General features: G+C 71.8%; 113 protein-coding genes (2 of these 113 cut by a window edge). 54 read left to right on the top strand and 59 right to left on the bottom strand.

From position 1 onward, the window contains the following. Window positions 1-130, top strand: the 3' end of a protein-coding gene (locus tag LWP59_RS40800; RefSeq protein WP_308431719.1) for a zinc-binding dehydrogenase. Its footprint begins 857 nt before the window's first position; 130 of the gene's 987 nt are visible here — the last part of the coding sequence; its start codon lies beyond the left edge, outside the window; the stop codon is at window positions 128-130. A 129-nt stretch (window positions 131-259) separates the two neighbouring features. On the opposite strand, the gene LWP59_RS28215 is transcribed toward LWP59_RS40800, so the two are convergent. Genes LWP59_RS28215 through LWP59_RS28230 form a run of 4 tightly spaced genes read right to left on the bottom strand, consistent with a single transcriptional unit; the run spans window position 260 to window position 3,498 of the window. After that, window positions 260-487: a hypothetical protein gene (locus LWP59_RS28215; protein ID WP_144638342.1), complete on the bottom strand. Its 228-nt coding sequence runs from the start codon at window positions 485-487 to the stop codon at window positions 260-262. Beyond that, window positions 454-897, bottom strand: coding sequence for a hypothetical protein (locus LWP59_RS28220; RefSeq protein ID WP_233921943.1), 444 nt, complete (start codon window positions 895-897; stop codon window positions 454-456). Before LWP59_RS28220 ends, LWP59_RS28215 begins: the two co-directional genes overlap by 34 nt. Continuing rightward, a complete protein-coding gene (locus LWP59_RS28225) occupies window positions 894-1,172 on the bottom strand; it encodes a hypothetical protein (protein ID WP_144638340.1) in 279 nt (92 codons plus the stop codon). The genes LWP59_RS28220 and LWP59_RS28225 overlap by 4 nt, the downstream gene beginning before the upstream one ends. A gap of 19 nt (window positions 1,173-1,191) precedes the next feature. Further along, window positions 1,192-3,498 (bottom strand): chitobiase/beta-hexosaminidase C-terminal domain-containing protein, encoded by a 2,307-nt coding sequence (locus LWP59_RS28230; RefSeq protein ID WP_144638338.1) that lies wholly within the window; start codon window positions 3,496-3,498, stop codon window positions 1,192-1,194. A 119-nt stretch (window positions 3,499-3,617) separates the two neighbouring features. Between LWP59_RS28230 and LWP59_RS28235 the strand changes: the two genes are divergently transcribed. Beyond that, window positions 3,618-4,118: an NUDIX hydrolase gene (locus LWP59_RS28235; protein WP_229857611.1), complete on the top strand. Its 501-nt coding sequence runs from the start codon at window positions 3,618-3,620 to the stop codon at window positions 4,116-4,118. 31 nt (window positions 4,119-4,149) lie between these two features. Here LWP59_RS28235 and LWP59_RS28240 read toward each other — a convergent pair whose 3' ends face one another. After that, window positions 4,150-6,306, bottom strand: a complete 2,157-nt coding sequence (locus LWP59_RS28240; protein WP_144638333.1) for a glycoside hydrolase family 15 protein — start codon at window positions 6,304-6,306, stop codon at window positions 4,150-4,152. Between the two features lie 149 nt (window positions 6,307-6,455). Between LWP59_RS28240 and LWP59_RS28245 the strand changes: the two genes are divergently transcribed. Further along, entirely contained in the window at window positions 6,456-7,733 is a 1,278-nt protein-coding gene (locus LWP59_RS28245) for an MFS transporter (protein WP_144638331.1), read from the top strand. Window positions 7,734-7,735: 2 nt separating this feature from the next. Here LWP59_RS28245 and LWP59_RS28250 read toward each other — a convergent pair whose 3' ends face one another. Then, the gene (locus LWP59_RS28250) at window positions 7,736-8,464 is read right to left on the bottom strand and encodes an alpha/beta hydrolase (RefSeq protein WP_229857610.1); all 729 of its coding nucleotides are present in this window, start codon (window positions 8,462-8,464) and stop codon (window positions 7,736-7,738) included. Between the two features lie 165 nt (window positions 8,465-8,629). Between LWP59_RS28250 and LWP59_RS28255 the strand changes: the two genes are divergently transcribed. Together LWP59_RS28255 and LWP59_RS28260 are read left to right on the top strand one after the other, a co-directional pair. Beyond that, window positions 8,630-9,022, top strand: coding sequence for a YchJ family protein (locus tag LWP59_RS28255; RefSeq protein WP_144638327.1), 393 nt, complete (start codon window positions 8,630-8,632; stop codon window positions 9,020-9,022). A gap of 28 nt (window positions 9,023-9,050) precedes the next feature. After that, a complete protein-coding gene (locus LWP59_RS28260) occupies window positions 9,051-9,470 on the top strand; it encodes an SRPBCC family protein (RefSeq protein ID WP_144638325.1) in 420 nt (139 codons plus the stop codon). Between the two features lie 4 nt (window positions 9,471-9,474). Here the strand turns inward: LWP59_RS28260 and LWP59_RS28265 are convergent, their stop codons facing one another. Further along, window positions 9,475-11,268 carry a flavin-containing monooxygenase gene (locus LWP59_RS28265; protein ID WP_144638323.1) on the bottom strand — a complete coding sequence of 598 codons (1,794 nt, stop codon included), beginning with the start codon at window positions 11,266-11,268 and terminating at the stop codon, window positions 9,475-9,477. Between the two features lie 85 nt (window positions 11,269-11,353). Here LWP59_RS28265 and LWP59_RS28270 point away from each other — a divergent pair, with 85 nt between their 5' ends. Then, the gene (locus tag LWP59_RS28270; protein WP_144638321.1) at window positions 11,354-11,974 is read left to right on the top strand and encodes a TetR/AcrR family transcriptional regulator; all 621 of its coding nucleotides are present in this window, start codon (window positions 11,354-11,356) and stop codon (window positions 11,972-11,974) included. A 60-nt stretch (window positions 11,975-12,034) separates the two neighbouring features. Here LWP59_RS28270 and LWP59_RS28275 read toward each other — a convergent pair whose 3' ends face one another. Further along, window positions 12,035-12,829: an SDR family NAD(P)-dependent oxidoreductase gene (locus tag LWP59_RS28275; RefSeq protein ID WP_144638319.1), complete on the bottom strand. Its 795-nt coding sequence runs from the start codon at window positions 12,827-12,829 to the stop codon at window positions 12,035-12,037. Between the two features lie 71 nt (window positions 12,830-12,900). Here LWP59_RS28275 and LWP59_RS28280 point away from each other — a divergent pair, with 71 nt between their 5' ends. Next, window positions 12,901-13,311 (top strand): PPOX class F420-dependent oxidoreductase, encoded by a 411-nt coding sequence (locus LWP59_RS28280; RefSeq protein WP_144638317.1) that lies wholly within the window; start codon window positions 12,901-12,903, stop codon window positions 13,309-13,311. A gap of 3 nt (window positions 13,312-13,314) precedes the next feature. Here LWP59_RS28280 and LWP59_RS28285 read toward each other — a convergent pair whose 3' ends face one another. Continuing rightward, window positions 13,315-14,265 carry an extracellular catalytic domain type 1 short-chain-length polyhydroxyalkanoate depolymerase gene (locus LWP59_RS28285; protein WP_229857642.1) on the bottom strand — a complete coding sequence of 317 codons (951 nt, stop codon included), beginning with the start codon at window positions 14,263-14,265 and terminating at the stop codon, window positions 13,315-13,317. A gap of 211 nt (window positions 14,266-14,476) precedes the next feature. Between LWP59_RS28285 and LWP59_RS28290 the strand changes: the two genes are divergently transcribed. Then, window positions 14,477-15,742, top strand: coding sequence for a tannase/feruloyl esterase family alpha/beta hydrolase (locus LWP59_RS28290; protein ID WP_144638399.1), 1,266 nt, complete (start codon window positions 14,477-14,479; stop codon window positions 15,740-15,742). 21 nt (window positions 15,743-15,763) lie between these two features. On the opposite strand, the gene LWP59_RS28295 is transcribed toward LWP59_RS28290, so the two are convergent. Genes LWP59_RS28295 through LWP59_RS28305 form a run of 3 tightly spaced genes read right to left on the bottom strand, consistent with a single transcriptional unit; the run spans window position 15,764 to window position 19,690 of the window. Further along, window positions 15,764-17,545: a helix-turn-helix domain-containing protein gene (locus LWP59_RS28295; RefSeq protein WP_144638315.1), complete on the bottom strand. Its 1,782-nt coding sequence runs from the start codon at window positions 17,543-17,545 to the stop codon at window positions 15,764-15,766. A gap of 12 nt (window positions 17,546-17,557) precedes the next feature. After that, entirely contained in the window at window positions 17,558-18,895 is a 1,338-nt protein-coding gene (locus tag LWP59_RS28300) for an MFS transporter (RefSeq protein ID WP_186383231.1), read from the bottom strand. A gap of 36 nt (window positions 18,896-18,931) precedes the next feature. Further along, a complete protein-coding gene (locus LWP59_RS28305) occupies window positions 18,932-19,690 on the bottom strand; it encodes a 3-hydroxybutyrate dehydrogenase (protein WP_144638313.1) in 759 nt (252 codons plus the stop codon). Between the two features lie 113 nt (window positions 19,691-19,803). Between LWP59_RS28305 and LWP59_RS28310 the strand changes: the two genes are divergently transcribed. Then, window positions 19,804-20,691, top strand: a complete 888-nt coding sequence (locus tag LWP59_RS28310) for a bifunctional helix-turn-helix transcriptional regulator/GNAT family N-acetyltransferase (RefSeq protein WP_144638311.1) — start codon at window positions 19,804-19,806, stop codon at window positions 20,689-20,691. Between the two features lie 58 nt (window positions 20,692-20,749). Here LWP59_RS28310 and LWP59_RS28315 read toward each other — a convergent pair whose 3' ends face one another. Genes LWP59_RS28315 through LWP59_RS28325 form a run of 3 tightly spaced genes read right to left on the bottom strand, consistent with a single transcriptional unit; the run spans window position 20,750 to window position 23,470 of the window. Further along, on the bottom strand, window positions 20,750-21,775 hold the full coding sequence (locus tag LWP59_RS28315) for an NAD(P)-dependent alcohol dehydrogenase (RefSeq protein WP_144638309.1): 1,026 nt from the start codon (window positions 21,773-21,775) through the stop codon (window positions 20,750-20,752). Next, window positions 21,772-22,440 carry an iron-sulfur cluster assembly protein gene (locus LWP59_RS28320; protein ID WP_144638307.1) on the bottom strand — a complete coding sequence of 223 codons (669 nt, stop codon included), beginning with the start codon at window positions 22,438-22,440 and terminating at the stop codon, window positions 21,772-21,774. The genes LWP59_RS28315 and LWP59_RS28320 overlap by 4 nt, the downstream gene beginning before the upstream one ends. 1 nt (window position 22,441) lies before the next feature. Further along, on the bottom strand, window positions 22,442-23,470 hold the full coding sequence (locus tag LWP59_RS28325) for an amidohydrolase family protein (protein ID WP_144638305.1): 1,029 nt from the start codon (window positions 23,468-23,470) through the stop codon (window positions 22,442-22,444). A 176-nt stretch (window positions 23,471-23,646) separates the two neighbouring features. Here LWP59_RS28325 and LWP59_RS28330 point away from each other — a divergent pair, with 176 nt between their 5' ends. The 3 genes from LWP59_RS28330 to LWP59_RS40810 are packed head-to-tail and all read left to right on the top strand — an operon-like array spanning window position 23,647 to window position 25,857. Beyond that, the gene (locus LWP59_RS28330) at window positions 23,647-25,047 is read left to right on the top strand and encodes an AAA-type ATPase lid domain-containing protein (protein ID WP_144638304.1); all 1,401 of its coding nucleotides are present in this window, start codon (window positions 23,647-23,649) and stop codon (window positions 25,045-25,047) included. A gap of 40 nt (window positions 25,048-25,087) precedes the next feature. Beyond that, window positions 25,088-25,432, top strand: coding sequence for a methyltransferase domain-containing protein (locus tag LWP59_RS40805; protein ID WP_308431718.1), 345 nt, complete (start codon window positions 25,088-25,090; stop codon window positions 25,430-25,432). After that, window positions 25,378-25,857: a hypothetical protein gene (locus tag LWP59_RS40810; protein ID WP_308431717.1), complete on the top strand. Its 480-nt coding sequence runs from the start codon at window positions 25,378-25,380 to the stop codon at window positions 25,855-25,857. Before LWP59_RS40805 ends, LWP59_RS40810 begins: the two co-directional genes overlap by 55 nt. Here LWP59_RS40810 and LWP59_RS28340 read toward each other — a convergent pair. Both LWP59_RS28340 and LWP59_RS28345 read right to left on the bottom strand, forming a co-directional pair. Next, window positions 25,841-26,146, bottom strand: a complete 306-nt coding sequence (locus tag LWP59_RS28340; protein WP_144638302.1) for an STAS domain-containing protein — start codon at window positions 26,144-26,146, stop codon at window positions 25,841-25,843. The two genes, LWP59_RS40810 and LWP59_RS28340, sit on opposite strands and share 17 nt — an antisense overlap. Beyond that, window positions 26,146-30,267, bottom strand: a complete 4,122-nt coding sequence (locus LWP59_RS28345) for a SpoIIE family protein phosphatase (RefSeq protein ID WP_144638300.1) — start codon at window positions 30,265-30,267, stop codon at window positions 26,146-26,148. Before LWP59_RS28345 ends, LWP59_RS28340 begins: the two co-directional genes overlap by 1 nt. A 283-nt stretch (window positions 30,268-30,550) precedes the next feature. Between LWP59_RS28345 and LWP59_RS28350 the strand changes: the two genes are divergently transcribed. Further along, window positions 30,551-30,823 (top strand): isoamylase early set domain-containing protein, encoded by a 273-nt coding sequence (locus LWP59_RS28350; RefSeq protein WP_308431716.1) that lies wholly within the window; start codon window positions 30,551-30,553, stop codon window positions 30,821-30,823. A gap of 6 nt (window positions 30,824-30,829) precedes the next feature. Here the strand turns inward: LWP59_RS28350 and LWP59_RS28355 are convergent, their stop codons facing one another. Beyond that, window positions 30,830-31,297: a DnaJ family domain-containing protein gene (locus LWP59_RS28355; protein ID WP_144638296.1), complete on the bottom strand. Its 468-nt coding sequence runs from the start codon at window positions 31,295-31,297 to the stop codon at window positions 30,830-30,832. A gap of 67 nt (window positions 31,298-31,364) precedes the next feature. Between LWP59_RS28355 and LWP59_RS28360 the strand changes: the two genes are divergently transcribed. After that, a complete protein-coding gene (locus LWP59_RS28360; RefSeq protein ID WP_222425528.1) occupies window positions 31,365-31,940 on the top strand; it encodes a DUF2231 domain-containing protein in 576 nt (191 codons plus the stop codon). Between the two features lie 233 nt (window positions 31,941-32,173). Here the strand turns inward: LWP59_RS28360 and LWP59_RS28365 are convergent, their stop codons facing one another. The 4 genes from LWP59_RS28365 to LWP59_RS28380 all read right to left on the bottom strand — a co-directional run bounded on the left by LWP59_RS28365 (window position 32,174) and on the right by LWP59_RS28380 (window position 35,452). Next, window positions 32,174-32,797, bottom strand: coding sequence for a class I SAM-dependent methyltransferase (locus LWP59_RS28365; protein ID WP_144638294.1), 624 nt, complete (start codon window positions 32,795-32,797; stop codon window positions 32,174-32,176). After that, the gene (locus LWP59_RS28370; protein WP_144638292.1) at window positions 32,794-33,795 is read right to left on the bottom strand and encodes an NAD(P)/FAD-dependent oxidoreductase; all 1,002 of its coding nucleotides are present in this window, start codon (window positions 33,793-33,795) and stop codon (window positions 32,794-32,796) included. The genes LWP59_RS28365 and LWP59_RS28370 overlap by 4 nt, the downstream gene beginning before the upstream one ends. Window positions 33,796-33,904: 109 nt before the next feature. Then, window positions 33,905-34,909 carry an alpha/beta hydrolase gene (locus tag LWP59_RS28375; protein WP_144638290.1) on the bottom strand — a complete coding sequence of 335 codons (1,005 nt, stop codon included), beginning with the start codon at window positions 34,907-34,909 and terminating at the stop codon, window positions 33,905-33,907. Window positions 34,910-34,975: 66 nt separating this feature from the next. Continuing rightward, a complete protein-coding gene (locus tag LWP59_RS28380) occupies window positions 34,976-35,452 on the bottom strand; it encodes a molybdopterin-binding protein (RefSeq protein WP_144638288.1) in 477 nt (158 codons plus the stop codon). 149 nt (window positions 35,453-35,601) lie between these two features. Here LWP59_RS28380 and LWP59_RS28385 point away from each other — a divergent pair, with 149 nt between their 5' ends. Continuing rightward, entirely contained in the window at window positions 35,602-36,165 is a 564-nt protein-coding gene (locus LWP59_RS28385) for an LLM class flavin-dependent oxidoreductase (protein ID WP_229857609.1), read from the top strand. Further along, complete coding sequence (locus LWP59_RS28390) at window positions 36,162-36,458, top strand: hypothetical protein (RefSeq protein WP_229857608.1); 297 nt, start codon at window positions 36,162-36,164, stop codon at window positions 36,456-36,458. The genes LWP59_RS28385 and LWP59_RS28390 overlap by 4 nt, the downstream gene beginning before the upstream one ends. Here the strand turns inward: LWP59_RS28390 and LWP59_RS28395 are convergent. Then, window positions 36,391-37,362, bottom strand: coding sequence for an AraC-like ligand-binding domain-containing protein (locus LWP59_RS28395; protein ID WP_229857607.1), 972 nt, complete (start codon window positions 37,360-37,362; stop codon window positions 36,391-36,393). The genes LWP59_RS28390 and LWP59_RS28395 overlap by 68 nt on opposite strands. A 149-nt stretch (window positions 37,363-37,511) precedes the next feature. On the opposite strand from LWP59_RS28395, the gene LWP59_RS28400 reads away from it, so the two are divergent. The 3 genes from LWP59_RS28400 to LWP59_RS28410 are packed head-to-tail and all read left to right on the top strand — an operon-like array spanning window position 37,512 to window position 40,580. Further along, window positions 37,512-38,465 (top strand): VOC family protein, encoded by a 954-nt coding sequence (locus tag LWP59_RS28400; protein ID WP_144638283.1) that lies wholly within the window; start codon window positions 37,512-37,514, stop codon window positions 38,463-38,465. A gap of 1 nt (window position 38,466) precedes the next feature. Next, window positions 38,467-39,411 (top strand): alpha/beta fold hydrolase, encoded by a 945-nt coding sequence (locus tag LWP59_RS28405; protein ID WP_229857605.1) that lies wholly within the window; start codon window positions 38,467-38,469, stop codon window positions 39,409-39,411. Next, the gene (locus tag LWP59_RS28410) at window positions 39,408-40,580 is read left to right on the top strand and encodes an acyl-CoA dehydrogenase family protein (protein ID WP_144638281.1); all 1,173 of its coding nucleotides are present in this window, start codon (window positions 39,408-39,410) and stop codon (window positions 40,578-40,580) included. The genes LWP59_RS28405 and LWP59_RS28410 overlap by 4 nt, the downstream gene beginning before the upstream one ends. Window positions 40,581-40,589: 9 nt before the next feature. Here LWP59_RS28410 and LWP59_RS28415 read toward each other — a convergent pair whose 3' ends face one another. The 8 genes from LWP59_RS28415 to LWP59_RS28450 form a co-directional block, all read right to left on the bottom strand. Further along, entirely contained in the window at window positions 40,590-41,426 is an 837-nt protein-coding gene (locus LWP59_RS28415) for an SDR family NAD(P)-dependent oxidoreductase (protein WP_144638279.1), read from the bottom strand. A 33-nt stretch (window positions 41,427-41,459) separates the two neighbouring features. Next, window positions 41,460-42,890, bottom strand: a complete 1,431-nt coding sequence (locus LWP59_RS28420) for a serine/threonine-protein kinase (RefSeq protein ID WP_144638277.1) — start codon at window positions 42,888-42,890, stop codon at window positions 41,460-41,462. Between the two features lie 43 nt (window positions 42,891-42,933). Further along, complete coding sequence (locus tag LWP59_RS28425; protein WP_144638275.1) at window positions 42,934-44,862, bottom strand: S9 family peptidase; 1,929 nt, start codon at window positions 44,860-44,862, stop codon at window positions 42,934-42,936. A gap of 53 nt (window positions 44,863-44,915) precedes the next feature. Then, window positions 44,916-48,323 (bottom strand): S8 family peptidase, encoded by a 3,408-nt coding sequence (locus LWP59_RS28430; protein WP_144638273.1) that lies wholly within the window; start codon window positions 48,321-48,323, stop codon window positions 44,916-44,918. A 214-nt stretch (window positions 48,324-48,537) separates the two neighbouring features. Further along, complete coding sequence (locus LWP59_RS28435; protein ID WP_144638271.1) at window positions 48,538-49,716, bottom strand: cytochrome P450; 1,179 nt, start codon at window positions 49,714-49,716, stop codon at window positions 48,538-48,540. A gap of 41 nt (window positions 49,717-49,757) precedes the next feature. Further along, window positions 49,758-50,945 carry a PP2C family protein-serine/threonine phosphatase gene (locus LWP59_RS28440; RefSeq protein WP_144638269.1) on the bottom strand — a complete coding sequence of 396 codons (1,188 nt, stop codon included), beginning with the start codon at window positions 50,943-50,945 and terminating at the stop codon, window positions 49,758-49,760. After that, a complete protein-coding gene (locus tag LWP59_RS28445) occupies window positions 50,945-51,748 on the bottom strand; it encodes an alpha/beta fold hydrolase (protein WP_144638267.1) in 804 nt (267 codons plus the stop codon). The genes LWP59_RS28440 and LWP59_RS28445 overlap by 1 nt, the downstream gene beginning before the upstream one ends. A gap of 43 nt (window positions 51,749-51,791) precedes the next feature. Then, the gene (locus LWP59_RS28450; protein WP_308431715.1) at window positions 51,792-52,253 is read right to left on the bottom strand and encodes an HSP18 transcriptional regulator; all 462 of its coding nucleotides are present in this window, start codon (window positions 52,251-52,253) and stop codon (window positions 51,792-51,794) included. 285 nt (window positions 52,254-52,538) lie between these two features. Here LWP59_RS28450 and LWP59_RS28455 point away from each other — a divergent pair, with 285 nt between their 5' ends. The 4 genes from LWP59_RS28455 to LWP59_RS28470 are packed head-to-tail and all read left to right on the top strand — an operon-like array spanning window position 52,539 to window position 54,599. After that, complete coding sequence (locus LWP59_RS28455) at window positions 52,539-52,952, top strand: Hsp20/alpha crystallin family protein (RefSeq protein WP_144638265.1); 414 nt, start codon at window positions 52,539-52,541, stop codon at window positions 52,950-52,952. A gap of 28 nt (window positions 52,953-52,980) precedes the next feature. Continuing rightward, window positions 52,981-53,142 carry a hypothetical protein gene (locus LWP59_RS28460; protein WP_233921944.1) on the top strand — a complete coding sequence of 54 codons (162 nt, stop codon included), beginning with the start codon at window positions 52,981-52,983 and terminating at the stop codon, window positions 53,140-53,142. Next, window positions 53,139-53,924, top strand: coding sequence for an ANTAR domain-containing protein (locus tag LWP59_RS28465; RefSeq protein WP_144638263.1), 786 nt, complete (start codon window positions 53,139-53,141; stop codon window positions 53,922-53,924). Before LWP59_RS28460 ends, LWP59_RS28465 begins: the two co-directional genes overlap by 4 nt. 57 nt (window positions 53,925-53,981) lie before the next feature. Further along, the gene (locus LWP59_RS28470) at window positions 53,982-54,599 is read left to right on the top strand and encodes a TMEM175 family protein (RefSeq protein ID WP_144638261.1); all 618 of its coding nucleotides are present in this window, start codon (window positions 53,982-53,984) and stop codon (window positions 54,597-54,599) included. Between the two features lie 43 nt (window positions 54,600-54,642). Here LWP59_RS28470 and LWP59_RS28475 read toward each other — a convergent pair whose 3' ends face one another. Beyond that, window positions 54,643-55,101, bottom strand: a complete 459-nt coding sequence (locus LWP59_RS28475; protein WP_144638259.1) for a DUF6098 family protein — start codon at window positions 55,099-55,101, stop codon at window positions 54,643-54,645. Window positions 55,102-55,193: 92 nt separating this feature from the next. Between LWP59_RS28475 and LWP59_RS28480 the strand changes: the two genes are divergently transcribed. Continuing rightward, window positions 55,194-55,538 carry an STAS domain-containing protein gene (locus tag LWP59_RS28480; protein ID WP_144638257.1) on the top strand — a complete coding sequence of 115 codons (345 nt, stop codon included), beginning with the start codon at window positions 55,194-55,196 and terminating at the stop codon, window positions 55,536-55,538. A gap of 44 nt (window positions 55,539-55,582) precedes the next feature. Then, window positions 55,583-56,821 carry a glycosyltransferase 87 family protein gene (locus LWP59_RS28485; protein ID WP_144638255.1) on the top strand — a complete coding sequence of 413 codons (1,239 nt, stop codon included), beginning with the start codon at window positions 55,583-55,585 and terminating at the stop codon, window positions 56,819-56,821. Here LWP59_RS28485 and LWP59_RS28490 read toward each other — a convergent pair. Further along, window positions 56,790-57,653 carry an NmrA family NAD(P)-binding protein gene (locus LWP59_RS28490; protein WP_144638253.1) on the bottom strand — a complete coding sequence of 288 codons (864 nt, stop codon included), beginning with the start codon at window positions 57,651-57,653 and terminating at the stop codon, window positions 56,790-56,792. The two genes, LWP59_RS28485 and LWP59_RS28490, sit on opposite strands and share 32 nt — an antisense overlap. Before the next feature lie 91 nt (window positions 57,654-57,744). On the opposite strand from LWP59_RS28490, the gene LWP59_RS28495 reads away from it, so the two are divergent. Continuing rightward, window positions 57,745-58,182: a MarR family winged helix-turn-helix transcriptional regulator gene (locus LWP59_RS28495; protein ID WP_144638251.1), complete on the top strand. Its 438-nt coding sequence runs from the start codon at window positions 57,745-57,747 to the stop codon at window positions 58,180-58,182. 2 nt (window positions 58,183-58,184) lie between these two features. Here LWP59_RS28495 and LWP59_RS28500 read toward each other — a convergent pair whose 3' ends face one another. From LWP59_RS28500 to LWP59_RS28525, 6 genes are all read right to left on the bottom strand, one after another. After that, window positions 58,185-59,417: a type I glutamate--ammonia ligase gene (locus LWP59_RS28500; RefSeq protein ID WP_373299524.1), complete on the bottom strand. Its 1,233-nt coding sequence runs from the start codon at window positions 59,415-59,417 to the stop codon at window positions 58,185-58,187. Further along, entirely contained in the window at window positions 59,414-61,177 is a 1,764-nt protein-coding gene (locus LWP59_RS28505; protein ID WP_144638247.1) for an IucA/IucC family protein, read from the bottom strand. The genes LWP59_RS28500 and LWP59_RS28505 overlap by 4 nt, the downstream gene beginning before the upstream one ends. Further along, window positions 61,177-62,463 carry a lysine N(6)-hydroxylase/L-ornithine N(5)-oxygenase family protein gene (locus LWP59_RS28510; protein ID WP_144638245.1) on the bottom strand — a complete coding sequence of 429 codons (1,287 nt, stop codon included), beginning with the start codon at window positions 62,461-62,463 and terminating at the stop codon, window positions 61,177-61,179. The genes LWP59_RS28505 and LWP59_RS28510 overlap by 1 nt, the downstream gene beginning before the upstream one ends. Beyond that, complete coding sequence (locus LWP59_RS28515; RefSeq protein WP_229857603.1) at window positions 62,460-63,974, bottom strand: pyridoxal phosphate-dependent decarboxylase family protein; 1,515 nt, start codon at window positions 63,972-63,974, stop codon at window positions 62,460-62,462. The genes LWP59_RS28510 and LWP59_RS28515 overlap by 4 nt, the downstream gene beginning before the upstream one ends. Window positions 63,975-64,109: 135 nt before the next feature. Next, entirely contained in the window at window positions 64,110-65,060 is a 951-nt protein-coding gene (locus LWP59_RS28520) for an LLM class F420-dependent oxidoreductase (protein WP_144646289.1), read from the bottom strand. Continuing rightward, window positions 65,057-67,129: a S9 family peptidase gene (locus LWP59_RS28525; protein ID WP_144646287.1), complete on the bottom strand. Its 2,073-nt coding sequence runs from the start codon at window positions 67,127-67,129 to the stop codon at window positions 65,057-65,059. Before LWP59_RS28525 ends, LWP59_RS28520 begins: the two co-directional genes overlap by 4 nt. Before the next feature lie 87 nt (window positions 67,130-67,216). Between LWP59_RS28525 and LWP59_RS28530 the strand changes: the two genes are divergently transcribed. From LWP59_RS28530 to LWP59_RS28555, 6 genes are all read left to right on the top strand, one after another. Further along, entirely contained in the window at window positions 67,217-67,564 is a 348-nt protein-coding gene (locus tag LWP59_RS28530; RefSeq protein ID WP_144646286.1) for a VOC family protein, read from the top strand. Window positions 67,565-67,577: 13 nt separating this feature from the next. Further along, window positions 67,578-67,937 carry an ArsR/SmtB family transcription factor gene (locus LWP59_RS28535; protein WP_229857602.1) on the top strand — a complete coding sequence of 120 codons (360 nt, stop codon included), beginning with the start codon at window positions 67,578-67,580 and terminating at the stop codon, window positions 67,935-67,937. Beyond that, the gene (locus LWP59_RS28540) at window positions 67,934-68,419 is read left to right on the top strand and encodes an SRPBCC domain-containing protein (protein ID WP_191334819.1); all 486 of its coding nucleotides are present in this window, start codon (window positions 67,934-67,936) and stop codon (window positions 68,417-68,419) included. Before LWP59_RS28535 ends, LWP59_RS28540 begins: the two co-directional genes overlap by 4 nt. Further along, window positions 68,416-68,691, top strand: coding sequence for a YciI family protein (locus LWP59_RS28545; protein WP_144644776.1), 276 nt, complete (start codon window positions 68,416-68,418; stop codon window positions 68,689-68,691). The genes LWP59_RS28540 and LWP59_RS28545 overlap by 4 nt, the downstream gene beginning before the upstream one ends. Window positions 68,692-68,761: 70 nt before the next feature. After that, window positions 68,762-69,964 carry an ornithine--oxo-acid transaminase gene (rocD, locus tag LWP59_RS28550; RefSeq protein WP_144644773.1) on the top strand — a complete coding sequence of 401 codons (1,203 nt, stop codon included), beginning with the start codon at window positions 68,762-68,764 and terminating at the stop codon, window positions 69,962-69,964. 104 nt (window positions 69,965-70,068) lie between these two features. After that, window positions 70,069-70,668 (top strand): phosphatase PAP2 family protein, encoded by a 600-nt coding sequence (locus LWP59_RS28555; protein WP_144644771.1) that lies wholly within the window; start codon window positions 70,069-70,071, stop codon window positions 70,666-70,668. Here the strand turns inward: LWP59_RS28555 and zapE are convergent. Next, window positions 70,568-71,590 (bottom strand): cell division protein ZapE, encoded by a 1,023-nt coding sequence (zapE, locus tag LWP59_RS28560; protein WP_144644768.1) that lies wholly within the window; start codon window positions 71,588-71,590, stop codon window positions 70,568-70,570. The two genes, LWP59_RS28555 and zapE, sit on opposite strands and share 101 nt — an antisense overlap. A gap of 40 nt (window positions 71,591-71,630) precedes the next feature. Between zapE and LWP59_RS28565 the strand changes: the two genes are divergently transcribed. The 5 genes from LWP59_RS28565 to LWP59_RS28585 all read left to right on the top strand — a co-directional run bounded on the left by LWP59_RS28565 (window position 71,631) and on the right by LWP59_RS28585 (window position 77,041). After that, window positions 71,631-72,377 (top strand): pyrimidine reductase family protein, encoded by a 747-nt coding sequence (locus LWP59_RS28565; protein WP_144644765.1) that lies wholly within the window; start codon window positions 71,631-71,633, stop codon window positions 72,375-72,377. A 9-nt stretch (window positions 72,378-72,386) separates the two neighbouring features. Next, on the top strand, window positions 72,387-72,911 hold the full coding sequence (locus LWP59_RS28570; protein WP_144644762.1) for a GNAT family N-acetyltransferase: 525 nt from the start codon (window positions 72,387-72,389) through the stop codon (window positions 72,909-72,911). Between the two features lie 15 nt (window positions 72,912-72,926). Beyond that, a complete protein-coding gene (locus tag LWP59_RS28575) occupies window positions 72,927-73,991 on the top strand; it encodes an ATP-dependent DNA ligase (RefSeq protein ID WP_144644791.1) in 1,065 nt (354 codons plus the stop codon). Between the two features lie 161 nt (window positions 73,992-74,152). After that, complete coding sequence (locus LWP59_RS28580; RefSeq protein ID WP_229857600.1) at window positions 74,153-75,715, top strand: alpha/beta hydrolase; 1,563 nt, start codon at window positions 74,153-74,155, stop codon at window positions 75,713-75,715. Between the two features lie 132 nt (window positions 75,716-75,847). Beyond that, window positions 75,848-77,041 (top strand): glycosyltransferase 87 family protein, encoded by a 1,194-nt coding sequence (locus tag LWP59_RS28585; protein ID WP_229857599.1) that lies wholly within the window; start codon window positions 75,848-75,850, stop codon window positions 77,039-77,041. Here the strand turns inward: LWP59_RS28585 and LWP59_RS28590 are convergent. Then, window positions 76,966-77,991, bottom strand: coding sequence for an LLM class flavin-dependent oxidoreductase (locus LWP59_RS28590; protein ID WP_144644759.1), 1,026 nt, complete (start codon window positions 77,989-77,991; stop codon window positions 76,966-76,968). The genes LWP59_RS28585 and LWP59_RS28590 overlap by 76 nt on opposite strands. Before the next feature lie 50 nt (window positions 77,992-78,041). Between LWP59_RS28590 and LWP59_RS28595 the strand changes: the two genes are divergently transcribed. Next, window positions 78,042-78,935 carry an LLM class flavin-dependent oxidoreductase gene (locus LWP59_RS28595; RefSeq protein ID WP_144644756.1) on the top strand — a complete coding sequence of 298 codons (894 nt, stop codon included), beginning with the start codon at window positions 78,042-78,044 and terminating at the stop codon, window positions 78,933-78,935. A gap of 13 nt (window positions 78,936-78,948) precedes the next feature. Here the strand turns inward: LWP59_RS28595 and ligD are convergent, their stop codons facing one another. Continuing rightward, entirely contained in the window at window positions 78,949-79,968 is a 1,020-nt protein-coding gene (gene ligD, locus LWP59_RS28600) for a non-homologous end-joining DNA ligase (RefSeq protein ID WP_144644753.1), read from the bottom strand. Window positions 79,969-79,973: 5 nt separating this feature from the next. Then, complete coding sequence (locus LWP59_RS28605; RefSeq protein WP_229857598.1) at window positions 79,974-80,564, bottom strand: GNAT family N-acetyltransferase; 591 nt, start codon at window positions 80,562-80,564, stop codon at window positions 79,974-79,976. A gap of 19 nt (window positions 80,565-80,583) precedes the next feature. On the opposite strand from LWP59_RS28605, the gene LWP59_RS28610 reads away from it, so the two are divergent. From LWP59_RS28610 to msrB, 4 genes are all read left to right on the top strand, one after another. Then, window positions 80,584-81,312 (top strand): TVP38/TMEM64 family protein, encoded by a 729-nt coding sequence (locus LWP59_RS28610; RefSeq protein WP_186383588.1) that lies wholly within the window; start codon window positions 80,584-80,586, stop codon window positions 81,310-81,312. Window positions 81,313-81,380: 68 nt separating this feature from the next. Further along, a complete protein-coding gene (locus LWP59_RS28615; protein WP_186383587.1) occupies window positions 81,381-82,877 on the top strand; it encodes a serine/threonine-protein kinase in 1,497 nt (498 codons plus the stop codon). Between the two features lie 17 nt (window positions 82,878-82,894). Beyond that, complete coding sequence (locus LWP59_RS28620) at window positions 82,895-83,188, top strand: hypothetical protein (protein WP_144644746.1); 294 nt, start codon at window positions 82,895-82,897, stop codon at window positions 83,186-83,188. Window positions 83,189-83,197: 9 nt separating this feature from the next. After that, window positions 83,198-83,620 carry a peptide-methionine (R)-S-oxide reductase MsrB gene (msrB, locus tag LWP59_RS28625; protein ID WP_144644743.1) on the top strand — a complete coding sequence of 141 codons (423 nt, stop codon included), beginning with the start codon at window positions 83,198-83,200 and terminating at the stop codon, window positions 83,618-83,620. A gap of 130 nt (window positions 83,621-83,750) precedes the next feature. Here msrB and hemQ read toward each other — a convergent pair whose 3' ends face one another. From hemQ to hemE, 3 genes are read right to left on the bottom strand one after another with little or no spacing between them, the layout of a single operon-like run. Further along, on the bottom strand, window positions 83,751-84,443 hold the full coding sequence (gene hemQ, locus LWP59_RS28630; RefSeq protein WP_144644740.1) for a hydrogen peroxide-dependent heme synthase: 693 nt from the start codon (window positions 84,441-84,443) through the stop codon (window positions 83,751-83,753). A 4-nt stretch (window positions 84,444-84,447) separates the two neighbouring features. Next, the gene (gene hemG / locus LWP59_RS28635; RefSeq protein WP_144644737.1) at window positions 84,448-85,824 is read right to left on the bottom strand and encodes a protoporphyrinogen oxidase; all 1,377 of its coding nucleotides are present in this window, start codon (window positions 85,822-85,824) and stop codon (window positions 84,448-84,450) included. Further along, the gene (gene hemE, locus LWP59_RS28640; RefSeq protein ID WP_186383585.1) at window positions 85,821-86,900 is read right to left on the bottom strand and encodes a uroporphyrinogen decarboxylase; all 1,080 of its coding nucleotides are present in this window, start codon (window positions 86,898-86,900) and stop codon (window positions 85,821-85,823) included. Before hemE ends, hemG begins: the two co-directional genes overlap by 4 nt. An 87-nt stretch (window positions 86,901-86,987) precedes the next feature. Between hemE and LWP59_RS28645 the strand changes: the two genes are divergently transcribed. From LWP59_RS28645 to LWP59_RS28665, 5 genes are all read left to right on the top strand, one after another. Then, window positions 86,988-87,551: a DUF3000 domain-containing protein gene (locus LWP59_RS28645; RefSeq protein WP_186383583.1), complete on the top strand. Its 564-nt coding sequence runs from the start codon at window positions 86,988-86,990 to the stop codon at window positions 87,549-87,551. Between the two features lie 435 nt (window positions 87,552-87,986). Beyond that, the gene (locus tag LWP59_RS28650; RefSeq protein ID WP_144644734.1) at window positions 87,987-88,703 is read left to right on the top strand and encodes a response regulator; all 717 of its coding nucleotides are present in this window, start codon (window positions 87,987-87,989) and stop codon (window positions 88,701-88,703) included. A gap of 68 nt (window positions 88,704-88,771) precedes the next feature. Further along, the gene (locus LWP59_RS28655; protein ID WP_144644731.1) at window positions 88,772-90,013 is read left to right on the top strand and encodes a ribonuclease D; all 1,242 of its coding nucleotides are present in this window, start codon (window positions 88,772-88,774) and stop codon (window positions 90,011-90,013) included. Between the two features lie 875 nt (window positions 90,014-90,888). Next, complete coding sequence (locus LWP59_RS28660) at window positions 90,889-92,082, top strand: thiolase family protein (protein WP_144643722.1); 1,194 nt, start codon at window positions 90,889-90,891, stop codon at window positions 92,080-92,082. Continuing rightward, window positions 92,079-94,187, top strand: a complete 2,109-nt coding sequence (locus LWP59_RS28665) for a 3-hydroxyacyl-CoA dehydrogenase NAD-binding domain-containing protein (protein ID WP_144643716.1) — start codon at window positions 92,079-92,081, stop codon at window positions 94,185-94,187. The genes LWP59_RS28660 and LWP59_RS28665 overlap by 4 nt, the downstream gene beginning before the upstream one ends. Window positions 94,188-94,230: 43 nt before the next feature. On the opposite strand, the gene LWP59_RS28670 is transcribed toward LWP59_RS28665, so the two are convergent. From LWP59_RS28670 to LWP59_RS28725, 12 genes are all read right to left on the bottom strand, one after another. Further along, window positions 94,231-94,635, bottom strand: coding sequence for a type II toxin-antitoxin system VapC family toxin (locus LWP59_RS28670; RefSeq protein ID WP_229857597.1), 405 nt, complete (start codon window positions 94,633-94,635; stop codon window positions 94,231-94,233). Further along, window positions 94,632-94,856 (bottom strand): type II toxin-antitoxin system Phd/YefM family antitoxin, encoded by a 225-nt coding sequence (locus LWP59_RS28675; RefSeq protein ID WP_229857596.1) that lies wholly within the window; start codon window positions 94,854-94,856, stop codon window positions 94,632-94,634. The genes LWP59_RS28670 and LWP59_RS28675 overlap by 4 nt, the downstream gene beginning before the upstream one ends. Window positions 94,857-94,875: 19 nt before the next feature. After that, complete coding sequence (locus tag LWP59_RS28680; RefSeq protein ID WP_144643713.1) at window positions 94,876-95,667, bottom strand: aldo/keto reductase; 792 nt, start codon at window positions 95,665-95,667, stop codon at window positions 94,876-94,878. A 26-nt stretch (window positions 95,668-95,693) separates the two neighbouring features. Further along, window positions 95,694-97,319: a peroxidase family protein gene (locus tag LWP59_RS28685; RefSeq protein WP_144643712.1), complete on the bottom strand. Its 1,626-nt coding sequence runs from the start codon at window positions 97,317-97,319 to the stop codon at window positions 95,694-95,696. Between the two features lie 90 nt (window positions 97,320-97,409). Continuing rightward, entirely contained in the window at window positions 97,410-98,549 is a 1,140-nt protein-coding gene (locus LWP59_RS28690) for a sensor histidine kinase (RefSeq protein ID WP_144643711.1), read from the bottom strand. After that, the gene (locus LWP59_RS28695; RefSeq protein ID WP_186383528.1) at window positions 98,546-99,223 is read right to left on the bottom strand and encodes a response regulator transcription factor; all 678 of its coding nucleotides are present in this window, start codon (window positions 99,221-99,223) and stop codon (window positions 98,546-98,548) included. The genes LWP59_RS28690 and LWP59_RS28695 overlap by 4 nt, the downstream gene beginning before the upstream one ends. Window positions 99,224-99,270: 47 nt before the next feature. Further along, a complete protein-coding gene (locus LWP59_RS28700; protein WP_144643710.1) occupies window positions 99,271-99,948 on the bottom strand; it encodes an anti-sigma factor in 678 nt (225 codons plus the stop codon). Next, window positions 99,945-100,499: a sigma-70 family RNA polymerase sigma factor gene (locus LWP59_RS28705; RefSeq protein WP_144643709.1), complete on the bottom strand. Its 555-nt coding sequence runs from the start codon at window positions 100,497-100,499 to the stop codon at window positions 99,945-99,947. The genes LWP59_RS28700 and LWP59_RS28705 overlap by 4 nt, the downstream gene beginning before the upstream one ends. A gap of 19 nt (window positions 100,500-100,518) precedes the next feature. Then, window positions 100,519-101,466, bottom strand: a complete 948-nt coding sequence (locus tag LWP59_RS28710) for an SCO0930 family lipoprotein (RefSeq protein WP_144643708.1) — start codon at window positions 101,464-101,466, stop codon at window positions 100,519-100,521. Between the two features lie 122 nt (window positions 101,467-101,588). Beyond that, window positions 101,589-103,199: a DUF1996 domain-containing protein gene (locus LWP59_RS28715; RefSeq protein WP_144643707.1), complete on the bottom strand. Its 1,611-nt coding sequence runs from the start codon at window positions 103,197-103,199 to the stop codon at window positions 101,589-101,591. A gap of 183 nt (window positions 103,200-103,382) precedes the next feature. After that, entirely contained in the window at window positions 103,383-104,108 is a 726-nt protein-coding gene (locus LWP59_RS28720) for a zf-HC2 domain-containing protein (RefSeq protein ID WP_144643706.1), read from the bottom strand. Window positions 104,109-104,114: 6 nt separating this feature from the next. Beyond that, window positions 104,115-104,663: a sigma-70 family RNA polymerase sigma factor gene (locus tag LWP59_RS28725; RefSeq protein ID WP_144643705.1), complete on the bottom strand. Its 549-nt coding sequence runs from the start codon at window positions 104,661-104,663 to the stop codon at window positions 104,115-104,117. A gap of 240 nt (window positions 104,664-104,903) precedes the next feature. On the opposite strand from LWP59_RS28725, the gene LWP59_RS28730 reads away from it, so the two are divergent. The 6 genes from LWP59_RS28730 (at window position 104,904) to LWP59_RS28755 (ending at window position 108,595) form a co-directional block, all read left to right on the top strand. After that, window positions 104,904-105,440: a hypothetical protein gene (locus tag LWP59_RS28730; RefSeq protein WP_144643704.1), complete on the top strand. Its 537-nt coding sequence runs from the start codon at window positions 104,904-104,906 to the stop codon at window positions 105,438-105,440. 91 nt (window positions 105,441-105,531) lie between these two features. Next, window positions 105,532-106,200, top strand: coding sequence for a DUF4142 domain-containing protein (locus LWP59_RS28735; RefSeq protein WP_229857595.1), 669 nt, complete (start codon window positions 105,532-105,534; stop codon window positions 106,198-106,200). A gap of 15 nt (window positions 106,201-106,215) precedes the next feature. Next, window positions 106,216-106,827 (top strand): ferric reductase-like transmembrane domain-containing protein, encoded by a 612-nt coding sequence (locus LWP59_RS28740; RefSeq protein WP_229857593.1) that lies wholly within the window; start codon window positions 106,216-106,218, stop codon window positions 106,825-106,827. Next, window positions 106,824-107,051 carry a ferredoxin gene (locus LWP59_RS28745; protein ID WP_186383527.1) on the top strand — a complete coding sequence of 76 codons (228 nt, stop codon included), beginning with the start codon at window positions 106,824-106,826 and terminating at the stop codon, window positions 107,049-107,051. The genes LWP59_RS28740 and LWP59_RS28745 overlap by 4 nt, the downstream gene beginning before the upstream one ends. Further along, window positions 107,044-108,306, top strand: coding sequence for an NAD(P)/FAD-dependent oxidoreductase (locus LWP59_RS28750; protein WP_144643703.1), 1,263 nt, complete (start codon window positions 107,044-107,046; stop codon window positions 108,304-108,306). The genes LWP59_RS28745 and LWP59_RS28750 overlap by 8 nt, the downstream gene beginning before the upstream one ends. 1 nt (window position 108,307) lies before the next feature. Continuing rightward, on the top strand, window positions 108,308-108,595 hold the full coding sequence (locus tag LWP59_RS28755; RefSeq protein ID WP_144643702.1) for a helix-turn-helix domain-containing protein: 288 nt from the start codon (window positions 108,308-108,310) through the stop codon (window positions 108,593-108,595). 1 nt (window position 108,596) lies between these two features. On the opposite strand, the gene LWP59_RS28760 is transcribed toward LWP59_RS28755, so the two are convergent. Then, window positions 108,597-110,042, bottom strand: a complete 1,446-nt coding sequence (locus LWP59_RS28760) for a PucR family transcriptional regulator (protein WP_186383526.1) — start codon at window positions 110,040-110,042, stop codon at window positions 108,597-108,599. Window positions 110,043-110,145: 103 nt separating this feature from the next. Here LWP59_RS28760 and LWP59_RS28765 point away from each other — a divergent pair, with 103 nt between their 5' ends. Then, window positions 110,146-111,377 carry the 5' portion of a sodium:solute symporter gene (locus tag LWP59_RS28765; protein WP_144643701.1) on the top strand. 199 nt of this gene lie beyond the right edge of the window, so the window shows 1,232 of its 1,431 coding nt (coding positions 1-1,232); it begins with the start codon at window positions 110,146-110,148; the stop codon falls past the right edge of the window.

The following is a 111,377-nucleotide window of genomic DNA, read 5'->3' on the forward strand; positions in this document are numbered from 1 at the left end:
CTGGGCGCCGCTCTCGAGCTCGGCCATGCGGGCGCGCAGCACTTCCAGTACACCGACCCGGTTGCCGTGCGCGCACTCGTACTCCACGACCGTCCGCAGCTGCGACTCGTCCAGCGAGCGGATCCGGTGACGCAGGCTGCCCAGCGGGATCTGGTCGTAGTCCGGCAGCGGGAACTCCTGGTTCGCCATGGCGCGAAGCTACCCGACCCCTTGGCCAGGGAAACCCCCGTTGCCCGGATTCACCCGGGGAACAGCCCGTTCACTTCCGCGCTGCCAGCATGTCGCAGGCCGCCTTCGGGCGGAGCGTCCCGTCCGGCAGCACGGCCACCACGCCGTAGCCCGCGGTGTCGAAGTTGTGCTCCGGATCGTCGGAGTACGGGTAGGTGTAGCCGGCCCAGGTGAAGATGAACGCACCCGCGACCTGCTCCTGCTGGTAGACGTCCAGCAGCTCGCTCAGCTCGCGGGCCCGCACCTGCTCGTCCCGCACGACAGGCCGGGTGAACCGCGGCGATCCGCTCCCGCGCTCGACCACCGCCCAGCCGACGCCGCCCGCGTCGGGTGCGCCTTCGTAGGCGCAGCAACCGAACTCGACCGCAGCTCCGCGGAATAGCTTTCGCGCAAACGTTTGACGCGACAGAGGTTCACGCCGACGATGTCGAAGGGCGACCAGTCCACCTTTTCGCAGGAACCGGACGCGTAGGTCACCGGCCCGTTGAACCGCGACCGGACGACGCCGACGGCCTCGGCGAGAAAACTGTTCAGCCGCTTGTTCGGATCTCCCCGGCGGACCACACTCCACACCAGCCGCCACGGCCGCGTCATCGTGCGGATGCGGTCGTGGCCGTTCTCCCCCTGGATGAACCCTTTCAGGAACAGGGTCGACTCGACACCGGTCACGAACACGACCTCACCCCGGCGGCGGAGCTCCTCGGCCAGCTCGGCCCTCTCGGCGTAGTAGTCAGTGCCTCGCTCGTGGTCACATCGTGCTTGAGCGGCGAGAAGTAGACCGTCATGCCCTCGTCGAGCGCGAACTCCGCCGCGAGCCGCAGGCGGGCCGGATCCTGTCCCTGCACTCGCACCGCCGAGCAACGCAGCTCGCGGGCGATGGTCCGGATCTCCTCGCGCGCCCGGTCCGGATCGAAATCCGGCCGGGACGGCCTGCCGGCGACCACGGACGAGCCGACCCGGGAATCAGGGGAAGTTCACCACGTTGCTCGGCGCTGTCCCCGACGGCGTCACGGCGCCGGCGTCGTCGATGACATGCGTGATGGTGCCCTGGTAGTTCAACGAGACCGTCAGCAGGTCGTGGAACTTCACGCCCGCGGTGTGCGGCACCTCGAACGCGTGGTAAGCGCTTACAGCCGGGTTCGTGCTGAAGAAGCAGTAGCTGCCCAGCCCCCACGCCTCGTGCGACGTGACGTTGTCGCCCACCTTGTAGGCGGCGTAGCCGTTCACGCCGCTGTTCCACGAAGCCTGGTCCGGCACGTCGTAGGGCATCTCGTTCTGGAAGAAGATCGTCCTGCCGTTCTGCCCGTCCCAGACCACCTGGTACTTCTGGTAGTGCTCCACGAACAACCCCGTCGCGAGCACGTTGGCGCCGTTGACGAGCAGGCCCGTGTCGGCCGTGTTGACGTTCCAGCCGACAGTGCCGCCGTTGCCGTGGTCCGCCCGCCACGCCCAGATGTGGTCGATGATCGTGTCGTTGCTGTTGACAACCAGGCTCGTCGTGGCCTTGCCCGCGATCTGGCCGCCGATGCGGAAGAACACGTCCTGGACGCTCACCGGGTCGGCGGCGTGGCTCGCCGAGGAGCCCTGCGTGCCGACGGTCAGCAGCGATGCCGAGTTCGTGGTGCCCGCGTCGAACAGCAGCCCCTTGAGCCGCACGCCGTCGACGTCGGCCACGTGCATCGCGTCGACACCGTTGTCCGGCACCAGCGTCGGGTAGCCGATCCCGAGCACCACCGTGTCCGCACGCGTCACGTTCAGCGTCTGGTCGAGGTGGTAGATCCCGGGCGTGAAGAACAGGTTGCAGCCGGAGGCGAGCGCGGAGTTGATCGACGCCGCGGTGTCCCCGGCCTTGACCACGTGGAACTGGTTCATCGGCAGCGAGGTGCCTGGCGTGGCGCCGTTCGCCCAGCTCGGCCCGGAAGCGTTGGTACGCAGGGAAGGCTGGAACACCCGGTACTTGCCGCTGCCGTCGAGGTAGAGGTAGGGCACGTCGCGGGACACCGGGGTGGTGGCCAGCGTGGTCTCCGGCGGGTTCGGGAAGGTGTTGGCGGGCGCGCCGGTGGTGCCCGAGAACACCATGTTCCACACGCCGCCGTCCCAGCTGCCGAGGCTGCTGTCGCGGGTGTACCACTGCTGCTGGGAAACCGAGGCCGCCTGACCGGAGACCTTGGTGTCGGCGACGTAGCCGCCGCTGGCGTAGCCGTAGCTGGCGGGGTAGAGCTGCAGCCCGCCGTGCACGTCGATCCGCCGGAACGGCGCGGCCTGCGCCACCGCCCACCGGTCGGAACCACTCGACGGGTTGATCGCCAGGTTCTCCGCGGAGCGCCAGAAGTTCTGCAGCGCCTGGCCCTGGTCCGAGGCGTTGAACGCGTCGACGGTCACGTCGCCGTTGATCGTCACGTCGTCCGGGTTCTGCCCGAGCCCCGCGACCGAGGTGTAGTAGCCGACGTTGTCGTGCACCGCGTAGGTGCCCGGCTTGAACAGGTGCGCGACGCGGCCGGTGGAGAACTGCGCGGTCTGGGTATCCTTGAGCGCGTTGAAGTCCGCGTCCAGCTGGGACTGGATGCTCGCCGCCGACATGCCGGGGTCGAAGATCCGCACGTTCGGGCCGAAGTCCGGGGTGTCGGACTGCGCCGGGCAGGTCGCGCTCGCCTGGCCGATCGTGAACGTCGCCGCGGCGACGGGCGAGTCCGCGAGGCCGCTCTTGACGCCGACAGCCTTGACCGTCGTCGTCCTGGAGACCGTGATGGGGCCGCTGTAGGGAGTCGAGGACGCGCTCGGCGTGGCACCGTCCACTGTGTACCGAATACTCGCGCCCGGGGTCGCGGTGCCCAGCGTCACCGTCTGTGTGGTGGCGAACGTCCCGCCGCCGGGACTGAACGTCGGCGTCGCCACCGCGGCCGAGCCCGCGCCCTGGGTGTAGGTGAAGTGCGGGGTGTCGTACTGGGGGCCGCTCTTCTCGTAGGTGAACCAGTACTCGAGCACGGAGCCGGTGCTCAGGTTGTCCACCGTCTGCTGCCAGCTGCCGGCGTTGTTCGTCATCCGGACGTTCTGCTGCCCGGTGCCGCCGACGAGGTAGTGCACGTCGACGTAGGCCGCCGGTGTCGTCGGCGTGAACGAGATCCGGGCCTGCGAGCCGCTCAGCTGCGTGGCGCTCTGCGTGTAGTCCGTGGCGGCGGCCGCGGTGCCGCCCAGCAGCAGCGCGAGCAGCGCGGTGAACAGAACCAGGACACCAGGCCGTCGTCCGCGGCCCGCAGCGCTCCGATGCACGGTGACACCTCCGGGTCAAGTCCCCTCAGTGGACCAGACCATAGAGCAGCGGGCGGGGATGGGACACCTCCATGCAGGTGAAAAGGGTTCAGACCAATTACGCATGGTTGACTTCCCGGGTGACCGAACGCTACCGGCGGCGCTCCGCGCGGGTGCTCCTGCTCGACGAGGCGGACCGCCTCCTGTTGTTCCACAGCTGTCTCGACGTTCGTGAGCACGCCAAGGGCTACTGCTGGTACACCCCGGGCGGCGGGGTGGAGAAAGGCGAATCGGTCGAAGCGGCCGCGGCGCGTGAGCTGCGGGAGGAGACCGGGCTGGTGCTGACGGTCGACGAACTGGGGCCGCGGGTGGCCGAAACGTCCGGCTACGCGGAGTTCCACTGGGCGCGTGGGGTCTTCCGCGACGACTTCTTCTTCCACCGCGTCGACCGGCACGAGGTCGACACCAGCGGGTTCGAGGAGGTGGAGAGCAGACACGTCGTCGGGCACCGGTGGTGGCCGATCGACGAGCTGTCGGACACTTCCGAAACCATCTACCCGCTCGGGCTCGCGGATCTGGTGCACGCCCTGGCCGCGGGGCGTGTGCCGGCCGAGCCGGTGCGCCTGCCGTGGCATCATTGACGGCAGCCGAGCAGCTCGGCGGCCGCGCCGACTACCGGAGATACCGTCGCGCCACCACGTCGGGATACTCCACCGGCCGTCCCTTCTGGACAGACCAGGCCAGCCGCAGGTACTGGGCGTGTGTCCAGGCCAGTGGCGTCGCCGACGCCGTGGGAGTGCCGGCCCGCACCCGCGGGTACGGCGGGTTCTTGTCCCATGCCTGCTCGGGCAGCAGCCCCGTCGGGCCCGCCGTCGCGGCCATGTCCGAGAGTCGCCCCGCGGCGGCGTCACGATCACCCCGCAGCAGCTCGTACTCCCCTCGCTCACCGGCGAAGATCGGCCACAACCGCCCGTACGTCCGCTCGATGTCGCTGCGGTTGACGTCCCACGGGCCGCCGTTGGCCTGCTCGCCGTAGCCGTCGCCCGAATAGCGGTGCCAGTGCCGCCCGGACGGCGTGACCGTCGAGATCTGCGCGTCCACGACGACGAGCGAGTTCGCCACGACCGGGTCCGCCGCGGGTTTCACCCCCAGCCGCACCAGCTCCAGGAACCCAGCGTCCACGACCGCCCGCTGGTCGACCTCACCCGCGTTGTTGTTGCCCAGGTTGTAGGTGGTCCCCGCGTCGGGATTGCCGTCCTTCGTCAGCCGCGTGTAGTACGGCCGCGGCGAATACGGCCCGGTGTGCGTGACCGTCCAGCCGTCCACCGCGCGCTGCCACGCGTCCGCCGCGGCGAGATACCGGCTGCCGTCGCGGCCCGCCTGCCGCAGCAGGTCGGCGAGGCAGACCAGGCCCGCGACCACCGAGGCGATCGTGGACGGCGAGTACCCGTTCTGCTCCTCCCACCGCTCCTGCTCCGTCCACGGGGCCGAATGCCCGTCCTTGGCGAAGGACAGGATGAAGTCGCCACCGCGCGCGAGCTTGTCCACCGTCGCGCTGTCGTGCCTGCCGAGCAACCACGCGAGCAGCATCGGCGCCGCGGTCTCGTCGAGCTGCACGGACGTCCAGTACGGCTCCCCGGCGACCGTCGTGTTCTGCGCCCAGTGCCCGTCGGGCTGCTGGATGCGCAGCAGGTAGTCCAGCGCCCGCCCGGCCGCGGCCCGGTCTCCGGCGGCCAGCAGGCCGGTCGCGATCTGGTACAGGTCGCGCGGCCACACCAGGTGGTACGAGCCGTACTGCGGCGCGACCGCCCGGTCGAAGCCGAACGCCCACGGCATGGTCGGCGAAGCGATGAAGGCGCCCGGGTTCCGCTTGTCCTCGCTGCACGCCAGCGCCACCACCGACGTCGTGTGCAGCCGCCGGTCGGCCACCTTCGGCGCGGCGGGCAGGCTCGCCAGGTACTCGTGCCACCCCGCGGCATAAGCCTTCGCGGCCGCGTCGAACCCGCGCGTCACCGACGTCCGCGCGGCGCGCACCGCTTCGCCGGCCGTCGCACCGAAGCCGAGCGCGACGAGCTCCCGGGTGCTCGACCGGCCGTCCAGCCGCAGCCGCGCGAGCTGGACGACGTTGCCAGGACCGGCGGTGGCGTAGTGGGCGGTGAGCCTGCCGTGGTTCGCCGACAGCTCGGTCCAGCCGTCGTTGACCCCGGCGTAGCCGACGGTCGACTCGCTGAACCCGCCCGCGGCGAGCAGCGCGCTCGCGGTCACCGAATCGGTCGCGACCAGCGCCCCGTCCTGCGGGAAAGCCCGGTCCGCCGTGCCCTCCCCGCCCAGCGCCGGATCGTGCAGCACGAAGACCTGCAGCGCACGGGAGGTGTGGAACTCGAGGTCGAGCAGGACGCTCGCGCGGGCGGGGTCGGTGACGTAGCGGGTGGTCAGCGTCCAGCCCGTGCCGGTGGCGGTCTGCCGGTACGCGGGCACCTGCGGGTCGGGCAGCTCGGTGCTGTGCCGCACGTCGGAGACCCGCTCGACGAACGAGTGCCCGTCGGTCACCACCCACTGCGTCTCGCGGCTCGCGGGCGTGCTCAGGTCCGGGTGGTAGACCTCGGACAGGCGTCCGCCCTCGAGCGTGAACCAGACCGGGCTCGTCGCACCCCTGGCCGTGCCGAAGCCGAGCTTGTCGGCCGGGGTGAACGTCTGGTCGGCGCCGGGACCGCCGGGAGCCGCGCCGCCGCCGGGCCGCGTGTCCGCCAGCGCGGGCACGGGGGCGACGGCCGCGGTGGCGCCCACCAGCGCCGCCGCGCGCAGGAAGTCTCGCCGCGAAGTAGTCATCGTTGACCTTCCACGTGGTTCGATGGACAGCCGTAGGAAGCTAACCCTCCGCACCCGCCGGGCTCAATAGGCCATTCGGACCGGTGGCCGGTGCTCGACCGGGGGCCGGAGCGCATGCGATCATCGGCGGCCGGACCGTGGGGGTGGGCATGACCGGACAGGTACAGCGGGAGACCTCGCAGCTACGACGGGTCGCGGTGGCGAGCGCGATCGGCACGACGATCGAGTGGTACGACTACTTCATCTACAGCACGGCCACCGCCCTGGTGTTCGGCCGGCTGTTCTTCAGCACGCTCTCGCCCGCGTCGGGCACGCTGGCGGCGTTCGCCACGCTCGGCGTCGGCTTCCTGGCGCGCCCCGTGGGTGGCGTGGTGTGGGGCCACTTCGGCGACCGGGTCGGCCGCAAGGCGATGCTCGTGCTGTCGCTGGTGCTGATGGGCATCGCGACCGTCGGAGTGGGGCTGCTGCCGACGTTCGGGAGCGTCGGCGTGCTCGCACCGATCCTGTTGCTGGTGCTGCGGCTGCTGCAGGGCCTGTCCGCGGGCGGCGAGTGGGGCGGCGCGGCGCTGATGGCGGTCGAGCACGCACCCGCGGGCAAACGCGGCCGGTACGGCTCGTTCTCCCAGATCGGGGTGCCGGCCGGGCTGATCCTCGCGCAGCTGGTGTTCTTCGTGCTCAACGGCTCACTCACGCAGGAGCAGTTCCGCGGCTGGGGCTGGCGCCTGCCGTTCCTGTTCAGCATCGTGCTCGTGGCGGTCGGGCTGGTCATCCGGCTGCACATCGCGGAGAGCCCGGTGTTCGCCGCGCTCGAACGGGAGCAGGCGCGCAGCCGGATGCCGATGGTGGAGGTGCTGCGGGAGCGGCCGCGCGAGGTGCTCATGGCGTCGGTCAGCTTCATCGCGAACACCGCGATCGGATACGTGTTCCTGGCGTACCTGCTGTCCTACGGCACGTCGGTGCTGAAGCTGAGCAACGCCACGATGCTGGTGGTGGTGATCGTCGGCAGCGTGACGTGGCTGGTGAGCATCGTCGCGAGCGCCATCTGGTCCGACCGCGCCGGGCGCAAGCCCGTGTACCTGGCGGGTTCGGTGCTGCTCGTGGTGTGGTCGGTGCCGTTCTTCCTGCTCGTCGACACCCGCCAGCCGTGGCTGCTCGGGGTGGCGGTGGTAGTGCTGAACATCGGTCTCGGCGCGACCTACGGTCCCCAGTCCGCCCTGTTCGCGGAGATGTTCGAGCCGCGGTACCGCTACAGCGGCGCGTCGTTCTCATACGCGGTCGGCGCGGTGCTCGGCGGCGGGTTCGCGCCACTGATCGCGACCGCGCTGCGCAACTCGACGGGCACGTCGTTGTCGGTGTCGCTGTACATGGTCGGGGTCGCGCTGCTGAGCCTGGTCGCGGTGCTGGCCCTGCGGCGGGACACGCCCTGAGCTCAGCGCCCTGCTTGGGCCACCGCGGCGACCACGCCGGTCCAGGCGGCGCTGCCGGGGTCGATGAGCTCGAAATGGGCGACGTCGGGCAGCAGCATCAGTTTCGCGGCGGCATGAGCGTCTACATAGGACTCGCTGACCGCCGGCGGGACGCCGGTGTCGTCGGCGCCGTGCACGAGGATCACCTTGCCCGCGGGCGCGGGCAGGCGAACGGGATCGAGGTCGGGCCGGGTGCCGGGCGGCCCGCCGAGGAACTCGGCGACGGCGCCGTTGCCGAGGTTCGCGTCGTAGGCGTGCACCAGGTCGGCGACCGGTGCGAGCGCGACGATCCCCCGCAGCCCCGGCGGCGGGCAGGCCACCCCCGCCCACAGGGCGAGCTGGCCGCCCGCGGAGTGCCCGACGAGGACGATCCCGGCCCCCGGAGCGCCCACCTCGCCCGGAACCACCTCCAGCGCCAGCCGGACGTCCCCGGTGCAGGCGTCGGGGTTGCCCTGCTCACGCCGGTACTCGACCGACGCCACCGTCCAGCCCTCGTCCCGCAGGGCGGCCGCCATCAGGCGGGTGTGGGTGCGGTCGAACCGGGGCCGCCAGAAGCCACCGTGCAGCAGGAACACCAGGGGACGCTCCTCGGTCCCGGGCAGCCACACGTCCGCGACGTGGTCGGGGTGCGGCCCGTACCGGAGCACCCGGTCGGGCGCCGGTCCCGGGCGGCTCAGAATCGATCGGTCCATCACACCGGTCATCCTCTCCCACGGAACCCGACGGCAAGTAGTAGCCCTTCTCGCCGCCGAGCAGCTGGGTGCGCTCGTCGGCGGCATGATCGGCACCGTAGCCAACCCGCTTCCGGCACGCACCGTATTTGTCCGGTCCACAGTGGACACGGCTAGGATCGGGGGATGGCTGACATCACCGACGGCACGCGCTGTCCCTGCGGCTCCGGCGAGACGTACGGGAACTGCTGCGGCCCGCTGCACAGCGGCGAGCGCACGGCCGGCACCGCCGAGCAGCTGATGCGGTCCCGGTTCAGCGCGTTCGCGGTGGGCGACACCGGGTACCTGCTCGCCTCCTGGCATCCCAGCACCCGCCCGGCGAGCCTGAACCTGGACCCGGGACAGCGCTGGACCCGGCTGGACGTGCTCGCGACCACCGGCGGCAGCCCGTTCCACACCACCGGCACCGTCGAGTTCCGTGCGCACTACCGCGAAGAGGGCGGGCGCGGTTCGATGCACGAGCGCAGCACCTTCACCCGCGAGGGCGGGCGCTGGCTCTACGTCCGCGCGGACGAGTAGATCCGCGCGAGCGGGGTAACCGGCCGCCATGGCCGAATTCGAACGCGAACGCGAGATGCCCGCCCCCGCGGAAGAGGTGTTCAGCGTGGCCGCCGACGTCGACCGGCTCAACCGCTGGCTGCCCGGTGAGATCACCGTGCACCCGGCCGAGCCGGAGGGCCTGAACGTCGACGTGCACGACCCCGACGGCGACCGCGAGGCGCCCGGGGTCCTCGGCGCCAGCCGCGACCAGCTGCGGCTCGAATGGGGGCACCGCGGCAGCCCCGACTACAGCGGGTGGCTGCAGGTGTCCTCCGCCGAGCAGGGCATGAGCTACGCGACGCTGCACCTGTCGTTCCACGGCGACCAGCCGGCCAACCACGGCGGCGAGGCCGCGCACGGGGTGCAGCAGCGGCTCGACGAGGCGCTGGAGCAGCTGGCGAACCTGGTGGGCGAAGCAGCGCGCTGAACGCTCAGCGGAACTCGAGGCCCGCGTACTCCCCTGACTCGCGCCATTCGTCGAGATAGCGGAAGTAGGCGGACGGGCCGTGCGGGTAACCCACGTTCAGCCACGAGTGCGGCCCCGCGCCCGTACCCTCGTTGTTGTAGTAGCCCGGGGTGCAGTCCGGCGAGCGCATCAGCGTGCCGGGGCCCGACATCAGCAGCTCGACCCACGCGTCCTCGGCCTGCTTGCCGACCTCGACCGCGGCGAAACCGTGGTCCAGCGCGTGCTTGACGATCGTCGCGATCGTCCGGGCCGACTCGGTGATGTTGTGCGGGATGTTCGAGATCAGGTTCGCGCCCTGCGCCGGCTGCACGACGAACGCGTTCGGGAACCCGTGCACGTGGATGCCGTGCAGGGTCCGCATGCCCTCGGCCCAGTAGCCGGACAGCTTGGCACCGCCACGCCCGGTCAGGTCGTAGCCGGCGCGCCGGGTGTACTCGGTGCCGACCTCGAAGCCGGACGCGTAGACGATGCAGTCCACCTCGTACTCGCGGCCGGCGACGACGACCCCGGTCCCGGTGATCCGCTCGACCCCCTTGCCGTCGGTGTCCACCAGGTGCGTGCCCGGGGTGTTGAACGCCTGCAGGTACTCGTCGTGGAAGCACGGGCGCTTGCACAGCTGCCGGTACCACGCCTTGAGCTTCCGCGCGGTCTCCCGATCCTCCACAATGGAGTCGACGCGGGCGCGGATCTCCTCCATCTTCTCGAAGTCCGAGTCCTCGAAGGCGGCGAGCACCTTCTCCGGCGCACGCTCGGCAGGCGGCAGCCCGGCGACCTTCGCCCTGACGCGGCGGGAGATGTCGGTCCAGCCGTCCATCACCAGGTCCTCGCGGGCCGTGCCGCCGGCCTGGTTGGCGGTGAAGTTGTCGAGCCAGCGCTGCTGCCAGCCGGGGGTGGCGATGCGCGCGAACCACTCCGGATCCGTGGGCCGGTTGTCCCGGACGTCGACCGACGAGGGCGTGCGCTGGAAGACGTACAGCTCCCGGCAGGCGCGGGCGAGGTGCGGCACGCACTGCACGGCGGTGGCGCCGGTGCCGATGATCGCGACCCGCTTGCCGGCGAGCCCTTCCATCGGGGCGCCCGACGGGTCGCCGCCGGTGTAGTCGTAGTCCCAGCGGCTGGTGTGGAACGAATGCCCGCGGAAGGACTCGATGCCGGGAATGCCGGGCAGCTTCGGCACGTGCAGCGGGCCGACGCCCATCGCGACGAACTGCGCGGTGAAGTCGTCGCCGCGGTTGGTCCGGATGCGCCACCGCGAATGCGTCTCGTCCCATTCGAGGTGTTCGACCTCGGTGTGGAACAGCGCGTCGTCGTAGAGCCCGAACTGCTTTCCGATCCGGTGGCAGTGTTCGAGGATCTCGGGCGCGTGCGCGTACTTCTCGGTCGGCATGTGCCCGGTCTCTTCGAGCAGCGGCATGTACACGAACGACGCGGTGTCGCACTGGGCGCCGGGATAGCGGTTCCAGTACCAGGTGCCGCCGAAGTCGCCGCCCTTCTCGATGATCCGGACGTCCTCGACCCCGGCCTCCTTGAGCCGCGCGCCCGTGACGAGTCCCGCGAAGCCGCCGCCGATGAACACGACGGTCTTGTGGTCGGTCTTCGGCTCGCGTTCGGTGCGCGGGGTGTACGGGTCCTCGAGGTAGTGCGCGAGCCGTCCCCGCAGCCGCAGGTACTGCTCGTTGCCGTCGGGCCGGAGGCGTTTGTCGCGCTCCTCCAGGTACTTCCGGCGCAGCGCTTCCTTGTCGAACGCGGTGACCGCCATACCCGCTCCTCCTCGTGCCCCACAGTCGTGCCAGCATGTCACTCACCAGTGACACGCGGCAAGGGGTGCCGGGTAGGATCGGCCGATGAGCAGGGAAGCCGTGCCGCTGGCCGACGAGCAGCGCGACGTCGCACGGGCGCGCATCCTGCGTTCGGCGCGGATCGTGCTGGCGCAGAAGGGCTTCGCCGCGACGGTCGACGACGTCGCCGAGGGCGCGGGGGTCAACCGGCGCACGGTGTTCCGCCACTTCGCCACCCGCGACGGGCTGTTCGCGGCGGCGATCAAGGAGGGGGTGCACCGGTACGCGGTGCAGGTCCCGCCCGCCCCCGAGAGCGGTGACCTGCGGGAGTGGCTGGTCGAGCTGCTGGTCGTGTCGCACCACCTCAACGCCAGCAACGGCCGCGTTTACTGGGAGCTGGCCGCGCTGGAGCCGGCTGACCTGCCCGACGAGCTGGCGAAGGCCGCGGCCGAGCGGCGCGAGTCCCGCAAGCGGGGCGCGGTCCGCGTCACGACGCGGCTGTGGCACGCCCGCGGCGGCCGGGGCGCGCCGCCGGTCTGGCTGGTCGACGCGGTCGCCGTGCACCTGTCGGGCTTCACCACGCAGGCGCTGGCCGGGGACTTCGGCCGCTCGCCGGACGAGGTGGCGCAGGTGTCGGCGCAGGTGCTCGAAGCCGCGCTGACCGCGGCACTGGCCAGGCAGGAGTGACGACGCACCCGGGCCAGCTGCCGACCGGCTCGCGGTGGGCGCGAAGTGTCGTGGGACGGCCTACGGCACGATCGAGTCCACGTACCCACCGTCGACCCGCACCGCCCCGCCCGTGGTCGCCGAGGCCTGGGCAGAGCTGAGGTAGACCACCATGTTCGCGATCTCCTCGGGCTCGATCAGGCGCTGCAGCAGCGACTGCGGCCGGTGCCGGCGCATGAACTCCCGCTGCGCCTCGTCCCACGGCAGGTCACGGTCGACGAGCTGGTAGACGAACTCCTCGACACCACCGGTGTGGGTGGGCCCGGCGATCACCGCGTTGACGGTCACCCCGCTGCCCGCCGCGGCCTTGGCGAACCCGCGGGACACGCCCAGCAACGCCGTCTTCGACATGCCGTACTGGATCATCTCCGCGGGGATGACGATCGCCGAGTCGCTCGCGATGTACTGGACCCGGCCCCAGCCGCGGGTCATCATCGCGGGCAGGTACGCCCGGGTGAGCCGCACCGCGGCGAGCACGTTGACCTCGAAGTAGCGCCGCCACTCCTCGTCGGTGATCTCCAGCGGCGGCGTCGCGCCGAAGATGCCGAGGTTGTTCACCAGGATGTCTACATTGGACAGCTGGGCGACGACCGAGGCCGCGCCCTCCTCGCTCGCCACGTCGGCGGCGACGGGTACCACCTGCGCCCCCTCGACCTCGCCGCGCAACCGCTCCGCAGCCTCCTCGACGCCGCGTTCGCTCCGGCCGTTGACCGCCACCCGCGCGCCGGCGCGGGCGAGGCCCGCCGCGATCGCCGCGCCGATCCCCTGCGTCGATCCCGTTACCAGCGCCGTCTTTCCGTCCAGGTTCAACCGCATGCGCCCCAGCCTAGGTGCTTCCGTGATCGTCCGCTTGACCTCGACCTAACTGGAAGTTGCACGCTGGGCAGATGTTCACCGACGCAGAGATCGACTATCTGAACGACCAGGGCCTCGGCAGGCTGGCGACGCTGCACCCGAACGGGAGCCTGCAGGTGAGCCCGGTCGGGTTCAGCTACAACCCGGACGAGAAGGCCATCGAGGTGCGCGGCTACCACCTGACGGGCAGCCGCAAGTTCCGCAACATCGCCGCCAACGGCAAGGTCGCGTTCGTCGTGGACGACCGCCCCTCGCTGGAGCCGATGCGGGTGCGCTGCCTGGAGATCCGTGGCCGCGCCGAGGCGCTCACCGGCGCGGCCACGCCGGACGGGCACCTCGACGACGCGGTGATCCGCATCCATCCCGAGCGGATCATCAGCTTCGGCATCGAGGACCCGGACCGGCCGCCGCTGGAGCAGGTGCCGCACAACCGGAACGTGTGACGGTCAGAACCCCCAGGAGCCCGTCATCCGCGCGGCCGCGCAGAGGTTGACGTCCAGCAGGTACGCCCCGGCCTGGCCGCACTGCCCCGCACCGGTGCCCGGGTCGACCGGCTGGCCGTGCCCCATCCCGGTGATCGTGTAGGTCTCGACGACCGTCCGTCCCGAACCGTCGCGGTACACCGCGTGCGGGTAGCCGGCCACGGTGTCGGTCGCCGACGGGGTGGCCGGGACGTCCTGCACCGCGGTCCACTGCTCCATCAGCTCACGCTGGTTCGCGGGCGCCACCGTGTAGTCCGCGCTGCCCTGCCAGATGCTCACCGTCGGCCAGGGTCCCTGATAGGACGAGGCGGCGCGCACCTTGGCCGCCCACTGCGCGGGCGTGAGGTCCTTGCCCGGGTACATGCAGCTGTAGGCGTCGACCATGCTGGTGGCGCAGCCGTAGGGCAGCCCGGCGACGACCCCGCCCCCGGCGAACAGGTCCGGGTAGGTCGCGAGCATCGCCGCGGTCATCCCGCCGCCCGCGGAGAGCCCGGTGACGTACACGCGCTTCGGGTCGGCGCCGGAGTCCGCGATCGCCCAGCGCGTCATCTGCGCGATCGACTCGGCCTCGCCCCGGCCCCGGGTGATGTCGCCGGAGGAGAACCAGTTGAAGCACTGGCTGATGTTGTTCGCCTGCTGTTGTTGCGGCAGGACCAGGGTGAAGCCCGCCCGCTGGGCGAGCTCGGCCCAGCCGGAGCCCTGGCCGTAGCCGGTGGCGTTCTGGGTGCAGCCGTGCAGTGCCACCACGACCGGGCGGCCGGCGGCGAGCCCGTCGGGCCTGTACTCGAACATCTGCAGCGCACCGGGGTTCGTGCCGAACCCGGTGACCTGGCGGATGGTGGCGGCCGACGCGGGCGCGACGCCCGCCACGAGTACCGCCACGCAGGTGAGGAGCAGGAACAGGAACCGGCGCAAGCCGATCACCTCCTTGTGACCGAATGTGCACCGAGGGTAGAACCGGTTCTCGGTTCGGTTCGACGGTGCGGGGCACCACAACCCGGCCGGGCTTTGTGTGCGCCAGGCCCATGGCCGTCACCCGCCGGGACTCCTAGCTTTTCCTGAGGCGACAAGGAGGTTTGCCGTGCCGAGCAGATTCGCGCTGGTGTGCGCCGCGGTCCTCGCGGCGATGGTCGTTCGCGTCTCCGCGGCGGCGGCACCCGGCTGTGCCGTGCCGGTTCCCGGAGCCGCGTACACGGAGTCGGCGTGCGTGAGCGATCTGACGACGGCGGGCGGCCACACGGTGGCGGCGGACTGGGCCGGGCTCACCTCGGCCGGGCTGCCCGTGCCGGGGCCCGTGCCGGGCGTGCAGATCGACGGGTACTTCCCGGACACCTCCACCACCAACACCAACCACGGCTGGAACCACGACGCGCAGTTCGTGCTGCGGCTGCCGCGGAACTGGAACGGCGGGCTGGTGGTCGGCGGCTCGCCGGGCAACCGGCGGCAGTACGCCAACGACCGGGCGATCGGCGACCAGGTGCTCGCGCAGGGGTATGCGTTCGCGGCCACCGACAAGGGGAACACGGGCTCGAGCTTCTTCGCCGACGACGAGCGGCCGGGTGACGCCATCGCCGAGTGGAACTTCCGGGTCACGCAGTTGACGATCGCCGCGAAGGCGACCGCCGCCCGCTACTACGGTCGCCCGCCGTCGCGGACCCTTGCCGCGGGGTTGTCGAACGGTGGCTACCTCGTGCGGTGGCAGCTGGAGAACCGGCCCGCGCTCTACGACGGCGGCGTGGACTGGGAGGGTACATTGTGGACGCAGCAGGACAACCTGCTGACGTTCCTGCCCACGGCGTTGCGGAACTACCCCGGATCGCCATCGTCCATTGTGGACTCCGTGTTCGCGCCGGGCTCGCAGTTCCTATGGGACTACCACTACCAGGTGTACTGGGATCTGACGCAGCGGATCTACCGGGAAGAGCTCGACCCCGGCTACGACGGCGACCTGGCGGCAGGAATTCCCTTCTGCGCCAGTGGAACCCCGGACTGCGACGCCGACTACGACTACGCGTCGCGGCCGGCGTCGGTGCACCGGGCGGTGGACCGGATCGCGCTGACCGGGCGGATCGGGAAGCCGCTGATCACGCTGCACGGCACGCTGGACACGCTGCTGCCGATCAGCCGGGACTCGGACGTGTACGACCGGATGATCACCGCCGCCGGCCGCGGCGGGCTGCACCGCTACTACCGCATCGAAGACGGGAACCACGTCGACTCGCTGTTCGACGCCTATCCGGACCGCCTCCGGCCGATGGCACCGTGCTTCCGGACCGCGTTCGCCACGCTGGCGGGCTGGCTGACCGGTCATCAGCCGCCGCGCTCCGAGACCGTGCCCCGCCCGGCGGGCGCGTCGGCGGCGGAGCTTGCGGGTTGGTGCGCGCTGAGCTGACTGGCGGGTTTCCGAAGCCGCTCAACTCCGCAGCGGCTGGAGGCGTAACGCCAACTGGATCTCCAGGGCGCGCGACGGCGACTGCCAGTCCTCGCCCAACAAGGAACCCACCCGCTCGAGTCGCTGCACCACTGTGTTCACGTGCACGTGCAACGCCTGCTTCGCGCGGTTCAACTGGCCGCCCGCGGCGAAGTACGCGTCGAGCGTGCGCACCAGTTCCGTACCCCGGCGCGCGTCGTACTCCAGGACCGGGCCCAGTGCGCGGCCGACGAAGCCGTCGAGGTCGGCGCGGTCGCCGAGCAGCACGCCGAGGAAGCCGAGCCCGTCCGCGGAGGCACCTTCCCCCGCGCGGCCCAGCGCCAGCAACGCCCGCAGGCAGCGGACCGCTTCGGCGTGGGCCTCGGCGATCGCCGACGGGCCGCGGGCAGGACCGGCCGCGCCCACCGTCACCGGACTGTCCACCATGGACCCCAGTTCCGCCGCGAGGCGAGAAGCCAGCGCGGAAGTATCTTCCGCGCGAGAGAGTAGGACCACCTCGTCCGCGTGGCTGCCCGCCAGGACCGCATGACGGGCGGCAGCCATCGCGAGCCGGCTGCGCGACACCGTCTCCGCGTGCGCCACGAGCACGACGTGCGCCTCGGCCAGGTCCACGCCCAGCCGCGCGGCCCGCGCCACCAGCGCACCGGGGTTGCGCTCGGGCGCGGTCAGCAGGTCCGTCAGCAGCTCGCCGCGCACCTCGTCCTCGGCCTTCGCCACCGACCGGCGCAGCATCAACAGCAACGCGGTGACCACCGCGGCCCGTTCGAACAGCCGCCGGTCCGCGTCGAGCAGCTCCGGCCGTCCCGCGAGCACGATGCTGCCCAGCGGCTCCGGCCCGGCCTGCACCGCGCAGACCCAGGTGTCCTCGCCGGCCACCGAGCGGCCCGAAGCCCGGGACGCGGCGACCGCTTCGGCCCGCGGCGCGGAAACCGCCGCCCCGGCGCGGGCGAGCTCGCCGCCCTCGGCGTCGAACAGCCCGATCGCCCCGTGCAGCACGTCGGCCACCGCGGCGGCGACGTCGGGCACGTCCCCGCCGCGCAGCACCAGGTCCATGAGCCGGTCGTGCGCCTCTTCCGCGCGGTGCATGGCCGCGCTGTGCGAGCTGATCTCCTCCAGCAGCCGCGCGTTGTCCAGCGCGATCGCGGCGTGGTCCGCGAGCGACGACAGCAGCGCCACCTCGTCGGGGGTGAACTCCCGCGGCGTGCGGTCCGACGCGTAGAGCACGCCGATCACCTCGCGGCCGCCCAGCGACAGCGGCACCCCGAGGATCGCGGCGAGCCCTTCGTCACGCACCGCGTCGTCGATCGGCGAGGTGTGCTGGAACCGGCGGTCGCGGAAGTAGTCCGGGCTGGCGTAGGGCCGGGCGGTCTGCGCGACCAGCCCGCCGATCCCCTCCCCCATCCCGAGCGCGACCTCCTTGAACAGCTGCGACACGCACCCGTCGGTGACCCGCATGTACGTCCGGCCCGCGGCCTCGTCGTTCAGGCTCAGGTACGACACGTCCGCGCCGAGCAGGGTCCGGGCGCGGCGCACGATCGAGCGCAGCACCGCGTCCGGGTCGTGCAGCCGCGCCAGGTCGCTGGCCGTGTCGAACAACGCGGTCAGCTCCGCCTCGCGGCGGCGGTGCGCGCTCAGCGTCGCGGAGATCCGCAGCGCCAGTTCGGTCGCCTTGCCCAGGTCCGGGTTCGCGGCCCCGGCCTCGGCGAGCTGCTCGCTGCCCGCCCCGCCGGCGAGCAGGTCGAGCAGCCGCAGCACGTCGTCCACCCGCTCATCGTCTCACTGCGTGGCGGGCGCCGAGGCCGTTTCGGCCGGCACGGAGTCGTGCAGCGAGGTCCGGGCCGTCTCGCGGGCACTGACCAGCGCGATCACCGTGAGCACGCACATCGCGACCACGTACAGCGAGACCGCCGTCGTGCCACCGGTGCTCTTGAACAACGCCACCGCGACGATCGGCGCCAGCGCGCCGGCCGCGATGGAGGACAGCTGGCCGCCGACGGACAGGCCGGTGTAGCGGACGCGGGTGCTGAACTGCTCGGCGAAGAACGCGGCCTGCGGCCCGTACATCGCGCCGTGCAGCACCAGCCCGATCGTCGCCGACACCGCGATCAGCAGTGGCGAGCGGGTGTCCATCAGCGCGAAGAACCCGAAGGCCCAGCCCGCCATCGCGACCGCGCCGAACAGGTACACCGGCTTGCGCCCGACCCGGTCGGACAGCGCGCCCCACAGCGGGATCGTCACGAAGTGCACGGCCGAGCCGATGAGCACCGCGTTGAGCCCGGCGGACTTGCCCAGCCCCAGCCCGGTGGTGACGTAGACCAGGATGAACGCGGTGAGCACGTAGTAGGACACGTTCTCGGCCATCCGGGCGCCGATCGTGACGAGCACCTGCCGCCAGCTGTTCCGGAACACCTCGACCACCGGCACGTGCGGCTCGGCCCGGCGCTCGGCCTTGCGCTGGGCGGCGAGGAACACCGGGGACTCGGTGACGGTCAGCCGGATCCACAGCCCGATCACCACCAGCACGCCCGAGAGCAGGAACGGGATCCGCCAGCCCCAGGACGCGAAGGCCGCGTCCGACTGCACGGCGGCGAGGACCGCGAGCACCGCGGTGGCCAGCAGATTCCCGCCCGGCGCGCCGCACTGCGGCCAGGAAGCCCAGAAGCCGCGGCGGGCGGCGTCGCCGTGCTCGGACACGATGAGCACCGCGCCGCCCCACTCACCACCGAGCGCGAAGCCCTGCACCAGCCGCAGCAGCGTGAGCAGCAGCGGCGCGGCCGCGCCGACGGCGGCGTAGCTGGGCAGCAGGCCCATCGCCGCGGTCGAGCCACCCATCAGCAGCAGGCTGAACACGAGCAGCTTCTTGCGCCCGATCTTGTCGCCGAAGTGACCGAACACCACACCGCCCAGCGGCCGGGCGAGGAAGCCGATCGCGTAGGTGGCGAACGAGAGCAGGGTGCCGGTCAGCGGATCGGCACCGGGGAAGAACAGCTTGTTGAACACGAGCGCGGCCGCGGAGCCGTAGAGGAAGAAGTCGTACCACTCGATGGTCGTGCCGATGAGGCTGGCGGCCACCACCTTCGCGATCGGCCGCCGCTCGGTGCCGGGACTGGACAAGGTCAACACTCCTTTGTGTCGCGGGGAAATCGGGGGTCAGGCGGCGGTCCAGCCGCCGTCGACGGGCAGCGAGACGCCGGTGACCTGGCGGGCGTGCTCGCCGCAGAGCCACCGCACCAGCCCGGCGACCTCGGCCGGGTCGATCAGCCGTTTGATGGCGGCCCGCCGCAGCAGGACCTGGCCGACCACTTCGGACTCGGCGAGCCCGTGTGCGGCGGCCTGGTCGCGGACCTGGTCGCGCACCAGCGGGGTGTCGACGTAGCCGGGGTTGACGCAGTTGCTGGTGACCCCGTGCGGCGCACCCTCCAGTGCGGCCACTTTGGACAGTCCTTCGAGCGCGTGCTTCGCCGCGACGTAGGCGGACTTGAACGGGCTCGCCCGCAGTCCGTGCACACTGGAGACGTTGACGATCCGGCCGTGGCCGCGGGCGTACATGTGCGGCAGGACCTTGCGGATCAGCAGGAACGGCGCGGTGACCATGACCTGCTGCACCCGGGCGAACACCTCGGGCGGGAACTCGGGCAGGGGCGCCACGTGCTGGAAGCCGGCGTTGTTGACCAGGATGTCGACCTCGGCCGGCAGCGCGTCGACCGCGGCCGGATCGGCGAGGTCGCAGGTGTGCGCCCAGCCGCCGGTCTCGGCGACGACGCGTTCGGCGGCGGCGCCGTCGATGTCGACGGCGTGCACCTTGGCCCCGGCATCGGCGAGCGCCAGGACGCACGCGCGCCCGATCCCGCTGCCAGCGCCCGTGACCAGGGCGATCCGGCCGTCCAGTTCGGTTACCGAGCCGTTCATAGCGACCGACCGTAAGCGCCGGAATGCGACCGGGCCATGTGCCTGGACACCACAGCTGTCGACCACGAAGTGGCCCTGGTCGCCACCCTTGATTACCTGACTAAGGTCAGAGAATGGAGAAGATCGAGCAGGTCAGGCGGTTCAACCGCACGGTGACGCAGCGGATCGGCGCGCTCAACGACGCGTACCTGTCACAGGACCGCCCGCTCGGGCAGGCGCGTGTGCTGTGGGAGATCGGCCCCGAGGGCTGCGACGTGCGGGCGCTGCGCGCGCGGCTGGACGTCGACTCGGGCTATCTCAGCCGCCTGCTGCGCGCGCTGGAGACCGACGGCCTGGTCGTCGTGGAGCGCAGCGAGGACGACGGGCGCGTCCGGACCGCGCGGCTCACCCCTAGCGGGCTCGCCGAGCGGGAGACCCTCGACAGCCGCTCCGACGAGCTGGCGACGTCGATCCTCGCACCGCTCAGCGAGCGGCAGCGCAGCCGGCTCGTCACCGCGATGGAGGAGGTCGAACGGCTGCTCCTCGCGTCCACTGTGGACGTCGCGGTGACGGATCCCCGTGCGCCGAGCGCCCGGTCGTGCTTGCGGGCGTACTTCGCGGAGATCGGCGAGCGCTTCGACGACGGCTTCGAGCACGGCCGTTCGCTGACCCCGGACGAGGCCGTGATGACCCCGCCGACCGGGGTGTTCCTGGTCGCCGCCCTGCACGGCGAGCCGGTCGGTTGCGGCGGCCTGCTGTTCGAGGACCAGGGTTCGGCCTACCTCAAGCGGATGTGGGTGTCGCCGTCCGCGCGCGGGCTCGGGCTGGGCCGGCGACTGCTCGCCGAGCTGGAGCAGCACGCCCTCGCCGGTGGCGCGCGCCTCGCACGACTGGAGACCAACCGGGTGCTGGGCGAGGCGATCGGGCTGTACCGCGCGGCCGGCTACCGCGAGGTGCCCGCCTTCAACGACGAGCCGTATGCCCATCACTGGTTCGAGAAGGAGCTGCACGTCGTGAGGTGACGTGGCAGGCCTGACGCAGCGGTGGGTGCGGCCCCGCCCGGAACCGCACCCACCGTCGTCACGGCACGAGGATCGCCCGGCCGCGGATCCGGCCCGCGTCCAGGTCGTCGAGCGCGTCCTGGAATCGGTCGAGCGGGTACTTCGTGGTGTGCAGGCGGACCTGGCCGCGCGCGGCCAGCACCATCAGCTCGCACAGGTCGTTGTAGCTGCCGACCAGGTTGCCGACGAAGTTGATCTCCGTGGAGATGATGTCGATCGTCGGCACGTCGATGTTCTCGCCGTAGCCCACCACGTGGTAGTCGCCGGCCCGCCGCAGCATCGCCACGCCGTCCTTGGTCGCACCGCCCTCGCCGACGAAGTCGATCACCGTCTCGGCGCCGTCGCCGCCGGTCAGTGCCAATACCTCCGCAACGTGGTCGCCGTCCGCGACCACCCCGTGGTCCGCCCCGATCGACACCGCCAGCTTGACCGCGTCCGGGTTCCGGTCCACCACGATCAGTTCGGCGGCCGTGATCGCCTTGAGCACCTGGATCCCGATGTGCCCGAGCCCGCCCGCGCCGATGACGACGCACCGGTAGCCGGGCCGCAACGTGCGGGCCGCCTTCGCCGCCGCGTGGTACGCCGTCAGGCCCGCGTCCGCCAGCGCCGCGACGTCCGCGGGCTCCAGCGAGTCGTCGATCCTGACCACGCTGCGCGCCGACGTCTTGAGGAACTCCGCGTAGCCACCGGCGGTGTCGATCCCGGGGAACTGGCTCTGTACACAGTGGACGTCGTCGCCGGAGCGGCAGGCCCGGCACAGGCCGCACGTCATCAGCGGGTGCACGATCACCTTGTCGCCCTCGGCGACGTTGGTGACCGCACTGCCGACCGCGTGCACCCAGCCCGCGTTCTCGTGCCCGATCGTGTAAGGCAGGCTCACCCCGGACTTCTCGGCCCACTGCCCCTCCAGGATGTGCAGGTCGGTCCGGCACACCCCCGCGCCGCCGATCCGGACGAGCACGTCGAACGGCCCGGTCACCGTCGGCTCGGGCACCTCGGCCGCCCGCAGTCTCTCGTGGTAGCCGACCACCTGGATCGCCTTCATGACGCCTTCTCCTCGGGGTATCGGGTGCGCAGCAGGCCGCGGCAGAAGTGGGCGTTGCCCTCGATCGAGATCCGGACCGAGCGGGCGAACCGCAGTCGCAGCGGGACTTCCTCGCGTGGGTACGGTTCGCCGTGCTCGTCGACCAGCACGGGCTCCGCCGGATCGGCACTCAGCCCGAGCGCTTCGCGGCGGCGCAGCAGCGCCTGTGTCTCCGGGGTGTCGGGCAGGTCGCCCAGCACGACGTCGTGCGGTTCCGCGCCGTCACGGACGAACCGCGTCAGCACGCGTTCCATCGCCGCGGTGTGCGCCTTGCGCCGGAACGTCAACCGCAGCTCCTCCAGCCCGGTCTCGGCCTCGTGCCCGAACGTGCCGCGGTAACCGGCGTCGGCGGCGAGGCCGCGGTTGATCAGGTCCGAGTCGTGGTGATCGTCGAGGACGACCGTGACCCGGGTGCCGAGCGCGGAGAGCACGTCCTTGGCGTCGGAGGCCATGAGGTAGGCGAAGTTCGGCGAGCAGAACGAGGTCGGCAGTCGCAGGTGGACGGTCAGCTCGCCGTCGCCCGCCTCGATCGAGCGGACGAAGCCGAGATCGGTGATCGGCTCGTCCAGCTCGGGGTCGAGCACGGCGTCGAGCGCCTTGCGTGCCGCTGTCACGAGATCCGGCATGTCACGCCACCGCCACGGCTTCGGTCCCGGCGTCCGTGCCGGCCTCGACGGGCAGCCGGCATTCCGCCGGGACCTCGATGTCGTACATCGCGGCCGCGTTCAGGCCGAGGATCTTCTTCTTCTGCGCCACCGTCAGCGGCGCGTACTCGGTCAGCTCCTCGGGGATCTGGAAGTCCACGAAGCGCTCGACCAGCCACCGCGGCGTCCACAGGGCGTAGTCGCTGGAGAACTGGATCCGGTTCTCGTCCAGCCAGTACAACAGCTCCCCGATGATCTGCCCGAAGTACTTGGGCCGGGTGTGGATGAACGGGATGGCGACGGCGAGGCCCGCGTGCACGTTCGGCTCCTGCGTGGCGATCCAGCAGAAGTCCTCCAGCCGCGGCAGCCCGCAGTGCTCGACGACGAAGTTCAGCTCGGTGAAGTCGGTCGCGACCTTGTCCACGTCGGCGACGTCGAAGGCGTCCCGGTCCAGCGGGCGGATCGTCGGTCCCTTGTGGACATGGATGTTCTTGATGCCCAGTTCCTGGCACACCTCGAGGTAACGGTAGGTCCACGGGTCGTCGAGCTTGTAGCCGCGCGAGTCGCCGTGCCATTCGGCGGTGTAGAGCTTGACACCCTTGAGCCCGAAGCGTTCGGCGTCGCGGCGCAACTGGCGCAACCCCTCCTCGCCGAAGCGGGGGTCGAAGTTGTGGTTGTAGGTCAGCTTGCCCGGGTGCTTCTGCGTGAGCGCGAAGGCCTCTTCGGTCTGGCCGAAGCCGTTCTTGTAGAACTCGCCCAGGCGCGCGGGCTGGAAGATCGCGTGGTCGACGTAGCCGTCCTCGAACAGGTCCTTCATCAGGCGGTCGCCGCCCTGGTAGAGGTACTCCTCGTAGGGCCACACCTCCGACTCCGGGCTCAGGTTGCGGTGGTAGTCGTAGAAGCAGTCGATGAACTGCTTGCCGTGGATGTTGAGCTGGTTCTCCGGACGCGCGTCCCACAGGGCGATGTGCGCGTCGACGATGAAGTAGTTCTCGCCGTCCTTGGTGTACACGGGTCCTCCGAGCGGTGCGTGACTGCTGTGGCACGTTCGGGAGCGAAGGTAGGCGCATGCCGCCCGCCCGCGGGGTGCCCGGCCGTCTCATTTTGAGACAAGCGGGTGACCGGGGCCACGCGCACCGGCAGGTACCGTGAGGTCACAGGCCGCAGTGGCGCGTCTTGGAGGTCGGAGTGGAGCGCTCAGCACACGAGGTCGCGGTCCCGGCGAGGCTGCGTGCGTCCTGGCAGCGCAGCGAGCGGTACGGCGCTCCGCTGGACGAGGTCGAGCCGGTGTTCACCAGCACCGTCGACGACGGGTCGCTGTTCTACGAATGCGGCCACGAGGTCCTCGAGAACCTGCACCAGACGCTGGCGAACGAGCCGGTCAGCCTGATGCTCACCGACAGCGAAGGCCTGGTGCTGAGCAGGCTGTGCAGCGACAGCACGATCCTGCGCTCGCTCGACCGCGTGCACCTGGCGCCCGGTTTCTACTATTCCGAGCGCAACGCCGGCACCAACGGGCTCGGCCTCGCGCTCGCCGACAGGGCACCGACGCTGGTCAGCGCCGAGCAGCACTACTGCGCGGGCCTGTGGGGATACACCTGCGCGGCCGCGCCGGTCGTCGACCCGGCCACCGGGGTGCTGCTGGGCAGCGTGAACCTGACGACCTGGTCGCAGTCGTCGAAGCAGCTGCTGCTCGCCGTCGCGCAGGCGGCCGCGGGCAACACCGCGGCGCTGATGATGGCGCGGGGTTCGGGGCGCACGCCGCGGCCCGCGCCGCGCGGCGAGGTGTTCCGCGTCTACAGCGACCGCACGCCCTCGGCGCTGCCGCTGTCGCAAGGCTGGCGGCAGGCGCTGGCCGAGGCGGAAACCGCGATGGCACAAGGACGGGTGCTGGCGGTCGTCGGCGAACCGGGCGCGGGCAAGACGGCGCTCGCGTCGCTGGCGCGGCGTTCGATCCGGCCACGCGAGCGGGTGCTCAACGCCCGGCCGCCCGCGCCGCGGGATGCGGACGCGTGGCTCGCGTTGTGGGCGCCGGAGCTGGGCAAGGACGACACGTGCGTGATCGTGTCCGGGGTCGACGCGCTGCCGGCGTCGGCCGCGGAGGAGCTGGCGGACGCGCTCGCGGGCGTCCCGGCGTCGGCGTTCACGATGACCGCGGACGACCACACCGCGGTGCCGGAGGTACTCGCCGAGCTGATCGACGCCGTCGTCGAGGTGCCCGCGCTGCGGTACCGGCCCGACGACATCGAGCCGCTCGCGGACCACTTCGCCGGGCGCCGCCGCTTCACACCGGCGGCGATGCGCGCGCTGACGGCCTACCAGTGGCCGGGGAACGTCAAGCAGTTGCGGGAGGTCGTGCGCCAGGCGGCGCGCGCCGACGTGATCGACACGCGGCACCTGGCGCCGGAGGTCTTCAGCGGCGCCACCCACCGGCTGACCCGCATCGAGGCCGTCGAGCGGGACGAGATCGTGCGCTGCCTGACCCAGCCGGGCGCGAGCGTCGCCAAGGCGGCCACGATGCTGGGGATGAGCCGCGCGACGATCTACCGGAAGATCGCGCACTACGACATCAAGGTCCCGGGACGGTAATTCGCTGGCGTGGCCGCGGTGGCCGCGCCACAGTGCGTCCATGCGGGAGGACCATTTCGGCGAGGACGTGGCGGACGGCTACGACCAGGCGGTGGGCGAGCTGTTCGCACCGCCGGTCATCGAGGCGACGGTGGGTTTCCTCGCCGCGCTGGCGGACGGGGGCGCCGCGCTGGAGCTGGGGATCGGTACGGGCCGGGTCGCGCTCCCGCTGAGCGAGGCCGGCGTCGCGGTGCACGGCATCGACCTGTCCCCGGCGATGCTCGCCCGGCTGCGGGCGAAACCGGGAGCCGCGCGGATCGGGGCGACCCAGGGGATTTCGCGCACCAGCGGGTGGCGGGCACGTTCGGCCTGGTGTACCTGGTGTTCAACACGATCGGCAACCTGACCACGCAGGACGACCAGGTGGCGTGCTTCGTGAACGCCGCGCGGCATCTCGAACCCGGCGGCACGTTCGTCGTCGAGGTCGGCGTGCCGGAACTGCGGCGGCTGCCGCCGGGTGAGTCCGTCCGGCCGTTCGCCGTCAGCCCGACGAGGCTGGGCTTCGACGAGTACGACGTGGCGACGCAGGGGCTGATCTCGCACCACTTCACGGTCGAAGGCGGCCGGCTGCGGACGAAGTCGATGCCGTTCCGGTACGTGTGGCCCGCGGAGCTGGACCTGATGGCGCGGCTCGCGGGCCTGCGCCTGCGGCACCGGTACGAGGACTGGCAGCGCACGCCGTTCACGAGCGAGAGCCGGCAGCACGTCTCGGTGTGGGAGAAGCCCGAGGCGAGCAGCAGGCCCGGCCCCGTGGTCAGTCCACGATCGTGACCGTTGCGACCTCGGTCAGGCCCGAGACCCGCAGCACGCGGGCCAGCAGGGACGACGCGACGATCCGCAGCTCGTTGTCCGCCGTGCAGCCGAACAGGCTCGTCAGTCCCGAGCTGTCCAGGTACTCCACCTTCGTCAGGTCGATCGTCGCCGAGGCGGTGCCGCGCAGGGTCGCTTCCAGCGCCGAGCGGAACCGCTCGACGTTGCTCATGTCGATCTCCCCGGTGAGCACGAGCACCCGCCCGCCCTCGGGGGCTTCGCGCAGCGACGTGGTGAAGGGCGTCGGCATCAGGTGGTCCTCCACTGCATCGTTACGGTCGTCCCCGCGCCGGAGGTGTCGATGGTGACCGTTTCCGCCAGCGCGCGCATCATGTCCAGCCCCCGCCCGCGCAGCACGTGGTTGTCCGGCGGGGGGATCCGCCAGGTGCCGCTGTCGCGCACGACGACCGTCAGCGAGCCGCCGGTGTGGTCCGCGCTCAGCCCCACCTCGGCGTCCTCGGCGCCCGGGTACGCGTGCTCGATCGAGTTCGTGCACGCCTCCCCCACCGCGACGAGCACGTCCTGGGCCAGGTTCCGCGACAGCCCCAGCGGCTCGAACCACTCCCGCAGCGCCGCCCGGATCACGGCCAGGCTCCCCGGCTCGGCCGGGAACGACCGCTCGAACGACGCCCGCGGCCTGCGGTACACCAGCAGCGCGACGTCGTCGTCGTAGCCGCTCTCCGGTTGCAGGCGCGTCATCAGGTTCGACGCCAGCTCCTCCAGGTCCGCCGCCCGCCCCTGCTTGGCGACCTCCGCCGCGCGGTCGATCCCGGTGTCGAGCGGCTGCCGCCGCCGTTCGACCAGACCGTCGGTGTAGAGCAGCAGCACCGAACCGGCCGGGACGGCGACCGTGGTCTCGGGCCGGGTGGCGCGGCTGCCGACCGCGAGCGGCACCCCGCCCGCCTCGTCAAGGCAGCCGATACCGCCCCCGGCGTCGACGAGGATGCCCGGCGGATGACCCGCGCTGCTGTAGGTGAGCGTGCCCGCGCCCGCGTCGAGCACCCCGCAGAACACCGTGGTGCACGCGGCGCCCGGCAGCTGGCCGGCGAACCGGTCGAGCGCGCTCAACGTGTGCCGCGGGCTGCTCGCCTCCAGCAACAGCGCCCGGCACGCGCTGCGCAGCTGCCCCATCACGGCGGCCGCCGCCAGCCCGCGCCCGACGCAGTCGCCGACCACGATGCCGGTCCGCCCGCCCGGCAGCGGCACCACGTCGTACCAGTCGCCGCCGACCTCCAGCGGCGGCGTGGCCGGCTCGTACCGGACGGCGAACCCCGGCGGCAGCTCGGCGGGCCCAAGCACCGAGCGTTGCAACGCCAGCGCCACGTCGCGTTGCTGGTCGGCCACGTGCGCGCGGCGCAGCGCCTGCGCGAGCGTGCCGCACAACAGCACCAGCAGCGTCTCGTCCTCGGTGCCGAGCGGGCGCGCCGGATCGGGCTCGACCCAGATCGCCAGCTGCCCGTCGGGATGGTCCACAGTGGTCCCCGCACCCGGGGTTCCCGTTGCGGCGTCGGAGGTTCCGGCGTGCAGGGGCGGCAGCACGCGCAACCCCTCGATCGCCTGGCGCAGCGCCTTCGGCAGGTCCTGCCACGTGGAGTCCGCGGCACTGGTCGAGGCCAGCGCGGGCTCGTCCGCATTGCGCCAGGTGACGGCGAGGACCCGGCGCGCGTCCCACAGCTCCTTGAGGAACTCCAGGGCGTGCTGCACCACCTCCGGCTCACCCGCGGCCCGCGCGAGCCGCTGGCCCAGCGCCGCGAGAGCGCTTTCCCGCAGGACGGTGTAGCGCTCGGCGGTGACGTCGCGGATCGTGGCCACCAGCATCCGGCGGGACTGGTCGTCGTTCAGCGCGTTGTAGTTCAGCGCCGCCCACACCCGGTGTCCGTCGCGATGCCGGAACGGCAGCACGAAGCTGCCCGAGGGCTCCGACAACGACTCGCCGAAAGCCTTGCGGACCTCCGCGTACGCGGCCGGATCGGCCTGGGGGTCGGGCCACCACGGGTGGTCCGGCTCGTAGGGCAGCCCCTCCGGCCCGAAGCCGAGCAGGTCGGCGAACGCGGCGTTCACCTCGACGATCGCGCCCGTGCTGTCGCTGACGAAGAAGCCCTCCTGCAGCGAGTCGATCATCGCCGCACGCCAGCGGATGTGCTGGCCGCGCACCCGCGCCAGCTCCACCGTGGCTCGCACGCGTGCGAGCAGCTCGCGCGCGGAGAACGGCTTGACCAGGTAGTCGTCGGCACCGGCGGCGAGGCCTTCGATCGCGGCCTCCTGCCCGGCGCGCGCCGACAGCAGCAGCACCGGCACCCCCGCGGTCCGCGCGTCGCCGCGCAACGCCGAGAGCAGCTGCAACCCGTCGAGCCCCGGCATCATCACGTCGCTCACGATGAGGTCCGGCGGCGTGGCCCGCGCGGCCGCGAGCGCGGCGAGGCCGTCGCCGACGGCCGCCACCTCGTAGCGCGGCCGCAGCAGGCGGAGCAGGTAGTCGCGCATGTCGGCGTTGTCGTCGGCGATGAGCACGCGTGCGTGCGGTTCGCCGGAAGGCGCCGGTGCCCGCTCGGCGCCGGTGCTCGCGCCGGACACCTCCGGCGCGTCCACGGGCAGCCACCGCAACGCTTCCTGCACGAACGGTTCGGCCGACTCCGACGCCACCCCGGCAGCCGTCGGGTGGTTCACCACGTGCTGTGCGGGCAGGTGCGCCGACCCCAGCGGCAGCCGGACGGTGAACGTCGTGCCGACGTCCGGGGTGCTCTCGGCGTCGATCGTGCCGCCGTGCAGGTGCACCAGCTCCCGCACCAGCGCCAGCCCGATCCCGCTGCCCTCGTTGGACCGCGCCCGCGCCGACGGGATGCGGTGGAAGCGCTCGAACAGCCGGGGCATCTCGCTTTCCCCGATGCCGATGCCGGTGTCGGCCACCGTGACCACGGCGTGGCCGTCGTTTCCGCCCACTGTCACCCTGATGGTGCCGTCGAAGGTGTACTTGACCGCGTTGGACAGCAGGTTGAGGACGACCTTCTCCCACATCCCGCGGTCGACGAACGCCTGCCGGGGCAGCGGCGGACAGTCGACGTCGAACTCCAGGCCCGCCTTCTCCACCGCCGCCCGGAACAGGCTGGCCAGCTCGGCGGTGAACACCGGGAGGTCCACCGGCTCGTAGCGCGCCTGCATGCGGCCGGCCTCGATGCGGGAGAAGTCGAGCAGATTGTTCACCAGCTTGCCCAGCCGCAGCCCGTTGCGGTGGATGACCTCGACCTCTTCGCGCAGCCGCTCGTCGGTGATCTCCTCGCGCAGCTCGGCGGCGGGACCGAGGATCAGGGTCAGCGGGGTGCGGAACTCGTGGCTGATGTTGGAGAAGAACGTCGTCTTGGCCTCGTCGAGGGCGGCGAGCTCCTCGGCGCGGCGCTGCTGGTCCCGGTAGGCGGCGGCGCTGTTGACCAGGGCGCTGGTCTGCTGCGCGACGAGGTCGAAGAACGTCCGGTACGAGTCGTCGAGCAGGCGGCCCGAACTGGCGGCGAGCACGATCACGCCGACGGTGTCGGCGCCGGTCTCGCCCTGCAGCGGCAGCACCATCGCCTGCGCGGGCGCGGTGGTCCAGCCGCCGGCGGGCAACTCGCCGTACCGGGCCGCGACGTCCGGCACGACCCGCGGCTCGCCGTCCTCGAGCACGGCGTGCAGCGGCCAGCCACCGGGACCGTCCGGCAGTGGCTCGGGCGCGCCGCCTTCGGTTGTCGTCGCCGCGAGCTCCAGCGCCCCGGTGCCGTCCCGGCAGAGGTACATCGCCGCGTACGGCACGTCCGCGCCCGAGCCCTTGAGCACGTCCGCCACCAGCGCGCACGCTTCGCCCGTGGTGCGGGCGATCCCGGCCTGCGCGCTCAGCTCGCGCAGCTCGGCCAGCCGGCGTTCGCCGATCACCCGTTCCGTCGTGTCGCTGACCGCGGTGAACACGGCGCGCACCTGGCCGTCGTCGTCGTGCAGCGGGCTGTAGGAGTAGGTCCAGTAGGTCTCCTCCCAGTAGCCGTGCCGGTTCATCGGCAGCAGGAGGTCCTCGGACCAGGTGGCCGCGCCGGTCGCCATCACGCCGCGCAGCATCGGGCCGATGATGTGCCAGATCTCGGTCCACACCTGCTCGCCCGGCTTGTCCAGCGCGGGGTGCTTGGTGCCCAGCAGTGGCAGGTAGGCGTCGTTGTAGAGGAACCGCAGCTGTTCGCCCCACCAGATGATCATGGGGAAGCGGGAGGTCAGGCAGATGCGGACCGCGGTGCGCAGGCTCGCCGGCCAGCGCGCCGGTTCGCCGAGCGGGGACACGGCCCAGCCGAACTCGCGCATCCGGGCCGCCATCTGGCCGGCGCCAGGGAAAAACGTTTCGAGCTCACCACTCATCCGCTCCTCCTTCCGCCGCCGCGGCCAGGGTTCCCGAGATTACCCGGTCGAGGCCGGGCGGACCGGGTTCACCGCGGCCACCCGGTGGAGTGACCTTCTGCGGGACCACACGCAGCGAGCGCGCCGGAGAAGCGCCGCGGGGAGGACCGATCGGGGGCGGATCCCCGCAGGCAACTGTCCTGGCGGGAGCGAGCGCAGTAGGGTTTGGCGCTCCGGGAGGCCGAGGACGTCCGCCCCGCACCCGCCGTGCCCTCGAAACAGAAAGCCCTGCCGCATGATCACCATGAAGAAACTGCCGTTCGGCAAGGTCCGGGTGACCTTCTCGCTGGAGCGGGACCAGGTGCCCGGCCCGACGAGCGTCGTCGGCTGCTTCAACGACTGGACCCCGGGCAGCCACGTGCTGCGTGGCCGCTCCAACGGCCGGAAGTCGGCGTCGATCACGCTGCCCACGGGCAGCGTCGTGTCGTTCCGCTACCTCAGCGACGGGGGTCGCTGGAGCGACGACCCGGCCATCGCCGACCGCGACGACCGCGGTAACGGCCGCCTGGCGATCTGAAGCCCGTCAGCGCCGCCACCAGCGCCGCCGCGGCTGTTCCCGCGGCGGCGCCTCGGGCTCCGCGGCCGAGCGCCGGCGGGACTCACGCCAGCGGGCCACGACCTCGTCGGCGTCGACGGGCGCGACGTGCACCCGCGGCCCGGACGGCGCCCGCAGCCACGCCGCGATGCGCCGGTTCAGCTCGCGCACCGCGTCCCGCACCAGGCGCTCGGTCGGCAGCGCGCGGACCGTCTCGGGCAGCCGGTCGATCTCCTTGCGCAGCTTGACCGGTTCGGGCAGCAGCACGTCGGCCGAGAGCCCCTCGCGCCGGAGCTTCTCCCTGATCCACCACATCTCGTCGTAGGGCTTGTTCAGCCCCGGCAACGGTTTCCCGGCTCCGGGCAGGTTGTCGAAGGCGCCGCGCTCCTGTGCCTGGCGGATCTGCTTGTCGACCCACGACTCGAAGCTCACCCAGGGCGGCTTGCGTTCGGCCATGGCTCCAGTGTGCCCGCTCGCCCCGTCGAGTGGATTCGCCGCGCGCGGACGCGGGTACTTCCAGGCGATGAACCTCCATCGACTGCTGCGGTCCGCCGAGCAGGTGCGGGCGCTCGACCGTCCGGCGGGCGCCGTCGCCCGCGTCCTGCGCAAGGCGCTGCGCAACCCCGCCGTCGACGGCGCGCTGCGCGGCTCGTGGCTGGGCCATCCGGTGCATCCCATCCTGGTCACGATGCCGATCGGCGCCTGGGTCAGCTCGGCGGTGTTCGACCTCGTGTTCTCGCAGCCGAAGGCCGCCCGGCGGCTGCAGGCGATCGGGCTCGTGGCGGTGCCGCCGACGGTCCTGTTCGGGCTCGCGGACTACTCGGGTCTCGACGTCGAGCAGCGGCGGGTCGGCGCGCTGCACGCGGCCGCGAACGCCGTGTCCGCGGGTTGCTTCCTCGCCGCGTGGCTGTCGAAGAGCCAGGGCGCGAACCGGGCCTGGGGCATGAGCGGCCTGCTCGCCGTCGGCGTGGGCGGCGCGCTCGGCGGGCACCTGTCCTACTCCCAGGGCGCGGGCGTCCGCCGCTGGGAGGCGTTGCCGTTCCAGCGGCGGCCCCCGGTCACCGACCCGGCGGCCGCGGGCTGGGAGCACGCGCGGTAGAAGCGGCGCCCGGCCGCCGCGTACCCCGCTCGAAGGACGGTCCCTCGAGGTAGCGGACCTTGGCCAGCACGGCGTGCGCCGCGACCGGCGGGAACACCAGCCGGCCGGCCGGACGCCGCGACGCCCACCCGACCAGACGGAGCGGGCGCCGGCCGCGGTGCGGGCGTTCACGGACGAGGCCATCGGTACTCCTGAACTCCGGGCCGGAAGGTGGCCCCGTACTTCCCGCCCAGCTACTCGCGAACCGGGGAACTTTCCCGGACCGCCCGCAGGATCGCGTCCCGGATCGTGACCTCCCGGCCCTCCGCGTCGCGCGTCCGGCGCGGTCTCGTCCCGGCGAACCCGATCCGCCAGCCGTCGCCGAGGTCGGCCGCGAGCTCCTCCCCGGTGAAGAACATGCCGGGCACGTCCGGCCGGTGCACGCCCGCGTGCAGGTCGGACTCGTGGTGTCCGACGACGAGCAGCGTCCCCCCGGGCGCGACCGCTCCGGCCAGCCGCGCGAACACCGCGTCCCGCGCCTCGCCCGGCACGTGCAGGAAATGGGACGTCACCAGGTCGAACCGCGCCGGCGGCGTCCAGATCGCCAGGTCGGCGTGCACCCAGTCGACCTTCAGGCCCACGGCCTCGGCATGCCTCGCCGCGCGCTCCAGCGCAGTCGTGGCGATGTCGGCGCCCGTGACCTCCCAGCCGCGCTCGGCGAGCCACAACGCGTCCCCGCCCTCGCCACATCCGGCGTCGAGCGCGGTGCCAGGCGTCAGGTCCGACACCTCGGCGACGAGCTGCGCGTTCGGCTGCCCGCTCCACAGTTCCGGGCGCTCCCGGTACCGCTCCTCCCAGGACTCCTCGTCGAACCTCATGCCCGCACCCCGTGCCTGCGCTCGCCGAGCACCAGCTCGGACACCTCGCGCTCGGCCGCCGCGCTGAACTCGCCTGCCATGGCGTCGCGGAGGTCCTCCTGCACCAGATCGGCGTTGATCGCCGCCCCGGCGGTCAGCCCGCTGCCCGCCGACACGATCACCTGCGCCATGAGGTTGGCGACGTTGCCCGCGACCCAGACGCCGGGCACCGCGGTCGCGCCGGTCGGGTCCGCGGGCACGTAGGTACCCGCGACCTGGCCGCCGATCTCCAGCTCGGTGGTCTCCAGTCCGAGCGACACCAGGACGTCGGCGCGGGCGGTGAAGGTCGGCGTCACCACGAAGGCGTCCCGTGGCACGACCTCGCCGGCACGCAGCCGGACGCCGCCCCGCTCGAACGCGGCCACCTCGCCGTCCACGACCCGGATCCCGCGCGCCCGCAACTGCGCCCGCTCGGTCGCCGAGGGCTCGGGCCCGGTGTGCCGGAACAGGATCACGTCGTCGCTCCACTGCCGCCACAGCAGGGCCTGGTGCACCGACATCGGGCCCTTGCCGAGGATGCCGATGGCCTGGTCGCGCACCTCCCAGCCGTGGCAGTACGGGCAGTGCAGCACCTCCTGCCCCCAGTGCCCGGCGACGCCGGGCACGTCCGGCAGCTCGTCGACCAGACCGGTGGTCACCAGCAGCCGCCGCGCGAGCACCGCGCGCCCGTCCGCCAGCGTCACCCGGAACCCGCCGCCGGCCACCGGCTCGGCCGCGGTCACCGAGCCGTCCGCGAACTCGCCGCCGTACCCCGTGACCTCCGCCCGCCCCGCTGAGACCAGCTCGCGCGGCGGGGTGCCCTCGCGGCCCAGATAGTTGTGCACGTGCCCGGCGGGCGCGTTGCGCGGCGAGCCCGCGTCGATCACCAGGACCGACCGCCGTGCCCGCACGAGGGCCAATGCGCCGGCGAGCCCCGCCGCGCCCCCGCCGACGACGATCACGTCGTATCTCTCGTTCACCGTTGTGCCTTTCCCCGGTAGTCCGCCTGTCCCCGCCGACTATCCGCAGTTCCGGCGCTTCTGACAAATGAAGTTGCCAGTTCCGCAAAAACCGGGGATGGCCGTTCGGTCAGCCTGCCGTCGCGAGCAGCCGCCGCAGCCAGGGCACGCGCGGGGTCTTCGCGGTCTGCGACAGCGAGGTCTGCGGCGCGAACCCGTCGAAGCCGTGGAAGCCGCCGGGCCACACGTGCAGCTCCGCCTGCCCACCTGCCCGCCAGATCCGGGTCGCGTAGTCGATCGTCTCGTCGCGGAAGGTCTCCGCCGAGCCGACGTCGAGGTAGGCAGGCGGCAGGCCGGACAGGTCCCCGGCCCGCGCGGGCGCGGCGTACGGCGAGACGCCCGGGCCGCCCCGCGCGTCGCCGAGCAGCGCGGTCCAGCCGAGCGCGTTCGAGCCCTGGTCCCAGATCCCGAGGCCCGCCATCTGCCGGGCGGAAACACTGTCGTTGCGGTCGTCGAGCATGGGGCACAACAACATCTGGCCCGCCAGGGCGGGGCCGCCCCGGTCACGGGCCAGCAGCGCCGTCGCCGCGGCGAGCCCGCCGCCCGCGCTGACGCCGGCGATCACGACGCGGCCGGGGTCGAAGCCGAGTTCGGCCGCGTGCCCGACCGTCCACAGCAGACCGGCGTAGCAGTCCTCGACCGGTGCCGGATAAGGGTTCTCGGGTGCGAGCCGGTAGTCCACCGACACCATTCCCAGGCCGAGCTCCGCGGCCCAGGTGGCCGCCTCACCCGTGTTGCGACCACGGTGATCACCCATGATCATGCCGCCGCCGTGGATGAAGTAGAGCACCCCGCCCGGCGCCGCCGCGGCGACCGGGCGGCAGATCAGCAGCGTGACGTCCGGGGCGCCGGCCGGCCCGGGCACCGCGCGCTCCTCGACCTCGAACCGGCCGTCCATCCGCAGGTCGGCCAGCTCGAGCCGCTGCTCCCGCGAACCCGCGCGCAGCACCGGGATCATGTCGGCGGTGAAGCTCGCGGGCATCCGCTGGCGCAGCTCGGCCAGTGCGGCGGCGAGCTCGGGATCGAACGGCGGGGGCGGGCCCACCTGATCGGCGCCGGGGACAGTGCTCGTCATCGTTCTCCCTGGGTCCGGGCCATCAGACCATGGCCGTCCTCCGCCATTCTGCAGGGAGAGCGGCCCTCACCCCGCCGAGGGCGCGACCGTGACCACGCACAGGCGGCACAGGCCCCGCACGTACCGCGAAGCGCGCCCGTCGCACGGCATCACCAGCGTGGGCCGATCGAGCACGGCACCGTTGTAGCGGGTGGCCAGCAAGGCGGCGCACGCGCCGAACTCCGGGTCGATCTCGGCGAGCGACAGCACGACCTGGAACCCGTCCTCGGACAACGCGAGCACCACGACGTTGAGCTGGCCCATCTTGTGCCGCTGGTCGAGCCGGGGCGGGATCTCGGCGAGCACCTCGTACAGCGGCACACCGCGGACCCGGTGCACCTCACACCGGCGCCGTGTCACGTACCGCACCTCCTGCTCGGCGGCCGCGCGGGCGTCGAGGTCGGCCGTGTCGAGCACCCCTTCGGCGACGACGTCACCGGTGATGAGCACCTGCCGCCGGCCCAGCGCGGCGCGCTGGGCCGGGGCGAGGGGTGACAACACCATGGATCGACGGTAGAACGGGCAGTAACCATCCGCAAATACGCCGTTCGGGCGCTATCCGACCCGCTGATCGGGATCAGATCCCCGGTTTCATCCGCAGGAGCGGAAGGCGAACTCGTGTCGCCGAGATGCCTGCCTGTTAACTTCGCCCCATGTCGCGCCTCGGTGGCCGGATTTCCCGTGAGCTGCCCGTCGGCCGGCTGATCGATCTCGCCCGGCGCGCGGAACGGGCCGGGCTCGACGAGGTGTGGGTCGTCGAGGACTGCTTCTACGCGGGCGGGATCGCGACCGCCGCGACCGTCCTCGCCGCGACCGAGTCGATCACCCTTGGCATCGGGGTCCTGCCCACCGTCGCCCGCAACCCGGCCATCGCCGCGATGGAGCTGGCCGCGCTCGCCGAGCTGCATCCGGGCCGGCTGATCGCCGGCTTCGGGCACGGCGTGCCGGCCTGGATGAAGCAGATCGGCGCGTACCCGGCCTCGCCGCTCGCCGCGCTCGAAGAGACCCTGAGCGCGGTACGGCGCCTGCTCGCGGGCGAGCGCGTGTCCACGACCGGGCGCCACGTGCGGCTCGACGACCTCGTGCTGGAGTTCCCGCCCGCCGTCGTCCCGCCGGTGTACGCCGGGGTGCGCGGCCTGAAATCCCTTGCCGTCGGCGGAAAGCACGCCGACGGGACGATCCCGGGCGAGCCGTCGAACGCGCCCGCAAGGACGTGACCGCGGCACTCGGCCCCGGTGCCGGGCCGCACCTGCGGCCGCTGCCCTTCGGGGCCGAGCTGATCGACAGCGACCGCGAGGACGACATCCCGCCCGAGTGGATCGCGAAGCTGAGCATCGCCGGCACGCTCGACGACTGCGCCGGACAGGTCCGCGCACTGCACGCGGCGGGCAGCGAGCCGGTGATCCTGCTGCCACTGCCTGGAGAACCCGAGGAGGACGCGATCAGCGCGGCAGGTGAGCTCGCGCGCCGCGCCGGTACTGCGCGGGCGTCAGGCCCGTCTCCTTCTTGAACACCTGACCGAAGTGCGACACCCCGCGGAACCCCCAGCGCCGCGCGATCGCGGCGACCGGCACCTCCGCCATCGCCGGGTCCGCGAGGTCGCGGCGGCAGCACTCCAGCCGTCGCCCGCGGATCCACGCCGACACCGTCGACTCGCCGCGCTCGAACAACACGTGCAGCTGCCGCGGCGAGATGTAGTGCGTCGCCGCGATCCGGGCCGGGTCGAGCTCCGCGTCGCCCAGGTTCTCCTCGATGTAGGCGACGATCTCCTCCAGTAGCAGCTCCCGGTGCTCCGGCGGGCGCTCCCCCAGCTCGGTCCGCAGCATCGTCGTCACCAGGTCCATCACATTGCGCACCGCCGTGCGCCCGTGCCCGCCGAGGAACTCCAGGTTCCGGTTCAGGCTGATCAGCATTCCCCACACCGCCGCGGGCAGGCCCGGCTCGCACTCGAACGCGCGCGCCGTCATCCCGGCCGGCTGCCGCGGGCCCAGCCATGCCTTGGGAAACCGGATGCACGTGGAGCGGTAGCCGTCGCTCGCGGTGAGCGCGGCGGGCTCGGAGGAGTCGTAGATCGCGAACAGGCCGGGCTTGAGCACCGCGACCCGGCCGTCCTGGGCCAGCCGCAGCTCGCCGGAGAGCTGCAGGGTCATCACGTAGAAACCCGCGTCCGCCGGGGAGATCGTGGCGCGGTCGCGGTACGCGGCGTGCCGCTCGCAGGCCATGTTGACGAAGTTGACCCCGCCGAGGGTGCGGTTGCTGATCGTGCCGGCGAAGGCGCGCGGCCGGTCGCAGTCGAACTGGAAGCTGAGCACGCTGCGGCGCACGGCGTCGGTCCACGAACCGAACGCCACCTTGTCGCCGCCACCCTGGGGAACCAGGTCGGCGGCGGCGAACTGGTCGGTCAGCGACGTCATCGTCATCTCCACCGCTCGCAGCCGGGCGATCAGGACACGCTACCCGGTCGTGCGCGGATCCGACAATCTCCTGCGCTCTCGTGAGATGTCCGCGGCGCGCGGCGCGCTTAGCGTTCGAACCGACGCGATCCGCACCGTGGAGGCAAGGCATGGCATACGTCGAAGGCTCACATCACGTGACACTGTCCGTGGCCGGGGCGCAGGAGGACGTGGACTTCCACGTCAAGATCCTGGGCCTGCGCTTCATCAAGCGCACCGTGCTGTTCGACGGCGCGCTGCCGATCTACCACCTGTACTACTCCAACGCGGGCGGCGATCCCTCCAGCGTCGTGACGACGTTTCCCTGGGCGCAGGCCGGGTTCTTCGGCAAGCGCGGTACCAACCAGGCCCGCGAGGTGCTGCTGTCGATCCCGCACGAGTCGATGAACTACTGGCACCAGCGGCTGACCGAGCACGACGTCGAGGTGCGGAACGTCGAACGGTTCGGGCAGCGGCGGCTGGCCTTCCGGCACCCGTCGGGGATCGAGTACGCCTTCGTCGGCAACAGCGGCGACGAGCGGGTCGGCCATCCGGGGTTCGGGGTGCCGCAGGAGCACGCGATCCACGGCCTGCACGGCGTGGGCGTGCACGTGGCGACGCCGGAGCGGATGGTCGAGTTCGCCACCGAGTCGTTCTTCTCCCAGGGCAGGCTGAGCGAAGAAGGCGATGTCGCCGTGCTGCAGATCGGCAACCAGAAGTACGGCAACCACCTCGAGCTGACGGTCAACCGCACCGACGACCAGGGCACCTGGAGCTACGGCGCGGGCACCTACCACCACTTCGCCTGGAACGTCGCCAACCTCGGCAACCAGGACGAGGTCAAGTTCGAGATCGAGGGCCGCGGCTACACCGACATCTCCGAGCTGAAGGACCGCAAGTACTTCAAGAGCGTCTACGTGCGCACGCCCGGCGGCGCCCTGTTCGAGCTGGCCGTCACGCACGCCGAAGGCGGCTGGACCTGTGACGAGTCGCCGAAGGAGCTGGGTACCAGGTTCCAGCTGCCCGAACAGTTCGAGCACCGGCGCGAGGAGATCTTCTCGCGGCTCGAGCCGATCGAGATCTGAGATGGCCGCGCCACATCTGAGCGCCGGGCACGAGATCACCGTGCGGCGCGGGCAGTTCTGGGTACCGGGCGAACGCGTGACGACCGCGGGCGGCACGGTGCAGCGGGCCCCGATGTTCGTGCAGTGGGAGGCGCCACCGGAGGTCAGCCATCCGCATCCGCTCGTGCTGGTGCACGGCGGCGGCGGGCAGGGCACCGACTGGACCGGCACGCCGGACGGCAGGCCGGGCTGGGCGACCAGGTTCGTCGAGGCGGGCTTCGCGGTGTACGTCGTCGACCGCTGCGGGCACGGACGCTCGCCCTATCACCCCGACGTCGTCGGCCCGATGGGCCCGCCTTTTCCCTACGAAGCGGCCGAAGCGCTCTTCGCCGGGAACACCGAGTGGGACGCCGACCAGCTGGTCGCGCCGATGGGACCGCTGCCGGCGGACCTCGCCGAGTCCCAGCGGATGGACGCCGACCGGCTGGGCCGCCTGCTCGACGTGATCGGCAGCGCGGTGCTGGTCACGCACTCCGCGGGCGGCCCGGTCGGCTGGCTCGCCGCCGACGCGCGGCCGCGGCTGGTCACGGCCATCGCCGCGATCGAGCCGATCGGTCCCGCCTTCGCGGACTTCCCCGGGCTGGGCGCGCTGACCTGGGGACTGACGAGTGCCGAGATCACCTACGACCCGCCCGCCCGGACTCCGGAGGACGCCGTGGGCCGGAAGATTCCCGCGCTGGCGGGCAAACCGGTCGCGGTGGTCAGCGGCGGCGCCTCGCCGTTCACCGGGTTCGCGCCGCAGGTGGTCGAGTTCCTGACCACCGCCGGCGCGCGGGCCGAGCACCTGCACCTGCCCGACCACGGGATCACCGGCAACGGCCACGGCCTGATCTTCGAAACCGACTCCGACGAGACGGTCAAGCCCGTCATCGACTGGATCCTCACGCACGACAAGGAGATCCCATGAGCGAACTGCACGTCAGCGACCAGTTCGACGCCGTCATCGCGCGACTGGAGGACATCACCCCGCTGCTGAAGGAGCACGCCGAGAAGGGCGAGGAGCTGGGCCGGCTCACCGACGAGGTCGCCCAGGCACTGCGCGACAGCGGCGCGCTCAAGGTCGGCATCCCGCGGGAGCTGGGCGGCTACGAGTTCTCGCCGCGCCAGGTCGTGGAGACGATCGCCAAGATCACCTACGCCGACGCCTCCGCCGGCTGGTCGTTCATGGCCGTGCAGATGGTCACCGGCACCACCGCGGCTTACCTCGGGCCGGAGGCCGTCGCCGACCTGTTCCCCGACGTCGAGCACGACCGGTACGCGACGATGGCGGGGCAGGGCACGCGGCTGGGCAAGGCGGTGCGCACCAAAGGCGGTTACCGGATCAGCGGGCAGTGGAGCTTCGCTTCGGGCATCGCGATGTCGAGCCACATCCACACCGCGGCGTTCTGCGAGGAGACCGGCGAGGCGCTGGTGTTCACGTTGCCGAAAGAACAGGCGACGCTGGTCGACAACTGGGACGTGATGGGCCTTCGGGCGACCAGCAGCATCGACTACCACTGCGAGGACCTGTTCGTGCCGGAGTCGCACGTCTACGTGGTGTCCACAATGGACGCACGCAACGGCGGCGCGATCTACCGGATGGGGCTGGCCAACATGGCCGGGGTCTGCCACACCGGCTGGGCGCTGGGCGTCGGGCACCGGCTGCTCGACGAGCTGAAGGTGCTGGTGGCGAAGAAGACCGGTACCCCGGGCGCGACCGTCGACACCGGGCAGTTCTACGCCGAGTACGCCCAGGCGGAGGCGAAGCTGCGGGCGGCGGCCGCGTGGGCGAGGGAGGTGTGGGCGGACAACGAGGAGACCCTCGGCCGCGGCGAGCTGCTGTCGACGGAGCAGGAGACGCTGACCCGCCTGATGCTCAACAACACCACGTGGTCGGTGCACGCGATCGGGCAGACGGTCTACAAGTGGGCCGGCACGGCGGCGCTGCGCCGCGGGGACCTGCAACGGTTCTTCCGCGACCTGCACGCCGGCACGCAGCACGTCACGTCAGGCCCCGTGGTGCTGCAGAACTGCGGCAAGTGGCTGGCGGGGCTGGCGCCGGAGGCGCGGTGGGTGTTCTTGGAGCTGCGGGGCTGAGGGCCCGCGTCACGCGCCGCGGTAGCGGGACGCCGCCTTCGCCGGGTCGGAGCCGGAGCGGATGGCGTGCTCGGCCGCGGTCAACTGCTCCAGCGTGGCCGGGTCGTCGAGGCCGGGGACGCACACGACCTCCCCGGTGCCGAGCGCCGACACCGACGCCAGCACGACGTCCTCCGCCGGCATACCGTGCTCGCCCCGCTGCTCCGCCTCGGCCGCGACGGACTCCAGCCCGGTCGTGAAATGGAACTCCGTCGCTGTCAGGCCGGGGCACAGCACCTGGACGGTCACGTCCGTGTCCGGCCCGAGCTCCGCCGCCAGGGTCCTGGTGAAGGTCACCAGATAGCCCTTCGTCCCCGCGTACGTCACGCGCTGTGGCAGCGGGCCGGGCGCCATGCTGCCGGCGAACGCGAGCAGCGACGCGACGTTCACGATCGCGCCGCGCCCGCGGGCCCGCATGCCCGGGAGTGCGGCCCGCGCGAGAACGGTCGGCGCGGTCACGTTGACGCTCAGCACGCGTTGCAGCAGCTCGGGGTCGGTCTCGTCGAAGGGGCCGTACCCGTTGATGCCGGCGTTGTTGACCAGGAGCGCGACGTCGTCCCGCCCGACGCGCTCCGCGACGCGAGCCAGGTCCACGTCATGGGCCAGGTCCGCCGAAAGGGTCTCGACGGCGACGCCCGCCGACTCGCGCAACTGCTCGGCCAGCGCCTCCAGCCGCTGGCCGCGCCGCGCGACCAGCGTCAGGTTCCAGCCCAGCTCGGCCAGCCTGCGCGCGTACTCGGCGCCGATCCCCGACGAAGCGCCCGTGACCACCGCCGTCGCTCCGGCGACGTGCACATCGAAACCCATGCTGCCCCTGTTCCCGCTCCGGGCGGGGCCAAACTAACCGTTCCGGCCCTTGCCCTTGCCGCCCTTCTTGCCGTGCTCAACCTTCTCAGCGGGCGGTGGAGCGGCTTCGACCGGGTGCGGTGCGGGCGCCGCCCGGACCTCGGTGACGGTGACCGGCGCGGCGGCAGCGGCGGTGCGCTCGCTCGTGACGAGCGTGTCGGCGCCGAGCAGGAGGCCGTCGAGGACGATCCGGTGGGTCTCGCGGACGGTGGAGCCGTCGGTCAGGGTGAGGGTGAGCCCGGCGGTGACCGTGCCGCCCTCGGCCCGGGGCGCGGTGGTGACGGCCAGCCGCGTGACTGTCGCCCAGTACTGCCGGTAGGCGTCCGCGCCCTGGGCCTGCCCCGCCGCGGAAAGCCGTTGCCAGGCGTCGCCGGGCCGGGCGGGCAGCAGTGCGTAGTAGTCCGCCACGGCCTTTTCCAGCTGTGCCGCGGAAGGCGCGCTCGCGACGACGGCCGGTGGCGGCGACGGGGGCGTGCCGACGGCCGGTTTGTCCACGAGGACGTAGGCGAGCACGGCCAGGGCGGCGAGGCCGGCCGCGATGCTCGCGAGCAGCCGGTGCCGTGGCCGGGGAAGCCGTGCGGTGAGGGGGAAGGCGCGACAGTCCACGATGGCGCGCAACGCATCGCACGCCTCCTCCGCGCTCGGCCGGTCGGCCGGGGTGCGGGCCAGCATCGCGGTCAGCACCGGCGTGAGCGGTCCCGCTTGCGACGGCGGCCGCATCTCCCCGGCGGCGATGCGATACAGGACGGCGTAAGGGTTTTCCAGGTCGCGGCCGAACGGCGTGACCCCCTCGACCGCGGTGTAGAGGGTCGCGCCGAGCGAGTAGACGTCGGACTTGGGCACCGGGCGGCGCCCGTGCACGGTCTCCGGTGGCAGATACGCGGGCGTGCCCGCGACGACCCCGGTGGCGGTGATCGTGGCGTCCCCGGCCGCGTGCGCGATACCGAAGTCGGTGATCTTCGCGCCGTCCTCGGCGAGCAGGATGTTGCCGGGCTTGATGTCCCGGTGCACGACGCCCGCGGCGTGCGCGGCGGCCAGCGCGGCGGCGATCTGCGCGCCGATCGCGGCGACCTCCCCGACGGGCAGCGGACCGCGTTCGAGCAGCACCTCGGCGAGGCTTGTCGACGGCAGGTACTCCATCACCAGCACGGGCAGCCCGCCGTCCTCGACGACGTCGAACACCGCGACCGCGTGCGGATGCTGCAACCGCGCGGCGATGCGGCCCTCCCGCAGGACACGATCGCGCACGTCGCTGTCGAGCTGGGTACCGACGGACGGCAGAACCCGTTTCACGGCAACGCGGCGTTCCAGCCGCTCGTCGAAGGCGCGCCAGACCGAGCCCATGGCGCCCGCGCCGAGCTCCTGCAACAGCCGGTACCGGCCTGCGATGAGTTCGCCCACGGCGGCTGACCGCGCGGTAGTCACTCAATCAGGTTAAGGGTAGCCGGATGGGCGCGCAGGGCGACGATCAGCGGGACGAGCGCAGGTTCTCCACCTCGACCGGTTCGATGCCTTCCCCGGCGGGCAGCTCGAAGCCGAGGATCTGGCTGTAGAAGCTCAGTTCGGCCTCCAGCGCGCGCCGGATGTTCTCCGCGCGCCGGAACCCGTGCTGCTCACCCTCGAACAGCAGGTACGCCACGGGCAACTGCCGCGACCGCAACGCGTCGACGATCAGCTCGGACTGGTTCGGCGGCACCACCGGGTCGTCCGCGCCCTGCAGCACCAGCAATGGCCGCCCGAACTCGGCGGCGCGATGGATCGGCGACCGCGCCACGTAGACCTCGCGCGCCTGCGGGTACGGCCCGATCAGCCGGTCCAGGTAGCGGCTCTCGAACTTGTGCGTGTCCGCCGCCAGCACCTCCAGGTCCGCGATGCCGAACATGTCGGTGCCCGCCGCGAACGGAGTGTCCGGCCGCGCCAGCGCGGCCAAAGTCGTGTAGCCACCGGCGGAACCGCCGCGGATCAGCAGTTTCCCGCCGTCCGCGCGGCCCTGCGCGGCCAGCCACCGCGCGGCGGCGAGGCAGTCGGCCACGTCGACCACGCCCCACTCGCCCAGCAGCTGCTCGCGGTAGGCGCGGCCGAAACCGGCGGAGCCGCCGTAGTTGACGTCCACCACCGCGAACCCGCGGCTGGTCCAGAACTGCACGCCGAGCGAGAGCACAGGCACCGCGCTCGCGGTGGGGCCGCCGTGGATCATCACGATCAGCGGCGGCCGGGTGCCTTCGGGTCCCGCGAACTCCGGGTTCGCGGGCGGGTAGAACAACGCGTGCGCGGTCCGGTCGCCCGAGGGGAACGAGATCGCCTCCGGCACCGACACGTACGCCGGGTCCAGTCCCGTCCGGCGGGGCGCCCGGATCGTCCGCACCGCACCGTCGGCCGACACCCGGTACACGCCCGGCTCCTCGGTCGGCGTGCCGGCGATCAGCACCACCTCGCCGCCCGCGGGCCGGAGCGCGGCGACCGCCGAGAACGGGAGGTCCAGCGGGGTCACGGCATCGCCGGGCGCGGCGATCGCGAGCCTGTCGTACCCGTCCGACCAGCGGGCGAACACGACCCGCCCGTCCGGCAGCGGCACGTAGCGCTGGGTGCCCAGCTGCCAGCCCGGCACCCCGATCTCGGCGTCGAGCACGATCACCGGCTCTACGCCGCCGCCCGGCGACCAGCGGTAGAGGTTCCACCAGCCGGTGCGGTCGGAGAGGAAGTACAGGCTTCCGCCGGGCTGCCACTGCGGTTGCGAGACCGACTCACCCGGCCCGCCCGCGACGACGGTCTCCTCGCCGGTGGCGAGCTCCCGCACGGTCAGGACGGTGTCGTCCCAGGGCATCGACGGGTGGTTCCAGGAGATCCACGCCAGTCTGGCGTCGTCGGCGGAAAGCCTTGGCGCGGCGACGAAATCCGGTCCGGTGACGAGCACCTCCGGCTCGCCGGGGCCGCTCGCGGCGAGGCGCACGACCTCGTTGCGCACCTCCGAACCCGAGTGCCGTTCCCGCACCGCCACGAGGAAAGTCCCGTCCGCGCTCAGGTCGCCGTCGGCGAACCGGTCGCCACGGGCCACCGCGGGCTCCGGGGTCAGCGGCTCGGCCACCCCGGACTCCAGCCGGTACAGCCGCTGGTCGGCCCAGTTGGCGAACCAGATCACGCCGTCGCGCAGCCACCAGTCGCCGCCGCCGTACTCGTGCACGGAGGTCCGCGCGTCGAAGCCGTCGGGCAGCAGCTCGGTGAGCGTGCCGTCGGGCCCGCAGCGGACCAGCTGGCAGCGGCCGCCCTCGGCGGGCCTGCGTTCGGACCACACGACCGCGGCCCCGTCGGCCCGGACGTCGGAAATGCCGACCGCGGCCGTGATGACCAGCTCGGCGGTGACAGGGGTGGACCAGGACCCGAACGCGGAGATCAGCACGGAACCACGCTACGGGACCACCTCCGGGTCGCCCCGGAGGTGGTCCCGGCCGATCAGCCGATCTTGTACGAGTACGGCAGCGTGGCGATGACCTCGCCCGTGCCCACCTGCGGCAGACCGGTCACGCCGGTCGGCAGCGTCGGCACGGTCACCAGGTTCAGGTGACCGGACACGGTGCTGTTGCGCGGGCCGCCCGGGGTGATGGTCACGTTCACCGTCACCGTCTGCCCCGGCGCGACGATCAGCGGGGTGCCGCCCGTCCCCGCCGGGTCGACCGCCTGGTCGAACGGGTCGCCGGTGGACGACGTCACCGACTGGTCGAAGCCCGCCGTCACCATCGACGCCGTGTAGCTCGCGTGCCCGGCGGGCGCGCCCGCCGGGCCGAACGGGCCGAGCTCCTGCACGTCGGCGAACCAGATGCCCTTGCTGACGTACCCCTTCTTCTCCCCGATCGTCGCGACCGAGACGGTGCTGCCCGACTGCGCCTTCTTCAGGTCACCGAACACGTCGATGCCCGCGGCCGAGCCCTGCAGCTCCACCTGTGCCGGCACGGTCGAGGAGGTGGCCACCGTCAGCTTGCCGGTGTCCGGCGGCACCACGTAGACCGGCGCGTCACTGCTGACCTCGGGCAGCGTGACCTCCGTCGAACCCTGCAGCGGAACCGGTTGCAGCGTCTGGTTCCCGTTCGTGCGCGGGTCCACGCCGATCGCGATCGGCTCCACACCCGGGTTGTGCACGGTGACCGGCACGGTCACGGGCTTGCCGGCCGGCAGCTTCCCGCCCGAGGGCAGGCCCTTCGCCGACACCGCGACCTGGTCGAAGCCCACCGTGCCGGTGAACGGCTGCTCGAGCTGCTTGCCGGTGACCGGGTTCTGCACCACGAGCACCAGGTGCCAGCGGCCCGGCAACGGGTTCGCGTCGAGCAGCTGCAGCCCCTTGCCCTGCGAGACGCTCGTCTGCGTCGCGAGGTACACGTTGCTGTTGACGTCGGCCAGCTCGCCGTTCGGGTCGACCAGCACCCCGTCCATGATGGTGCCCGGGTCCTGCAGGTTCACCGCGACGTCGAGGTCCTTCTTGCCCTTGGGCACGTCGAACTCGTAGCTGAACGTCTGCGCCGGCGACACCGCCCGCGCGTTGCCGCCCGTGATCGTGCCGCCGAACTGCCCGCTGCCGTTCTTCGTGGGGATCAGCGCGCGCAGGATCGCCGACAGCGTGGTCTGGTGCCCGTCGGAGCTGCCGAAGGTCACCGAGTAGTCCGCGTCCCCGCCCGAGGCCGGGGTCTGCAGCGCGATCTTCACGGGCTTGGACTGTCCCGGCGCCAGCGTGAGCACCGGCGGGGTCACCTGGCCGTAGGGCACGGCGCGCTGGGTGTCGGCCGCCAGCTGGATGTTCCCGGTGTAGCCGGAGGGACCGGCCGCCGAGTACAGCACCGCGGTCCAGGTGCCTGCGGCGGGCTGGCGAACGTCCACATTGGCGTAGTTCGCCGTCGCCGCGCCACCCTGCGGGCGGCTGTTCGCGACGAACGTGCCGTCCGGCCCGAGCAGCGTCAGCCGCACGACCGGGGTGACCGACGTGCCGTTGACCGTCTTCGGGCTGCCCTGCCAGGCCATCCTCGTCAGCAGGCGCTGCGCCCCGGCAGGCACGCTGAACGTGACCTTCTTGTACGCCCAGTTCGTGCCGTTGTAGTACGGGAACGTCGGCAGCGTGGTCGAGTCGAACGCGGTCGTCTGCGTCTGCGAGGACAGCGGTGCGAACGTCCGGGTGCCCGCCGAAACGGTCAGCGGCTTGTTCCCCACGTTGGTGACCTGCACGCTCGCCGTCTGCGTGCTGCCCGGTGCGCCTTCCAGGGTGAGCTGGTCGGTGGACAGCGCGATGTTCGACGAGACACCGGCAGGCGCCCCGCTCGAGCCCGGCGCGGTCAGCGCCGCCTCGACGGCCGCACGGGCGTCGAGCAGGCCCGAGCCCTGCTCGTCGGCCGGCAGGCCGAGGTCGCGGGTGGTGCCGGTGATGAGCTGCTTGATCTGCGCCGGCGTGGGCGAGGCGCCCTTGTGCGTGCCGCGGTAGGCCTGGATCACCAGTGCCGCCACACCGGCGGTCAGCGGGGCCGACTCGCTGGTGCCACCGAAGGACTCGAGGTCGGTCGGCTGCGGGACGGTCTGGAAGTTGCGGCATTCGGCGTAGGCCGGGGCGCAGTCGGCCCAGTTGCCCTCACCGGGTGCGACCAGGTCGATCGTGCGGCCGTTCTGGGTGATGCCCGAGGACGACAGCGCGGAGATGTTGTCGTTGACCCATTTCCCGTTGGAGAACGGGAAAGCCGCGTATGTCGTCTGCGCGTACAGCCGGTTGTCCGTGGTCGCGCCGGTGGAGATCACCAGCGGGTCGGTGGCAGGGCTGCCGATGGTCGAGGTGATGCCCGCGTCGCCGCTGGACGCGGTGACGGTGACGCCCGCGGCGACCGCCTGGTCGTTGAACACCTGGAACAGCTCGCGCGAGCTGGCGTCCGGGTACTGGTTCAGGCCGAGCGACTCGTTGAGCACGTCGACGTGGTCGACGGTCACCGCGTAGTCGATCGCCTGCAGGATCGCGGAGTTCGTCGCGGTCGAGCCGAACACGTTGAGCCCCACCAGGCTCGCGCCCGGCGCTACGCCCTTGACGACGATGTTGCAGCCCGGCGGGAGCGGGTGGTTCTCGTTGACGAACTTCGACAGGTCGTGCACGACGACACCCTGTGCCGCGATCGACGACGCGTCGCCGAAGGCCTCGGCGCCGGAGTCGGTGGTGTTCGGGCCGTCACCGGAGAAGTCCTGGTAGTCGGCGAAGACCTTCGAGCCGTCGGGACGGATGAAGTCGGGGTAGTTCGGGTCCATGTTGTCGGCGAGGAACGCGACCTTCACGCCCGAGCCGTCGGCCAGGTCGGCCGCGCTCTTCGAACCGTCGGTGCTCGCGGCGTGGATCGAGGTCAGCGCCTCGGGCTCCAGCAACGGCTTCGCCGGGTCGGTGGGGCAGATCGCGTTCGGCGCCTGCGCGGCGGCCGGCGCGTTCACCTTGGGGGCGGCGCCTTCCGCCGGCTTCGTCGCCGACTCGGGCAGGGTGACCTTGCTGTCCGGCAGCACCGACGCGACGGCCGGGTCCTGCGCGAGCTGCGTCGCCTGTGCGGCGGTGACCGTGGCCGAGAAAGCGTTTCCCAGCGAGAAGTGCTCGATCTTGCTCGGGTTGGCGCCGGTGAGCTTGTTCAGCACCGCGTCCTGCGCGGCCGTCGTGCGGTCACGCCTGGTGCCGGACGCCGCCTTGGTCGGCGGCGCGTCGGCGATCTGGTCGGCGAGCACGACGATCACCGACTCCTGCGCGGAGTCGGCGGCCGTCGCCACCGCGGTCGTGGTCAACTGTGTGGTGCCGGCCAGCACCAGACCGCCCGCCGCCGCCAAGGCGAACGCGCGCAACGGTCTCGAGGAACGCCGCATGAGCAGCTCCCGCTTCCTGTCGTAGTTTCGCGAAACAACCGGCCCCGACGAAATCGGGTGCTCCCGACTTCCCTGCGCGCGTGATCATTCCCGCAGAAACGGCGTTCGACAACCGACCTTGGTAGCAAGGAATTCCGGCAATTGCGACCGTTGGGATTTCCTCATCCTTTTCCGCCGCCGTTTTCGGCCGTATCGGCCGGCACGGCGCCCGCCCCTACTCCGGCAACCGGTCGAAGGTCAGCTCCAGGCGGTAGGGGCTGTTGAGGCTGAGCCCGGCCTGCCGCGGGATGTCGGCCCCCGGCTTCAGCGCGAAGTTCGTCGTCCTGGCGAGCAGCTCCTCGAAGGCGATCGCCAGCTGCAACCGCGCGAAGTGCAGCCCCAGACAGCGATGGATGCCGATGCCGAAGGACACGTGCGGGTTGTCCGGCCGGTCGAACACCAGCTCGTCGGGCCGCTCGAACCGCGCCGGGTCCCGGTTCGCCGCCGCGAAGAACACCGCGACCCGGTCGCCCGCCTTCACAGGCGTGCCACCGACTTCGGTGTCGCGCGTCGCGGTGCGGGCCATGTGCGCCACCGTGGTCTCCAGGCGCAGGAACTCGTCGAGGTCGCGCCGCCACCAGTCCGGCTCGCGCAGGCGCGGCTCGATGTCGTCCCGGGTGGCGAGGTGGTAGGCGATGTTCGTGAGCACCCCCCGGGTCGTGTCGAGACCGCCGAGGAACAGCGTGGTCACGATGTCCAGCCGCTCCTCCACCGTCAGCGGGCGCCCGTCGATCCTGGCCGTGACCAGTGCGGCGAGCACGTCCTCGCGGCCGTCCGGCGCGGCTTCGGCCTCCGCGAGCGCTTCCACGGCCAGCCCGGCGAGCACGCCGAACGCCTCGGACGAGCTCGCCACCGCCGCCTGCTTCGCCGCGGCCACCCCGCGCTCGACGAGCTCCAGGTTGTCGGTCGCGAACACGACCCGGGCCAGGGAACCGGCGCTGAACGGGACCGCGAAATCGGCCACCACGTCGAACTCGCCCTTGTCGATGAACGCGCTCATCGCCTCCCGCGCGATTTCGCGCAGCTGCCCTTCATAACGCGACAGGAAAGATCGGGAGAAATACGGGTTGAGGATCTTGCGGTATTCGCGGTGCGCGGGCGGGTCGGTGTCGATCGGGATAACGCGGACCGGCACGCCTCGCAGACTCGGTTGCGCGGAGCTGAAGGTCTCCGGGTCACCGCACACCGTCCGGACGTCCTGATACCGCGTGGGCACGAGATAGCCGCCGTCGGCCGACGAACGCAGGACGGGGCATTCGCCGCGGGCGACCGCGACCGCGGCCAGCACGTTTTCGCGCTGGTCCTCGGCGTAGAGGTCGATGTTTCCCAGGATTTCCTCAACGGACTTGGTCATGCGTCCTCCCGGTTCGGCGGTGAATTCCCACCGTAGGACGTTCAGCGGGCCGACGGGACGCTCATCGCGAGAACGGCGATGTCGTCGTCGAGCCCGTCGCCGAACCCGCCGAGCAGCTTGGTGATCGCCGCGACGACCCCGCTCGCCGTCGTGGGCGCCAGCTCGCGCACGAACTCGTACAGCGCCTCCTCGCCGTATCGCTCGCGGCTCTGGCCGAGCCGGGCTTCGGTGAGGCCGTCGGTGTAGAGCAGCAGGGTGTCCCCCGTACGCAGCCTCGCGGTCGTGGAGGCGAACCGCGCGTCCGGCAGCGCGCCGACCAGCTGTCCGCCCTGTGTCGCCAGGACTTCGGCCGAACCGTTGCCGCGCAACAGAAGTGCGGGCGGATGCCCGCCGCTGGCGAGGGTGACCGTGCAGCCATCGACGTCGGGCACGAGCACCCCGAAGATCACCGTGCAGAAACGCGGGTCGTCGCCGCGGTACTCGTGGTTGAGCACCGTGTCCAGCACGGCGAGCACGGATTCGGGCTCGGCGTCGGTCACCGCCGCCGCGCGCAGGGTGTACCGGGTCAGCGAGGTCACCGCTGCGGCCCCGGCACCCTTGCCGCACACGTCGCCGAGGAAGAAGCCCCAGCGTCCGCCCGCGAGCGGGAACAGGTCGTAGAAGTCGCCGCCGACCTGGTACGGCGACGCGTGGTGGTAGTACGCGTCGACCGCCATGCCCGGTGGCGCGGTCAGCACGGGCGGCAGGAGGGTGCGCTGCAGCGTGGTGGCCAGCTGCAGCACCCGGTCGCGTTCGCGATCGGCGTCCTGGCGGGCCCGCAACAGCTCCCGCTCGTAGGCGCGGCGGTCGCGGGCGTCGAAGATCGTCGTGCGGATCACCCGCGGCCCGCCGTCTTCGCCGGTCTTCAGGGTGGAGGTCACCAGCACCGGCAGCCGGGTGCCGTCCGCGGCGACGAGGTCGAGCGCGACGCCGCCGAGCTCACCCTGCATCCGCAGCAGCGGCGCGAAATGTGTTTCGTGGTAGAGCTTTCCGCCGACCGTGAGCAGGTCCGCGAACCGCAGCCGCCCGGCCACCTGGTCCCGTTCGTAGCCCAGCCAGCCGAGCAGGGTGGCGTTGACCCTGACGATCCGCCCGTCCGGCAGTGTCGAGAGGTAACCACACGGGGCGTTCTCGTACAGGTCTTCCGCGCTGTCCTCGGGCAGCGCGTCGTACGGCTCGCCCGTGCTCATCACGCACCGCTGGCCGCGAACGCCGCGATCGCCTCCGTCGTCTGCACCGGGGCGCTCAGCTGGGGGCAGTGGCCGACCGCGTCGAGGGTGACCAGGCGGCAGTCCGGGATCCGGTCGCGCACGTACGCGCCGACCGCGCGCGGGGCGATCGCGTCCTCTGCGCACTCGATCACCAGCGAGGGCACGGTGACCTTCGGCAGGTCCTCGCGGTTGTCGGAGAGGAACGTGGCGCGGGCGAAGACCTTCGCGATCTCCGGGTCGGTACGGCAGAAGCTGTTCGTCAGCTCCTCGCCCAGCTCCGGGCGGTCCGGATTGCCCATGATCACCGGGGCCATCGTCGCGGACCAGCCGAGGTAGTTGCTGTCGAGGGAGTCGAGCAGCTCGTCGATGTCGGCGGCGCTGAACCCGCCGTGGTAGTCGCCGTCATCGAGGTAGCACGGCGAGGGGGTCAGCAGAACGAGCTTGGCGAAGCGGCCGGGCTCGGCGTCGACCGCGAGCACGCCGATCATCGCCGACACCGAGTGCCCGACGAACACCACGTCGCGCAGGTCCAGCTCGCGGCACAGCTCCAGGACGTCCTCGGCATACCCCCACAGGCTCGCGTAGCGCCGCGGGTCCCAGGCCGAGAGGTCCGAGCGTCCCGAGCCGACGTGGTCGAACAGCACGACCCGGTGGTCCCGCGCCAGTTCCGGCACCGCGAGCCGCCACAGGTTCTGGTCGCAGCCGAACCCGTGGGCGAGCAGCAGCACCGGGCCGTCCGGCTTGCCGGTGACGACGACGTTGTTCCTGCTTCGCACGTCCACGGGGACATCCTTTCACTGCGGCCCGGTTGCCGCCGCCGGACGTTCAGCCCGACGAGCGCTGCTCCCGGGTGTCCCGGCGCAGTTTCCGCGCCTGCTCGGTCACCGAGCGGACCTGCTCGGCCAGTGCGCTGTCGGTGTCCTCCAGTGCGGCGTGCGCGTCGGCGAGCGGGGTGAGCAGGCGGGCCGGGTCGTCGTCGGCCAGCGCCTGCTGGACGCGGTCCTGCGCCGGGCGGTCCAGCCCGTCGAGCGCCCCGATCTGCCCTGCCAGCCGCCGCAGCGAACCCGAGTTGCGCCGCGCCCACTCCGCCACCGCACGCTCCCCCGCGCGCCTGCTGCGCTCCGCCTCGACCCGCTGCTCGCCGGTCTGTGCCCCTCGTGCGCGGACGGCCGCAGCCGCAGGTAGCGCCGCTCGGCGGCCTGCCTGCTGGTCACGCCCAGGGCGGGCGCGAGCCGCGCCCAGCTGACCCGCTGCTGTCGCGCCGAGCCGATCAGCCGCGGCTCCCACGCCGCCAGCTCGTCCCGCAGCCCGCGCAGGACGGTCAGCGCCGCGAGCAGCTCCCGCGGCCCGGCGGACGAGCCGACCACGGCCTGTACCAGTGCCACCGCCTGCGCCGCTTCGGGCAGCTCGGCCGGCCCGTCCAGCTCGCGGAGCAGCGCCAGCGCCGCGGCACGTTCGTCCTCGTCCGTCATACTGTCATCCTTTCGACGACGTCAAACTTGTCATCGGATTGACGACATGCTAAACCAACAGTGCGCGTTGACGCCAGCGTCGACCAGCGAGGAGGTAGTCATGTTGATGCGCACCGATCCCTACCGCGAGATGTTCGGGCCCGGCACCTGGTCCCGTCCCGCGCCGATACCGATGGACGCCTGCCGGACCGGCCGCGAGGTCGTGCTCTCCTTCGACCTGCCCGGCCTGACGCCCGACGCCATCGAGATCAGCGTCGAGCGCAACGTCCTGACCGTCAAGGCCGAGCGTCGCCCGGACCACCCCGGCGGAGACGTGCGGACGCTCGTCACGGAACGACCGCTCGGCGTGTTCTCCCGCCGGCTCTTCCTCGGCGACGGCCTCGACACCGAGCACGTCGCCGCCGACTACGAAGCCGGCGTGCTGACCCTGCGCATCCCCGTCGCCGAGCAGGCGCAGCCCCGGCAGATTCCCGTCTCCGGCGCCGCACGTGAACCGGACCGCCTCGGCGCCTGACCCGCAATCGACGGAAGCAGGAGGAATCGTGGGTACCGGTCTGGACCTCGGGTGGGGACGGCGGGGAGATCGGATGCCGGTCGCGTCGATGGTCCCCGGTCTGTCCGAAGTGGACTTCCCCGGCCCGGCCGGGCTCGCGGTCCGCACGGCAGGCGGTGACGGACTTCCGGCGGGAGCAGGCGGGAGATGAGCAGCCCCCCGTGGCCGCCGGTGGCGGAGTTGCTGCGGGAGCTGCTCGACCGCATCACCGCGGAGCTGCCGGGCGCGCTCGGCGCGGCGATCAGCGTCCGGGACGACGGTGGTTCGCTGAACCCGCTCGCGACCGCCGGGGTCGCCGCGCGCTTCGTGCCCGCGCAGCTCGAGAAGTTCGGCGGCCCGGTGCCCCACGCGGCGGCCACCGGCCGGCCCACCGTCAGCAGCGCCGTGTTCGCCGACGAACGCTGGCCCGACCTCACCCTCGGCGCCGTCACCGACGCCGTACCCGAACTGCGGGCGCAGTGGCAGCGCGTGCGCGGCGCCGCCGCGTTGCCCTGCGACTGGGCGGACAACGGCAGGTTCGTGCTGTCCGCGACCCTCGACCGCCCGGCCACCGAGGCGACGGTGGGGGTGCTCGCCCGCTACGAGAAGCTCGTCGCGATGACGCTCGTGGTCGGCGAGGCCGCGACGGCGTACAAGGCCGACCACATGGTGGGCCTGTTGCAGTCCCGCGCCGCGATCGAGGAGGCCAAGGGCATCGTCGTCGCGATCCGCCGCTGCGGCCCCGACGAGGCCTGGGCGACGCTGCGGCGGGCGAGCCAGCGGCGGGCGAGCCAGGAGTTCAACGTGAAGCTGCGGGAGCTGGCCGTGGCGCTGATCGAGTACGTCGGCCGGGCCCCGGCACCCCAGCCCGACGGCGGCGAGGTGATCACGCCACGGCCCGAAGCGCGTCAGGCGGCGGAAAACCTCTGGCACGCCTTCACAGCGGTCTCCTGATCATCGCGGGCGCGGCCGTGTAGATTCTGCGCCGCAGCCGGCGATCCGAGGAAGACGATGAAAACGGAACGGACCCCCGAACGTCTCGTCTTCTTCGCCGACGCCGTGGTCGCGATCGCACTGACACTGCTGGTCCTGCCGCTGACCGAGGTGGTGCCGGAGATCGTCGCCGCGCACGGGCACTCGATCGACGCGATCACCGAGAACCAGTGGCGGATCTCCAGCTTCCTGCTCAGCTTCGTGGTCATCGCCCGGCTGTGGCTGGTCCACCACCGGCTGTTCGAGGTGGTGGCCTCCTACACGGTGCCGCTGCAGTGGCTGAACATCGCCTGGCTGCTCACGGTCGCCGTGCTGCCGTTCCCCACGGAGATGATCGGCGCGTTCGGCGACGACAGGTTCACCGAGCTGTTCTACATCGGCACCGTCTTCGCCAGCAGCCTGTGCCTGACCGCCATGACCCTCGTGGTGCGGGCCGACCCGCAGCTGGTGAAACATCCCGGTGCCATCACCGACTCCTGGCGGTTCAGCTCGGTCGGCAGCACGGTCGCGCTGGGGTGCGCGTTCGCACTGACCGCGTTCGTGCCCGGGGTGGACTACTACTCGATCCTGCTCCTGGTGGTGCCGGCGCAACTGGACCGGATCCGATACCGCCGCCGCGCGCACGAAGACGCGTGATGCGCCCCTGTGGTTCTCGCCGGCTGACAACCGCGCCGTACCGTCACGAGGCGTTGCTCCGGTCGAGCGGCCCCCACTCGCGCGAGCCCTGCTCGTCGACCAGTTGCTGTGCCTCGCGGAGCACGTCGTCGGTCACCCACGCCAGCAGGCGGTCGCACACCACGAGCGGCTCGTTGTCCGGGCCGCGGGCGATCTCGGTGCCCTGGAACACCCACGGCCGCACACCCGGCCCGCGCAGCTCGCGCAGGTGCCGATAGTCGTAGATGCGGCGGGCGAGCCACAGCCGCAGCGGGCGGTCGTCCCACCACGGCTCCACCTTCAGCGGGCTGGCCGACAACCCCGGCAGCGGCATGCCGGTCAGTGCGTCCCGGCTGGACTGCGGGGCGTTCTTCCCGTCGGCCAGGTCGGTTTCGGGGCCGAGCGACCAGCGCACGTAGAGGTCCCGCCCGTCCTGGGCTTCGAACTCCTCCACCAGCTGGTCCAGCGTGCGCAGCGTTCTCACGGACCGCAGGGTTCCCCGCCGCGCCGGTTTCACGCGACCACGAGCTGGTTACAGTGTCGGAGGCGATCTTCGACTGGGGAACAGGAGTGAAAGTGGCGCTCACGGTCGAGTGGGAACGCGCCCGGGACGTGCTGGTCGTCTCGGTCGCCGGCGAGGTGGACGCGAGTTCCGCGGCCCGGCTGCAGGAGGGCGTCGCGGCCGCGCGCACGGCCGACGTCCCGGCGTCGGCGCTGGTGGTGCTCGACCTCAACCGCGTCGACTTCCTGGACTCGGCGGGCCTGGCGGTGCTGGTCGAGGTCGCCAGCGACTGCCACAAGGCCGAGCAGGAGCTGCGCATCGTCGCGACCTCGCGGGCGGTGCTGAACCCGCTGAAGCTCACCGGGCTGGACCAGATCTTCACGATCACCGATTCCGTGCCCACCGGCACCGGGCACTGACACCGACCGTCCCGGCGCGGGGGCCACGTCCTAGAGTGAGCGCGATGCGTAAACACCTCTGGGTCGTGCCCGTGCTCTGCGCTGTGTGGCTGTTCTTCGCCTTCCGCGGGATGTTCACAGCCATGCCGACGCGCCCGCAGATCGACCTCGAGGTCTACCGCTACGGCGTCCAGGCCTGGTGGGACGGGCACAACCTGTACGGCGCACTGCCACCGGTCGAGAACGGGGCCGAGCTGCCCTTCGTGTACCCGCCGTTCGCGGTGCTGATCCTGAGCCCGCTGGTGCTGCTGCCGTGGGACGCGGCGGTCGTGACGCTGTACGTGCTGAGCACGATCTGCCTGCTGATGACGCTGTACCTGGTCTCCCGCGTCGCGTGGCCACCGCTGGGCCGGGCCGGCGGCTTCGTCGTGGCGTGCGTCGCGCTGCCGCTGACGGTGTTCCTCGAGCCGGTCAGCCAGACCTACCAGTTCGGCCAGGTGAGCCTGGTGATGATGGCGCTGGTGGCGGTCGACTGCCTGGCCGGGAAGACGGTGTGGCCGCGCGGGTTCGGCATCGGCCTGGCCGCGGCGATCAAGCTCACCCCGGCGGCGTTCATCCTGTTCTTCCTGGTCCGCAAGGACTACCGCTCGGCCGCGCGCGCGGGCATCACGTTCGTGGTGGCCGCGGCCGTCGGCTTCGCCACCGACTTCCACGCCTCGGTCCAGTACTGGTTCCAGGGCGGGCTGTCCGGCGGCGGGGTCAGCGGCACCGCGTTCAAGACGAACCAGACCATCGAGGCCGCGCTGGTGCGCACCGGCCTCTCCGGCGCGGCCGAGAAGGCCGTGTGGATCGCGGTGATCGCGGCGCTGGTGGTCGTGGTCGCCCTCGCGATGCGCCGCGCCGAGCCGGCGCTGGCACTGATGGCCAACGCCGGGCTCGCGCTGCTCGTGTCGCCGACTTCGTGGTCGCACTACTACGTGTGGGTCGCCCCGGCGCTGCTGGTCCTGCTCGCCCACGGCGCGCGGCGGGCCTACGAACGGTCGTGGCTCGCGGCGGCCTGGTTCGCCTGGGCCGTGCTGACCGCGGTGTTCTTCTACCTCGCACCGTTCCACCACCTGCCGGACACCGACTTCCCGGTCGTGCACGTGCACTGGGACTGGCCGCAGCAGCTGTCGGCGGCGACGTATCCGCTGGTCGGCGTGGCGTTGCTGCTCGCGTTCGCGATCCCGCGCCTGCGCCGGCCGAAGCTGGAGCCCCTGCTGACGACGCCGCTCAGGCACCCTGCCGGGGCCGGGGCGAGCTGAACGCACCGGCGTTGCGGGCGCACCAGTCCGCGAAGGTCCGCGGCTTGCGGCCGAGGAGCCGTTCCACCGTGTCCGTGCGATAAGCAGCGGCTCCCGCGCGCATCTGCGTGAACCCCTCGACGATGGCGTCGGCGAGCGCTTTCGGTGCCCCTGCGGGAAAACGGGCCCGAACGACCTCCTCCGGCGTCGCCACCTCCCGCACCCGCAGGTCGCGACCGATCGTTTCCGACAGGATCCGGACCTCGTCGGACAGGGTGAGCAGCTCGTCGCCGGTGAGGACGTACTCCTCGCCCTCGTGACCGTCCTCGGTCAGGACCAGCGCCGCGACCGCGGCGATGTCGGCCACGTCGACGGGCGCGAACCTGCCGGGGCCGGACGGATCGAGGACGTAGCCGCCTTCGGCGAGGGTGGGCAGCCAGTCCAGCGCGTTGGTCATGAAGCCGCCCGGCCGCAGGAACGTGGCGGGAATGCCGGACGCGCGGATGATCTCCTCGCGGTCGTGGTGCCACCGGCCCATGGCGGGCATCGGGTCGCCCATCGCGTGAGCCGAGGACAGGTGCACTATGTGCCGGACCCCGGCGGCCTTCGCCGCGGCGACGGCATGGCGGGTGAAGTCCGTGCCGATGCCCGGCATGAGCAGGAACAGCCGGTCGACGCCGTCGAAGGCGGGAGTGAGCGTGTCGGGCTCGCCCAGGTCCCCGACGACGCGCTCCACGCCGCCGGGCGCACGCGCCGGGTCGCGGACGAGGACGCGGAACTTGGCGCCCTTCGCGGCGAGCTCTCCGGTGAGCTCGCGGCCGATGTGCCCGGTGGCGCCGGTGACCAGTATCATCGCAACTCCGATGGTCGTTTGCCGTCTAACAATTCCTCGTCGAACGTTAGCCGGGAAATGATTAGCCGTCAATCGATTCCTGGAGTGCCGCGTGCCCGAGTTCCTGGACCTGCACGGCAGGGCGTCGAAGGTGATCCGGGCGCTGGCCGAGGCCGACATGCGGCGGCACGGGCTGCACCTGGGCCAGAACCACCTGCTCGCGGCGCTGTGGGAGCACGACGGCGCCACCCCCGGCGAGATCGCCGCCGCGGTGGGCGTCACCACGCCCACCGTCGTCAAGATGGCGACCCGGATGGCTGCGGCCGGGCTGCTCACCCGCCGCCGCGACGAGCACGACAACCGGCTGGTCCGGCTGCGGCTCACCGATACCGGCCGGGCGCTGCGGGAACCGGTCGAGGCGGAACGGCGTGAGCTGGAGGAGAAACTCGTCGCCGACCTGACCGAGGCCGAACGCGACCACCTGCTGAGCGCGCTGGCGAAGATCTACCACACCGCGGCCGACCTGCTGGGGCACCCGGTCGAGCCCTGACTTCAGGCGCGCAGGGCTCCCCGGCGCCGCTGCCAGTCCGTCACGGTGTCACAGCCCGCGTCGAGCTCCGCCTGCAACAGCGCCGTCAGCTGCCCGACCAGCTCGGCCCCGAGCACCTTGCTCTCGCCCAGCGCCGCGAGCGCTTCCCACGGCGTCGCGCACAGCGTGCCGACCTCCTCGCCCTCCGGCGGCGGGGTCAGACCCGCCTCGATGCCCGCGCGTCCGGCCGCGAGCAGGGCGGCGACCACGAGGTGCGGTTGCGCGTCCGCGCCCGCGAAGCGGAATTCCAGCCGCTGCCCGGCGCCCGTGCCCGCGACGCGCACCGACGCCGTTCGATCGTCGACGCCCCACCGCAACGAGCGCGGCGAGAACGGCCCGGTCCGCAACCGCACGTAGCTGTTCCACGTCGGCGCCCAGACCGCCGTGAGCGCCCGCGCCGCCCGCAGCACCCCGGCCAGGAACCCCTCCGGCGCGGACGGCGACAACGACAGGTGGACGTGACAGGAGTTGCCCTGCCCCGGCTGCGGCGCGGCGAGGTAGCTCGCCGTCACGCCGTGCTCGGCGGCCGTCGCGCGGACGATCAGCTGCTGCAGCATCGCGTCGTCGCAGGCGGCGAGGGCGTCACGGTGGCGCAGCACGATTTCGTACTGCCCCGGATGACACTCGCCGCGCGCGGACTCGACGCCGAGCGGAGCCAGTTTCGCCCGCAGGTCACGCAGCAGCGGGCGCAGCCGCTCGGTACCGCCGACCGCGTAGTCGACGCCGTGCGCGGTCAGCGGCGCGCCCTCCGCGTCGAGGAACGTGACCTCGTGCTCGATCCCTACCGACGGCACGAAGCCCAGCGCCTCGATCGCGCGGAGCTCGTCGATGAGCACCTGCCGGGGCGCGACGTGCACGGGCTCACCGCCGGGCCACTCGACATCGCAGACGACGGCGTACACCCCGTCCTCCACCGGCGTCACCGTGGCGAGGTCCGGCCGCATGCGCAGGTCGCCGTAACCGCCGAGGTACCGAGTCAGCGACTGCACCGGTTCCCGCTCGGGATCCCACGCGAAGACGTACGTGCACAAGCCGTAGCCCCCGTCGAGGACCTCCTCCACGACGAACTCCCGGGACAGCTCGACCGCGGCGAAGCGCGCGTGCGGGTCCGGCGCGAGCAACAACACCCTCGTCGCGTCGTCGGGCAGCGGCAGCGCTTTCCGCGCCGCGAGCGGGCGGGGGCCCAGCGGCCTCACCACGCACCGGCCGGATCGGGCGCGTGCAACGGGTTCGCCACCCTGCCCCAGCGCACGTCGAACTCGTCGTCCCGCTCGACCTTGTCGAAGCCCTGTCCCGCCAGGTGTTCCCGGTTCAGCGTGACGCGCTCGACGTCCGGCGCGAACAGCCGGCACGCGTCGAACCGGGCGGCCACATCGGGATTGTCCTTGCGGTAGCGGGCGACGACGTCCCGGACCAGTTCCCAGAACCGGGCGCGCGGGAAGCCGAGGTCGTCGAACAGGATCTCCGCCCAGAACCGCAGCTGCCCGGAGAACACCGAGCTGAACAGCGACTGCGCGAGCAGGTGCGCGGGCCAGCGCAGCATCTCCGCCGACGCCTCCGCGCCGAGCAGGCCGTAGCACTCGAGGTCCTCGTCGAGCAGGTCCACGCCCTGGGCGAAGTCCTTGATCGCCACCCGCAGCGGGCGGGCGTGGGCGTCGACGACGAGGATCAGGTTCTGGCCGTGCGGGCAGAACCCCACGCCGTAGCGCAGCAACCACTGCAGCAACGGCGTGAGCAGCAGGTCGAAGACGCGGGCACACCACTCCTCGGCGTCCAGGCCGCTGCGGCGGATCAGGTCGGTGATGACTGCTTCGCCGCCGGGATCGCGGTACGGCAACGCGGCGAACGAAAGCGCTTGCTCGTCATCCGCGAGCCGCGCCACGAGGGGCTCGCGCCAGAGCGCGCCGAGCGTTTCGTGGAACCGGTAGGGCAGTTCCTCCAGCGCCCCGAACAGCGGGTGCCGCACCGACACGCTCGCCACCTCGCCGAGCAGTTCGAAGCGGTACTCCCGGGACAGCAGCGGATCCGCGGCGTCGATCTGCTTGAGCCAGGCGGTGACAGCCGGCCCGGCGAGGGTCGCCGCCGAGTTCAGCCCTCGGTAGACCAGCGTGTTGCGCACCGACACGGCGGTCTTCACGTCACGCCGGCCGGGCCTGCTCGTGTTGGCCAGCGTCCGGACGGTCTGATGTGGACGATAGGCGTCCCGGCCCTCGCCGAGGTCCACGAGCACGCCGGTGGCCAGCTCGGCTGCGTAGAGCATGCCGATGATCTCGTCGGCCTGCCAGGGATGCACGGGCACGAGCAGGTAGTCGGCCGGGTCCGCCTGCGCCCGGAACTCCTCGAGCTGTCCGGCGTCGAGCTCCTGCCGTAGCAGGGTTTCCTCGCTCAGCTCGGGGATGGACCGGAAGTGGGCGTGCTCCCGTCGCACGGCGAACCAGCGCAGCCTGATGTCCTCCCCGGCCTCCGGCGCGTAGCGCTCCCTGTCCCGGGCGGAGAAGCCGACACGGCCCTTGTTGAGCACCAGCCGCGGATGGCCGGTCAGATGCCCGTCGGCGAGGTTGTAGTCCATAGTGGACAGCTCGGCCGCGGTGGGGGCCCGGCGCAGCCTCGCGGCCTCGTTCGCGACCGTGGAGGTCAGCTCGGACAGCACGTCCGCCAGCCGCAGCCCCGAGAGGCCCAGGACGGTGCGCGCGTCCACGACGAGCGTCCGCGGATCGTCCGCGGGCACCCCCTGGCGCCGCGCGGTTCGGGGTGCCACGGCCCAGGACTCGAACGCGCCACGGCGGGCCTTGAACTCGTAGGTGACGTCGTCCGGCAGGGAAAGCCGCCAGCCGCGATAGCCGTCGGCGGGCTCGTCCCCCGTCGGCTCCGGCTCGAACAGTCCCTCGTAGGACAGCTCGCCGAGCATCTTGTGCACGATCAGCGCACCGGCCGCGTGCCACGCGTCGTCGGTCATCACTCGTCCTCCGTGTTCAGCCCGAACCTGGTGAAAGCCGTCCGCGAGGGCAGGCGGTAGACCTCTCTGCCGCACACGGAGTTGAGGATCGTCGCCGCCCGCCACGCCGCGAGCCCGAGATCCGGCGCGCCCACGCCGTGCGTGTGCCGCTCGGCGTTCTGCACGTAGACCGACCCGGCGACGCCCTCGAGCCGCAGCCGGTGGTCCCGTTCCACGACCGGCCGCCCCCGCTCGTCGGTGACGAGCCTGCCGGCCAGCGGGCCGAGCAGCCGGTCAAGCGGGGTTTCCGTGTAGCCGGTCGCGCACACCACGGCGTCGGCAAGCCAGCCGGCGCCGCTGTTCTGCTGCCGGTGCCGCAGGCCGAGCGCGACGCGGCCGGCATCGAGGCTCGCCGAGACGACCTCGACCCCCGGCGTCATGACCACCTCGGGCCAGGTCCCGCCGATGCTGCGGCGGTAGAGCTCCTCGTGGATCTCGGCGATCGTGTCGCTGTCGATTCCCTTGTACAGCTGCCATTGCGACGGCAGCAGGCCGTCCCGGGTGGACTCGTCGAGGCGGTGGAAGAAGTCGGTGTAGTCGGGGGTGAACTGCTCCAGCCCGAGCTTCGAGTACTCCATCGGCGCGAACGAGACCGTGCGCGCGATCCAGCGCAGGCCGTCCGGGCGATGGCGGTGGCGCAGCAGGTCGAGGAAGACCTCCGCGCCCGACTGTCCCGAGCCGACCACGGTGACGCTCGGCGCGGCCAGCAGCCGCTCCCGTTCGGTGAGGTAGTCGGCGGAGTGCAGGACCGGCGCCTCGGGATCGGACACCAAGGCGCGCAAGGGCTCCGGCACGAACGGCGAAGTCCCGACGCCGAGTACGACGTTACGGGCGACGACCGGCTCGCCCTCGGCGGTCGACAGGTGGAAAGCGCTTTCGTGCCAGTCGATGCCGGTGATCTCGACGCCGAAGTGGCAGCTGTCCAGCCGGTCCCCGGCCCAGCGGCAGTAGTCGTCGTACTCCGTGCGCGCCATGTGGAACTTCTCGACGAAGTAGAAGGGGAACAGCCGGTCGTGCGCGCGCAGGTAGTTCAGAAAGGACAGCGGGCTCGTCGGGTCGGCGAGCGTGACGAGGTCGGCCAGGAACGGCACCTGGATCGTCGCGCCCTCGATGAGCAGGCCCGGATGCCAGCGGAACTCCTTGCGTCGCTCGAACATCGCGACGCGCAGGCCCGCCACCGGGTGGGCGAGCGCGGCCAGCGACAGGTTGGCCGGGCCGATGCCGACCCCGGCGAGGTCCAGCGTCACGAGGCGACCGCGCCTTCCGGCGACTCCGCCCGGGCGGCCGCGACCGTCGCGTCCAGCAGGCCGAGGTAGTCGGCGGCGGTGGTGTGCGGGTGCAGGAGGGTGAGCTTGAGCCAGACCTCGCCGGGCGGCATGGTGGCGCGGCCGACGATGGCAACGCCGGACCCGAGCAGGTCGCGGCGCACGCGTCCGACATCGCCGGACGTCGGGCGGAAGAGCACGGTCGACAGGGTCGGCTCGCGCAGGAGCTCCAGCGAAGGGTGCCGGCGGATGGCGTCGGCGACCTCGCGGGCGGTGGCGCAGCAGCGTTCGACCAGCTCGCCCATGCCGGCGATGCCCAGCGCGCGCAGGGTCACCGCCATCCGGAACGCGTCCGGGCGGCGTGAGGTGCGGATCGAGCGGCCGAGCAGGTCGGGCAGGCCGGCCTCGGTGTCGTCGTCGGCGTTGAGGTACTCCGCCCGGACGGAAAGCGCTTCCAGATCGGCGCCGTCGCGGACGGCGAACAGCCCGGCGGCGACGGACTGCCAGCCGAACTTGTGCATGTCCAGTGCGACGGAGTCGGCCTCGTCGAGCCCGTCCAGCAAGGGGCGCAACCGTTTGCTGCACAGGGCGAGCCCGCCGTAGGCCGCGTCGACGTGAAGCCGGGCGCCGTGCTTCTGGCAGAGCCGGGCGATCTCGCGGAGCGGGTCGATCTCGCCGGTGTTGGTGGTGCCCGCCGTCGCCACGACCACCGCCGGGCCGGTTTCGCGGAGCACCGCGTCCAGCGCCGCGAGGTTCATCCGTTCCCCGTCGCAGTCGACGGGCAGCGGTGCGGGGAGCCCGAGCAACCACGCCGCGCGGGCGACGCTGTGGTGGGCGTTGCGCCCGCAGACCGGCTGGACGGCGGGGTGCTGTTCGCGGGCGAGCAGCAGGCCGAGGAGGTTGGACTCGGTGCCACCGGTCGTGACGAGGGCGTCGGGCTCGGGTGCGGCGGGGTAGCAGAGTTGTGCGATGGCGGTGAGGAAGGCGCGCTCGAGCTCACTCGCGGCGGGCGCCTGGTCCCAGGAGTCCATCGAGGGGTTGAGCGCCCCCGCGGCCACGTCCGCCGCGACGCCCACCGCCAGCGGCGGGCAGTGCAGGTGCGCGGCGCACCAGGGCTCGGCGGGGTCGACGGACCCCGCGGCGAGCAAGGTGGTGAGCTCGGAAAGCGCTTGCTCGGCGCCCACGCCACGGGCGGGAATGAGCGGCTCCAAGGCGGCGACGGACGCCGCGACGGGCGCGGGCCCCCCGGCCGGCCCGGGCGCGGTGGTGGGGGTGGTGGTCGGGGTGGTGTCGCGCCCGCTGTGGCCGATGGCCGGGCGCTCAGCCACGCCGATCACCGGACCGGACACCCCACGCTCGGCCACGCCGACCGCCGGACCGGACACCCCACGCTCGGCGGCCCCGGTGGCCAATCCGCGCAGCACCAACGGAATCAGCTCCGCGAGCCGCTCGTGTCCCTGCCGCCCGCCGGCCAGCGCGGTCGAGTTCCCCACTGATCACTCCCTTAGGTATGCCTACGCTAAGCCACGATACGGACACAGTGGCTTCCTCGGCACCACCTCGGCGGCACTTTCCCACAAAAGTGCCGTCCCGGGAGCGCTCCGTTCGGGTGAGAGCACCCCGAACCGTCACCGGGGCGCGAGGGCCTCCACCTGCTCAGCCGGATCCCCGCCCGTCGGCAGCACGCTGATCACCGGTGTCGTGAGACCGTTGTCCACATAGGACTCCAGGCGCTCGCGGCACTCCGCGGCGCTGCCGTGCACGATCAGCTCGTCCACGACCTCGTCCGGGATCGCCGCGTTCGCGCCCTTGCGGTCGCCCGCCGCCCACAGCTCGTGCATCTTCGCGAGCGCCTCACCCCGGCCGAGCCACTCGTGGAACGCCGCGTACACCGGCACGGTCAGGTAACTGCTGATCAGCATCCGCCCCAAGGCCCGCGCGGCGGACCTGTCCTCCGTCGGGCACACGAAGATCCGCGCGACCAGCTCCACGTCCGGCCCGATCTCACCCCGCACCTTCGGCACGTCCGTCGGCGCGAGCCAGTTCGTGATCGCGCCGTCGGCCTCCTTCGCGGCGAGCTTCAGCATCCCCGGCCGCAACGCCGCGAGCATCACCTGCGGCGGCTTCGGCGGCACCCGCTCCAGCTTGAACTTCTGCACCGAGAACGTCGGGTACTGCTCGCTGACCTTCTCCCCCGCCAGCGCCGACCGCAGGAACCGCAGGGTGTCCCGGGTCCGCGCGTACGGCTCGGTGAACTCCGCCGCGTTCCAGTTCGACACGATCACCGGCGACGACGTCCCGATGCCGAGCACGAACCGCTCCGGCGCGACCTCCGCGAGCGTCGCCGCGTGCATCGCCAGCAGACCGGGGCCCCGCGTGTAGACCGGCACGATCGCGGTGCCCAGCCGCAGCCGCGGCGCCCACTGCGAAGCCAGCAGCAACGGCGAGAACGCGTCCGTGCCCGCGGTCTCCGCGGTCCACGCGTCGGTGTAGCCGAGGTCGGGCAGCCGCTCGATCAGCTCGCGGTGCGCGGTCAGCGGCATTCCGGGCAGCGGGATCGTGATTCCCCAGCGCTTCACCGATTCAACTCCTTCTTGATCCAGTCGACCTGGACTCGCATCAGGTTCTCCGCGACCTCCTCGGCCTGCGGCGTCATGTGGGTCGCGCCGACGAGCGGCAGGAACGTGTGCGCCCGCCCCGCGGCCAGCAGTGCCGACGACAGCCGCAGCGCGTGTGCGACGAACACGTTGTCGTCGGCGAGGCCGTGCACGATCAGCAGCGCGCGCCGCAGGCTCCCGGCGTCGGCGATCAGCGAGTTCCGCTCGTACGCCGCCGGATCGTCCTGCGGCCTGCCCAGATAGCGCTCGGTGTAATGGGTGTCGTACAGCGACCAGTCGGTGACCGGCGCACCGGCGACGGCCGCGTGGAACACGTCCGGCCGCCGCAGCACCGCGAGCGCCGAGAGGTAGCCGCCGTAGGACCAGCCGCGGATCGCGACGCGCTCGAGATCCAGTTCGGGATGCTCCGCCGCGACCGCGCGCAACCCGTCCACCTGATCGGTGAGCGTGACCTCCGCGAGCGACCCCGCGACCTCCTTCTCCCACTCCGGCCCGCGCCCCGGCGTGCCGCGGCCGTCGGTCACCAGCACCGCGAACCCCTGATCCGCCAGCCATTGCGAGGTGAGGAACGCGTTGCGGCTCTGCAACACGCGCTGGGCGTGCGGGCCGCCGTACGGGTCGAGCAGCACCGGCAGCTTGACGCCGGGCTCGTGACCGCTCGGCAGCAACAGGGCCGCGCGCAGCCCTCGTTCGCCGACCGTGAGCCAGCGCGGCCTTGGCTCGACCCCCGGATCCTCGGGATACGACCGGACCGCCGCGACCGGCGAACCGCCACGCAGCACCGACACCTCGGGCCCGCTGTGCTCGAGGCTCCACGACGACAGGACCGTGACCGCCGCCGAACCCGCCCCGACGTGCACACCGTCCGATGTGGACAACCGGCGCACGCCGTCCGGCCCGGTGCGGTGGACGTGGATCTGCGTCGAGTCGGCGTCCGACGCGCTGAACAGCACCTCCTCGCCGACGTCGAGCACCGAACGCACCTGCAGGCCGGGCTCGGTGACCGGCACCCCGTCGACGACCAGCCGGTAGCTCCCGTCCGCGCCGCTGACCCGCACGAGCCTGCCGTCGCTGGTCCACGCGGGCACGCCGGGCACGATCTCGACCCACTGGGGGTCGGTCTCGGTGTGCAGCAGCTTCGTCGCGCCGGTCGCCGCGTCCACGGCGTGGATCTCGAACGTGCGCTGGTCCCGGCTCTGCACGGCCAGCAACGGCGGGCCGCCGGCGGACCAGTGCACCGCCACCAGGTACTCCCAGCCGCCGCGCTCGACGTCCACCCTGGTGCCGTCGAGGCCCACGATCGCGAGCGACACCTCGACGTTCCGCTCGCCCGCGGCCGGGTAGGCGACGGTGTTGACCGGGGTCTGCGGGTTGGCCGGGTCCGCGATGTTCCACCGCGGCACCCCCGTCCGGTCGCTGCGCTCGACGAGCAGGCTCGTGCCGTCGGGCGACCACCAGTAGCCGCGCGAGCGGCCCAGCTCCTCGCCGGCGATGAACTCCGCGAGGCCCCAGGCGATGTCCTCGCCGTCCTCCTCGACCAGTGCCCTGTCCTGCCCGGTCGCGAGCTCGATCACCCGCAGCCGCCGGTCGCGGACGTAGGCGACGTGGGTGCCGGACGGGTTCGGGCGCGGGTCGACGACAGCACTGTCGACCAGTTCGGTGACCTGCCTGGTGCCGAGATCGACCGTGTAGAGCTTGCCGGACAACGAAAAGGCCGCGATGCGCAGTTCGGCATCGGTCGCGTAGCCCACCACCCCGCCCGCGCTCTCCCGGCTGCGCTCGCGGCGGGCCCGCTCCTCGGGCGGCAGGTTCTCCTCGCCCGGCAGGAGTTCCACCGCGTCGACGACCTTCGCCTCGGCACCGGAGGCGAGGTCGAGCTCCCACAGGCTGTTGCGCCGGTCCACGCCCGACTCCGACCGCAGGAACAGCAGCTTCTTCGCGTCGGGCGCCACCCGGAACTCTCTGGGCGTGCCGAGGGTGAAGCGCTGGGTACGGGCCTGTTTGCGGAGAAAGGAGTGCTCGTCGGTCACGTCCGCACTCTTTCAGACCGGCCGGTAGGTTGGCCAATTCGTCAGTAGCTGCTAACGTAAGCGAATACTGACGGAAGGGAACCCGTGATGGGCAAGCCAGTAGCGTTCTCCGAGGTGACCAGCGCCGACGCCGAGCGGGCGCAGAAGTTCTACGCGGAGCTGTTCGACTGGAAGGTCGACGCGGACCCGGCGATGGGCGGTTATGCGCTCGTCGACACCGGGGACGGCATCGGCGGCGGGATCGGCCCGGCAGCCGCGCCCGGCGAGGCCGGCGTCAAGATCTACATGCGGGTGGGCGACCTGGACGGCTACCTCGACCGCGCCGAGGGGCTCGGCGGGAAGCGGCTCGTGCCGCCGACCGACCTGCCGGGCGACTTCGGCCGTTTCGCGATCTTCACCGACCCGGACGGCAACGCCGTGGGTTTGTGGGCCTGACAAGGAGGACTACGTGATCGACGAGCCGGAGGACCGCGTCACCGACGACGCGTTGCGCGCGCTGGCGGAGCCGCGCCGCCGGGCGATCCTGCGGCTCGTCGCCGCCGACGAACTGGCCGCGGGCGAGATCGCCGAGTCCTTCGACGTCAGCAGGACGGCGGTCAGCCAGCACCTGACCGTGCTGAAGAACGCCGGCCTGCTCGCCGAGCGGCGGGACGGCACGCGGCGGCTCTACCGCGCCCGGCCGGAGGGGCTGGCGGGCCTGCGGCAGTTCCTCGACGATATGTGGGCCTCGTCGCTGGACACGGCGCGGCGCATCGTGGAGGCCGAACGCGGTCTCCACGACGGCGCCGCCGAGGAAGGAACGGCATGACCCCCGAAACCCTGCGCCGCCCGCCGGTCCGGCAGGCCACCACGGTGCGCAGCGACATCGCGCACACCTTCGACACGTTCGTCCGCACGATCGGCGCCTGGTGGCCGGTGAACCCGTACTCCCGCGGCCAGGACCGGGTGCGCGACGTCGTGTTCGAGCGGCGGGTGGGCGGGCGCGTGTACGAGACCTGGGACGACGGCACGCAACGCGACTGGGGCGAGATCCTCGCGTGGGAACCGCCGTCCGGGTTCACCATGACCTGGCTCGTGACGCCCACCGCGACCGAGGTCGAACTGAGCTTCAAGGAACTGGGGCCGGCACTGACCCGCGTCGCGGTGGAGCACCGCGGCTGGGAGAAGCTCAGCGACGAGGAGCTGCGCGCGGCGTGCGCGCTGCCGGGCGGCTACTCGGGCGGCGCGCACGCGCGGGGCTGGGCCGCGATTCTCGGCCGGCTGGCCGAAGCCTGCGAAGGAGCGGAATGAAGTACGCGATGTTCTACGAGTCTTCCCCGGGCGCACCGGAGCGGGGTGCCGAGCTCGCGCCCGCGCACCAGGCCCGCATCCGCGAGTTCGCCGGGCGCGGCTCGCTGCTGATGATCGGCCCGCTCGAGGACCCGGGAACCAACGGCGCGCTGGCCGTGTTCAGCACGCGCGACGCGGCGGAGGAGTTCGCCAAGGAGGACCCGTTCGTACTCGGCGGCGTGGTCCGTTCGTGGCGGGTGCTCGAATGGAACGAGATCCTGCACAACGAATAGCCGCCACGGTGGGCATCTGCGCAACGAAGCGCTCCTGATCAGCGCGTTTTCCGGCTCTAGCCTGTGAAGTATGACGACCACCGCAGAGTTCATCGCACTCGACGAACACTGGAGCACGCACAACTACCACCCCCTGCCGGTGGTCATCACGGACGGCGAGGGCGCCTGGGTCACCGGCGCCGACGGCAGGCGCTACCTGGACTTCCTGTCCGCGTACTCGGCGCTCAACTTCGGGCACCGGCACCCGGACCTGGTCGCGGCGGCCGTCGAGCAGCTGGGCCGCGTCACGCTGACGTCGCGGGCGTTCCACCACGACCAGCTCGGCCTGTTCTGCGCGGAGCTGGCCGAGCTCACCGGCACGGAGCTGGTGCTGCCGATGAACTCCGGCGCGGAGGCGGTCGAGTCGGCGCTCAAGGTCGCCCGCAAGTGGGCGTACGAGGTGAAGGGAATTCCGGACGGCAGGGCGGAAATCGTCGTCGCCGGGTCGAACTTCCACGGCCGCACCACGACGATCGTGTCGTTCTCGACCGACGAAACCGCCCGGGCGCACTTCGGCCCGTTCACCCCGGGTTTCGTCGTGGTGAAGTACGGCGACGCGGCCGCGCTGCGCGACGCGATCACCGAGCGGACTGCGGCGGTGCTGCTGGAGCCGGTCCAGGGCGAGGCGGGCGTCATCGTGCCGCCCGAGGGCTATCTCGCCGAGGCGCGGCGGCTGTGTGACGAGCACGACGTGCTGCTGATCGCCGACGAGATCCAGTCGGGCCTCGCCAGGACGGGCCCGCTGCTGGCGCTGGACCACGAGGGCGTGCGGGCGGACCTGTACACGCTGGGCAAGGCGCTGGGCGGCGGGATCGTGCCGCTGTCCGCGGTGACCGGGCGCCGGGACGTGCTGGGCGTGCTGAAGCCGGGCGAGCACGGTTCGACCTTCGGCGGGAACCCGCTGGCGTGTGCCGTCGGGCGCGCGGTGCTCCGGCTGTTGCGAACGGGCGAGTTCCAGGAGCGCTCGGCGAGGCTGGGCGCGCACCTGCACGCGCGGCTGTCCGAACTGGTCGGCCACGGCCTGGCGGAGGTCCGCGGGCGCGGCCTGTGGGCGGGCGTCGACATCACGCCCGGCGGCCTGTCGGGCCGCGAGACGTCGGAAGCACTGGCAGCGAAAGGCTTGCTGTGCAAGGAAACGCACGGCAACACGTTGCGGCTGGCGCCGCCGCTGATGATCAGCGAGGCCGATCTGGACCGCGGCATCGACGCCGTCGCCGAGGTGGTCCGGCGCTGAGCCGGTAGCCGAACCACTGCCGCCGCGGCGATGCCCTCGACGCGGCGGCCGAGTCCGACCTCGGCGGCCCTCTCCACGCGGACGGGGCCAGTATCGTGGCGGCGGTGAGAGCGCGGGCCGGAATCGCGGTGGCGGCTGCCGTGGTCGTGCTGGTGCTCGGCCTGTGGCCGCCGCCGGTGCTGGAGCGCGGCGTCGGCGACGGCACCCATCGGCACACCCTGCTGGACCTGCTCGTCCTGCCGACCGAGCCCTACGTCCTGATCCCCGTCATCGCCGTCACAGCCGGGGTCTGCGCTCTGCGCAAGCGCGGCCCCGCGACGGCCCTCACCCTCGCCGGGACCACCGTCCCCGTCGCACTCAACACCTGGGTGCTCAAGCCGCTGTTCGGCCACCCGCTGCACGACTACCTCGCCTACCCCAGCGGCCACGCGGTCAGCCTCGTGTCGACGCTGACCGTGCTGGTTCTGCTTGCGCGGCAACGACTCCTGGCCGCCATGGGCGCCGTCGCGGTGGCCGTTGCCGCGGGGGCCGGGCTCGTCGGGCTCGGTTACCACTACCCGAACGACGTCGTGGGCGGCGCCTGTTTCGCGGTGGCCGCGGTCCTCACGTTGTCGCTGGCGACGCGTCGCGGGCGAGCGCCGTCAGACGACTCACCGCGCGCAGGTACTTCTTCCGGTAACCCCCCTGCAGCATCTCCTCCGTGAACAGCGCCGACAGGGGCTGCCCGGACGCGAGCACCGGGACGGCGCGGTCGTAGAGCCGGTCGGCGAAGGCCACCAGGCGCAGCGCGACGTTCTGGTCGGGCGCGGCGTGCACGCCACGCAAGTGCACGAGTGGCACTCCGTCCACGAGCCGGCCGTACTTCGACGGGTGCAGGCTCGCCAGGTGCTCGCACAGCGCGTCGAAGTCGTCCAGCGACGAGCCCTCGTGCGCCGCCGCGGACGCCGCCAGGGCCGCGTCGTCCACCGGCGGTGGCGGGTCCGGCAGGCCGCGGTGCCGGTAGTCCGGGCCGTCGACCCGGGTCACCGCGAACCGCGCGGACAACGACTGGATCTCGCGCAGGAAGTCCTCCGCCGCGAACCGGCCCTCGCCGAGCTTGTCCGGCAGCGTGTTCGACGTCGCCGCGACGTAGACCCCCGCGTCGGTCAGCTCGCGCAGGAGCCGGGTGACCAGCATGGTGTCGCCGGGGTCGTCGAGCTCGAACTCGTCGATCGCGAGCAGCTTGTGCTCCGCCAGCCGCCGCACCGCCTCGGTGAAGCCGAGCGCGCCCACCAGGTGCGTCAGCTCGACGAAAGTGCCGTACGCCTTGGGCGCGGGCGCCGCGTGCCAGGTCGAGGCGAGCAGGTGGGTCTTGCCGACGCCGAACCCGCCGTCGAGGTAGAGGCCCATCGTGGCGTCGGCCTCGCCGCCGCCACCGAACAACCCGAAGAACCGCGGCTTCTTCCCCGGCCGCGCCGGGATCCGCTGCGCGAAGGCCGAGCACGACTCGACCGCCTGTGCCTGGCTCGGCTCGTCCGGGTTGGGCACGTAGGTGGAGAACCGGACGCCGGCGAACCGCGGCGGCGGCACGAGCGAGGAGATCAGCTCGTCGGCCCCGACTTCAGGGCGGCGGTCGGTCAGGTGCATGCACCGAGGTTACGGGGCCCGCCTCAGTACCATCCGCACCATGCGCATGCTGTGGCCCACCCCACTGGACGAGGTGACCGACGACGACCTGGCCAGGCTCTACGGCTTCCCCGAGGACCTCGACCGGCCGTGGGTGCAGGTCAACTTCGTGTCCTCCGCCGACGGCGCGGTGACCCTCGACGAGCGGTCCGAAGGGCTGTCCCATCCGGCGGACAAGCGCATCTTCCTGCTGGGCCGGGACCTCGCCGACGTCGTGCTGGTCGGCGCCGGGACCGCCCGCGCGGAGGGCTACCGGGGCGCGCGGACCAACCCCGAGCGGCAGGCCCGGCGCGAGCGGCTCGGGCTGTCCGGGCTGCCACCGATCGCCGTCGTCACCGGCAGCGCGCGCATCGACCCGCGGTCGCCGCTGTTCACCGACACGACGGCGCCGCCGATCGTCATCACCACCGAGGCCGCCCCTGCGGAGCGGCGGGCCGCGCTCGCCGAGGCCGGGGCGGACGTCGTCCTCGCGGGCGAGCAGATGATCGACCTGCCCGCCGCGCTGAAGGAGCTCGCCGCGCGCGGTCTGCGCCGCATCGACTGCGAAGGCGGGCCGCACCTGTTCGGCGAGCTGATCGCCGAGGACCTGGTGGACCAGCTGTGCCTGACCGTCGCCCCGGTGCTCGCCGGCGCCGGCGCCGGCCGGATCGCCGAAGGCCGCACCACGAGCGAGGCCCGCCGGCTGGAGCTGGCCTCGCTCCTCGTCGAGGACGGCTTCACCATGTTGCGCTACCGCAAACGCGAATAGGCTTGGCACATGCCGATCCTCCGGTCCGTGCGCCTGGATCTGGTGGAGCTCACCGAAGACCTGTTGCGCCTGGCGGCCGAACGGGATGTCGCGGCCCTCGCCGCGGAGCTGGGTGTGCGGGTGGGGCCGGAGTGGCCCGAGATCATCCCGGCGCGCGAGAACCTCAAGGCCGTCCGCGAGGAGCCGGCCGTGCAGCCGTGGCTCTCCCGCGGGATCGTGCTGCGGGACGAGGGCACGCTCGTCGGCGAGGTGGGGTTCCACAACCCGCCGGACGAGCTCGCCGTGGTCGAACTGGGCTACGAGGTCCTGCCCGCCTTCCGGCGGCGCGGGATCGCGGCCGAGGCGGTCCGCGCGCTCACCGACTGGGCGTTCGCCACCGGGGAGGCCTCGACGGTGTACGCCACGATCGCGCACGGCAACACGGCCTCGATCCGGCTGGTGCGCTCACTCGGCTTCCGCTTCCAGGAGGACTACCACGACGCCGTGGACGGGCACCTCGTCTTCTACGAATGCCCGCTTCCGCTGCCGCGGTGAGGCAGAATGACGCGCATGCTGCCGCTGAGCCCGCCGATCAAGCCGATGCTGGCGCGTCCGGCGAAGACCATCCCGGACACCGCCGAGCTGCTGTTCGAGCCGAAGTGGGACGGGTTCCGTTGCCTGGTCTTCCGCGACGGCGGCGAGCTGACCCTGCAGTCCCGCGCGGGCAAGCCGCTCAACCGCTACTTCCCCGAGGTGCTCGCGCAGCTGGGCGCGGTACTGCCGGAGCAGGTCGTGCTCGACGGCGAACTGGTCGTCGCGCGCGACGGGCACCTGGACTTCGACGCGCTGACCGAGCGGATCCACCCCGCGGCGAGCCGCGTCACCCTGCTCGCCGAGCAGACGCCCGCCACGTTCGTCGCGTTCGACCTGCTGGCACTCGGCGACGAGTCCTTAATGGACGAACCGACGAGCGTGCGCCGGGCGCGGCTGGAGAAGCTGACCGCCGAGGGCATCAACATCACGCCCGCCACGCAGGATCCCGCGACCGCGCGGGAGTGGTTCACCCTGTTCGAAGGCGCCGGGCTCGACGGCGTGATCGGCAAGCCGCTGGACGAGCCGTACTCGCCGGGCAAGCGGGTGATGGCCAAGTACAAGCACGCGCGCACCGCGGACTGCGTCGTCGCGGGCCTGCGCTGGCACGCCGACTCCGAGCCGGGAGAGGCCGTCGGCTCGCTGCTGCTCGGCTTGTACGACGACAACGGCGTCCTGCACCACGTGGGCGTCGTCGGCTCGTTCCCCGTCGCCCGGCGGCGCGAGCTCGCCACGGAGCTCGCCGAGCTGATCACCGACGGCGAGCACCCCTGGCTGGGGGACGCCGTCGTCGAGGGACAGCGACTGCCGGGCGGCGTGACCCGCTGGCGCAGCACCGAGCAGCCGTGGGTGCCGCTGCGGCCGGAGCGGGTCGTCGAGGTCGGCTACGAGCACACCGAGGGCGGTCAGCCCGCGCGTTTCCGGCACACCGCGCAGTTCGCGCGCTGGCGCCCGGACCGCGAACCAGCGTCGTGCGGGTACGCACAGCTCGACGAACCCGCCCGCTACGACCTGGAGTCGCTCTTGCCAAGCCGACCGAAGTAGGCCAGCCGGACCAACCGGCGGCCCGGCTACGTTTGGCCGATCGCCGTGGCTGCCGTCGGCTTGGCAACTTCGGCACAGCAAGGGAGAGGTACGGCTACCCTGACCCGCTTACCCGCCGCTCACCCGTCGCGTGCAAAAGTCGCAACCGTACGCGTATCGAAGTGAGGGGACCCGTCTTGCTCCGCCGGCATTCCTTGCTGCTGCTCGCTGTGCTGGTGTCCTGCCTGGTGGCAGGCTGCACGGCGGGGCCGTCGAAGCGCCCGCCGGTGGTGGAGAACGACGAGCCGTCCCCGTCGAGCTCGCCGAGCACCGCACAGGTCGTCCCGCTGCCCCCGCTGACCGACCCGCAGTCGCCCTCGATCGACTGGTCCGACTGCGACCAGCAGACCCGCGGCAGGCTCGACCCGCCCGCGGTGCCGGACTCGCTGAGGTTCAGCTGCGCCGACGTGCAGTCCGTGCTCGACGCGCCGGACCTGCCGGGGCGCGCGCAGACCCACATCGCGCTGCTCAAGGCCGGCGACGGACCGATCCCGCTGGTGGTGCTCAACGACGTCGAGGGCGAGAGCGGCACCCTCTACGCCGCGCACCTGGCCGCGCTCCTGCCCCCCGCGCTGCTGCAGCGGTTCTCGCTCATCGGCGTGGACCGCCGCGGCACCGGCGACTCCGACCCGGTGGCCTGCGTGCCCGGCGACGCGCGCGGCGCGCTGCTGAGCCAGGACCCGTCCGGCAGCGACCTCGAGACCGTGCTCGACGCGGCGCGCCGGGCCGGGCAGCAGTGCGCGATCGAAATCGGCACCACCCAGCAGGCGCTCGACAGCTGGCGCACGGCGGGCGACCTCGACCAGGTCCGCGACGAGCTGGGCGTGCCGAAGCTCAACGCGATCGCCCGCGGCGAGGCCTCCGACGTGCTCACCGCCTACGCCAACCGCTTCCCGGGCCGGGTCGGCCGGTTCGTCCTCGACGGCATCCCCGACCCGTCCTCGGACCAGGCCACCGTGCTCGGCGACCTCGCGAGCGCCCAGCAGGCCACGCTGGAGGCGTTCGCGGCCGACTGCGCGGCCCGCGGCTGCGCGCTGGGCAAGGACGCGGTCACGGCGGTGACCGGCTTGCTCGACCAGCTCCGCGCGGCCCCGCCGCTGCTGGCGAACCGCGTCTCGTTCGCGCCGGGCGTCGCGCTCAACGCGATCCTGGTGGGCCTGGCGAACCGCGCGCGCTGGCCGGAGCTGGCGGACGCGATCCAGGCGGCGCGCGGGGGCAACCCGACGCAGCTGGCGGCGTTCGTCGCTCCCCTGCTCAACGGCTCGCCGCTCGCGCCGTCCCGGCTGGACGGCGCGCTGGCGACCGAATGCAACGACACCACCACCCGGCTGCCCGCGAACCAGATCGACGCGCTGACCAGCTCGCTGCGCCAGCGCGTGCCGCTGTTCGGCGCGCTCGCCACCCAGCGGCTGCTGTGGTGCCTGCCGTGGCCCGGCCGGGTCGACGCGCTGCCGTCACTGGGTGTGTCCGGGATACCACCTGTTCTGGTGGCGAGCACGAAGACCGACCCCGTCACGCCGGAGGCCGGCACCACCCGGGCGGCGGAGCAGATGACCAGCGCGACACAGGTCGCGTGGCAGGGTTCCGGGCACGGCGCACTGTCTTCGCCCTGCGTGGGCGAGGCAGTACGGGCATTTCTGGTGGACGGCAAGGTGCCCTCCGACGGCACGCTCTGCCCCGCTTAGGGGACCCTCCCGGAGGCCGTTACCCTTGGCAGTCGCCGTTGGTCAAGTCCCACACTGGGGGTAACCGTGTCGTCATCCGCTGTCGAGGCTCCGGCTGCCGTGCCGTCGCCCTCGGTACCGGAAAGACGCGCTGTGCCGGCGCCCGCCTTCTGGGTCGTGCTGGCCCTCGGCGTGGTCGCGGGCGGCTGGTATCTCAAGCAGGTCCTCGACGACATGGGCTCGCTCATGCACCTGATGGACCTCGGCGTGTACAAGATCGCCGGGGCCCGGGTGCTTGACGGCACGTCGGTCTACGACACCCCGCTGCTGGGCGAGACGCGCGGCGTGTGGGAGTTCGTCTACACCCCGTTCGCGGCGCTGCTGTTCGTCCCGCTGGCGAAGCTCCACGGGGACACCTTCTCCTACGTCGGCGGGATCGCCGACTTCGTCGTCCTCGCCCTCGGCGTGTGGGCCGCGCTGTCGCTGCTGAACTTCCGCCGCGACCTGCGGCTGGTGGTCTTCAGCCTGCCGATCGCCGCGCTGCTGATGTGGTGCGAGCCGATCCGCGAGACGATGGCGTTCGGGCAGGTCAACATCGTGCTGATGACGATCGTGCTGGTCGACATGGCGCTGCCGGACTCCTTCCGCGGCAAGGGCGTGCTGACCGGGATCGCCGCCGGGATCAAGCTGACCCCGGCGTTCTTCATCGCGTACTTCCTGTTCACCAAGCGCTACCGCGCGGCCGCGGTGTCGGCCGGCTCGCTCGTGGCGACGGTCGTGCTCGGGTTCCTCGTGCTCCCGCACGACTCGAAGACGTTCTGGTCCGGTGCCTTCGCGGACCCCACCCGGGTGGGCGTGCCGGAGAACCCGTCCAACGAGTCCCTGCGCGGGATGTTCGCCCGCAGCATCGGCCTCGACGGCGGGATGAAGATCCTCTGGTTCCTCGCCGCCGCGGTGCTCGCGCTGGCCTGCCTGTGGCTCGCGCGGCGGCTGTCGTTCGGCCGCCAGGAGCTCTTGGCAGTGGTGCTGTGCGGTCTGGCGACGACCCTGGTCTCGCCCTACAGCTGGGTGCACCACTGGGTGTGGTGGGGCGCGCTGCTGATCTGGCTGCTGGACGCGTCGCTGCGGCGCTGGGCCGTCGGCGCGTGGGTGTCGCTGCTGGTGACGTTCGTCGTGGTGTCCGGCGGGGTGCTCACGTTGTTCGGATCGGACGAGAGCACGCTGCTGACCTACCCGTCCTGGGGCCACCTCGGCGTGGTGTACCACAACGCCTACATCTGGCTGACCCTCGCGTTGTTCGCGGTCGTGGCGCTGCGGTTGCGGAAGCTGACCGCCAGCCGCGCGTAGGAGTCGAGCATCTCCGTGCGGTCGTAGGTGCTCGTGGTGAGCAGGACCTCGTCCGCACCGGTCCGCTCGACCAGCGCGTGCAGTTCGGCCGCGGCGTCTTCGCCGGTGCCCTGGATCTGGCCGCGCAAGGCGTCGGTGAACAGCTGCCGCTCCTTGCCGGTCAGCTCGAGCGAGAGCACCTCGTCGGGCGGCAGCAGCGGCGGGAAGACGCCGTGGGTGCGGGAGTAGGCCGCGGACCACGCCTCGGAGACCAGCAGCCGCTCGGCCTGCTCGGTGGTCTCGGCGGCGGCGACGGTCGCGGACACCATCACGTACGGGTAAGGCGACCAGGCCGAGGGCACGAAGTTCTCGCGGTAGCGACCGATGGCGTCGAGCATCCGCTGTTCGCCGCGAACACCGCCGATCACCAGTGGCAGGCCCAGTTCGGCGGCCAGGTCGGCGCCGGATCCGGTGGCGAGGAGGAACGGCGGGACGGCCATGCCCTCGGCCGGGAAGGCGTGCACGCCCGGATACGCCCGCTGGCTGCCGTCGAGGAACCCGAGCAGCTGGCGGACCTGTTCGCCGAAGCGGTCGGCGTCCTGCTTGTCCCGGCCGAGCGCGCGGCGCACGCCGTTGGTGAACCCGACAGAACGCCCGAGCCCCATGTCGATCCGCCCGGGGAACAGCGACTCCAGCACCCCGAACTGCTCGGCGACGACCAACGGCTGGTGGTTGGGCAGCATCACGCCGCCGGTGCCGACCCGGATGTGCGACGTGGCCGAGGCGATCGCGGCGGCGAGCACCGTGGGTGCGGAGCCCGCGACGCCGGGGACGCTGTGGTGCTCGGACACCCAGAACCGGTGGTAGCCCAGCGCTTCGGCCTGCTTCGCGAACTCGACCGTATCGCGCAGCGCGTCGGCGTGGCTCGCACCCTTCCTGCTGCGCGAGCGGTCCAGCACCGAAAGCCTCATATCCAGATCAACAAGCGGGACGGGGGCGCGGATTCCCCTAGTGTGGCCATATGCGCTTCGCGATCTCGATTCCGCAGTTCTACGCCGACGGCGAGTTCGACCCCGCGGCCTTCCGCTCCTACCTCCGGCGCGCCGAGGAGCTCGGCTTCCACAGCGGCTGGACCCAGGAGCAGATCCTCGGCACCATGCCGGTACTCGGCCCGATCGAAACGATGACCTACGCGGCGGCGTGCACCGAGCGGTTGCGGCTGGGCTGCGCGGTGTTCGTGACGCCGCTGCACAACCCCGTGCACCTGGCGAAGAGCATCGCGACGCTGGACCAGCTCAGCCGCGGCCGCGTCGAGGTCGGCATCGGCGCGGGCGGGCGGGGGCGGCCGTTCGGCGCGTTCGGGCACGACGGCGAGGGCCTGGTCGCGCGGTTCACCGAGGGGCTGACGGTGATGCGTGAGCTGTGGACGCGGCCGGAGGTGACCCTGGACGGACGGTTCTGGCAGCTGGCCGGGGCGTCGATCGAGCCGAGGCCGTTCCAGAAGCCGGGGCCGCCGGTGTGGTTCGGCGGCAGCCATCCGAACGCGCTGCGCCGGGCGGTGCGCCTCGGCGACGGGTTCTTCGGCGCGGGCTCGACGACGACGGAGAAGTTCGCCGAGCAGGTGCGGGTGGTGCGCGCCGAGGGCCGGGCGGACTTCCCGATCGCCAAGCGGATCTACATCGCGGTGGACGACGACGGCGACCGCGCGCGCAAGCAGATCGCGGACGGCCTCGCGGCGATCTACCGCAAGCGCGGGCTGGAGAACGTGGCGGTGGCCGGCACGCCCGCGGAGTGCGTGCGCGGGGTCCAGGAGGTCGTCGACGCGGGCGCCGAGCTGATCCTGTTCACCACCGTGGCCGACCAGGCAAAGCAGATGGAACGCCTCGCCGCCGAGGTCATGCCCCAGGTGTCCTGACCGGCCGGGAAGCTCAGGTGTCGTCGCGAGCCTTGCTCGGCTGCACCCGCTTGGGCTCGCCCGGCATCTTCGGGTAGTCGGGCGGATACGGCATCTCGCCCAGGCCGTGGTCACGCTCGTCGCGCTCGTACCACTCCAGCGCGGTCTCCAGGCCGAACGCCTGCTCATCCAGCCCGGCATGCGCGTCGCCGTGCTCGGCGTACCACGCGGGGACGGTGAGCACGTCGAAGTCGTCGGGATGGACCTCGGCGAGCTGGTCCCACGTCACGGGTGTCGACACCGTGGCACGTGCGGTGCCGCGGACCGACCACGCGGAGGCGATGGTGCGGTCGCGTGCGGCCTGGTTGTAGTCGATGAACACCCGGCCCTCGCGCTCTTCCTTCCACCACGCGATCGTCGCGAGCTTCGGCAGCCGCCGCTCGACCTCGCGGCCGAGTGCGATCACCGCGTGCCGCACGGCGATGAAGTCCCACTCCGGCCGGATGCGTACCCGCACGTGCACACCACGCCCGCCGGAGGTCTTGGGGTAGCCGGTCAGCCCGGCCTCGTCGAGCACCTCGCGCACGGTCTGCGCGACGCGCACGGCGTCGTCGAAGCCGGTCTCGTCGGAGGGGTCGACGTCGATGCGCAGCTCGTCGGGATGGTCGACGTCCGGCCGCCGCACGGGCCAGGGGTGGAAGTCGAACGTGCCGAGGTTCGCCGCCCACAGGATCACCGCGGGCTCGGTCGGGCAGACCTCCTCCGCGGTGCGCCCGGACGGGAACGTGATCCGCACCGACTCGACGTACGGCGGCGCGCCCTTGGGCACGCGCTTGGCGTAGAAGTACTCGCCGGTCACGCCGTCGGGATAGCGCTTCAGCGTCGTCGGCCGTTCGCCGATCGCCGCGAGCAACGGCTCCGCGACGGCGAGGTAGTACTCCGCCACCTGCCGCTTGGTGATCCCGCGCTCGGGGAAGTAGACCTTGTCCGGGCTGGACAGCCTGACCGTCCGCTCCCCCACCTGGTACTCGACCGGTTCGCCGTTCTTGGGCACGGGACTCACCGTAGCCGCCATTGCGGCGCGAGGACGGACATCACGACCGCGTGGTGCCGCTTTCCTTCCCAGCACAAGGCGTCCCGCAGCACTCCCTCGGCCACGAACCCGCATTTCTCGTACGCCCGCCGGGCCCGCGAGTTGAAGTCGTACACCTCGAGCGACACCCGGTGCAGGCCCACGGTCTCGAACGCGAACTCGAGCACCAGCCGCGTCGCTTCCGTGCCGTAGCCCCTGCCGACGGCGCCGGGGGCGAGCGCGATCCGGAACGCGGCCGACTCGTTGTCGGCGTCTATGTCGTTGAGCGCCAGATCGCCGAGGAACCGGCCGTCCTCGCGGTGCGTGACCGCCCAGTCCGCACGGCCGTCCTGCTCGGGCCTGCTCTCCAGCCACCGCGCCAGCAACGGCTCGGTGAACCGCGCGTGCGTGCCGGTCAGCCGGCGGACCTCCGGGTCCCGCACGGTTTTCAGCACGTCGTCGAGATGACTGCCGTCGAGCTGGCGCAGGATCACGTTCGGCCCGGTCAGCTCGGGCTGGGGCCGGAAGGCGTCGAGGTTCACCCCGCAACCCGAGCACGACGCCGGCCGCCGCGCCACCCCATATACCGTGGAGGCCATGCCCCGCCGGACCAAGCTGATCATCGCGCTCGCCGTGCTCGCGGTGCTCGTCGCCGCGGCGTTCGTGGTGCCCGTGCCCACGCCGGCACAGCTGCGCGACTGGGCGGCGGGTGCTGGCCCGGCCACGGCATTCCTGTTCCTCGCGGCGTACTCGCTGCTCACCGTGGCACCCGTCCCGCGCACGGTGTTCAACCTCGCCGCCGGGCTGTTGCTCGGCACGGTCGCGGGCGTCGCCGTGTCGATCACCGCCACCGCGATCTCCGGGATGCTCGGCTTCGGCCTCGCCCGGCTGCTCGGGCGCGACCTCGTTTCCCGGCACCTGCAGCGGAAAGCGGTGCGCACGGTGGACGAACGGCTCGCCGACGGCGGCGTTCTCGCGGTCGCCTCGCTGCGCCTGATCCCCGTCGTGCCGTTCGCGCCGTTCGGTTACTGCTGCGGGATCCTGTCCGTGCGCCCGCTGCCCTACCTCGCCGGCACGGTGCTCGGCAGCCTGCCCGGCACGATCGCGGTCGTCGTGCTCGGCGACGCGCTCACCGCCGGCACCCCACCGGCCCTGCTCGCGTGCTACCTCGGGTTCGCGCTGGTGGGAGCCCTCGGAATGATCAAGGTCGTCCGGGGGGCAGCTTACGGAAGCCGCACGAAGCAGCCCGCTACACTCGACCCGGTGCGCGGGGAGGGTGTGCGTGCTCGATCAGACCAAGAAATGCAGGTAGTTTCCGAGGAGTAGTCGCCATCGACACCGGTCAGCTGATCGCAGGGCACTATCGCCTCGTTGAGCACATTGGCAGCGGCGCCATGGGCGTCGTGTGGCGCGCGGTCGACGAGCGCCTCGAACGCGCGGTGGCGGTGAAGCAGATTCTCGCCCAGCCGGGGATGTCCGAGGCCGAGCGCAGCAGCATGCGCCAACGGGCGATGCGCGAGGCGAAGAACGCCGCGCGCTTCCAGCATCCCAACGCGATCGTCGTGTTCGACGTGGCGGAGCAGGACGGCGATCCGTGCCTGGTCATGGAGTACCTGCCGTCGAAGAGCCTCTCGGCGGTGATCGCCGAGCAGGGCACGCTCCCGCTGGCACAGGTCGCGCGGATCGGCGAGCAGGTCGCGGCCGCGATCGTCGCCGCGCACCGGGCCGGCATCGTGCACCGGGACATCAAGCCCGCGAACATCCTCATCGACGAGCACGGCACCGCGAAGATCACCGACTTCGGCATCTCGCGCGCCGCCGGTGACCTCACGCTGACGCAGACCGGGCTGATCGGCGGCACCCCGGCGTACCTCGCGCCGGAGCTCGCCCGCGGCTCGGACCCGTCGCCGGCGTCCGACGTGTTCTCCCTCGGTGCCACGCTGTACCACGCGCTGGAGGGCCAGCCGCCGTACGGCAACAGCACCAACCAGCTCGCGCTGCTCTACACGGCGGCGAACGGGCAGGTCATCCCGCCGCACCAGTCCGGCAAGGCGACCGCGCTGCTGATGAGCCTGCTGCGCATCGAGCCGGACGAGCGCCCGAGCATGGCCGAGGCGCGGGACAGGCTGGCCGCGCTCGCCGCGGGCGAGCCGGAGGCCAACGCGGGCACCCTGGTGTCGCCGCCGCTGTACAACTCGGGCCGCCAGCCCGCCGCGATGCCGATGGCCGAGGCGCCACCCGCGTCGGCCGAGCGGCCGCCCTGGCAGCGCACGACGGCCGCGGTCGCCGCCGCGCCGCAGCGTTCCCCGCGCACCCCGACCGCGGCGTTCATCCCGCCCGCGCGTCCCGCGGGGCAGGGCAGCTCGTCCCCGGCCGCGGCCCGGCGCAAGGGCATCGTCATCGGGTCCGTCGCGGCCGCGGTCGTGGTGGTCGGCGTCGTGCTGTTCCTGGTGCTCAACTCGGGCGGCTCGGACGGCGGCACCTCCGCCCAGTCGCTACCGGACGGCGGCGTGCCCAGCTCGGCCCCCTCGTCGGCCCCATCCACCCCGGTCAACGCCGCACCGCTCGGGCAGACCCAGAACACCGGCGGCACCCCGAACTACGGCCAGGCCGGCAACATGGTGAAGACCTACCTCGACGCGGCGGGCAGCCCGAGCACGTGGAACCTGCTGACGCCGGGCGCGCAGGCGGCGTACGGTTCCCAGCAGGCGTTCCAGGCCTACTGGGCCGCGCACAAGATCGACTCCTACAAGTCGATCCTCGCCGACGCCGGGCCGAACGCCGACGGCTCGGTGGACATGTACGTGACGATCAACGGCAACCGGGTGCACTGGCGAGTGGTGAACACCGCTGAGGGGATGCGCATCGACGCGGACACGCGCATCGGCTGATGGCCTACCGTGGTCGCATGGCCGAGAGCGAGCGCGACCCTCGTTTCGACGAGGACCTGATCGGGCTGGACCCCGAGGATCCCGAGGTCCAGGCGTTCGCCGCACACCTGAACCGGATGCAGCGCTGCGAGCCCGGGTTCACGATCGAGGCCTCCCTCAGCCGCGTCGCCGACTTCGCGGAGTCCTCCAGCCGGGCCGGCGGGCTGCGCTGGTGGGTGGCCGCGACCGTGGCCGTGCTGATCGTCTTCGGTGTGATCTGGGCCTCGTGGGACATCGTCGTGCACGCGGTCCACTGGCTGACCGCCGGGTAACCTGGAGTCATGAAGCCTGTCACCGGAACCACCCCTCGCGTGGTCAAGTCGGAGCAGGAATGGCGCCAGGAGCTGGGCCCCGAGGAGTACGCCGTGCTCCGCCAGGCCGCCACCGAGCGGCCGTTCACCGGCGAGTACACCGACACCAAGACCGAGGGCGTCTACGAGTGCCGCGCCTGCGGTGCCGAGCTCTTCTCGAGCGACACCAAGTTCGAGAGCCACTGCGGCTGGCCGTCGTTCTTCGACCCGGCGGACTCCGACGCCGTCCTGATCCGCGAAGACCGCTCGATGGGCATGGTGCGCAAGGAAGTGCTGTGCGCGTCCTGCCACAGCCACCTCGGCCACGTGTTCGAGGGCGAGGGCTACCCGACCCCGACCGACCAGCGGTACTGCATCAACTCCATCTCGCTGCGGCTCACCCCGGCGAGCTGAACTCCGCGCGATCCGCGCCCGGCAGCGGCGGCCCGGTGTCGATGGCCAGCGGGCGCGGTGTCGGCAGATGCGTGGCGCCGAGGTGCAGGACCTCGGCGCCGTGCGCGGCCAGGACGCACGAGCCCGTGCACTACGGCAGGGCGGCGATCAGCTCGGCGGGTGGCACCCGGGTGCCGGTGTAGAACGGGACCTCTTCACGCACGTGCCGCCGCGTCTCGCTGCCGCGCAGGTGCCGCATGAGGTCGACGATCCGGTGCAGCTCGTCCGCCTCGAACGCGAGGATCCACTCGTAGTCGCCCAGGGCGAAGGACGCGACGGTGTTCGCCCGCACGTCGGGGTAGTCGCGCGCCATCTTGCCGTGCTCGGCCAGCATCCGGCGCCGGTCCTCGTCGGGCAGCAGGTACCACTCGTAGGAGCGCACGAACGGGTACACGCAGATGTACTTGCGGGCTTCCTCGCCGGCGAGGAACGCGGGGACGTGGCTCTTGTTGAACTCGGCGGGCCGGTGCAGCGCGAACTGGCTCCAGACCGGGGTGGACACCCGGCCCAGCGGCGTCCGGCGGAATCCGGTGAAGGCGGCCTGCACCTGCTCGGGCTCCTGCGCGTGCCACCAGATCAGGTAGTCCGCGTCGGCCCGCAGCCCGGACACGTCGTAGACGCCGCGCACGACGACGCCCTTGCCCTCCAGCGCGTCCAGGTACTCGGTGGTCTCGCTCGCCGCCGCGCCCCGGTCGTCGGGGAGCCGCCCGGGCTCGACCCGGAACACGGACCAGGCGGTGTAGCGGATGGTGTCGTTGAGCTCGTTGTAGTTCAGGCGCGCCATGTCTTCATTTTGGCACTTCCCGCCCGCTGCCAGGCGCCGAGGTGATGCGGCTCGCGGCCGCTGTCGCCGTCGCGATGCAGGCGGGGATGCCGACACCGTGCAGCGCCGCCCCGGCGATCGCCAGCCCGGGCACCTCGGCCACGGCCCGCTCGACGCGCGCGACGACGCCTAGATGGCCAACACCGTACTGCGGCAGCCCGCCGCCCCAGCGCATCACGTAGGTGTCCAGCGGCTCCGCCGTCACCCCGGTCAGCTCCGCGAGGTCGGCGCGCACGAGCCGGACCAGCTCGTCGTCGTCGGCCCGCAGGGCGCCCGGCTCGCCGAAGCGCCCGACGGATCCGCGCACGAGCAGCGCGCCGTCGTTGAGGTGGGCCCACTTGCGGCTGGAGAACGTGAAGGCCTTCGCCGTGAGCCCTTCGCGGACCCCGATGAGCACGCCGGAGGCATCCGGCACGGCGGCGTCCGGTGGCAGCGCCAGCGCCACGACCGCCATCGAGGCCAGCTCGACCTCGTTCAGCGCGGCAGCCGCCACGGGTACGACGTTCTCCAGCAGCCGGCGCGCCGCCGGTGCAGGGACCGCGAGCAGCACCGCGTCCACGTCCACGGCCTCGTCCACCAGCTCGAGGCGGAACCCGGTGGGCAGGCGCGTCAGCCCGCGCACGAGCGTGTTGCACCGCACGTCGGGCTTCGCCAGCTCCACCAGGCGGTCGACGAGCGTGCCGAGACCGCCGGTCAGGGTGCCGAACACCGGCGCGCCACTGGTCGAGGTGGGGATGAGCGAGGCCGCGGCCTCGGTCAGCGAGTGGGCGCCCTTGTCGATCGCCGAGGCCAGCGCGGGCACCGTCGCCCGCAGGCCCAGCCCGTCGGCGCCGCCCGCGTACACGCCGCCGAGCAACGGGTCGACCAGCCGGTCCACCAGCTCGTCGCCGAAGCGGCCACGCAACAGCTCGCCGAGCGCGACATCGTCGCCGAGACGCACCGGCGGCAGCTCCGGCTCGGCCGCGACCCGGCGGCGCCCCTCTTCCGACAGCACCCCGGCGACGGCCTCGGCCGAGCCCGGCACGCCCATCATCGTGCCGCCGGGCATCGCGACCTGCCGGCCGCCCGCACGGATGGTCGAGCGCGCCTTCGTCGGGTGGGTGAGCCTGTCGCCGAGCCCGGTCTCCTCGACCAGGGCGAGCGCTTCCGGCCTGCGCGCGAGGAACGCCTCCGCGCCGACGTCGTAGGCCTGCCCGGCCAGCTCCACCGTCCGCAGCTTGCCGCCGAGGCTCTCGCCCGACTCGAACACGGTGATCGTGGCGCCGTCGCCGAGCCCGGCCCGCAGCCGGTACGCGGCGGTCACTCCGGAGATGCCGCCACCGACGACCGCTACGTGCGTCACGGCGCCAGCTCGTGCACCAGCCCGACGATCCTGGTCAGCACGTCGGGATCGACCCCGGGCAGCACGCCGTGGCCCAGGTTGAAGATGTGCCCCGCCGCGGCGCGGCCCTCGGCGACGATCCGGCGGACCTCCGCCTCGAGCACCGGCCACGACGCGCCCAGCAGCGCCGGGTCGAGGTTGCCCTGCACGGCGGGCGCGGGCGACCCGTCCGCGGTCAGCCGCCGCACGGCCTCGTCGAGCGGGATCCGCCAGTCGACGCCCACGACGTCGGCGCCCGCCTCGCGCATCGCGGTGAGCAGCTCGCCCGTGCCCACGCCGAAGTGGATCCGCGGCACGTCGTACTCGGCCAGCCCGCCCAGCACCTTCGCCGAGTGCGGCAGCACGAACTCGCGGTACTCACGCAGCGACAGCGCGCCCGCCCAGGAGTCGAACAGCTGCACCGCGTCCGCACCCGCGTCCAGCTGCGCGCGCAGGAAGGTCAGCGCCATGTCCGCGAGGCGCCCGGCCAGCGCGTGCCACAGCTGCGGGTCCGAGCGCATGAGCGCCTTGGTGTGCTCGTAGTTGCGGCTCGGGCCGCCCTCGATGAGATACGACGCGAGGGTGAACGGCGCACCGGCGAAGCCGATCAAGGGCGTCTCGCCCAGCCGCCCGACCAGCAGCCCGACGCCCTCGGCCACCGCGGCGACCTGCGCGGGGTCGAGCACGGGCAGCGCCTCGACGGCCTGCCGGGTGCGGATCGGCGCCGCGACCACGGGCCCGGTGCCGGGCACGATGTCGATGTCGACACCGGCGGCGGACAGGGGGACCACGATGTCGCTGAACAGGATCGCCGCGTCCACCCCGTGCCTGCGGACCGGCTGCAGCGTGATCTCCGCGAGCATCTCGGGGTCGAAGCAGGCCTTGAGCATCGGCACGCCCTCGCGCAGCGCGCGGTACTCGGGCAACGACCGGCCGGCCTGCCGCATGAACCACACCGGGATCCGCGAGGGCCGTCCGCCACGGGCGGCCACCAGCAGCGGGGACTCGGACAGATCGCGCTGGGCCGGCCGCCGGCGCGACGGGGCAGAAGTAGACATCGTGTTCATCGTGCCACGGCGGCCGGGGGCGGCTTCCTTCGGCGCGTCTTCGCCGCCTGCCACAGGATCCGCCTTAAGGTCGGCCGGGTGACCGCGATGACGCATGCGCCCGAGCTGTTCCGTGAAGCTGTCGCGGCGCTGCAGGCCGTCCGGCCCCGGCCGGAGATGACCGTGGAGACCGTGCGCGCCCCGCAGCGTCTCGCTCCCTGGGCACACGCGCTGAGCTGTGAGACCACCGGGCCCGCGGACGTGCTGGCCAGCGGCAGGCTCGTGCTGCTGCACGACCCCGAGGGCCAGGAGGCCTGGCACGGCGTGCTGCGGATGGTGGTCTACGTGCGGGCCGAGCTCGACCGGGAGCTCGCCACCGACCCGTTCCTGCCCGCCGTCGGCTGGTCCTGGCTGACCGACGCGCTGGAGCACTCGGGTGCGTCGTGGACCGCGCTGGGCGGTACCGTCACCGAGACCTCGTCCGCCCGCTTCGGCGACATCTCCGGGCCCGCCCGGAGTGACGACCTGGAGCTGCGGGCGTCCTGGACACCCGTCGACGGGCAGCTCGAACCGCACGGCGAGGCGTTCCTGCAGCTCATGTCGAGCGTGGCCGGCCTGCCCCCGGTGGGGGTCACCCTGTTCGGGCACCACCAGGGTTCCTGACCGGACGCCTCCGGGTGCGGCTGTCCCTCGTTCGGGAGAGCCGGCGGCGCCGTGCGCCTGTTCGAACGGTGGCCGAACGCGTTACTGCGAACTGATGAACCCTCTCCCCGGACGGGTAGAAGCCCGCTAGATTGGCGATCGAGCAGATGCACGGCCCGTATGCACGCGCATCTGGTGTCCTCCAAACTGTGATCTATCGTGTTCACTGCGCGAACCGTTAGCCACTCGGCGTGTATTAACCCGTTCGTGTTACAAGGACACCAGTTAGTAACTACTCGATCGGGATAGATACCCGTTCGATCCCCCCGTGGACGGCCGGAGACGGCTAGAGTGCTCCTTCGACGACACCACTTTCGGTCTAGAGCTGGCGCGGCTAATTGGCCGAAAGTCCCGGTGCCGGTCGGGGGGCACGACCGACTCCAGGGAGGTAGTGACGTGGCTGCCGTCGGCTTATCTCAGGCCGTCAGATCCACGCCAGCCGGTGCTTTGCCGGCGAGCATGGTTCCGCACCCGCGGGAAGAGCTGTTTTCCGTGCTGGTGGTCGATGACCACCCGTTACTGAGGGAGGCTATTGCCGCACGACTCGCTCAAATGGGAGCGGGCACCGTACACGAGGCTGCCACGGTAGCCGAGGCCAGAGCGCGGGCGACCGCGACAGGTCCCTGTGACCTGGCGATACTCGACCTCGGGCTGCCCGACGGTTCGGGCATCGAGCTGGTCACGGAGCTTCGCAACCACGGCTGGCCCCGCATCGTCGTGCTGGCGTCTTCGGACGACCCGTACGCCGTGCGGTCGGCGTTCCAGGCCGGCGCCCAGGCATACCTGCTCAAGTCGGCCTCACCCATGGTGGTGACGGACGGCGTGCGGCGGGTGCTGGACGGCGGCGTGTACGCGGACCCGAGCGTGGCTCCGGTGCTGGCCACGGGCACGCGAGTGCCCGGTACGGACAACACACCGCGGGAACTGTCCGCACGTGAGGTGGAGGTTCTCCAGCTCGTGGCGGACGGCCAGTCGAACAAGGAGATCGGCGAGGAGCTCAGCCTCTCCGCGCTCACCGTCAAATCGCACCTGTCCCGGATCGGGCGCAAGCTCGGCACCGGTGACCGGGCGCAGATGGTGGCGCTGGCGATGCGCGCGGGCGTCATCCGCTGACCGATTCAGAAGACTCTGCGGGACGGGCTCACCAGGCGCGGTTGGCCCGTCCCGTAGGGTTGAAAACTGTGGAAACCGCAGATCACGACCCGGAGACTCCTGAACCGATCCTGTTGAAGGAACCGGCCGAGGGGACTCCACCGGTGATCTCCGACCCCACTGAGCTCGCCCGCGCGAGCGAGAAGCTCGCCGCGGGAACAGGGGCCATCGCGGTCGACACCGAACGCGCGTCCGGCTACCGGTACTGGCCCAAGGCCTATCTGGTGCAGCTGCGGCGCGAGGGTGCGGGCACCCTGCTCGTCGATCCCATCGCACTGGACGGCGAGCTCGAACCGCTGCGCCAGGTGATCAACGGCGAGGAGTGGGTGCTGCACGCCGCCTCCCAGGACCTGCCGTGCCTGGCCGAGCTGGAGCTGCGGCCGGCGAGCCTGTTCGACACCGAGCTGGCCGGACGGCTGGCGGGCTACGAGCGCGTCGCGCTCGGCACACTCGTCGAAAAGCTGCTGGGGTACCACCTCGAAAAGGGGCACAGCGCGGCCGACTGGTCGAAGCGGCCGCTGCCCGTGGACTGGCTGAACTACGCGGCGCTGGACGTCGAACTGCTCGTGCCACTGCGCGAGAAGCTCGAGGCCGAGCTGGCCGCGCAGGGCAAGCTCGAATGGGCACGTGAGGAGTTCGAGGCGGTGCGCACCGCGGCGCCGCCCGCGCCGAGGAGCGAGCCGTGGCGCCGGACCTCCGGGATCCACAAGGTCCGCACCGCACGCGGGCTCGCGGCCGTGCGAGCGCTGTGGGAGGCGCGTGACGAGCTGGCCCGCAAGCGCGACCGCGCACCGAGCCGCGTGCTCCCGGACAGCGCAATCGTCAACGCGGTGCTGTCGGAGCCCAAGAACGTCGCCGAGCTGCAGGCGCTGCCCGTCTTCGGCGGTCGCGTGCAGCGGCGGTACACGGCAAACTGGTTCCGGCACCTGCAGGCCGCGCGGGCGTTGCCGCGCGAGGAGCTACCGAACCCCGCCCAGCCGACCGACGGGCCGCCGCCGGCGAACCGCTGGGCCGACAAGGACCCGGACGCCGCCGCCCGCCTCGCCGCCGCGCGGGCCGCGCTGAACCGGATCGCCGAGCACCACCAGCTGCCGGTGGAGAACCTGCTGCTGCCGGACCTGCTGCGCCGCACCTGCTGGCGCCCTCCGGCCGACCGCTCGCCGGAGCAGGTCGCCGAGGCACTGCGGGCCGGGGGCGCGCGGCCCTGGCAGATCCGGCTCACCGCCGACGAGCTCTCGACCGCCCTGCAGGCCACCGCACCGGCGAAGTAGCTTTTCGCGCTGCCCGCGGCGGGGGCTGCCCCCAGAGTTGGGTGGTCATCCCGTCGCCTGACACGGGACGATCACTTTGAGCCAGGCCCGCAACCCCTCCTGCTTTCGGGCAGCCGACAACGCAAGCTTGCGGGCCTGGGTCAAAGTGATATGCACAGACCGCAGGCGACGGGATGACCACCCAACTCGACCACCTCGAGAAGGTGAGATGAGGGGCTTTTCCTGGCTCATCTTTGAGCCTGCCCGTCCGGCGAGGACTCTCTTGATCTTTAGAGCCGCGCTGCGCGGGGGCGCGCAGTGCGCGGGTGGCTGGGGTATGCCCGTCCCACCCCGATCCCCGCGTCCTTCAGCGGGGATCGGGGTTAGGGGCGGGCTGGGCGCCGGCATTGTTGGCTGCCGTTACCGGTTCGCCGTGGGCGGGTGGTTGGGCGGTGTCAGGCTCGGCTTGGGAGGTGGCTGGGGCTGCTGGGCGCGCCTGGAGGGTGGTTGGCTGGCCGTCGCCGGGCGCCCCGGGCGGGCGGCTGCCGTCGCGGGGCGGCCGAGCGGACGGTTGCTGCTTCCGGCGCGCGCTGAGCAGGCGGCTGGGCAAGTCCCCCACCCCATGCACGCCCCAGGAGTGGTGTGACCCACTCGACCGGGCCACCGCACTGGTTACCGACGGGTAACAAGGGCTATGGTGCGGGTGTACATCCGCAATCTCCCGTCGCGAGGCCGGGCGCCGGAGCAGCACGTCCGCGGCGCCGGAGACACGCGGCACCAAGAGACAGCGCGACACCAAGAGACAGCGCGACACCAAGAGACAGCGCGACACCAAGAGACAACAGAGTGGAGCAACCGTGGCCGCAACACCCCTGGCGGCATCCAGGTCCCGCGCGGTGCGCAGCGTGGCCTTCGTCGAAGGGGTACGCACCCCCTTCGGCAAGGCCGGCGAGAAGGGCATCTACGCCGACACCCGGGCCGACGACCTCGTGGTCAAGGTCATCCGAGAACTGCTGCGCCGGCACCCCGAGCTGCCCCCGGAACGCGTCGACGACGTGGCGATCGCCGCGACCACCCAGATCGGCGACCAGGGCCTGACGATCGGCCGCACCGCCGCACTGCTGGCCGGGCTGCCCAAGTCCGTCCCCGGCTTCGCGATCGACCGCATGTGCGCGGGCGCGATGACCGCGGTGACCTCGGTCGCCGGCGGCATCGGGTTCGGCGCCTACGACATCGCGATCGCGGGCGGCGTCGAGCACATGGGCCGGCACCCGATGGGCGAGGGCGTCGACCCGAACCCCCGCATCGTCGCCGACAAGCTGGTCGACCCGACCGCGCTCGTGATGGGCCAGACGGCGGAGAACGTGCACGACCGCTTCCCGGCGATCACCAAGGATCGTACCGACGCCTACGCGGCGCAGAGCCAGGAGCGCTTCGCCGACGCGGTCAAGGCCGGCAAGATCGGTCCCGAGCTGGTGCCGGTCGCGATCCGCAACCCGCAGCTGGGCTGGGGTCTGGCCACCGAGGACGAGCCGCCGCGCCCGGGCACCACGGTCGAGCAGCTCGCGAAGCTCAAGACCCCGTTCCGCCCGCACGGCCGGGTCACCGCGGGCAACGCCGCGGGCCTCAACGACGGCGCGACCGGCGCGATCCTCGCGGACGAGGAGACCGCCCGCGAGCTGGGCCTGCCGGTCGGCATGCGGCTCGTCGGCTACTCCTTCGCCGGGGTCGAGCCCGAGGTGATGGGCATCGGCCCGGTGCCGGCGACGGAGAAGCTGCTCGCCCGCACCGGACTGTCCATCTCCGACATCGGGCTGTTCGAGATCAACGAGGCGTTCGCCGTGCAGGTGCTCGCCTTCCTCGACCACTTCGGCATCGACGCCGAGGACAGCCGGGTCAACCCCTGGGGCGGCGCGATCGCCTGCGGCCACCCGCTGGCCTCCTCCGGCGTGCGGCTGATGACCCAGCTCTCGCGCCAGTTCGCCGAGCACCCCGAGGTCCGCTACGGCCTGACCACGATGTGCATCGGTATCGGCATGGGTGGTTCCGTGCTGTGGGAGAACCCTGCGTACGACGGGAGCGACAAGTGACCTTCACGGTGGAGCAAGCGAAAGCGGCGTTCCCGGACGAGGTGGTGACCACCGCGGTCACCCGGCTCGTGCGGGTGCCGGGGCTGGACAAGCCGGTCGCGCTGATCACCCTCGACAACGGGCACGACCACACCCGGCCCTCGACCTTCGGGCCGCAGGGGCTGGTCAGCCTGAACGCCGCGCTGGACGAGGCGTTCGCCGCCGGGCCCGCCGCGATCGCGGTCACCGGCAAGCCGTTCATCTTCGCCGTGGGCGCGGACCTCTCCGGCGTCGAGGCGCTCTCCGACCCGTCGCTGGCGCACGAGATCGCCGAGACCGGGCACGCGGTGTTCCGCCGCCTGACCGACTCGCAGATCCCGACCTTCGCCTTCGTCAACGGCGCGGTGATGGGAGGCGGGCTCGAGCTCGCGCTGTCGTGCCACTACCGGACGCTGTCGGAGAACACGGCCGCGATCGCGTTCCCCGAGGTGTTCCTCGGACTGTTCCCGGGCTGGGGCGGCACGCAGCTGCTGCCCAACCTCATCGGGCCCGACGCCGCGGTGACGGTGATCGTCGAGAACGCGTTGAACCAGAACAAGATGCTCACCGTGGCCAAGGCGGCGGAGCTGGGCATCGTCGACGAGGTGCTGGGGTCGGCGGACTACCTCGAGCAGTCGCTGCTGTGGCTGGCGAAGGTCGTGCGCGGCGAGATCACGCCCGCTCGTCGCGAGATCGACCGCGGCGAGGCCTGGGACAACGCCATCGCGCGTGCGAAGTCCATTGTGGACGGCAAGACGCACGGCGCGTCGCCGGGTGCGACCAAGGCCGTGGAGCTGCTGGAGCTGGCGCGGGGCAACGATCTCGACGCGGGCTGCGCGGCCGAGACCGAGGCGCTCGCGGAACTGCTCATGAGCGACACGCTGCGCGCCGGGCTGTATTCGTTCAACCTGGTCAACAAGCGCGCGAAGCGACCGGCCGGTGCGCCGGACAAGTCGCTGGCGCGCAAGGTGAACAAGGTCGGCGTGGTCGGCGCGGGGCTGATGGCGTCGCAGCTGGCGCTGCTGTTCGTGCGGCGGCTCAAGGTGCCGGTCGTGCTCACCGACGTGGACCAGGCGCGCATCGACAAGGGTGTGTCCTATGTGCACGGTGAGCTGGACAAGTTGCTCGGCAAGAAGCGGGTTTCGCCGGACGAGGCGAACCGGCTGAAGGCGCTCGTGTCGGGCTCGCTGGACAAGGCCGCCTTCGCGGACGCGGACTTCGTGATCGAGGCCGTGTTCGAGGAGTTGGGGGTCAAGCAGCAGGTATTCGGGGAGCTGGAGCAGTACGTCTCCCCCGAGGCGATCCTGGCGACGAACACGTCTTCGCTGTCGGTCAGCGAGATGGCCTCGAAGCTGCGGCACCCGGAGCGGGTCGTGGGCTTCCACTTCTTCAACCCCGTGGCCGTGCTGCCGCTGCTGGAGATCGTGCGTGGCGAGCAGACCGACGACGCCGCGCTGGCGACGGCGTTCGCGCTGGGCAAGCAGCTGAAGAAGTCCAGCGTGCTGGTCAAGGACGCGCCGGCGTTCGTGGTGAACCGGCTGCTGCTGCGTTTCCTGGGCGAGGTGCTGACGTCGGTGGACGAGGGCACGCCGTTCGAGGTCGCGGACCGCGCGCTCGAACCGCTCGGCCTGCCGATGTCGCCGCTGGTGCTGATGCAGCTGGTCGGCCCGGCGATCGCGCTGCACGTGGGCGAGACGCTGCACACGGCGTTCCCCGACCGGTTCGGCGTGAGCGAGAACCTCAAGCGATTCGTCGACTCGGGCAAGACCGCGGTGTGGCAGTGGGACTCCTCGGGCAACCAGCAGGTCGACCCGGAGGTCGCCGCGCTGTGGCAGCAGGGCGACAAGGCCTCCAGCGAGGAAGAGGTGCGCGAGCGCGCGCTGGCCGCGATCGCCGAGGAGATCAAGATCATGCTCGACGAGGGCGTGGTCGCCGAGGCGCAGGACATCGACCTGTGCCTGATCCTCGGCGCCGGCTGGCCGTTCTGGCTCGGCGGCATCACGCCGTACCTGGACCGCACCGGCGTCTCGACCAAGGTGACGGGTCAGCCGTTCCTGGCCCCGGGCGTCGCCTCGGTCCCGGCGTAGGCTTCGCGCGAACGGGGTCCCGTCTCCTGGCGGGGCCCCGTTTTCACACCTCGACGATGCGGACGGCCCGTTCGATGCCGGCGAAGTCCTTGCCGTTGCGGGTCACGATGGGGATGGAATGCGCCGCCGCGGTGGCGACGATCTGCAGGTCCATCCGCCGTGGCCGGGGATCGCGCCCGGATTGCCGGACGAGAGCGGCCAAGACGCCGTAGAGCTTGACGGCTGTGACATCGAACGGCAGGACTTCGAACTGGTTGAGCGCGCCCTGATACCGCTCGGCCCGCACCATTCGCTCGACGGGGTCGGTGATATCGATGCTGTAGGCCAACTCACCGATGGTCACCGCACTCACCGCGGGAGCGGTGACCACTCCAAGCGGCCCGAGATCGATTTTTTCCAGATCGATGACCACGCAGGTGTCGAGCAGAACCCGGCCCGAGTCGGTCACCGGCGCTCCCACGGGTCTTCCAGCGGGTCGTCGGGGCCGAAGATCTTGTCGTCCTCCTCGCGCTCCCGCCGCCAGCGCTCGAGGTCCATCGGCGGCAACTTCGCGAAGATGGCCTGGATCTCGCCCAAGGTGCGGGTGGGCTGTGGTTCCGCCCGGTGGGGCACCAGGTCGGCGATGGGTTTTCCGTTCCGGGTCACCGTGAAGCTCTCGCCCTGCTCCACGCGCCGCAAGCGCAGTCCGCTACGACTGCCCGCCCTCCAGGATCGCGATACCGGCGACGTCCTGGGAGTCCAGCTCGAAGTCGAAGATGTCGATGTTCTCGCGGATCCGCTCCGGGGTCACCGACTTCGGGATCGCCACCAGGCCCATCTCGATGTGCCAGCGCAGCACGACCTGCGCCGGCGTCTTGCCGTGCTTGCGCGCGATCGTGCGCAGGATGTCGTGCTCCAGCAGCCGTCCGCGGGCGAGCGGGCTCCAGGACTCGGTCACGATGCCGTGGTCGGTGTCGAACTTGCGCAGCGCCGCCTGCTGCAGGTGCGGATGCAGCTCGACCTGGTTGACCGCCGGCACGACGTCGGTCTCCGCCAGCAGCCGTTCCAGGTGCGGGACCTCGAAGTTCGACACCCCGACCGCCCGCGCCCGGCCGTCGGCCAGGATCTTCTCCAGCGCGCGCCACGTCTCGACGTACTTGTCCTCCCCCGGCACCGGCCAGTGGATCAGGTACAGGTCGACGTAGTCCAGCCCCAGCTCCCGCAGGCTGCCCTCGAACGCCCGCAGCGCGTTGTCGTAGCCGTGCGAGTCGTTCCACAGCTTCGTGGTGACGAACAGCTCCTCGCGCGGGAGCCCGCTGCCGCGCACGGCGGCGCCGACGCCGCGCTCGTTCCGGTACAGCGTCGCGGTGTCGATACTGCGATACCCGGCCTCGATCGCGGTGTGCACGGCTCGTTCGACCTCGCGGTCGGGGATCTTGTACACCCCGAAACCGAGGCTGGGCATCCGGACGTCGTTGTTCAGCTGGATCGCGGGAACCATCCGTGCACGATAGCTCCGGCCCGCGGTCAGGGCTTGTCGCCGAGCGGGTTCAGGTTCTCCGCCTTCCCGTCGAACGCGACCAGCAGCAGGTCCATCATCGTGAAGCTCGTACCTTCGGGCTTGCCCAGCCACGGCCGCCATTCCGGCTCGCGCAGGATCGAGTACCTGCTGGACTCCATGCACCGGTGGAACACCTCGGCGACGATCCGCCCGCCCACACCGTTGAGGCGCCCGCCGTTGATCTCGGCCTCGCGCAGCACGTAGAACCACAGCGGGGTGTTCGCGACCAGCTGGTCACGCAGCTGCGCCGGGATCGCCGTCAGGTCCGCGCCGTCACCGCTGCCGACGAGGACCTGCTCCGCGCTCAGCGCGGGGGTGCCGATCTGCTCGGCCATCTGCTGCCCGGTCGCCAGCTCGACCATGTTCGCCCGCACCAGGTTGCGGAAGGCGAGGTTGCGCTGGATGTCGTCAGGCTGCAGGCCCGCATCCCGGCCGCCGAACGCACCGGCGGGCAACGTGGCGAGCGGGTCGGCCAGGATCGTGTCCATGCGGCGCGCGCGGTTGATGCCCGGGCCTTCGAGCTCCGGACGGCCGGACGGGCCGAAGTCGTGCAGCCGCCGCCAGTCCACGATCCAGTTCGTCGGCAGCCGCAGACCGCCCGCGTTCGGGTCGTCGAGGTCACCGGGCGGAGCCCGGATGCCCGAGGTGCCGCTGAACGCGAACAGCAGCAGCAGGGTCGCCGGGGTGAGCCCGCCGGGCTCGAAGATCCGGTTCCAGGAATAGGTTTCCCGCACCATGCTGTGCCCGAGCCGGAACGCGGCCACGGAGAACTCGATCGGCATCGTCGCCGGACCGCCGCCTGCCCCGGGGTCGAACACCTTGCGCCCGTGCGCGAACACGTCGTCGACGATCGTGGGGTGCACGATGCGCGGCAGGTAGTCCTCGCGCAGCAGCCACTGGTAGTGCTTGACGACCTCTTCGCGCGCCTGCTCGAACAGCAGCGCGCTCGGCACCGGCCGCGCGACGAGCCGGTCCACCACGCGGTTGTGGAAGTTGATGAACGCGACGTGGGTCTGCGCGACCGCGAGGTTCTCGTCGTTGCGGGTGTCCGGGATCTGCGCGGTGCGCTCCGCGGCCTTAGTCGACCCGGTGCCGACCCGTGGCAGGTCGAAGCCGGTCCGGTTGATGTTGGTGCCGGCGTCGAAGTCGATCGCGGCGGTGGTGCCGACCCGCAGCTTGATGCCGTCCGCACTGTAGAAGTGCTTGTCCTGAACCGGTCCCCGGCCGTACAGCGAGTCGAGGTCGAGCGCGGGCGAGCGGCCCTGGACCAGCTCGTCCACGGTGACGTCGTCGCCGAGCGCCGTCGCGGTGCGGTCCAGCGTCAGGTCGTGGTCCACGAACTGGCCGAGGTAGGTGAACCCGGCGGGGATGTCGGAGTCCTGCTCGTGCAGGCTCACGGCCGTCATGGCCTTCGCGAGCTCCTGCAGCAGTGCGTTGTCGGCCTGCGGACCCTTCTTTCCCAGCCGGGAGAAGCGGAATCGCCGTGGTTCGGCGGTGGGCGACGGCCATACCCCGATCGGCCTGTGCTGTTCGTCGAAGGTCAGGTCACCCTCGTTGATCACGTAATAGCGTTCGCGGTTGTGTCTTCTCATCTCGCATCCTCCTCTGCGGATGCGGATGACGGTGCTCCTGCGAAAAATCCGCCCATACCACCAAAAGGGCGACAACCGCGAAGTGGTGACCTAAGTCCCCGACGGCAGCTGGACGGTCACCGACAACCCGCCGCCCACCACGGGTTCCGCCCACACCGAACCGCCGTGCGCCTCGACGGCGGCGCGCACGATGGAAAGTCCGAGTCCCACACCGGATCGCGCCGTGCGCGCGACGCCGGCCCGCCGGAAAGGTTCGAACAACTCCGCCACCGTGGCCGGATCCACCAGCCCGCCGGAGGAGCGCACCCGCAGGGTGGACCAGCGCTCGCCCTGCTGCGTCACCACCTCGATCCAGCCGCCCTCCACGTTGTGCCGCACCGCGTTCTCCAGCAGGTTGCCCGCGATCCGTTCCAGCAGCGCCGGGTCGCCGTGCACCCGGGCGTGCTCGGTGGAGAACTTGGCCTGGATGTCGCGCTGGTCCGCCTCGCCGCGCACGGCACGCCACGCGCTCGACACGAGGGTCGCCAGGTCGGTGGACTCGTTGAGCACCAGGCCGGTGCCGTCGGTACGGGCGAGCAGCAGCAGCGAGTTCACCAGCTGCCCGGCCCGCTCGGTCGCGTCCCGCACGACGTTCGCCATGCGGCGCAGCTCCACCGCGTCGGCGTCCGGATCGGACAGGGTGACGTCCAGTTCCGTGCGGATGACGGACAGTGGCGTTCGCAGCTCATGGCTCGCGTTGGCGACGAAGTGCCGTTGCGCCTCGAACGCGGCCTGCAGCCGGTCGAGCATCGCGTCGAACGTGTGCGCCAGCTCGGCCAGCTCGCCTTTCGAGTCGACCTCGCCGATGCGCTGGCCGAACGACTCGACCGACAGCCGCCGGGCGGTGCCGGTGATCTCGCGCAACGGCCGCAGCACGCGGGAGGTGAACGTCCACGCGAGGATCGCCGTCGCCGCGACGACGCAGAAGAACGCGATCGAGCCGAACAGCAGCACCTTGTCCCGGGCGTGGTCGCGCATGTGCGCGGCCAGCGCGGAGGCGTCGACGTCGATCCCGTCCACGCGCACCGTCGTGCCCGGCGGCAGCTGGGGCACCGCCGACACCGCGTCGCCGACCAGGGTCCAGGCGAGCCAGAGCAGCACGAGGCTCACCCCGGCGGCCAGTCCGGTCGCGAGCAGGGTGATGCGAGCCCGCAGGCTGTTCACCGGCGGGAGGCCGGCGCGAAGGCTCACCCCTTCGTCGAACCGGCGTCCGGCACCCGGTATCCCGATCCCACCACGGTCTCGATGATGCCAGGCTCGCCCAGCTTCTTGCGCAGGGTCATCACCGTCACGCGCACCGTGGTGGTGAACGGGTCGGCGTTCTCGTCCCACACCCGCTCCAGCAGCTCCTCGCTGCTCACCACGGCGCCCTTCGCCGCCATCAGCACCTCGAGCACGCCGAACTCCTTGCGGGTCAGCTCGACGGGCCCCTCGCTGCGGCGCACCATCCGCCGGGCCGGGTCGAGCTCGACGTCGCCCGCGGTGAGCAGCGGCGGCGCGGCGGGGGTGGCCCGGCGGCCGAGCGCCCGCACGCGGGCGACCAGTTCGGGGAAGGCGAAGGGCTTGGCCAGGTAGTCGTCGGCACCGAGGGAGAGCCCCTCGACGCGGTCGGACACCGTGCCGCTGGCGGTGAGCATCAGGACCCGGGTCAGCTCGCCGGACGCGACGATCTCCTTGCACAGCTCGTCACCGGACATCCCGGGCAGGTCGCGGTCGAGCAGCACCACGTCGTAGCGGGTGATGCTCGCCTTCTCGTGCCCGTCGTCACCGTTGAGCGCGACGTCGACCGCCATGCCCTCGCGACGCAGCCCGCGGGCGATCGCGTCCGCGAGTGGTTCTTCGTCCTCGACTACCAGAATCCGCACGTCAACCACCGTGCCACAGATTCCTGAGAAGTGTCTGTGTCCGCTGCTCAGAGAGTGACGGACACATACTTCTGCCCCGAGAAGTTCTCCACCTCGACGCTCGCGACATCGCCCGGGGCGACCAGCGCCGCGCCGTCGAGCTCGGTCCCGTCGCGCGCGCCCGCCGCCGAGACCAGCCAGCTGCCCGCCTCTTCCCTGGTGCCGTCGCGGGCCACCACGTACAGGCGGCACTTCTGCCCCTTCGGGATGCCGGCCACGGACGCGTTGACCCGCACCCAGCCTGCCGCCGGCCGCACCGAGACGGTCATCTTCGCGCCGGTCGCCGTGTCGCTCGCCGTCGCCGTCCTGCTGTCCGGCTCGGCCTGCGAAACCCCGGCCGGGGCGATCGTCCTGCCGAGCGCGACGCCACCGCCCGCGAACGCGACGGCGACCACCACGGCCGCGGTCGCGGCCATCGTCCGGCGCCGCCGGACCTGCAGGCCGGTCTCCCGCCGGATCTGCCGCAGGGTCCGCTGCAGCAGCAGGTCCCCGCCATCGGGTGGGCCGTCCAGGACCGCCTCGGGCGGCAGCCCGTCCAGCGCGGCGCGCGCCATCCGCAACTCCGCCAGTTCCGCCTGGCAGCGCCGGCACGAAGCCAGGTGCTGCTCCATCGCACGTATCTCCTGCCGGTCCAGTGCTCCGAGCACATAGGCGCCCAGTGAGCGGGAATCGTGCTCAAGACTCATCCGGCCACCTCCGGTATCGCGACCTGCCGGCTTCCGCCGAACGTCTGCCGCATCGCCCTGAGCGCGTAGTACGACCTCGATTTGACCGTTCCCGGCGGCACGCCGAGGTGCTCCGCCGCTTCGGCGACGCTGCGGCCGCGGAAGTAGATCTCGGTCAGCACGTCCCGATGCTCCGGGGACAGCCGCTCCAGAGCGTCGAGCACGACCATGGAGTTCACGACCGAGTCGGCATGGTCGTCCTGCACGGCGGTGGTGGCCGGGCTCTCGGCCACCTCGGCCGGGCGGGCCGCCTTCGCGCGGTACCGGTCGGTGACGATGTTGCGGGTCACCGTCAGCAGCCAGCCGCGCACCGAACCCTTGCCGTTGACGAGCGAGTCCGGATGCCGCCACGCCCGCACCAGGGTCTCCTGCACGACGTCCTCGGCGGCGGCCCGGTCGTTCGTCAGCCGCGTCGCGTAGGCGAGCAGCGCCCGCCCGTGCTCCTCGTAGAGCGCTCGGATCAGTGCCTCGTCGGCAACCGCCGCTCGTTTGCGGGCCCACAGAGCCGGCATCCGGTCACTCCTTGGTCTCTCAGTAGCCGCCCGAGTCGGCCGCGGTGCTCGGCGCGGCGCTCGAGGGCGAGCTGGTGGTGGTGTTGAGGGGTTTCTTGCCGTCGGCGACCTTGCAGCCGTTGGCCTCGAACTCGAACCAGGTGCCGCCCACGGCGTGGCCGTTGGCCTGCCCGGGCGCGGTGTCCTTCGCGTAGCGGTACGCCGGCCAGCCGCCGATGGTGACCTGCTCGGTGCCGTCTGCGCGCTTGAGGGTGCCGATCAGTTTCGGATCCACGCCGTTGATCTGCACTTCCCCGCCGCCCTGCTCGAGCAGCGGCGGCCAGGTGGTCGCGCACTGGCCCGCGCAGGTCGACTTCGACGGCTTCTTGCTGTCCTTGGTGAACAGGTAGAGCGTCATCCCGTTCTGGTCGGTCAGCACCGTGTCCAGGCCGGGGATGTTCGTCGTGTTGATCGCGGTCGGCTGCTGCGCCGAGACGGCCTTGCGCCCGGCCGGGGTGATGGCGCTCCAGGTGCCGCCGACGTCCTGGCCCTTGGCCTCGCCCGCCGCGGTGTCCTTGGCGTAGAGGTAGACCGGCCAGCCGTTGACGGTGACCTGCCTGCTGCCGTCGGTCCGGGTGACCGTGCCGACGAGCTTGGCGTCCACGCCCTGCACGTCGATCGAGCCGCTCGCCATCAGCGGCGGCCACGCCGTGGCGCAGGCACCGTCGCATGTGGACTTCGGCGGGTTGGTGGTGTCCTTCGCGAAGAGGTACAGCGTGCGCCCGTCGGCGTCGGTGAGCACCGGGCCCAGTCCTTCGACGTCCATCGCGACCAGCTTCACCGCGGGCTGGCTCACGGCCTGCCGCTGCACGGCGACCGGAGCCGGGACGGCACCGGTGGTGGTGCCGCTGCCGGCGGTGCTGCTGCAGGCACCGAGCAGGCCGAGGCCGAGCACGGCCGTGACCGAGAGGACGTGGCGCGCGGGCATGGGGGTTCTCCTTCGCTGGCTGGGGAGGTCGCGCGTGGCCGCGGCGACCGACACCCAGCACACGAGTGGTGGCGCGGCCCGGTTCAGCCGTTCTGCCGGCTTTTCCGGGCCGCGCCGGGCCGTCACTCGTTGCAGGTACGGCCGAAGTTGACGCAGGTGACCAGGCGCCACATGATCCGCTGCGACATCACGTTCGCGAAGTCGTCGTGGTCGGACAGCGGGTTGTGGTGCTCCTCGGGGAAGGAGTCCACTTTGTACTGTCCGGCGACCTGGATCGCGTGCGGGATGTCGTAGGTCAGCGTGACCCGCAGCTGCGGCACGGCGACGAAGCCACGTCCGCAGCGGCCGTTCGCGTCGGGGAACACGATGTGCGTGCGGTGGTTGGCGCTGTCGATGTTCTTGCCGTCCCAGCAGCTGGGGAAGTCGTGGATCCGCTCGACCTTGCTGCCCTCGGGGCAGATCGGGTACTTGTCGATGAGCCGGTTCTCGAACCCGGTGCAGGTCCACGCGGCACGGGCGTTCGTGGGCCCGTTCGCGCCCTCCTTCGCGTCCCCGGAGAGCACGCGCAGGAACTGCGGCATCGCGCGGACCGGGGTCACCGGGCTGCCGCGGAAGGTGAGCGCGACGGTGGCCGGACGCTGGATCTCGCCGTCGTTGCCCGCGACCTCGTTGTTGTCGTTCACGCCCGGCAGCTCGCTCGCACTGGTCGTGGTGGCCGCCGCGCTCGACGACGACGCCGGAGCGCTCGACGACGCCGAGGTGCTCGAAGACGAGGCCGGCGCACTCGACGACCCCGGCGCGGTCGTCGTCGTGGCGGGCGGCTTGTTGCCCTTGCCGCCGTGACCGCGCTTCTGCCGGGACTGCGCCGCGGCCTGGGTGTCGGGGCCGTCGCTGTTCTGGTCACCGTTGTCGATCCCGGCGCTGGTGGCGTCCTTCACGCCGCAGGCAGCCAGGTCCTGGGTCTGGTCGAGCTTCCCGCCGGTGGCCTGGGCGATCTTGTCGATACTCGCCTTCCGCTTGTCCCGCAGCGGGTTCAGCACCGTCACGGGGTCGCCGCCCTGGGCGTCGGCCCCCGCCATCTGCGCGTTGGCGTCCGCGGCCTGCTGGTCGAGGTTGCCCAGCTCGGTGTCGACCGTGTCCATGGCCTGGTCCGGCACCTCTTCGAGCCGGCTCGCCACGTCCGGGCAGTCCACCCGCGGCGTCACGGCGTCCTGGACCGCGGCGTCGCGCTCGGCGTTGACGTCGGCCTGCTCGGGAGACTCCGGCGCGTTGCTCTCCTCCTCGTCCCCGGTGTCGATGCGCACGACGGGCCAGAAGTAGGCCGACTTGTCGCCGTTCTTGCAGGTCGTCCCCCCGGCGAGCAGGCTCTTGTTGTTCGAGTCGGCGTTGGTCGTCAGGTTGCCGACGTAGTCGTGCAGGTGCTGGGCGCCGTTGCGGACGCCGGGCTGCGCGATGAAGTTGTCGGGGTTGAAGTGACCGTTCTCGTTCTTGCCGCAGTTCACCGTGAAGGTCCCCTTCGACGCGAGGCGCTCCGTCTGCGGGGTCTTCACGTTGGGGGCCACCGTGGTGATGTCGACGAAGAAGGACTTGTCGACGGGGTCGGCGCTGGCGGTGCCGGGGTCTCCGGCGGTCGTCGCGACGACCACGCCACTCGCGGCGAGCGCGAGTCCGACGAGTCCGGTCGCGATCTTCGTCCGGCGGGTGACGCGATGTCGGCCGTCTGTGCGGGCCATGGACTACTCACCTCGTTCGGGTTCCGCCCAGGGGCGCCCGAAGGAGGGCAGCACCGAGGGCAACAGCTGGAAATGATTGGTGACGGAGAAGGCCCCCGAGGCCCGTCAACCAGAGATACGGACGGAACCCCTCAAGTAGTTCAAAATGCGACCTGGCTGTTATTCGGTCGTTATAAAGCCAGTTCAGCGAGGGATGGTCGCGAGCAGCTCGCCGTCCGGGGTCCGGATCTCGAAGCGGGCGATCTCGGCCGGGGCGAGCGCGGTGCCGCCGGAGATGCGCAGCGGCTCGAGCGCGACGGCGGCGCCGGGCTCGAGCGCGGGCACCGTCCAGTTGCTGACGGTCTGCTCCGGCCCGGCCCACGGCACGGCGACCAGCCGGCAGGTCTGCGGCCCGCTGACGCCGCTGAGCACGAGGTCGACGTTCGACCCCCACGTTGTCGGCTGGACGATCACCTGGGCCTGCAGCGACTTCCCGGCCTCACCGCCGGCGAACATGCTCGCCGTGCCCGGCACGCGCGTGGGCACCGGCGCGGGCGTGCTCGCCGCGACCGGCGCGGGCGCCTCGGTGGCCTGGTACGGGCCGGACGGCAGCAGTGCGAGGGTGATGAGCGGGCCGGCGATGATCAGCAGCACGGCCGCGACGGTGGCGACCCGGGCCAGGATGCGGCGGCGGCGGCGCAGCCGCGCCAGCTCGTCGAACATCCCGCCCAGCGCACGCGGCTGCGGGATCGGCGGCTCGGGCCAGTACTTGCGGACCTCGGCGAGGATCTCCGGCAGGTCGTAGAACTCGAGCAGGTCGAGCTGGCAGTGCGGGCAGTCGAGCAGGTGGGCCTCGAAGACGGCGGTGTCGGACTCGTCGAGAACGCCGAGGACGTAGGCGGCGATGTCGGTGTGCGCTACCCCTCCCACCTCACGTCACCCCCGATCTCGTAAGGCCCGCCGTAGCGCGCGTACCGCGTGGTAGATCCGGGACTTGACCGTACCGGGGGGAATACCGAGGGCGACCGCGACCTCGTTCACGGTTCGATCACGGATGTAGGTCTGCAGCACGGCTTCCCGCTGTTCCGGGGACAGGTTGCCCAGCGCCTCGTAGACCACCATGGCGGCCAGGGTGCGGTCGGACTCGTCGGGCACGCCGACGGAGTCGGGCTCGGCCTCCTCGACCTCCTGCGGCCGGGCCTGCCGGCTGCGCCAGCCGTCGATGACGATGCGCCGCGCCACCGTGTAGAGCCACGCGCGCAGCATCTCCGGCTCGCGGTCGAGCTTGTCGGCGTTGCGCCACGCGCGGATCAGCGTCTCCTGCACGACGTCCTCGGCCCATTGCCGGTCGCCCGCGGTGAGCGTCAGCACGAACGCGAGCAAGGGCCGCCCGAACTCCTGGTAGAGCGCGGCGGCCAGGTCGTCATGGCCGGTGTCGGCCTCCGGCTCGACAACGGCTCGCAATGATCGGCTGTGGCGTCCCACGGGCGACATCTTTACGGTGAACCGGGCAGTAGTCCAGTACCAAAAAATTACTTCACATTGTTTGAACCGTATCCGGACCGTTGCCGTATCCCCCGGCGAAGGCCCCAACGGCGCTGACCCCCCGACAGCGCTTTCACTCCACTATGGACAGATTTGTCCACAGTGGAGTCACTGTGCTCGCACGCAGGTCTTTTGCGGGTGCGCACACGCCCTGGCCCCCGACAGGGAAGGAAACAACTTATGCACCGCAAGCCCAGATCGACGATCCCGCTCGCCGCGGCGGGTATCGCGCTCCTCGCCGCCTCCACCGGCTGTGACGTGGCGAACCAGTACTCTTCCACCGCAGGTCAGAACGGCATGCAGGACATGGCCGCCGCGGACAACACGCCCGCGCTCAACGCCGTCCGCGCGTTCGACCTCGGCCGCATCGTCGTCGACGGTGGCGGATTCACCGTCTACCGCTACGACAAGGACAGCACCAACCCGCCGAGTTCCACCTGCACGGGCCTCTGCGCACAGCAGTGGAAACCCGTTCCCGCGAGCGCGACCCAGCATCTCGGCGGGCTCGACCAGAACAGCGTCGGCACCCTGACCAGGGACGACGGTACCGATCAGGCCACCCTCGACGGGTGGCCGCTCTATCGCTACGCCAAGGACGCGATGCCCGGCGAGACTGCAGGGCAGGGCATCGGCGGCGTGTGGTTCCCGATCACGCCGCAGGGCGGCAAGGTGCAGACCGCCGCGGATCCCGGACAGTCCGATGCGTTCGGGCTCTGAGCGCGGGATCACCCGCCTGCTGGTCCTGCTGGCCCTGTTGGTGATGAGCCAGTTGGCCGTACCTGTGTTGGCCGCAGCACAAACGGCTACGTTGAGCGATTCCGACCGGGATCTGCTCAACCGCGTCCGGCAGGCCGGGCTGTGGGAAATGCCCTCGGGCGACATGGCCCGCACGCGTGCGCGGACCCCGCAGGTACGGGAGGTCGGCCAGACGTTGATGGTCGACCACGGCCGGCTCGACGTCGCCGTGCGCGGGCTCGCCGCGAAATACGGCGTCGTGCTGCCCGACCAGCCCAACGCGGATCAGCAGAGCTGGCTGGCCGAAGAGCGCAACGCGACGACGACGTCGGACTTCGAGCGCATCTTCGTCAACCGGCTGCGCGCGGCGCACGGCGTCATCTTCGCCGTCATCGCGCAGGTGCGCGCGGGCACCCGCAACGACGAGATCAGGGCATTCGCGGCGACCGCGAACCAGGTGGTGCTGCGGCACATCTCGCTGCTGGAGAGCACCGGGCTGGTGGACTACAACGCGCTGCCACAGCCGACCGTGAGCACCACGGCGGCGACCTCGGCCGCCTCGGCGCTGAACCTGAGCTCCATGACCATCCTCACCACCGTGCTGGTCGTGCTGCTCGTGTTCGCGGCGACGCTGCTCGTGCTGTGGCTCATCCGGTCTTCGGCGAGAAGACGACATCGATCAGGAGAAAAACATGCATTTGACCGCAACCCAGAACCGGCGCCGAAAGAGCCGGTCCGCTAGCTCCGGGAGGCGGGCGTGACCGTCTCCGACAGCTGGGCCATGGCACTCATGCCCCTGGCCCAGCAATCGACGGACGCCGGGTTGCGCAGCGTCGCGCAGATCTCCGCCCGTATCTCGTACGTGTTCATGTGCCTCACGCTGTGCTGGGGCATCCTCACCGCGACCGGCTGGGTCCGCAACCTCACCGGCCGCAAGGCGTTGCGCAGCGGGCACGTGGTGCTGGCCACGCTCACGCTGACCTTCGGCATCGTGCACGCGGCGTCGTTCTACTTCATGTCGGTGGGCGCGTTCTCGGTGGCCAGGCTGACCGTGCCGCTGCTGCCCGGCGGACTGGCCCGGCACAGCCTCGGCATCATCGGCCTGGAGCTGATGCTCGCGATCGCCTTCACCGCGAGCCTGTACCGGTTCATCGCCTACCGGCGCTGGCTGTGGCTGCACCGCTTGGCCTACCTGGCCATCCCGCTGCTGGTGATCCACTCGTTCTTCGGGGCGATCGCCAACGGCCACCTCGCCGTGCTGTGGCTGGCCGGGCTCACCCTGCTGGTGCCGACGATCACGCTGTCGGTCCTGCGGTTCCTGCCCTCGCGGGCGCTGGAGCGGATCGGCCTCGTGGAGGAGCTCGTATGAAGACGCTCGACCGGTTCCGCGGTCCGCGCATCAGCGTGGACAACGACCGCTGCGAGGTTTACGGCATCTGCGTGCAGGAGGCGCCGCGGCTGTTCCAGCTCGACCGGGACGGCAGGCTGCGCTACCGCAGGCAACTGGAGGAGGCCGACTACGGGCAGGCCGCCGCGGCGGCCCGCTGCTGCCCCATGCAGGCGATTGTCTTGAGAGGGATGAGCGATGAGTGACGGAGACAGAATCGTCGTCGTCGGTGGTGGGGTCGCCGGCCTGCGCGCGGCCGAGCGGCTGCGTGAGCTCGGCTTCGACGGCGAGATCATCATCGTCGGCGACGAGCGCCGGAAGCCCTACCACCGGCCGATGGTGTCCAAGCAGCTGGTGACCGGGAACGTCCGCCCGATCGACGTGGACCTCAAGCCCTACATCGAACTGGACGCGCACTGGCGCCTCGGCACCCGCGCCACGCACCTGGACACCAGCCAGCGCGTGGTGCACCTGCCGGGGAAGGAGGAGCTCTGGTACGACGGGCTCGTCATCGCGACCGGCGTGGTGCCCCGGCACCTGCCGGGCGCGCCGCGGCACGACCCACGGGTCCGGGTGCTGCGCACGGTCGAGGACGCGATGTCGTTGCGACGGGCGCTGGCGGCGAGCAACAAACCTGCCGTCGTGATCGGCAGCGGGCTGATCGGCTGTGAGTTCGCGGCGAGCATGCGCACACTGGGCCGCGACGTCACCCTCGTCGGGCACGCCAAGGCCCCGCTGTACCGGTTCGGCCCGCGGGTCGCGGGCGCGGTCACCGAAACGCACGAGAAGCACCGGGCCGGCCTGGCGATGAACTCGGAGGTGCGGCACTGGATCAGCACGAAGGACGCCTTCGGCCTGCACCTGACCAGCAACCAGCTGGTCGTCGCCAGCTGCGTGGTGCTGGCGATCGGCAGTGTGCCTGCGGTGGACTGGCTGCGCGGCTCCGGGCTCGACATCTCCGACGGCGTGCTGTGCGAACCGACGCTGTTCGCCGAGGGCGCCGAGGACGTGGTGGTCGCGGGCGACGCGGCCCGCTGGCCGAACCTGCGGTTCGACGAGACGCCGCGGCGGGTCGAGCACTGGCTCAACGCGGTCGAGTCGGCACGGGCGGCCGCGGAGAACCTGATGGCGGGACGGCGGCTGGCCAAGCCGTTCACCCCGCTGCCGCGGGCCTGGTCGAGCATCTACGAGCACCGGTTGCAGATGGCCGGGATGCCCGCGCTCGGCGAGGACACCGTGCAGCTGGACGACGGGGTCACCGGTTTCGTCCGCGGCGGTCAGCTGATCGGGGCGGCGAGCTGGGACAAGCCAAGGGCGATGCTGCACTGGACCGCCGAACTGGAACGGCGGCTGCCGGTGCCGGAGTACACCCCGGCCCCTGCCGAGACCGAGGCCCTGCCGCAGCTGTCGGAGGAGATGTTCTCCGAAGAGGAGTGGCTCACCGTGGGTCAGGGGGTCTGACATGGCCGGACGCTGGAAGGACGTCGCGACCGGGACGGTCCGCGAGGTCACGACCGACGAGCTGCTGAGCGCCGTGCGCGGGCACCGGCTCGCCGAGATCCGCCGCAGCCGCGGCCTGACCCAGCACCACCTCGCCGAGAAGATGGGAGTGTCACAGAGCCAGGTCTACGAGATCGAACGCGGTTCGATCGCCGAACGCGAGGCGCTCGCGCGCTACGCGATCGCGCTCGGCGGCAGGCTGCGCCAGGCGATCCACTTCGACGACGGGGACATCGCCGTCGTCGAGTGAGTCAGGACCAGCGCAGCGCGAACCACAGTCGCATGCGTGTCTCCGGGTCGGAGAGGTCGGCGCCCAGCAGGCGCCCGGCCTGTCCGACCCGGTGCCGCACGCTGTTGCGGTGCACCCCGAGCGCCGCGGCCGTGCGGTCCCAGCCACCGTGGTGCGCCAGCCAGGACCGCAGTGTCTCCACCAGCTCCGGGCGACCCGCCAGCGGCGCGAGCGTACGGGCGGCGAAGCCCTGTGCGGCCTCGGCGGGAACGAGGTCGTCCAGTCCCCCGCCGGCGACGACCGGCTTGCCCGCCGCGCGGGCCCGCTGCAGCAGCGCAGGGATTTCCCCCGCCGCCGCGGGCAGTTCGTCCGCCGGCACCGGCGCCCCGGCGACGGCCAGCCAGCCGTGGGCGCGAAGCTCGTCCAGATCCGGCAGCGCGCCGACGACGGCGATGAAGCCTTCGCCGGTTTCGACCAGCGGGGTGCCGAGCCACTCGGGTAGCCCGTCATGGTCGGGCTCGCGCCCTTCTCCCACCCCGGCGACCACGCGGTACTCCCCGCCCGGGACGAGCGTCTCGACCGCGTCGGCCGCGCTGATCCTGTTGAGCAGCAGCGCAGTCATCGTGCCCCTCAGCGCCGTGGTGGCGGATCTCGTCAGCAGGCCCAGCAGGCCCGCCCCGACGCCGACGATCGCCCGGTCGGGGGTCTCGAAGCGCCTGCGCCGCCCCACCACGAGCAGGTGCGCAGCGGTCGCCTGCGGGTAGACCGGCTGCGCGACGACGAACGTGCCACCGGGCAGTTCGGTGGTCGCGCTGCGGATCCCGGCGCCCGACCTCAGCCGCACGAGCAGCGCGGTCAGCTCCGGCGGGAACGGCAACGGCGCGTGCACCTCCACGACGGGCAGCCCGTCCCCGTCGACCATCGCGACCCAGCCCGACAGCCGCTGCGCGAGGCCCCGCGCGACCTCCTCGACCCCGCTGGAGGCGGCGCGAGTAAGCGCTTCCCGGGCTTCGGCGATCCGGCGCTGGTCGCGCTGGCTCGCCTCGGCCAGCGCGACCGACACCGCACGGCTGATCGCGAGGAACGGCGTGCTGACGGGCACCACGAGCAGCGGCAGGCCGTGCCTCGCGCAGGCCCGCCGCAGCACGCGCGGCAGCTCCTCGTGCACGGGTGGGGTGACACCGAAGCCGAGCGCGGTGATCCCGGCGGCACGCAGCCCGCGCACGTAACGGTCGACCTCGCGCTGCTCGACCGGCAGGTTCACGCCCGCTGTCAGCAGCAGCTCCTCGCCCAGCAGGTACGGCCCCGGGTCCTGCAGCTCGCTCACGTGCGCCCAGCGCACCGGCAGGTCGAGTGCACCGGGGCGCAGGGTCTCGCGCACCGGCTCCAGTGCCAGGCCCGGATCCTCGGCCACGGCTCGCAACGGAACGGTGACATCGGCTTCGGCAAGCGGCTCCGCACTGGACATTTGCTCCAGAGACTACCTCGTATTGGGATGAATCGTCCTCTGCCGAGGTTTCCACGGCCGGACCTACGGTGACCGGAACGGCATCGACGGAAGGGATCGCATCGTGGGCGGCGACTATGTGGTGATCGCGCTCTACATCGCGGCGATGATCGGGATCGGCTGGTACGGGCTGCGGCTGGCGAAGACCAAGAGCGACTACCTCGTCGCGGGCAGGCGGCTGGGCTGGTTCATGTACTCCGGCACGATGTCGGCGGTCGTGCTCGGCGGCGCTTCGACGATCGGCGGGGTCAAGCTCGGCTACACCTACGGCATCTCCGGCGCCTGGCTGGTGGTCACCATCGGCCTCGGCATCCTCGTGCTGCACGCGGTGTTCGCGCGGCGGCTGGTCAAGCTGCGCGTCTACACCGTCGGCGAGATGCTCGACCTGCGTTACGGCGGCAGCACGAGCACCATCTCCGGCGCCGTGATGTGGGCCTACACGCTGATGCTGACCGTCACCTCGACGCTCGCCTTCGCGACGATCTTCAAGGTGCTGCTGAACATCCCGGACGTCGCGGGGATCGCCATCGGCGGCGCGATCGTGGTGCTGTACTCGGTGCTCGGCGGCATGTGGTCGATCACGCTGACCGACATCGCCCAGTTCGTGATCAAGACGGTCGGCATCTTCGCGCTGCTGCTGCCGATCGCGATCTCCTCGGCAGGCGGCTTCCGCGGGCTGAGTCAGCGGCTGGACGGCAGCTACTTCTCGCTCACCTCGATCGGCGGCGGGACGATCTTCACCTACGTCCTGATCTATGGTTTCGGCCTGCTGATCGGCCAGGACATCTGGCAGCGCGTGTTCACCGCCCGCACCCCGCGCGTCGCCACCACCGGCGGGATCATCTCGGGTGTCTACTGCCTGTTCTACGGCCTCGCCGGTGCGCTGATCGGCACCGCCGCGAAGGCGCTGTACCCCGGCCTGGCCAGCGCGCAGGACGCGTTCGCGACCATCGTCGAACGGCTGCTGCCCACCGGGGTGCGTGGTCTCGTGCTCGCCGCCGCACTGTCCGCGCTGATGTCGACCGCGAGCGGCGCGCTGATCGCGTGCTCCACCGTCAGCACGAACGACCTGATCGCCCGCTTCCGCCGCAAGCCGCTCGGTGTCTCGGCCAACCGCGTGGTGACGCTCGTGCTCGGACTGGTGGCGATCGGCATCGCGATGGTCGTGACCGACGTCGTGGCGGCGCTGGCGGTGGCCTACAACCTCCTGGTCGGCGGCCTGCTGGTGGCCATACTCGGCGCGCTGTTCGTCAAGCGCGGCACCTGGGCGGGCGCGCTGGCGTCGATGGTCACCGG

This window comes from Amycolatopsis acidiphila, from assembly GCF_021391495.1.
Lineage (GTDB): Bacteria > Actinomycetota > Actinomycetes > Mycobacteriales > Pseudonocardiaceae > Amycolatopsis_E > Amycolatopsis_E acidiphila.

Bases quoted from the DNA above. Each gene is read 5' to 3' on its own strand.
- LWP59_RS28255 (WP_144638327.1), top strand. From the start codon at position 8,630: ATGGCTGACATCACCGACGGCACGCGCTGTCCCTGCGGCTCCGGCGAG.
- LWP59_RS28595 (WP_144644756.1), top strand. From the start codon at position 78,042: ATGCGCTTCGCGATCTCGATTCCGCAGTTCTACGCCGACGGCGAGTTC.
- LWP59_RS28380 (WP_144638288.1), bottom strand. From the start codon at position 35,452: ATGGTGTTGTCACCCCTCGCCCCGGCCCAGCGCGCCGCGCTGGGCCGG.
- LWP59_RS28455 (WP_144638265.1), top strand. From the start codon at position 52,539: ATGTTGATGCGCACCGATCCCTACCGCGAGATGTTCGGGCCCGGCACC.
- LWP59_RS28350 (WP_308431716.1), top strand. From the start codon at position 30,551: ATGAAGAAACTGCCGTTCGGCAAGGTCCGGGTGACCTTCTCGCTGGAG.
- LWP59_RS28375 (WP_144638290.1), bottom strand. From the start codon at position 34,909: ATGACGAGCACTGTCCCCGGCGCCGATCAGGTGGGCCCGCCCCCGCCG.
- zapE (WP_144644768.1), bottom strand. From the start codon at position 71,590: ATGCACCTGACCGACCGCCGCCCTGAAGTCGGGGCCGACGAGCTGATC.
- LWP59_RS28540 (WP_191334819.1), top strand. From the start codon at position 67,934: ATGACCCCCGAAACCCTGCGCCGCCCGCCGGTCCGGCAGGCCACCACG.
- LWP59_RS28465 (WP_144638263.1), top strand. From the start codon at position 53,139: ATGAGCAGCCCCCCGTGGCCGCCGGTGGCGGAGTTGCTGCGGGAGCTG.
- LWP59_RS28430 (WP_144638273.1), bottom strand. From the start codon at position 48,323: ATGCGGCGTTCCTCGAGACCGTTGCGCGCGTTCGCCTTGGCGGCGGCG.
- LWP59_RS28745 (WP_186383527.1), top strand. From the start codon at position 106,824: ATGAAGACGCTCGACCGGTTCCGCGGTCCGCGCATCAGCGTGGACAAC.
- LWP59_RS28615 (WP_186383587.1), top strand. From the start codon at position 81,381: ATGGGCGTCGTGTGGCGCGCGGTCGACGAGCGCCTCGAACGCGCGGTG.
- LWP59_RS28545 (WP_144644776.1), top strand. From the start codon at position 68,416: ATGAAGTACGCGATGTTCTACGAGTCTTCCCCGGGCGCACCGGAGCGG.
- LWP59_RS28705 (WP_144643709.1), bottom strand. From the start codon at position 100,499: ATGCCGGCTCTGTGGGCCCGCAAACGAGCGGCGGTTGCCGACGAGGCA.
- rocD (WP_144644773.1), top strand. From the start codon at position 68,762: ATGACGACCACCGCAGAGTTCATCGCACTCGACGAACACTGGAGCACG.
- LWP59_RS28340 (WP_144638302.1), bottom strand. From the start codon at position 26,146: ATGCCGACGCCCTTCACCACGTCGCTGCGCGAAGCCCCCGAGGGCGGG.
- LWP59_RS28530 (WP_144646286.1), top strand. From the start codon at position 67,217: ATGGGCAAGCCAGTAGCGTTCTCCGAGGTGACCAGCGCCGACGCCGAG.
- LWP59_RS28345 (WP_144638300.1), bottom strand. From the start codon at position 30,267: ATGAGTGGTGAGCTCGAAACGTTTTTCCCTGGCGCCGGCCAGATGGCG.
- LWP59_RS28730 (WP_144643704.1), top strand. From the start codon at position 104,904: ATGCACCGCAAGCCCAGATCGACGATCCCGCTCGCCGCGGCGGGTATC.
- LWP59_RS28415 (WP_144638279.1), bottom strand. From the start codon at position 41,426: ATGGGTTTCGATGTGCACGTCGCCGGAGCGACGGCGGTGGTCACGGGC.
- LWP59_RS28620 (WP_144644746.1), top strand. From the start codon at position 82,895: ATGGCCGAGAGCGAGCGCGACCCTCGTTTCGACGAGGACCTGATCGGG.
- LWP59_RS28245 (WP_144638331.1), top strand. From the start codon at position 6,456: ATGACCGGACAGGTACAGCGGGAGACCTCGCAGCTACGACGGGTCGCG.
- LWP59_RS28505 (WP_144638247.1), bottom strand. From the start codon at position 61,177: ATGACCGACGACGCGTGGCACGCGGCCGGTGCGCTGATCGTGCACAAG.
- LWP59_RS28700 (WP_144643710.1), bottom strand. From the start codon at position 99,948: ATGAGTCTTGAGCACGATTCCCGCTCACTGGGCGCCTATGTGCTCGGA.
- LWP59_RS28400 (WP_144638283.1), top strand. From the start codon at position 37,512: ATGGCATACGTCGAAGGCTCACATCACGTGACACTGTCCGTGGCCGGG.
- LWP59_RS28565 (WP_144644765.1), top strand. From the start codon at position 71,631: ATGCGCATGCTGTGGCCCACCCCACTGGACGAGGTGACCGACGACGAC.
- LWP59_RS28395 (WP_229857607.1), bottom strand. From the start codon at position 37,362: ATGACGTCGCTGACCGACCAGTTCGCCGCCGCCGACCTGGTTCCCCAG.
- LWP59_RS28315 (WP_144638309.1), bottom strand. From the start codon at position 21,775: ATGAAGGCGATCCAGGTGGTCGGCTACCACGAGAGACTGCGGGCGGCC.
- LWP59_RS40805 (WP_308431718.1), top strand. From the start codon at position 25,088: ATGCGGGAGGACCATTTCGGCGAGGACGTGGCGGACGGCTACGACCAG.
- LWP59_RS28760 (WP_186383526.1), bottom strand. From the start codon at position 110,042: ATGTCCAGTGCGGAGCCGCTTGCCGAAGCCGATGTCACCGTTCCGTTG.
- LWP59_RS28360 (WP_222425528.1), top strand. From the start codon at position 31,365: ATGAACCTCCATCGACTGCTGCGGTCCGCCGAGCAGGTGCGGGCGCTC.
- LWP59_RS28440 (WP_144638269.1), bottom strand. From the start codon at position 50,945: ATGAGCACGGGCGAGCCGTACGACGCGCTGCCCGAGGACAGCGCGGAA.
- LWP59_RS28275 (WP_144638319.1), bottom strand. From the start codon at position 12,829: ATGCGGTTGAACCTGGACGGAAAGACGGCGCTGGTAACGGGATCGACG.
- LWP59_RS28280 (WP_144638317.1), top strand. From the start codon at position 12,901: ATGTTCACCGACGCAGAGATCGACTATCTGAACGACCAGGGCCTCGGC.
- LWP59_RS28590 (WP_144644759.1), bottom strand. From the start codon at position 77,991: ATGAGGCTTTCGGTGCTGGACCGCTCGCGCAGCAGGAAGGGTGCGAGC.
- LWP59_RS28240 (WP_144638333.1), bottom strand. From the start codon at position 6,306: ATGACTACTTCGCGGCGAGACTTCCTGCGCGCGGCGGCGCTGGTGGGC.
- LWP59_RS28750 (WP_144643703.1), top strand. From the start codon at position 107,044: ATGAGTGACGGAGACAGAATCGTCGTCGTCGGTGGTGGGGTCGCCGGC.
- msrB (WP_144644743.1), top strand. From the start codon at position 83,198: ATGAAGCCTGTCACCGGAACCACCCCTCGCGTGGTCAAGTCGGAGCAG.
- LWP59_RS28310 (WP_144638311.1), top strand. From the start codon at position 19,804: ATGGAGAAGATCGAGCAGGTCAGGCGGTTCAACCGCACGGTGACGCAG.
- LWP59_RS28385 (WP_229857609.1), top strand. From the start codon at position 35,602: ATGTCGCGCCTCGGTGGCCGGATTTCCCGTGAGCTGCCCGTCGGCCGG.
- LWP59_RS28490 (WP_144638253.1), bottom strand. From the start codon at position 57,653: ATGATACTGGTCACCGGCGCCACCGGGCACATCGGCCGCGAGCTCACC.
- LWP59_RS28265 (WP_144638323.1), bottom strand. From the start codon at position 11,268: ATGGCGGTCACCGCGTTCGACAAGGAAGCGCTGCGCCGGAAGTACCTG.
- LWP59_RS28755 (WP_144643702.1), top strand. From the start codon at position 108,308: ATGGCCGGACGCTGGAAGGACGTCGCGACCGGGACGGTCCGCGAGGTC.
- LWP59_RS28410 (WP_144638281.1), top strand. From the start codon at position 39,408: ATGAGCGAACTGCACGTCAGCGACCAGTTCGACGCCGTCATCGCGCGA.
- hemE (WP_186383585.1), bottom strand. From the start codon at position 86,900: ATGTCTACTTCTGCCCCGTCGCGCCGGCGGCCGGCCCAGCGCGATCTG.
- LWP59_RS28575 (WP_144644791.1), top strand. From the start codon at position 72,927: ATGCTGCCGCTGAGCCCGCCGATCAAGCCGATGCTGGCGCGTCCGGCG.
- LWP59_RS28435 (WP_144638271.1), bottom strand. From the start codon at position 49,716: ATGACCAAGTCCGTTGAGGAAATCCTGGGAAACATCGACCTCTACGCC.
- LWP59_RS28320 (WP_144638307.1), bottom strand. From the start codon at position 22,440: ATGCCGGATCTCGTGACAGCGGCACGCAAGGCGCTCGACGCCGTGCTC.
- LWP59_RS28470 (WP_144638261.1), top strand. From the start codon at position 53,982: ATGAAAACGGAACGGACCCCCGAACGTCTCGTCTTCTTCGCCGACGCC.
- LWP59_RS28715 (WP_144643707.1), bottom strand. From the start codon at position 103,199: ATGGCCCGCACAGACGGCCGACATCGCGTCACCCGCCGGACGAAGATC.
- LWP59_RS28405 (WP_229857605.1), top strand. From the start codon at position 38,467: ATGGCCGCGCCACATCTGAGCGCCGGGCACGAGATCACCGTGCGGCGC.
- LWP59_RS28485 (WP_144638255.1), top strand. From the start codon at position 55,583: ATGCGTAAACACCTCTGGGTCGTGCCCGTGCTCTGCGCTGTGTGGCTG.
- LWP59_RS28610 (WP_186383588.1), top strand. From the start codon at position 80,584: ATGCCCCGCCGGACCAAGCTGATCATCGCGCTCGCCGTGCTCGCGGTG.
- LWP59_RS28270 (WP_144638321.1), top strand. From the start codon at position 11,354: ATGAGCAGGGAAGCCGTGCCGCTGGCCGACGAGCAGCGCGACGTCGCA.
- LWP59_RS28355 (WP_144638296.1), bottom strand. From the start codon at position 31,297: ATGGCCGAACGCAAGCCGCCCTGGGTGAGCTTCGAGTCGTGGGTCGAC.
- LWP59_RS28685 (WP_144643712.1), bottom strand. From the start codon at position 97,319: ATGAGAAGACACAACCGCGAACGCTATTACGTGATCAACGAGGGTGAC.
- LWP59_RS28570 (WP_144644762.1), top strand. From the start codon at position 72,387: ATGCCGATCCTCCGGTCCGTGCGCCTGGATCTGGTGGAGCTCACCGAA.
- LWP59_RS28680 (WP_144643713.1), bottom strand. From the start codon at position 95,667: ATGGTTCCCGCGATCCAGCTGAACAACGACGTCCGGATGCCCAGCCTC.
- LWP59_RS28290 (WP_144638399.1), top strand. From the start codon at position 14,477: ATGGTCGTTCGCGTCTCCGCGGCGGCGGCACCCGGCTGTGCCGTGCCG.
- LWP59_RS28365 (WP_144638294.1), bottom strand. From the start codon at position 32,797: ATGAGGTTCGACGAGGAGTCCTGGGAGGAGCGGTACCGGGAGCGCCCG.
- LWP59_RS28710 (WP_144643708.1), bottom strand. From the start codon at position 101,466: ATGCCCGCGCGCCACGTCCTCTCGGTCACGGCCGTGCTCGGCCTCGGC.
- hemQ (WP_144644740.1), bottom strand. From the start codon at position 84,443: ATGGCGCGCCTGAACTACAACGAGCTCAACGACACCATCCGCTACACC.
- LWP59_RS28260 (WP_144638325.1), top strand. From the start codon at position 9,051: ATGGCCGAATTCGAACGCGAACGCGAGATGCCCGCCCCCGCGGAAGAG.
- LWP59_RS28250 (WP_229857610.1), bottom strand. From the start codon at position 8,464: ATGGACCGATCGATTCTGAGCCGCCCGGGACCGGCGCCCGACCGGGTG.
- LWP59_RS28305 (WP_144638313.1), bottom strand. From the start codon at position 19,690: ATGAACGGCTCGGTAACCGAACTGGACGGCCGGATCGCCCTGGTCACG.